General features: G+C 35.2%; 108 protein-coding genes (2 of these 108 only partly in view). 77 read left to right on the top strand and 31 right to left on the bottom strand.

Annotated features, from left to right (window positions below; genetic code table 11):
- A protein-coding gene (locus EV197_RS09630; protein WP_130286545.1) for a magnesium chelatase crosses the window boundary here: on the bottom strand, positions 1–1,246 show its 5' portion. 218 nt of this gene lie to the left of the window's left edge; the window shows 1,246 of its 1,464 coding nt (coding positions 1–1,246); its start codon is at positions 1,244–1,246; its stop codon lies beyond the left edge, outside the window.
- A gap of 96 nt (positions 1,247–1,342) precedes the next feature.
- Positions 1,343–2,470: a vWA domain-containing protein gene (locus tag EV197_RS09625; protein WP_130286544.1), complete on the bottom strand. Its 1,128-nt coding sequence runs from the start codon at positions 2,468–2,470 to the stop codon at positions 1,343–1,345.
- Positions 2,471–2,646: 176 nt separating this feature from the next.
- On the opposite strand from EV197_RS09625, the gene EV197_RS09620 reads away from it, so the two are divergent.
- The 17 genes from EV197_RS09620 (at position 2,647) to EV197_RS09540 (ending at position 25,230) form a co-directional block, all read left to right on the top strand.
- Positions 2,647–4,113, top strand: a complete 1,467-nt coding sequence (locus EV197_RS09620) for a M28 family peptidase (RefSeq protein WP_130286543.1) — start codon at positions 2,647–2,649, stop codon at positions 4,111–4,113.
- A gap of 18 nt (positions 4,114–4,131) precedes the next feature.
- Positions 4,132–5,268, top strand: coding sequence for a serine hydrolase (locus tag EV197_RS09615; RefSeq protein ID WP_242610715.1), 1,137 nt, complete (start codon positions 4,132–4,134; stop codon positions 5,266–5,268).
- Positions 5,269–5,536: 268 nt separating this feature from the next.
- Positions 5,537–5,887 carry a hypothetical protein gene (locus EV197_RS09610; protein ID WP_130286541.1) on the top strand — a complete coding sequence of 117 codons (351 nt, stop codon included), beginning with the start codon at positions 5,537–5,539 and terminating at the stop codon, positions 5,885–5,887.
- Positions 5,888–6,459: 572 nt separating this feature from the next.
- Positions 6,460–9,699, top strand: a complete 3,240-nt coding sequence (locus EV197_RS09605) for a VPS10 domain-containing protein (RefSeq protein WP_130286540.1) — start codon at positions 6,460–6,462, stop codon at positions 9,697–9,699.
- Between the two features lie 152 nt (positions 9,700–9,851).
- A complete protein-coding gene (locus tag EV197_RS09600; protein ID WP_130286539.1) occupies positions 9,852–11,795 on the top strand; it encodes a S9 family peptidase in 1,944 nt (647 codons plus the stop codon).
- Entirely contained in the window at positions 11,764–12,471 is a 708-nt protein-coding gene (locus EV197_RS09595; protein ID WP_130286538.1) for a DUF2490 domain-containing protein, read from the top strand. Before EV197_RS09600 ends, EV197_RS09595 begins: the two co-directional genes overlap by 32 nt.
- A gap of 228 nt (positions 12,472–12,699) precedes the next feature.
- Positions 12,700–14,097 (top strand): AAA family ATPase, encoded by a 1,398-nt coding sequence (locus EV197_RS09590; RefSeq protein ID WP_130286537.1) that lies wholly within the window; start codon positions 12,700–12,702, stop codon positions 14,095–14,097.
- Positions 14,098–14,103: 6 nt separating this feature from the next.
- Entirely contained in the window at positions 14,104–15,039 is a 936-nt protein-coding gene (locus EV197_RS09585; RefSeq protein ID WP_130286536.1) for a DUF4435 domain-containing protein, read from the top strand.
- 190 nt (positions 15,040–15,229) lie between these two features.
- The gene (locus EV197_RS09580; protein WP_130286535.1) at positions 15,230–15,724 is read left to right on the top strand and encodes a phage baseplate protein; all 495 of its coding nucleotides are present in this window, start codon (positions 15,230–15,232) and stop codon (positions 15,722–15,724) included.
- Positions 15,725–16,396: 672 nt separating this feature from the next.
- Complete coding sequence (locus tag EV197_RS09575) at positions 16,397–17,095, top strand: hypothetical protein (protein WP_130286534.1); 699 nt, start codon at positions 16,397–16,399, stop codon at positions 17,093–17,095.
- A 254-nt stretch (positions 17,096–17,349) separates the two neighbouring features.
- Entirely contained in the window at positions 17,350–18,423 is a 1,074-nt protein-coding gene (locus EV197_RS09570) for a putative signal transducing protein (RefSeq protein ID WP_130286533.1), read from the top strand.
- Positions 18,424–18,651: 228 nt separating this feature from the next.
- A complete protein-coding gene (locus tag EV197_RS09565; protein WP_130286532.1) occupies positions 18,652–19,113 on the top strand; it encodes an RDD family protein in 462 nt (153 codons plus the stop codon).
- A gap of 150 nt (positions 19,114–19,263) precedes the next feature.
- Positions 19,264–20,145, top strand: coding sequence for a TolB-like translocation protein (locus EV197_RS09560; RefSeq protein WP_130286531.1), 882 nt, complete (start codon positions 19,264–19,266; stop codon positions 20,143–20,145).
- A 181-nt stretch (positions 20,146–20,326) separates the two neighbouring features.
- Entirely contained in the window at positions 20,327–21,886 is a 1,560-nt protein-coding gene (locus tag EV197_RS09555) for a sialidase/neuraminidase family protein (RefSeq protein ID WP_130286530.1), read from the top strand.
- A 205-nt stretch (positions 21,887–22,091) separates the two neighbouring features.
- Positions 22,092–22,649: a DUF1572 family protein gene (locus EV197_RS09550; RefSeq protein WP_130286529.1), complete on the top strand. Its 558-nt coding sequence runs from the start codon at positions 22,092–22,094 to the stop codon at positions 22,647–22,649.
- A 481-nt stretch (positions 22,650–23,130) separates the two neighbouring features.
- Positions 23,131–24,423 (top strand): amidohydrolase family protein, encoded by a 1,293-nt coding sequence (locus EV197_RS09545; RefSeq protein WP_130286528.1) that lies wholly within the window; start codon positions 23,131–23,133, stop codon positions 24,421–24,423.
- A gap of 129 nt (positions 24,424–24,552) precedes the next feature.
- On the top strand, positions 24,553–25,230 hold the full coding sequence (locus EV197_RS09540) for a hypothetical protein (protein WP_130286527.1): 678 nt from the start codon (positions 24,553–24,555) through the stop codon (positions 25,228–25,230).
- Positions 25,231–25,309: 79 nt separating this feature from the next.
- On the opposite strand, the gene EV197_RS09535 is transcribed toward EV197_RS09540, so the two are convergent.
- Positions 25,310–26,197 (bottom strand): LysR family transcriptional regulator, encoded by an 888-nt coding sequence (locus EV197_RS09535; protein ID WP_130286526.1) that lies wholly within the window; start codon positions 26,195–26,197, stop codon positions 25,310–25,312.
- Between the two features lie 134 nt (positions 26,198–26,331).
- Here EV197_RS09535 and EV197_RS09530 point away from each other — a divergent pair, with 134 nt between their 5' ends.
- The 10 genes from EV197_RS09530 (at position 26,332) to EV197_RS09485 (ending at position 33,904) form a co-directional block, all read left to right on the top strand.
- Entirely contained in the window at positions 26,332–26,724 is a 393-nt protein-coding gene (locus EV197_RS09530) for a rhodanese-like domain-containing protein (RefSeq protein WP_130286525.1), read from the top strand.
- An 11-nt stretch (positions 26,725–26,735) separates the two neighbouring features.
- The gene (locus tag EV197_RS09525; protein WP_130286524.1) at positions 26,736–27,188 is read left to right on the top strand and encodes a GNAT family N-acetyltransferase; all 453 of its coding nucleotides are present in this window, start codon (positions 26,736–26,738) and stop codon (positions 27,186–27,188) included.
- A 123-nt stretch (positions 27,189–27,311) separates the two neighbouring features.
- On the top strand, positions 27,312–28,154 hold the full coding sequence (locus EV197_RS09520) for a methylated-DNA--[protein]-cysteine S-methyltransferase (protein ID WP_130286523.1): 843 nt from the start codon (positions 27,312–27,314) through the stop codon (positions 28,152–28,154).
- Positions 28,155–28,264: 110 nt separating this feature from the next.
- Positions 28,265–28,990 (top strand): alpha/beta fold hydrolase, encoded by a 726-nt coding sequence (locus EV197_RS09515; RefSeq protein WP_130286522.1) that lies wholly within the window; start codon positions 28,265–28,267, stop codon positions 28,988–28,990.
- 309 nt (positions 28,991–29,299) lie between these two features.
- Positions 29,300–29,935 (top strand): hypothetical protein, encoded by a 636-nt coding sequence (locus EV197_RS09510; protein ID WP_165389036.1) that lies wholly within the window; start codon positions 29,300–29,302, stop codon positions 29,933–29,935.
- A gap of 214 nt (positions 29,936–30,149) precedes the next feature.
- On the top strand, positions 30,150–31,361 hold the full coding sequence (locus EV197_RS09505; RefSeq protein ID WP_130286520.1) for a DUF418 domain-containing protein: 1,212 nt from the start codon (positions 30,150–30,152) through the stop codon (positions 31,359–31,361).
- Positions 31,362–31,531: 170 nt separating this feature from the next.
- Positions 31,532–32,125 (top strand): glycohydrolase toxin TNT-related protein, encoded by a 594-nt coding sequence (locus EV197_RS09500; protein WP_130286519.1) that lies wholly within the window; start codon positions 31,532–31,534, stop codon positions 32,123–32,125.
- Positions 32,126–32,228: 103 nt separating this feature from the next.
- Positions 32,229–32,630 carry a hypothetical protein gene (locus EV197_RS09495; protein WP_130286518.1) on the top strand — a complete coding sequence of 134 codons (402 nt, stop codon included), beginning with the start codon at positions 32,229–32,231 and terminating at the stop codon, positions 32,628–32,630.
- A gap of 247 nt (positions 32,631–32,877) precedes the next feature.
- A complete protein-coding gene (locus EV197_RS09490) occupies positions 32,878–33,252 on the top strand; it encodes a hypothetical protein (protein WP_130286517.1) in 375 nt (124 codons plus the stop codon).
- A gap of 115 nt (positions 33,253–33,367) precedes the next feature.
- Positions 33,368–33,904 (top strand): hypothetical protein, encoded by a 537-nt coding sequence (locus tag EV197_RS09485; protein ID WP_130286516.1) that lies wholly within the window; start codon positions 33,368–33,370, stop codon positions 33,902–33,904.
- A gap of 137 nt (positions 33,905–34,041) precedes the next feature.
- Here EV197_RS09485 and EV197_RS09480 read toward each other — a convergent pair whose 3' ends face one another.
- The 3 genes from EV197_RS09480 to EV197_RS09470 form a co-directional block, all read right to left on the bottom strand.
- The gene (locus EV197_RS09480) at positions 34,042–35,001 is read right to left on the bottom strand and encodes a CPBP family intramembrane glutamic endopeptidase (RefSeq protein ID WP_130286515.1); all 960 of its coding nucleotides are present in this window, start codon (positions 34,999–35,001) and stop codon (positions 34,042–34,044) included.
- A gap of 5 nt (positions 35,002–35,006) precedes the next feature.
- A complete protein-coding gene (locus EV197_RS09475) occupies positions 35,007–35,444 on the bottom strand; it encodes a MarR family winged helix-turn-helix transcriptional regulator (RefSeq protein WP_130286514.1) in 438 nt (145 codons plus the stop codon).
- Between the two features lie 174 nt (positions 35,445–35,618).
- On the bottom strand, positions 35,619–37,052 hold the full coding sequence (locus tag EV197_RS09470) for a serine hydrolase domain-containing protein (protein ID WP_165389035.1): 1,434 nt from the start codon (positions 37,050–37,052) through the stop codon (positions 35,619–35,621).
- A 226-nt stretch (positions 37,053–37,278) separates the two neighbouring features.
- Here EV197_RS09470 and EV197_RS09465 point away from each other — a divergent pair, with 226 nt between their 5' ends.
- Both EV197_RS09465 and EV197_RS09460 read left to right on the top strand, forming a co-directional pair.
- Entirely contained in the window at positions 37,279–38,349 is a 1,071-nt protein-coding gene (locus EV197_RS09465; RefSeq protein ID WP_130286512.1) for a sensor histidine kinase, read from the top strand.
- Positions 38,350–39,057, top strand: coding sequence for a LytR/AlgR family response regulator transcription factor (locus tag EV197_RS09460; protein WP_130286511.1), 708 nt, complete (start codon positions 38,350–38,352; stop codon positions 39,055–39,057).
- 4 nt (positions 39,058–39,061) lie between these two features.
- Here the strand turns inward: EV197_RS09460 and EV197_RS09455 are convergent, their stop codons facing one another.
- Positions 39,062–39,376, bottom strand: a complete 315-nt coding sequence (locus tag EV197_RS09455; RefSeq protein WP_130286510.1) for a hypothetical protein — start codon at positions 39,374–39,376, stop codon at positions 39,062–39,064.
- 85 nt (positions 39,377–39,461) lie between these two features.
- Here EV197_RS09455 and EV197_RS09450 point away from each other — a divergent pair, with 85 nt between their 5' ends.
- A complete protein-coding gene (locus EV197_RS09450; protein WP_130286509.1) occupies positions 39,462–40,673 on the top strand; it encodes a bifunctional alpha/beta hydrolase/OsmC family protein in 1,212 nt (403 codons plus the stop codon).
- Positions 40,674–40,680: 7 nt separating this feature from the next.
- Here EV197_RS09450 and EV197_RS09445 read toward each other — a convergent pair whose 3' ends face one another.
- A complete protein-coding gene (locus EV197_RS09445) occupies positions 40,681–41,691 on the bottom strand; it encodes a heparin lyase I family protein (protein ID WP_130286508.1) in 1,011 nt (336 codons plus the stop codon).
- A gap of 93 nt (positions 41,692–41,784) precedes the next feature.
- Here EV197_RS09445 and EV197_RS09440 point away from each other — a divergent pair, with 93 nt between their 5' ends.
- The 9 genes from EV197_RS09440 (at position 41,785) to EV197_RS09400 (ending at position 49,113) form a co-directional block, all read left to right on the top strand.
- Positions 41,785–42,207: an ABA4-like family protein gene (locus tag EV197_RS09440; protein ID WP_130286507.1), complete on the top strand. Its 423-nt coding sequence runs from the start codon at positions 41,785–41,787 to the stop codon at positions 42,205–42,207.
- The gene (locus EV197_RS09435) at positions 42,204–43,004 is read left to right on the top strand and encodes a hypothetical protein (protein WP_130286506.1); all 801 of its coding nucleotides are present in this window, start codon (positions 42,204–42,206) and stop codon (positions 43,002–43,004) included. The genes EV197_RS09440 and EV197_RS09435 overlap by 4 nt, the downstream gene beginning before the upstream one ends.
- A gap of 102 nt (positions 43,005–43,106) precedes the next feature.
- Positions 43,107–43,478, top strand: a complete 372-nt coding sequence (locus EV197_RS09430; RefSeq protein ID WP_130286505.1) for a VOC family protein — start codon at positions 43,107–43,109, stop codon at positions 43,476–43,478.
- 93 nt (positions 43,479–43,571) lie between these two features.
- Positions 43,572–44,159: a Crp/Fnr family transcriptional regulator gene (locus tag EV197_RS09425; protein ID WP_130286504.1), complete on the top strand. Its 588-nt coding sequence runs from the start codon at positions 43,572–43,574 to the stop codon at positions 44,157–44,159.
- A gap of 99 nt (positions 44,160–44,258) precedes the next feature.
- On the top strand, positions 44,259–44,939 hold the full coding sequence (locus EV197_RS09420) for a peroxiredoxin-like family protein (RefSeq protein WP_130286503.1): 681 nt from the start codon (positions 44,259–44,261) through the stop codon (positions 44,937–44,939).
- Complete coding sequence (locus EV197_RS09415; protein WP_130286502.1) at positions 44,939–45,769, top strand: oxidoreductase; 831 nt, start codon at positions 44,939–44,941, stop codon at positions 45,767–45,769. Before EV197_RS09420 ends, EV197_RS09415 begins: the two co-directional genes overlap by 1 nt.
- A 368-nt stretch (positions 45,770–46,137) precedes the next feature.
- A complete protein-coding gene (locus EV197_RS09410) occupies positions 46,138–47,103 on the top strand; it encodes a helix-turn-helix domain-containing protein (protein WP_165389034.1) in 966 nt (321 codons plus the stop codon).
- Between the two features lie 121 nt (positions 47,104–47,224).
- Entirely contained in the window at positions 47,225–47,617 is a 393-nt protein-coding gene (locus EV197_RS09405) for a hypothetical protein (RefSeq protein WP_130286500.1), read from the top strand.
- 5 nt (positions 47,618–47,622) lie between these two features.
- Complete coding sequence (locus EV197_RS09400) at positions 47,623–49,113, top strand: alpha/beta fold hydrolase (protein ID WP_130286499.1); 1,491 nt, start codon at positions 47,623–47,625, stop codon at positions 49,111–49,113.
- A gap of 46 nt (positions 49,114–49,159) precedes the next feature.
- Here EV197_RS09400 and EV197_RS09395 read toward each other — a convergent pair whose 3' ends face one another.
- The 3 genes from EV197_RS09395 to EV197_RS09385 form a co-directional block, all read right to left on the bottom strand.
- The gene (locus tag EV197_RS09395; RefSeq protein WP_130286498.1) at positions 49,160–49,573 is read right to left on the bottom strand and encodes a VOC family protein; all 414 of its coding nucleotides are present in this window, start codon (positions 49,571–49,573) and stop codon (positions 49,160–49,162) included.
- A 2-nt stretch (positions 49,574–49,575) separates the two neighbouring features.
- Complete coding sequence (locus EV197_RS09390) at positions 49,576–50,154, bottom strand: NUDIX domain-containing protein (protein ID WP_130286497.1); 579 nt, start codon at positions 50,152–50,154, stop codon at positions 49,576–49,578.
- A 140-nt stretch (positions 50,155–50,294) separates the two neighbouring features.
- A complete protein-coding gene (locus EV197_RS09385; RefSeq protein WP_130286496.1) occupies positions 50,295–53,198 on the bottom strand; it encodes an InlB B-repeat-containing protein in 2,904 nt (967 codons plus the stop codon).
- A 163-nt stretch (positions 53,199–53,361) separates the two neighbouring features.
- On the opposite strand from EV197_RS09385, the gene EV197_RS09380 reads away from it, so the two are divergent.
- A complete protein-coding gene (locus EV197_RS09380) occupies positions 53,362–54,234 on the top strand; it encodes a DoxX-like family protein (RefSeq protein ID WP_130286495.1) in 873 nt (290 codons plus the stop codon).
- A gap of 51 nt (positions 54,235–54,285) precedes the next feature.
- On the opposite strand, the gene EV197_RS09375 is transcribed toward EV197_RS09380, so the two are convergent.
- Entirely contained in the window at positions 54,286–58,050 is a 3,765-nt protein-coding gene (locus EV197_RS09375; RefSeq protein ID WP_130286494.1) for a M36 family metallopeptidase, read from the bottom strand.
- A 577-nt stretch (positions 58,051–58,627) separates the two neighbouring features.
- On the opposite strand from EV197_RS09375, the gene EV197_RS09370 reads away from it, so the two are divergent.
- The 3 genes from EV197_RS09370 to EV197_RS09360 all read left to right on the top strand — a co-directional run bounded on the left by EV197_RS09370 (position 58,628) and on the right by EV197_RS09360 (position 60,653).
- Positions 58,628–59,215 carry a superoxide dismutase family protein gene (locus tag EV197_RS09370; protein WP_130286493.1) on the top strand — a complete coding sequence of 196 codons (588 nt, stop codon included), beginning with the start codon at positions 58,628–58,630 and terminating at the stop codon, positions 59,213–59,215.
- 105 nt (positions 59,216–59,320) lie between these two features.
- Positions 59,321–59,851 carry an RNA polymerase sigma factor gene (locus EV197_RS09365; RefSeq protein ID WP_130286492.1) on the top strand — a complete coding sequence of 177 codons (531 nt, stop codon included), beginning with the start codon at positions 59,321–59,323 and terminating at the stop codon, positions 59,849–59,851.
- Between the two features lie 4 nt (positions 59,852–59,855).
- Positions 59,856–60,653, top strand: coding sequence for an anti-sigma factor (locus EV197_RS09360; RefSeq protein ID WP_130286491.1), 798 nt, complete (start codon positions 59,856–59,858; stop codon positions 60,651–60,653).
- A 649-nt stretch (positions 60,654–61,302) separates the two neighbouring features.
- Here EV197_RS09360 and EV197_RS09355 read toward each other — a convergent pair.
- The 4 genes from EV197_RS09355 to EV197_RS09340 form a co-directional block, all read right to left on the bottom strand.
- Positions 61,303–63,534 carry a TonB-dependent receptor gene (locus EV197_RS09355; RefSeq protein ID WP_130286490.1) on the bottom strand — a complete coding sequence of 744 codons (2,232 nt, stop codon included), beginning with the start codon at positions 63,532–63,534 and terminating at the stop codon, positions 61,303–61,305.
- A gap of 16 nt (positions 63,535–63,550) precedes the next feature.
- Entirely contained in the window at positions 63,551–64,846 is a 1,296-nt protein-coding gene (locus EV197_RS09350) for a tetratricopeptide repeat protein (RefSeq protein WP_130286489.1), read from the bottom strand.
- 171 nt (positions 64,847–65,017) lie between these two features.
- Positions 65,018–65,617: a hypothetical protein gene (locus EV197_RS09345; RefSeq protein ID WP_130286488.1), complete on the bottom strand. Its 600-nt coding sequence runs from the start codon at positions 65,615–65,617 to the stop codon at positions 65,018–65,020.
- Positions 65,618–65,654: 37 nt separating this feature from the next.
- Positions 65,655–66,329 (bottom strand): DUF4331 family protein, encoded by a 675-nt coding sequence (locus EV197_RS09340; protein ID WP_130287099.1) that lies wholly within the window; start codon positions 66,327–66,329, stop codon positions 65,655–65,657.
- A gap of 171 nt (positions 66,330–66,500) precedes the next feature.
- On the opposite strand from EV197_RS09340, the gene EV197_RS09335 reads away from it, so the two are divergent.
- On the top strand, positions 66,501–67,682 hold the full coding sequence (locus EV197_RS09335; protein WP_130286487.1) for an LETM1-related biofilm-associated protein: 1,182 nt from the start codon (positions 66,501–66,503) through the stop codon (positions 67,680–67,682).
- 36 nt (positions 67,683–67,718) lie between these two features.
- Here EV197_RS09335 and EV197_RS09330 read toward each other — a convergent pair whose 3' ends face one another.
- Positions 67,719–68,333: a hypothetical protein gene (locus EV197_RS09330; protein ID WP_130286486.1), complete on the bottom strand. Its 615-nt coding sequence runs from the start codon at positions 68,331–68,333 to the stop codon at positions 67,719–67,721.
- Between the two features lie 3 nt (positions 68,334–68,336).
- On the bottom strand, positions 68,337–68,831 hold the full coding sequence (locus EV197_RS09325) for an RNA polymerase sigma factor (protein WP_130286485.1): 495 nt from the start codon (positions 68,829–68,831) through the stop codon (positions 68,337–68,339).
- A gap of 240 nt (positions 68,832–69,071) precedes the next feature.
- Between EV197_RS09325 and EV197_RS09320 the strand changes: the two genes are divergently transcribed.
- Positions 69,072–70,367: an NAD(P)/FAD-dependent oxidoreductase gene (locus EV197_RS09320; RefSeq protein WP_130286484.1), complete on the top strand. Its 1,296-nt coding sequence runs from the start codon at positions 69,072–69,074 to the stop codon at positions 70,365–70,367.
- 81 nt (positions 70,368–70,448) lie between these two features.
- Here the strand turns inward: EV197_RS09320 and EV197_RS09315 are convergent, their stop codons facing one another.
- Positions 70,449–70,655 (bottom strand): hypothetical protein, encoded by a 207-nt coding sequence (locus tag EV197_RS09315; RefSeq protein ID WP_130286483.1) that lies wholly within the window; start codon positions 70,653–70,655, stop codon positions 70,449–70,451.
- A 146-nt stretch (positions 70,656–70,801) separates the two neighbouring features.
- Between EV197_RS09315 and EV197_RS09310 the strand changes: the two genes are divergently transcribed.
- From EV197_RS09310 to EV197_RS09275, 8 genes are all read left to right on the top strand, one after another.
- The gene (locus tag EV197_RS09310; protein WP_130287098.1) at positions 70,802–72,955 is read left to right on the top strand and encodes a TonB-dependent receptor; all 2,154 of its coding nucleotides are present in this window, start codon (positions 70,802–70,804) and stop codon (positions 72,953–72,955) included.
- A gap of 35 nt (positions 72,956–72,990) precedes the next feature.
- Entirely contained in the window at positions 72,991–73,413 is a 423-nt protein-coding gene (locus tag EV197_RS09305) for a DUF2141 domain-containing protein (protein WP_130286482.1), read from the top strand.
- Between the two features lie 106 nt (positions 73,414–73,519).
- Positions 73,520–74,149, top strand: a complete 630-nt coding sequence (locus EV197_RS09300) for a hypothetical protein (protein WP_130286481.1) — start codon at positions 73,520–73,522, stop codon at positions 74,147–74,149.
- A gap of 13 nt (positions 74,150–74,162) precedes the next feature.
- Positions 74,163–75,512, top strand: a complete 1,350-nt coding sequence (locus EV197_RS09295) for a 2TM domain-containing protein (protein WP_130286480.1) — start codon at positions 74,163–74,165, stop codon at positions 75,510–75,512.
- A 45-nt stretch (positions 75,513–75,557) separates the two neighbouring features.
- Complete coding sequence (locus EV197_RS09290) at positions 75,558–75,896, top strand: 2TM domain-containing protein (protein ID WP_130286479.1); 339 nt, start codon at positions 75,558–75,560, stop codon at positions 75,894–75,896.
- The gene (locus EV197_RS09285) at positions 75,868–76,191 is read left to right on the top strand and encodes a 2TM domain-containing protein (protein WP_130286478.1); all 324 of its coding nucleotides are present in this window, start codon (positions 75,868–75,870) and stop codon (positions 76,189–76,191) included. Before EV197_RS09290 ends, EV197_RS09285 begins: the two co-directional genes overlap by 29 nt.
- Before the next feature lie 43 nt (positions 76,192–76,234).
- Complete coding sequence (locus EV197_RS09280; RefSeq protein ID WP_130286477.1) at positions 76,235–76,555, top strand: 2TM domain-containing protein; 321 nt, start codon at positions 76,235–76,237, stop codon at positions 76,553–76,555.
- A gap of 142 nt (positions 76,556–76,697) precedes the next feature.
- Positions 76,698–77,456, top strand: a complete 759-nt coding sequence (locus EV197_RS09275; RefSeq protein ID WP_130286476.1) for a LytR/AlgR family response regulator transcription factor — start codon at positions 76,698–76,700, stop codon at positions 77,454–77,456.
- Between the two features lie 31 nt (positions 77,457–77,487).
- Here the strand turns inward: EV197_RS09275 and EV197_RS09270 are convergent, their stop codons facing one another.
- Positions 77,488–78,183, bottom strand: coding sequence for a hypothetical protein (locus EV197_RS09270; RefSeq protein WP_130286475.1), 696 nt, complete (start codon positions 78,181–78,183; stop codon positions 77,488–77,490).
- Between the two features lie 345 nt (positions 78,184–78,528).
- Here EV197_RS09270 and EV197_RS09265 point away from each other — a divergent pair, with 345 nt between their 5' ends.
- Both EV197_RS09265 and EV197_RS09260 read left to right on the top strand, forming a co-directional pair.
- Positions 78,529–79,566 (top strand): flavin-containing monooxygenase, encoded by a 1,038-nt coding sequence (locus EV197_RS09265; RefSeq protein ID WP_130287097.1) that lies wholly within the window; start codon positions 78,529–78,531, stop codon positions 79,564–79,566.
- Between the two features lie 189 nt (positions 79,567–79,755).
- The gene (locus EV197_RS09260; RefSeq protein WP_130286474.1) at positions 79,756–83,994 is read left to right on the top strand and encodes a hybrid sensor histidine kinase/response regulator transcription factor; all 4,239 of its coding nucleotides are present in this window, start codon (positions 79,756–79,758) and stop codon (positions 83,992–83,994) included.
- 88 nt (positions 83,995–84,082) lie between these two features.
- On the opposite strand, the gene EV197_RS09255 is transcribed toward EV197_RS09260, so the two are convergent.
- Positions 84,083–84,730, bottom strand: a complete 648-nt coding sequence (locus tag EV197_RS09255) for a hypothetical protein (RefSeq protein WP_130286473.1) — start codon at positions 84,728–84,730, stop codon at positions 84,083–84,085.
- Between the two features lie 54 nt (positions 84,731–84,784).
- Positions 84,785–85,654, bottom strand: coding sequence for a hypothetical protein (locus tag EV197_RS09250; protein ID WP_130286472.1), 870 nt, complete (start codon positions 85,652–85,654; stop codon positions 84,785–84,787).
- Between the two features lie 370 nt (positions 85,655–86,024).
- Here EV197_RS09250 and EV197_RS09245 point away from each other — a divergent pair, with 370 nt between their 5' ends.
- Positions 86,025–87,701, top strand: a complete 1,677-nt coding sequence (locus tag EV197_RS09245; RefSeq protein ID WP_130286471.1) for a M66 family metalloprotease — start codon at positions 86,025–86,027, stop codon at positions 87,699–87,701.
- 66 nt (positions 87,702–87,767) lie between these two features.
- Here EV197_RS09245 and EV197_RS09240 read toward each other — a convergent pair whose 3' ends face one another.
- Positions 87,768–88,571 (bottom strand): lysophospholipid acyltransferase family protein, encoded by an 804-nt coding sequence (locus EV197_RS09240; RefSeq protein WP_130286470.1) that lies wholly within the window; start codon positions 88,569–88,571, stop codon positions 87,768–87,770.
- Positions 88,572–88,730: 159 nt separating this feature from the next.
- A complete protein-coding gene (locus tag EV197_RS09235) occupies positions 88,731–89,372 on the bottom strand; it encodes an NUDIX hydrolase (protein ID WP_130286469.1) in 642 nt (213 codons plus the stop codon).
- Between EV197_RS09235 and EV197_RS09230 the strand changes: the two genes are divergently transcribed.
- Positions 89,366–90,115 (top strand): peptidylprolyl isomerase, encoded by a 750-nt coding sequence (locus tag EV197_RS09230; RefSeq protein WP_165389033.1) that lies wholly within the window; start codon positions 89,366–89,368, stop codon positions 90,113–90,115. The genes EV197_RS09235 and EV197_RS09230 overlap by 7 nt on opposite strands.
- A gap of 1 nt (position 90,116) precedes the next feature.
- On the opposite strand, the gene EV197_RS09225 is transcribed toward EV197_RS09230, so the two are convergent.
- Positions 90,117–90,842 carry an RDD family protein gene (locus EV197_RS09225; protein ID WP_130286467.1) on the bottom strand — a complete coding sequence of 242 codons (726 nt, stop codon included), beginning with the start codon at positions 90,840–90,842 and terminating at the stop codon, positions 90,117–90,119.
- Between the two features lie 37 nt (positions 90,843–90,879).
- On the opposite strand from EV197_RS09225, the gene EV197_RS09220 reads away from it, so the two are divergent.
- The 7 genes from EV197_RS09220 to EV197_RS09190 all read left to right on the top strand — a co-directional run bounded on the left by EV197_RS09220 (position 90,880) and on the right by EV197_RS09190 (position 97,621).
- Positions 90,880–91,854 carry a stage II sporulation protein M gene (locus EV197_RS09220; RefSeq protein WP_130286466.1) on the top strand — a complete coding sequence of 325 codons (975 nt, stop codon included), beginning with the start codon at positions 90,880–90,882 and terminating at the stop codon, positions 91,852–91,854.
- Complete coding sequence (locus tag EV197_RS09215; protein ID WP_130286465.1) at positions 91,829–92,746, top strand: hypothetical protein; 918 nt, start codon at positions 91,829–91,831, stop codon at positions 92,744–92,746. Before EV197_RS09220 ends, EV197_RS09215 begins: the two co-directional genes overlap by 26 nt.
- Positions 92,739–93,464: a hypothetical protein gene (locus EV197_RS09210; protein WP_130286464.1), complete on the top strand. Its 726-nt coding sequence runs from the start codon at positions 92,739–92,741 to the stop codon at positions 93,462–93,464. Before EV197_RS09215 ends, EV197_RS09210 begins: the two co-directional genes overlap by 8 nt.
- Before the next feature lie 3 nt (positions 93,465–93,467).
- Entirely contained in the window at positions 93,468–94,655 is a 1,188-nt protein-coding gene (locus EV197_RS09205; protein ID WP_130286463.1) for a DUF4350 domain-containing protein, read from the top strand.
- Positions 94,656–94,660: 5 nt separating this feature from the next.
- Positions 94,661–95,659, top strand: a complete 999-nt coding sequence (locus tag EV197_RS09200) for an AAA family ATPase (RefSeq protein ID WP_130286462.1) — start codon at positions 94,661–94,663, stop codon at positions 95,657–95,659.
- Positions 95,659–96,993, top strand: a complete 1,335-nt coding sequence (locus EV197_RS09195) for a DUF58 domain-containing protein (protein ID WP_242610714.1) — start codon at positions 95,659–95,661, stop codon at positions 96,991–96,993. Before EV197_RS09200 ends, EV197_RS09195 begins: the two co-directional genes overlap by 1 nt.
- A 208-nt stretch (positions 96,994–97,201) precedes the next feature.
- Positions 97,202–97,621, top strand: coding sequence for a DUF2141 domain-containing protein (locus EV197_RS09190; protein ID WP_130286461.1), 420 nt, complete (start codon positions 97,202–97,204; stop codon positions 97,619–97,621).
- Between the two features lie 75 nt (positions 97,622–97,696).
- Here EV197_RS09190 and EV197_RS09185 read toward each other — a convergent pair whose 3' ends face one another.
- Entirely contained in the window at positions 97,697–100,234 is a 2,538-nt protein-coding gene (locus EV197_RS09185) for a trypsin-like peptidase domain-containing protein (RefSeq protein ID WP_130286460.1), read from the bottom strand.
- Positions 100,235–100,511: 277 nt separating this feature from the next.
- Between EV197_RS09185 and EV197_RS09180 the strand changes: the two genes are divergently transcribed.
- A complete protein-coding gene (locus EV197_RS09180) occupies positions 100,512–101,462 on the top strand; it encodes a LysR substrate-binding domain-containing protein (protein ID WP_130286459.1) in 951 nt (316 codons plus the stop codon).
- A 15-nt stretch (positions 101,463–101,477) separates the two neighbouring features.
- Here EV197_RS09180 and EV197_RS09175 read toward each other — a convergent pair whose 3' ends face one another.
- The 3 genes from EV197_RS09175 to EV197_RS09165 form a co-directional block, all read right to left on the bottom strand.
- On the bottom strand, positions 101,478–101,675 hold the full coding sequence (locus tag EV197_RS09175) for a hypothetical protein (protein ID WP_130286458.1): 198 nt from the start codon (positions 101,673–101,675) through the stop codon (positions 101,478–101,480).
- Between the two features lie 133 nt (positions 101,676–101,808).
- The gene (locus EV197_RS09170; RefSeq protein WP_130286457.1) at positions 101,809–102,609 is read right to left on the bottom strand and encodes a TIGR00266 family protein; all 801 of its coding nucleotides are present in this window, start codon (positions 102,607–102,609) and stop codon (positions 101,809–101,811) included.
- Between the two features lie 82 nt (positions 102,610–102,691).
- Positions 102,692–103,144: a DUF4442 domain-containing protein gene (locus EV197_RS09165; protein ID WP_130286456.1), complete on the bottom strand. Its 453-nt coding sequence runs from the start codon at positions 103,142–103,144 to the stop codon at positions 102,692–102,694.
- A 163-nt stretch (positions 103,145–103,307) separates the two neighbouring features.
- On the opposite strand from EV197_RS09165, the gene EV197_RS09160 reads away from it, so the two are divergent.
- The 6 genes from EV197_RS09160 (at position 103,308) to EV197_RS09135 (ending at position 108,452) form a co-directional block, all read left to right on the top strand.
- Positions 103,308–103,760 (top strand): DUF4870 domain-containing protein, encoded by a 453-nt coding sequence (locus EV197_RS09160; protein WP_130286455.1) that lies wholly within the window; start codon positions 103,308–103,310, stop codon positions 103,758–103,760.
- A gap of 66 nt (positions 103,761–103,826) precedes the next feature.
- Positions 103,827–104,171 (top strand): PadR family transcriptional regulator, encoded by a 345-nt coding sequence (locus EV197_RS09155; protein ID WP_130286454.1) that lies wholly within the window; start codon positions 103,827–103,829, stop codon positions 104,169–104,171.
- Entirely contained in the window at positions 104,168–105,916 is a 1,749-nt protein-coding gene (locus EV197_RS09150; RefSeq protein WP_130286453.1) for a PspC domain-containing protein, read from the top strand. The genes EV197_RS09155 and EV197_RS09150 overlap by 4 nt, the downstream gene beginning before the upstream one ends.
- A gap of 101 nt (positions 105,917–106,017) precedes the next feature.
- Positions 106,018–106,737 (top strand): head GIN domain-containing protein, encoded by a 720-nt coding sequence (locus EV197_RS09145; RefSeq protein ID WP_130286452.1) that lies wholly within the window; start codon positions 106,018–106,020, stop codon positions 106,735–106,737.
- Positions 106,738–106,838: 101 nt separating this feature from the next.
- A complete protein-coding gene (locus tag EV197_RS09140) occupies positions 106,839–107,384 on the top strand; it encodes a hypothetical protein (protein ID WP_130286451.1) in 546 nt (181 codons plus the stop codon).
- A 207-nt stretch (positions 107,385–107,591) separates the two neighbouring features.
- The gene (locus EV197_RS09135; RefSeq protein WP_130286450.1) at positions 107,592–108,452 is read left to right on the top strand and encodes a GIN domain-containing protein; all 861 of its coding nucleotides are present in this window, start codon (positions 107,592–107,594) and stop codon (positions 108,450–108,452) included.
- 56 nt (positions 108,453–108,508) lie between these two features.
- Here EV197_RS09135 and trxB read toward each other — a convergent pair whose 3' ends face one another.
- The gene (gene trxB, locus EV197_RS09130; RefSeq protein WP_130286449.1) at positions 108,509–109,477 is read right to left on the bottom strand and encodes a thioredoxin-disulfide reductase; all 969 of its coding nucleotides are present in this window, start codon (positions 109,475–109,477) and stop codon (positions 108,509–108,511) included.
- Positions 109,478–109,644: 167 nt separating this feature from the next.
- On the opposite strand from trxB, the gene EV197_RS09125 reads away from it, so the two are divergent.
- From EV197_RS09125 to EV197_RS09115, 3 genes are all read left to right on the top strand, one after another.
- Complete coding sequence (locus EV197_RS09125; RefSeq protein ID WP_130286448.1) at positions 109,645–110,262, top strand: trimeric intracellular cation channel family protein; 618 nt, start codon at positions 109,645–109,647, stop codon at positions 110,260–110,262.
- Between the two features lie 83 nt (positions 110,263–110,345).
- Positions 110,346–111,878, top strand: a complete 1,533-nt coding sequence (locus EV197_RS09120; protein WP_130286447.1) for a bifunctional GNAT family N-acetyltransferase/carbon-nitrogen hydrolase family protein — start codon at positions 110,346–110,348, stop codon at positions 111,876–111,878.
- Positions 111,879–112,055: 177 nt separating this feature from the next.
- Complete coding sequence (locus EV197_RS09115; RefSeq protein WP_130286446.1) at positions 112,056–112,484, top strand: DUF1801 domain-containing protein; 429 nt, start codon at positions 112,056–112,058, stop codon at positions 112,482–112,484.
- Positions 112,485–112,609: 125 nt separating this feature from the next.
- On the opposite strand, the gene EV197_RS09110 is transcribed toward EV197_RS09115, so the two are convergent.
- Positions 112,610–113,218 (bottom strand): FISUMP domain-containing protein, encoded by a 609-nt coding sequence (locus EV197_RS09110; RefSeq protein ID WP_130286445.1) that lies wholly within the window; start codon positions 113,216–113,218, stop codon positions 112,610–112,612.
- A 452-nt stretch (positions 113,219–113,670) separates the two neighbouring features.
- On the opposite strand from EV197_RS09110, the gene EV197_RS09105 reads away from it, so the two are divergent.
- From EV197_RS09105 to EV197_RS09095, 3 genes are all read left to right on the top strand, one after another.
- A complete protein-coding gene (locus tag EV197_RS09105; RefSeq protein ID WP_130286444.1) occupies positions 113,671–114,195 on the top strand; it encodes a hypothetical protein in 525 nt (174 codons plus the stop codon).
- A gap of 62 nt (positions 114,196–114,257) precedes the next feature.
- Positions 114,258–114,698 (top strand): hypothetical protein, encoded by a 441-nt coding sequence (locus EV197_RS09100; RefSeq protein WP_130286443.1) that lies wholly within the window; start codon positions 114,258–114,260, stop codon positions 114,696–114,698.
- Between the two features lie 60 nt (positions 114,699–114,758).
- A protein-coding gene (locus tag EV197_RS09095; RefSeq protein ID WP_130286442.1) for an OmpA/MotB family protein crosses the window boundary here: on the top strand, positions 114,759–115,343 show its 5' portion. The gene runs 234 nt beyond the window's last position; only the first 585 of its 819 coding nucleotides appear in the window; it begins with the start codon at positions 114,759–114,761; its stop codon lies off the right edge, out of view.

The raw sequence follows: 115,343 nt of genomic DNA, 5'->3' as shown, positions 1-115,343 counted from the left end.
CATCTAATAATTCAAATCCATTTTCCTCAAAAAACCAATCGATTACATCTTGATAAGGACTTTCATAATCTTCTTTTTCTAGCTTTTCAATTTTTGGAAAATAATCCCCGAACAACGTTTTTACAGCGTTGCTTAGTAATGAAAAAGCTACGGAAGCGGCTCCCTCCTGCTCTCCTTCATAGACCAACTCTACTTTTCCGGTAATCGCCGGAATTACACCAATAAAATCACTTAATCGGACTAGTGTCTTGGCATCTCCTGCTTTCAACGCTCTATGTTCAGCCGTACTGAGTAAGTTTTCGTAAGCAGTGATACTCATACGAGTACTTACACCGCTTTTGTGATCAATAAATTCACTCTTACGGGCTTCAAAACTCAGTTGCTCTAATAGATCTTTGGCTAGCTCCGGCACAACTACAGTGCTCGCTTGTCGATCGTCTAATTTTGCCTCTTGCTCAGTTATAGTACGAGCTGTTGCAATATCTTCAGGATAATGAGTCAAAATCTGAGAGCCAATTCTATCTTTAAGTGGAGTTACAATACTACCCCGATTGGTATAGTCTTCAGGGTTGGCGGTAAACACAAATTGAATATCAAGCGGCAATCGCAATTTAAAACCCCGGATTTGGATATCACCTTCTTGCAAAATATTAAATAAGGAAACCTGTATACGTGCTTGTAAATCTGGAAGCTCATTGATTACAAAAATACAGCGGTTTGCTCTTGGGATCATCCCAAAATGAATAACCCGATCATCTGCATAGCTCAATTTTAAATTAGCAGCTTTGATCGGATCCACATCTCCAATGATATCTGCCACAGTAACATCTGGCGTTGCTAGTTTTTCTGCAAAACGTTCTTCGCGATGTAACCAGCTAATGGGTGTGTCATCTCCTTTTTCTTGGAGCAAAGTTCTTGCATATCTTGAAATAGGATGAAAGGGATCGTCATTAATCTCTGACCCGGATACGTAAGGAATATACTCATCCAAAAGGCCTACCATTTGCCGAGCCAACCGGGTTTTTGCCTGACCTCGTAATCCCAACAGGTTTATATTATGTCGAGAGAGTATGGCGCGTTCTAGTTCAGGTATTACCGTATTTTCGTACCCATGGATTCCTGTAAACGTGCTTTCACCTTTACTAATTTTTGTTCTAAGATTATCTCTTAATTCGTCTTTAATGGATTTACTGGTATAGCCAGCTTTCTTTAACTCACCAAAAGTAGTAATCGTATCTATATTCATATTACCATTTAATTTTTTTAAAAATAGTCACCTCTTTTCTTTATAAAGGCTACATAATATTGCTAATTGTAGTACTGCTGCCCTACAGGTTAAGTACTATCCCCGTATTCGTTTTCTTCGATTGGTTTCATAATCTTCAAAAATCATCTCCCCTAGACCTTTGAGACCGGTATAAAAGGCTTTACCTTGATTGGCATAGGTAAACTCCCTCACAAACTGCATCAGATAAGGATCCTGAGCGATCATAAATGTAGTGATCGGAATATGAAGCTTTCTCGCCTGCTGTGCCATCATATAACACTTATTGATAATAAATCGATCCAGACCATTGCTATTTTTATAATATTGTCCGTCTGGTAAGCGCAAACAGCTAGGTTTACCATCAGTTATCATAAAAATCTGCTTATTGGTATTTCGTTTTCTACGAAGTAAATCTAAGGCCAGCTCCAAGCCTGCAACCGTATTGGTATGATAGGGACCAACTTGCAAATACGGTAAATCTTTAATAGCAATCGGCCAAGCATCGTTACCAAAAACGATGATGTCCAAGGTATCCTTTGGATATCGGGTAGTGATTAATTCAGCTAACGCCATGGCCACTTTTTTGGCCGGTGTAATTCTATCCTCTCCATAGAGTATCATACTATGACTTATATCAATCATTAGTACCGTACTCATCTGGGCTTTATGTCGCGTTTCTTCGACAACCAAATCATCTTCTGTAAAGTTTAAATTATCGATACCGTGATTGATTTGTGCATTTTTGATACTCTCCGTTATGGAAATTCGTTCCAGCGGGTCTCCATATTGATAATTTCTAAAATCACCGGAATGTTCGTCACCTTTACCAATATACCGTGTACGATGGCTCCCGGCACCGCTTCGTTTTAATTTACCAAAAATTTGCTCTAAAGCTCTTTTACGAATAGCTTGTTCTGTTTTTGCAGTAATGGAAAGTCCTTTACCCCCGGGTTTAATTTCCTCTCGGATATATCCTTTCTTTTTGAGGTCTTCTACAAAATCATCAAGGGTATAATCCTCACTGGTAAGGTTATACTCCTTATCCAATTCTTTCATCCAATCCAGAGCCTCATCCAAGTCACCTGAGGTGTGCGTTATGACTTCTTGAAAAATTTCAAATAATTTATCAAAAGGAGACTGATTGGGTGCTTCATACACGTTAAAGCTAAACCCTTTTTTGAATACCTTACTTTTCTTTTTCATTTCCTAAAGTTAGCATATTTTAAGCAGACACTAAACTACCAGAGGGTTCCTTCAATGATAATTAACATTTGTTTAGAATCTACTTCCCTTTATTTAAAGAATCTTTAGAAAAAGAACATTTATTATATTTACCAAAACAACCAAACCATCATTTAAGGCTTCTAAATAGGATATCCATGCAACACAAGTTAATCACCGCACTACTTTTCATATGCACTGTATTAGTTTACAGTCAAACCGAAAAAGAAAAGGTAATCGAAACCGTTACCAAAAATAAAATCGAAGGTCATATTTACTTTTTGGCCTCAGACGAACTTAAAGGAAGAGAAACCGGCACTGCTGAAAACAGGATTGCAGCACAATACCTAGCCAATATGTTGCGGAGCTATGGAGTAAAACCCATCCCTAATACCAATTCATATTTTCAAAATGTATTACTAGAAAAAACATCTGCGGTACAACGTACTTCTTTCGAATTAGGAGATATCAAATTGACAGAAATCTTTACGGTCAATAAAAAAAACACCTCGTATGCAGGAGATGCCATTTTTGTAAACTATGGTTTAGAAGAGGACTACAAAGGCATAGACGTAACTGGAAAGTACGTAGTATGCTACATCGGGGCACCAGGTACGACATCCTTACAAGCCCATTTTAGGCAAACCCAACAAAAAATGGAACTGGCAAAAAGTAAAGGAGCATTAGGGGTGATTGAAGTCTGTAGTATTGATCAGGGCAGCGCCAGTCAACTTAAACATTATTTAAACGATGCTTCGCTAACCCTTGCCGATGAAAAAGAAGCTAACTCTTTTACCTACGTTTGGGTTAATGATCCTAAAGAATCAATCAATGCTGCTTTTAAAAAAGATAAGGAGCAACAAATTAAGCTTTCCATCGATGGCGTTAACAAACGCAGCATAACATCAAGGAATGTAGTTGGGTATTTAGAAGGTACAGATCCTAAATTAAAGGATGAATACATTATCTATTCCGCACACTATGATCACGTAGGTGTTGGTAAACCGGTGGCTAATGATTCTATTTATAATGGTGCAAGAGACAACGCCGTAGGAACGGTAACTGTGTTAGCCGCAGCAGAAAATATCGCCAAATATCCAACAAAGCGATCTTCTCTTTTTATATTATTTACTGGCGAAGAAAAAGGATTGCTGGGCAGCAAATGGTATGTAGAACACCCTGTACTCCCTTTGAATCAAATGGTATATTGTTTTAATAGTGATAATGGAGGCTATAACGACACCACTAAAGCGACTATCATAGGATTAGGAAGAACATCTGCCAAAGATGATATCATCGCTGCTGCCAAAGCGTTTGATTTAGAAGCCATCGATGATCCAGCGCCCGAACAAGGCCTTTTTGATCGTTCAGACAATGTACATTTTGCTGCCAAAGGAGTTCCTGCCCCTACCTATAGTATGGGATTTACTGCATTTGATGCAGAAATCACCAAGTATTATCATCAAGTGACAGACAATCCGGATAGTGTAGACTACGACTATTTGCAAAAGTTTTTTAGGTCCTATGTATTGGCGTGTAGAAAAATTGCAGATAACCCAAAAACACCCTTTTGGATAGCGGGAGATAAATATTACGAAGCTGGTCAAAAATTATACAATAAATAAGTACTACTCTTGAAAAGCTTGTTGAAATTTTTCGTGGTGCTACTTTTGGTTTCCTGTCAGAAACGAACACCTCTAGAAAGGGTTTTAACTTCGGACATCCCAGAAATTCAAAAAGTAATGCAGCAACCTGAAGCTTATGAGCTACAAATCCTGTATACGACAATTGATTATGATAACGATGGCACGGTAGCGCTTACGGACTATAGTTATCAGGTGAATGACAGCAGCTACTTCTACCCTGCCAGTACCGTAAAGTTCCCCATAGCGCTTTTAGCTCTTGAAAAAGTAAAGGCCTTACAACAACAAGGTATGGAGATTGACAGAACAACTCCTTTCAAAATCGAGGGAGATTCCCTGGTGACTACTTTGGCTCAAGAAATCACTAAACTATTTGCAATAAGTGATAATGATGCCTACAATCGCCTTTTTGAATTTTTGGGTCAAGAATATATCAATAGTAAACTAGCACAAAAACATCTTAAGGGAAGTATTCGACACCGGCTCGCTACAGCTTCCGCCGATGACAAGCGAACCAAAGCTGTAACCTTCTATAAAAATATTGAGCCAGCAGCAGACACCCACTTTCATATTTCTTCAAAAGAAAATACCTTACCTCCTCAGCTTTCGCTAGCAAAGCTTAAAAAAGGTAAAGGCTATTATAGTGGCGATCAATTGATCCACGCTCCAATGGATTTCTCGCGTAAAAATTACCTCCCCCTATCGACCTTACATCAAATGATGAAACGACTACATTTCCCGAATACTTTTTCGCCAGAAGAACAATTTCATATCGATGAATCACAACAAGACTTTGTCTTTACCGCAATGAAAAAATTGCCTTATAAGGCAGGGTATGACCGAAAGGAGTATTATGATAGCTATGTGAAGTTTTTTATGTACGGAGACACTAAGGAAAATATACCAGATCATATTCAAATAGTGAATAAGGTAGGATACGCTTACGGATATCTTACAGAGACGGCTTATATCCAAGATATTAATAATGATGTAGCTTTCATCCTATCTGCTACCTTACACGTCAACGAAAATCAAATTTATAACGATGATCATTACGAATATGAAGCTATTGGGATACCCTTTTTAGCTGCATTAGGAAAGCTGATTTACAAAAATGAAGTAGCAACCCAACGCTAATTCAATCAACATTTTGAGGGGTTTACAGTAATCCGGCAAGGCTTTAACCACGATTAAATACATTTTAACGTGTTAAAAGTCTAATTTTCAACTTATTTTACAAATTTTAACAGATAATTTCCTACTTAAAGATTACTATTTTGTATATTTATCTATACCCGCAAATAAATAATAATAGCAAAAGCAAATACTGATATGTTAATAATGAATAACCCCTTATAACTACGTACTGCTTACAACGTAGTGTGTAGTTTAAAAAATTTAGATTATGATGAAACATTACGTAATTTCCCTACTGGCTTTAGTGTTAGCTAGTACATTTAATGCTGAAGCTAAAAATGTTGACCCTTTATGGGATCAACACGAAAAAAAACTTTCCCAGGAAGAAATTAAGGAAAAAGGTATTGATGTTATGATTCACAATATCGTAGCCCAAATTGATGATATTGATATTCGAAAAATGGCAAGATCTGACATTTTTGAAACGCCTTTTGGTTACCGATGGAAAATGGTAAATCTGCATACCGGAAAAGTACTGATCGTTAAAGTAGATCAGGATTTTAACCTGATTTCTGTTAGAGACAGAAATAATGCTAAAGTTTCTATTAGTTCCCTTTAATAAGACACATTTATTAGTTACATCTCCATACATTAAGGAAAGAAGGGGTTCCCACCTTCGGATAGTATTACACTAATCTCTAATGTATGGAGATTGATTTTTTATGCAATAACCAATAATTTTCTAATAATCATACTAGTACAATTACTTACCTCCCAATACCTACACTACTATCTTGCATATAAAATAGAAGACTGATACGCTTTACTCCCTGTTAACAAGCCTTTAAGAAATTAGCCGTTTCATTTTAGTACCTTTAGAGCACTAAATCATACAGTCATTACGTGTTTACAGGAATCATCTACTGTATTATCCTATCGATAGGAAGCAGTATAATTACTTTTTTTAAATTGCTTTTTAAGCCCTGGCATCTCACAATTGTTAGGGAGATGAGATTCATGGACTGTTGGTTACAAAAAACCCTGTCCCTATTCCCATTTAAAAACACAAACAATGTCCATGCGTTCTCAAATTTAACCCCAACAGACTGGAAATATAATCAACAACACCTTATCGCTGGTTTACCATCGATAGGGACATCAAATTCAATTCATATAACAGCTTTTTAACTAATGAAACATTATTTTTTAGCACTTTTATTGTCTTTTTGTTCCCTGGTCTCTTTTGGTCAAGAGCTATCCATGGATCTTTTAAACAGTATGGAACCTCGTAATATTGGTCCAGGAGGAATGAGCGGTAGAGTTACTGCAATTGATGTAGTACACACCAATCCTGATATCATTTATGCAGGTACAGCATCCGGTGGATTATGGAAATCTACATCCGGAGGTATCAAATGGGAACCTATTTTTGACAACGAAATCACAGCATCAGTAGGTGCTGTTGCTATTCAACAATCCAACCCGTCTGTGCTTTGGGTGGGTACCGGAGAAGGAAATCCACGTAACAGTTTAAATGGTGGTTACGGTATCTACAAATCCCTGGATGGTGGAAAAAATTGGATGGCTATGGGCTTGGAAAAAACAAGACATATCCACAGAGTTATTATCGATCCTACAGATCCTGATGTGGTGTATGTAGCAGCTATTGGTTCGCCCTGGGGTGAGCACCCGGAGCGTGGGATTTATAAAACCACCGACGGAGGACAAAACTGGGAAAAAATACTATTTACGAACAACCGTTCTGGGGCGGCAGATCTAGTGATGGACCCAACCAATCCAAATAAATTAATCGCTGCGATGTGGGAGCACAAAAGAGATCCCTGGTTTTTTAAATCTGGTGGCGAAGGCTCCGGACTCTATATTACTTTTGACGGTGGAAAAACCTGGTCCAAGAAAACAGATAAAGACGGCTTACCCAAAGGAGATTTAGGTCGTATAGGTATTGCCATTGCCAGCAATAAACCAAACATTGTTTATGCTTTGGTAGAAGCTAATAAGAATGCACTATACAAGTCTACTGACGGAGGGTTTAACTGGAAAAAAATTAATGATAAAAACGATATCGGCAACCGACCTTTTTACTATTCAGACATCCGCGTAGATCCTGAAAATGAAAACCGAGTATATTCCGTATTTACCTATGTTAACGTTTCTGAAGATGGCGGTAAAAACTTTTCGCAATTAATGCCTGCCTATGGCGTTGATAATGGGGTGCATCCAGATCACCACGCCTGGTGGATTCATCCAGAAGATGGTAGTTTTATGATCGACGGTAATGACGGAGGGCTGAATATCACCCGAGATGGTGGAAAAACGTGGCGTTTTATCGGCAATTTACCGGTAGCACAGTTTTACCATATCAACGTAGATAATGAATATCCTTATAATGTTTATGGTGGGATGCAAGATAATGGTAGCTGGCGCGGCCCTGCGTATGTATGGAAAGCTCAAGGGATACGAAATTCCTACTGGCAAGAAATATCATTTGGTGATGGATTTGATGTAGTTCCTGATAAAGACAATTCAAGATACGGGTGGTCAATGAGTCAGCAAGGATTCGTAAGTCGATACGATTGGATGACAGGTAATAATTATACGGTTCGTCCAACCCATCCAGATCCTGAAGTGGAACTCCGCTTTAACTGGAATGCTGCCATCAATATCGATCCCTTCGATAACAGCACCTTATATTTTGGTAGCCAATTTGTGCATAAAAGTACCGACAAAGGAAACACCTGGACCGTAATTTCGCCAGACTTAACTACCAATGATCCCGAAAAATTAAAGCAAAGCGAAAGTGGTGGATTGACTATGGATGCTACGGGTGCAGAGAATCACTGTACCGTGTTAGTAATCGAACCTTCTCCGCTCGAAAAAGATATGTTATGGGTCGGTACGGATGACGGTAGAGTACATATTACTAAAGATGGCGGACAAAACTGGACCGACATCTCTTCGAATATTAAAGACTTGCCAAAAGGCAGTTGGATCGTACAGATCAAAGCGTCTAATAAGAACAAAGGAGAAGCCTTGTTAGTAGCTAATGATTACCGTAGGTTTAATTATACGCCTTATGCCTTTAGAACTAAAGACTATGGTAAAAGTTGGGAACGAATCGTAGATCAAAATGACGTAAAAAGTTATACGCTAAGTATTATAGAAGATCCTGTAGAAAAGAACCTGCTATTTTTAGGAACTGATGACGGACTGTATATGTCGCTAAATGCTGGTCAGGATTGGCAAAAGTACACCAAGGGATTCCCAACAGTTTCAGTGAAAGATTTAGTGATTCATCCTAGAGAACACGATCTGGTTATCGGTACTTTTGGTAGAGCTGCCTGGGTGTTAGACGATATCAGACCCTTACGTGCTTTAGCCAAGGATAAGCGTATTTTAACTAAAAAACTACAGCTTTTTGAACCACCTATTGCGTACCAAGCTGCCTATCAGCAGCCCGCGGGTAGTCGATTTGGCGCAGACGATTTGTACAACGGTGAAAACCGTGATGCTGGTGCACGTATCCAATACTATATTACTGTAGAAGAAAAGAAAAAAGACGAATCCAAAGAAGATAAAAAAGAAGAAGAGGAAGAAAATGCGGATAATGAAGATACTGCTGAGGACGAAAAAGAAGAAGCTAAAGTAAAATGGGATTCTATTTACCTTAAGATCTATAAAGGTGAAGAATTGATCCGCACACTAAGCCAAAAAACACCAGATTCTACTGGATTTTATAGAATGCGCTGGTTTATGGACGAAAAAGGAGCCGATCGCCCATCTCGAAAGGTGAGAAAAAAGAAGAACAACCGAGAGTCCGGTGGGGTTACTGTAAAACCCGGAAGCTATAAATTGGTGATGGAATATGGTGATCAATCTTCTGAAACTATGATCACAGTAAAAAGTGACCCAAGGCTTCAGGTTTCACTACAAAATATAAACGAAGTGTATGCAGCTTCTAAAAAGCTAGAAGCCATGCAACAAACCGCAGCCGATGCCGTACAGCAATTGGCCGAAAGCATTGAGATTGCGGAGAAGTATAAAAAAGACCTGCAGCAATGGGACAAAGAGAAATTTAAGGAGCAAATCAAAGCTTCTAAAGAGATCATCAAAAAAGCAGATAGCATCATTGATGTGTATGTAGGTAAAGAGGATAAACGACAAGGTATTACGCGTAATCCAGAGGTTACCGTAATGCAACGCTTAGGAACAGCAGGCTGGTATGTAGGTACCCGCCAAAATGGACTTACCGCTACCGAACAACAATTGATAAAGCAAGCTAGTGATGAACTGAAAACAGCCCTGGCGAAAACCAATACCTTCTTTACCACCGAGTGGAAAACGTATAGAACAACCATGGAAAATTTAGAAGTATCGCCTTTTAAAGAGACCAAACAGTTTTCACTAGAGTAAGCAAAAAAATAACCCCTATGGTATAGTATTACCATAGGGGTTTTAAATTGGCTTCCGCATCAAGTGCGGAATTACAAAGCATTTATTAAGTCAAACGCAACAAACACCTATACCCTATAAGTATATCAATCCAATTCTAAAACAATCACACAATGAAACACGTACTCACCTTACTACTCGGGTTGCTACTGGTTTTCTCTTGTAAAAAAGAGACCAAAACACCAGAAGACGACCAAAAAGACACCCTGGGTCAATACTCCATTGAACAATTTATGGATGTAGAAAACGCCCGCGCTAATGGCTTTTCGCCAGACAACCAAACGGTACTGATGACCAGTAACCGATCTGGTATTTATAATATGTATACCGTACCCACCACGGGTGGAGCATTTAAACCGATTACACAATCCGACAGTTCTTCGGTATACGGTATCTCCTACTTTCCTAATGACGATCGCATCCTCTTTAGGATGGATGGTAATGGTGACGAAATTTTTAAGCTTTTTGTCAAGGATAGTTCTGGGATTACCAGATTGACGCCTGCAACAAACGTTAGAGCCTTGTTTAGAAGATGGGCGAAGGATGGGGAAAGCTTTTTCTATGATAGCAATGAAAGAGACCCAAAGTATATGGATCACTACGAAATGGATCTTAAGAACTTCTCTTCTACCTTGATTTATAAAAATGAAGAAGGTATGGATCTGGAAGGCCTTTCAGAAGATAAAAACTACATCGTTGTATCTAAAACCATCAACACCAATGATGCCGATCTTTTTCTAATCAACAAAAGCACAGGAGAACAAACAAAAATCAACGATAACCAAAGCAGCAATTCCTTTCAGGACTTTTCGCCAGATGGTACCTCGCTTTATTATACTACCGATGACGGTGCTGAGTTCCGCTACGTGATGAAATATGAGTTGGCTACAGGGGCTAAGGAAAAAGTAGCCGAAAAACAATGGGATATCAATGCGTTTTACTTTACCCATAATGGTAAGTATCAGGTGCTATTTACCAATGAAGATGCTAAAACGGTAATGTATGTAACAGAAGTTGCTACAGGCGAAGCTGTTAGTTTCCCGGATTTTGACGGTAAGGAAATCAGCAGTGCAAGTTTTAGCAGAGATGAATCTATGGCCTTACTCAATGTAAGCGGGTCTAATGTGCCAAGAAACGTATATTCCTATAATCTCAATACCAAAGCGCACCATCAACTCACCGATGTGCTGACGGACGATATCGAAGCAGAAGACCTGGTAGCTGCAGAAGTAGTGCGTTTCAAGTCCTTTGATGGGCTAGAAATCCCTGCTATCTATTACCAACCCAAACAAGCGAGCAAAGACAACAAAGTACCAGCATTGGTATGGGTACATGGTGGTCCGGGCGGACAAACCACCCAAACCTACCGTGCTGTGATACAATATTTAGTCAATCACGGATACGCCATCTTAGCCGTTAATAATCGTGGTAGTAGCGGTTATGGAAAGACTTTTTACAAAATGGACGACCAAAACCACGGTGATAAAGACTTAAAAGACTGTATCGCCGGTAAAGACTGGTTGCAACAACAAGAGGTGATCGACCCCAATAAGATCGGTATAATAGGCGGATCCTATGGAGGATATATGACAATGGCGGCACTGACCTATGCACCCGAAGAATTTGAAGTGGGTGTCAATATCTTTGGTGTAACGAATTGGCTGCGTACCTTAAAGAGTATTCCACCATGGTGGGAGTCCTTTAAAGAAGCCTTATACCTGGAGATGGGGGATCCTAATACGGCAGACTCTGTACGACTGCGAAAAATATCTCCTTTGTTCCATACCGAAAACGTAACCAAACCACTATTGGTACTACAGGGCGCCAAAGATCCTAGAGTACTCAAAGTAGAATCCGATGAAATTGTAGAAGGCGTGCGCAAAAATGGGGTACCCGTAGAATATGTACTGTTTGAAGATGAAGGACACGGATTTGTAAAAAAAGAAAACCAAATAGAAGCATACGGTAGCGTATTATCCTTTTTAGACAAATATCTTAAAGGAAACGATACCGAAACACCCAAAGATGGCAAAACAGAATCTACTGAAATTAACTAAACCCTCTACCCTGCTTGTTGTAGTGATGCTTTGCATGGCTACAACGAGCAAGGCTCAGGAAACCGGAGAAGACCAATGGGGTGCCTGGTATATGTATTTTGGCACCAATGCCATTAGCGATAAACTCAGTATCCATACCGAAGCCCAGTTTCGACTCTACAATGTGGGGTCTAATTTTAATCAGCTGTTGCTACGAACCGGACTGAATTATCATCTTAGTGAGGAAGCGATGGTTACGGGTGGCTATGCCTTTATTGCTACCGATCCTACCTATCTGGAGTTCCCGGGTGAAGAGGACAGTAAAGAGCATCGGATCTTTCAACAGTTTATTCTAAAGAATACCGTAGGCAAGATGAAGTTTGAGCACCGGTATCGCTTAGAGCAACGCTTTATTAGTACGCAGACTGAGGATTTTACGGCACACCGGGCACGGTATCGGTTGCTACTCACCTACCCGATTACGGACCATTGGTTTGTAAGCGTGTATGATGAAGTATTTATCAATCTGCAAGAGCCTATTTTTGACCAAAACCGTTTATTTGGAGCGGTGGGTTATGCGTTTACTAAGGATTTGAATATCCAACTGGGGTATTTAAAAAATCATTTTAGCGGCCGCAATTTTGACCGACTACAGTTAGCGGTTTTCTTTAATACGGATTTTAGGAAGAAGGAATAGCCATCATACAAAACAGAATTATAAACCACTCTTGTACTTGTACGAGAGTGGTTTTTTTTGCAAAAACGCGCAGCGAGTTGTTCATAACTCAAAACGATCCTAATCAATAAAAAGGTAACTATATATTCAGTATTTAGGATATATGAGCACCTCAATGCACCATAAAAAAGAAATATAGTTACCTTTATACTTATATAAACATGTTGGGCTTAATTATAAAGAAACATAATGACTGAAATTAAAACTATTAGAATAGAGAGACTTTTTGGAGAAAAAGATTATGAAATAAATCTGCAAGATAATCGCCTGATTTTAGTTGCTGAAAATGGTGCCGGTAAAACTACCATAGTAAATATCATATACTATTTCATAAGCCGTCAATGGACTAAACTATTAAAGTATGAGTTTTTCGCAGTTGAAATTGAAATTGCCAATAATTCAATAAGATTAGAAAAAAATGAAATCGATATTCTAAATTCGAACAAGCTAAACAGATTGCTTAGAAGATACAATCCAGCGGTTAGAGAAAGAGTAAATGCCTTTTTACACAATCAAGATTTTTCTGATTTTGCAAATGACTTTGAAAAACTTGAATTCTTAGCTGATGATTACAGATTACCTAAAAGTCTGATAGTAGAAATAAGCAGATTTGCTGAAAGAGAACAAATAAATCTCTTTGAAAATACTCTTAGAGAAAAAGAACAGCTTCTATCATCATTAATCGATACCCAAATATTATATCTTCCAACGTACAGAAGAATCGAGCAAGACTTAAGTAACATCTTACCAGATTTAAAGGAGGAATTAAACTCTTACCGTAGAAAAAAATATCGAATGCTAAGAAATGAAAGGGAAAGTGGTTTTGTTGAACTCGTAGAATTTGGAATGGAGGATGTTGTAGATAAAGTCAACCGTAAACTTAGTGACTTAAGAGAGGATTTCAACTCAAATCTGAAAACAAATCTAACAGGTGGTTATTTAAAGGATGTGATAAATAAAAATTACTCAAAAATCACCTATAATCAAATTGAATCTCTTACACCTGAATCACTTGAAAGAATTTTTGATAGAATTGATGAAGATGTTTTATCCAATAACGAAAAGAAAAAATTAAACCAATTTGTAAGTGATATAAGAAAAGGAGGAACAATCGAAAAAGAAGAAAATAAAATACTTGCATATTTTATTTATAAGTTAACAACAATTTATTCAAAATTAGAAGAAGATGAAAGGGACATTACAGAGTTCATAAGGGTTTGTAATGACTATTCATCAAATAAAGTGTTCTTATACGATTATGTCAATTTTAAGATACTTATTCGACCAATTAAAAATAAAAAAGTTAATTTCCAAAAGCCAATCGAGTTCAGCAATCTTTCCTCAGGAGAAAAACAAATAGTTTCACTTTTCAGTCATATCTATTTGTCAAAATCAAAGAATTATTTAGTTGTCATTGATGAACCTGAATTATCGTTATCTGTTTCTTGGCAAAAAAGATTTTTATCTGATATAGCCAATAATGATAAATGTTTAGGACTAATAGCGGTAACTCACTCACCTTTTATTTTTGAGAATAATCTCGAAAAATATGCACACGGCTTAAATGAATTTGAAACAAAATTCTAATTCATTATGAGTTTTTTACAGTCATTAAAAGATGCAGGAGCATCACCAATCACTTCTTATATTCGCTTTTTACAGGAATATAAAAGTACAGATAAGGCACTTCATTTATTTATAGAGGGAAATGATGACCCTTCATTTTACACTAACTTTATTAAAAATATTGCAGGAAAGAAATATGAGCTTTATTTCTACAATAGTAAAAATAAAGATGGGGTTTATGAAAATTACAATAAAATAAATTGGAACACATACAATAAAAATAAAGTCTTATTTTTTGTTGACAAAGACTACTCAGATATTTTAGGATTGAGATATGTTACTGATGATAACATTTTTGTAACGAAATATTATTCAATAGAAAACTATTTAGTTAATGTCAAAATATTAAAAAGAATATTGACCGATTTATTACACATCACAGATACCGAAACTATAAACGGAATAGTCAGAACTTTCAAAAAAGAACATAAAGTTTTCTGTAAACAAATGCATATTTTGAGTTCTTGGATAATATATCACAGAAGTAAAGGGAATAATATTCCTCTATCAAAAGTGAATCTATCACATATATTTTCATTTGACCAAGATTTAAAAATTAGTAGGTTGCAAAAACCTCAAGGAACGAAATTAATGTCCTATTTAAACAATAAAACAGGCAATATTGATACAACTGAATGTTGGAAAGAGATTACAAAAATATATAGACAAATAAGACTAATTAGAAAAGACAAAATTCATTTGCGAGGGAAGTTTGAAATTTGGTTTTTAATTGCATTTGTTAATGAATTAATGGAAAATGTTAATTCGGCTAAGGCAAGAGGAGAGCAAAAATTGAAAATGAATATAAATTTAAGTAAGTCTAATGCTGTCGAAATTTTAGGTTCAAGATTAGATATACCAAAAGACTTGAAAAAGTTTATTAAATATAATATCGCAAAATAACTAAGCCCAACAACGTATATAAAAAATAGCGGATTAATCGCTTAACCGAAAGTAAATGAATAAATTAAGGTCAGTTATAAATCGAAAAGTTAGTGCATAAAATCCGCTACTTTTCATATACAAGACCGTTATAGGTAATTTCTGAAACATCAAAATTTTTCTTATTACAACAAACTAAATCAATCATAAAATGACAAATTCAAAAATCACTCCACCTCCACCAATTCAACCTACAATTCCTGTAGGAACTATCTTTGCTTTTAGTGGCAACACAGCCGATATTCCATCTGGCTGGGTATTATGCAATGAAGAGGGTATTAAGTCACTTCCGCAGGATAAGAAATCTAAAGTTCCAAATTTAGATGGTAGAACACTAATTGGCCAAGGCTCCACTTATCAATACGGAACAACAGGTGGCCAACCAACACATACTCTAACTACAGATGAACTTCCAAGCCATACTCACTCTATTAATAATGGGGGGTTTGGAACCTTAGGAATAGGCCTTGAGCCTGATAACGATAGTAATTATATTCCTTTTTGTTCTACGGGTTATGTTTCATCAATTAGTCCGGCTAATACAGGATCGAATAAATCTCATAATAACATGCAACCATATTATGTAGCCTATTATATTATGTATATTGGTTTGCATACAGAAAGTGGATTTTATTCAAACAGTTAAATCTTAATCTGGCGCGCGTTGCTTCTTGCATAACGCGTGACCGAGATTCAATTACGAATGGTATAATTAGGAATTACGGATAAATCGGGCAATCGACCTGTTTCGTGTCTCCACGAAACAGGATTTATTTAAGTGATTGCCTTCTTTATCCGAAGCCCAGCAAAGGTCTATCTTCGTCAACCTTAGCTAAGCGAAGTTATGTCTTTATCAACCCACGCTCTACGAAGTCTCTTGACTTCGTAGCCAACCCAACTTATAATAGTGATTTTCTTTAAAAGCAGAAATATAAGTACCCTTGCTGGTGCGAGCGACTAACTCGTGCTAAAACAAATACGCTGATATGCGAAGTTTCACCTTGATGAATCTCTGATTTCGTTCGGAAGCTGAGATTAATATCAATGCTACACAATCACCTTATGTTCAATAGATTTTTCGGTTTTTAAAAACTAATTATTGACCATAAATTAAGTAGGTTACTAATCACAAACACAAAAATTAAAATGATGTAAAACGTGGCGATCCTGATTCAAAAATGAACCAAGAATTAAGGTTACTAATTAAATTTTATCTAAAACATAAACTAATTTTACTAATTTTATCGACTATACTTATGAGACCCGAAAAAAAAAGTAAGGTTCTTATCTCATTTACAAATAGATAAAACATATAATAATGAAAAAAGTAATTATAATACTAATAGGAATTTTAACACTATCAATTACAGATGTTATGGCGCAAAAATGCCAATACTTAAAGGAGTATATGGTGAAATACGAATTAGTAAAAAATGAATCTGATTACCTAGCTTGGGAAAATAGTCTGTTTGAATGTAGCAACGTCGATGCAACACAAGTTTTGAACTTACTGAGGCGAGTGGATGATCAAGCAGAAAAATTACATTACATAGTAATAGATATTGAACTAGAAAAAAAGAAAATATCTGAAATCGTACTTAGCGAAATACCGATGGACTCTAAATATTGTGATGACTATGATCAGGTTAATTCAGATTATAGAAAAGCAATGATGGCTGGTGGTAGTTTACGTGTCACTAAGCTAGAAGTAGAATATGAAAATTGTGTAAGTGAAAATGGCAACGACTGTAATGATTATTTAGAAGCTATCAAAGAAGCTAAAATCACAGCTAAAAAGGAAGAAGAGAAATTGGAAAGGTTAAAAATAAAAGAAGAAGAATACTCTACTAAATGTGATAAATTTAATGAGTTATATAAAGAGTATTCTGCAAAATACAACAATCGTCTTGATCCATTTATTCAAAAATTAGAAGGTCAGCTGACTGGATTTAGTAATGAGTGGGAAATATTGCTTAACTATTTAGAATCAAAAAGCTGTGATCACGTTTTTAGTTAAGAATATAAGCAGTGGTCATATAGATTAGATATTACCAACGGTAGACTTTTAATGGCAAATATCAGGGAACTGCTGTGCGAAATTTGACTTCGTAGTGTACGCAACGAATCCTATCTATCCTATTACATCCCTTAAACCAAGTAAAGTTTAACTTTTGGAAGAACTGACTCAACTATTTATTCTATTTTTCGGGTTTGAACTCAAGTCAAACATGATAGCAAAAAATATTTTCTATTTTTAGAACAACTATAGCTATGAATAATTATATACAAATTGCCAATTTTACCTACCCTAGCGATTTATCAGTCATCAAACCATTATTAGCATCTAACGGGATTAAATACGTGGTACGCGACGAAGTAACAGTACAGATGCATAATTTTTATTCTAATGCCATTGGTGGTATTAAATTAGAGGTCCCAGAGAATCAATTTGAATTAGCGCAACAGATCATTGTCGAAAATGGCTTTGAGGATCACTTACATCAACCTGTAGTTGAATATTTTGAAGATACACTTACAATTCCTTGGAATAACATTCTAAAATTTTGGAAAAAACCTGTTTATCCCTACGAATCCTATTTCTACAACTTTGAAAAACTAGGTGAACAACCAACTCCAAATAAGGTTTTGAAATATTATCCTAAAGGATCTGAAAGAACTCAGGCATTTCAGTATTTAAAAGATAAGTATCCCGATCAAATGGAGTATTTACTTCTTTATCTATTTTGTCTTGTTGAAGATGGAGTTTATGATGACAAACACTATCAATACTGCTTTGATCTTATAAATCAAGGGCTATCAAGGCCTAATAGTAATGAATCTCACGATAAATTGAATTATATAAAGGCAAATTTGAAGCGTGAGCAAGAGCTATTATTAAAAGAAGATGAGTCTGATACGGAGGATCACCCTATCGATTTCAATGAATTTGAAAAGAATTTTAAGAACAAACAGTTTTCCAAAGTAATCGAAGCGTTTAAAGATAGTACACACCAACCTAAAGGAATTTTAAACACAAAAGAAGACCAATCATATTGGCGACTTTTTGTCTTAGCCATTGAGTCTTACTTTGAAATGAAAGATTATAAAAAAGGACTTCGTTTAATGAAAGCGTATGAAAAACAAAGGATAAAATTAAGACTGACTCCTATACCAGGGTTTAGATTACAAGAAAAAGTAATTGGTTGCCTTGCTCAAAAAAGTATTTCCTTAGCTCAAAAAAAACTACAATCGTGGTTATTCGATAGTGAACAACCGAGTATATCAGAAACTATATCATCACATCCAAATTTTAAAGATATAGTGCAAGCCTATACTGTTTATTAATAGTTAGATTAAGAAAAACTAAATGCTACCAACTGTGTCAAGTTTGTATCTACGATTTTCTGACTACGTATTTAATGAGTCCTACCTATCCTATTAATCTTACAAAACGTCTCAAGTTCAACTTTACGAAAACCAATATCAGATTATTATTTTATCTTACTGGTTTAAAACCAAAAGAAAATACCAAATTGTGTTTTTCTTATTTAAGTAACATTATCTTAAAAAAATATGACCGAAAACAAAAACTCATCCGTCATAGGAAAACGGGTTTTAGCTGCTTTAATTGATTATTTTATAGTCTATGTTCTATTTATCTTGGGATCCTTTATCTATTTGCTTATCTCTGGAGCTTTTGCATTTAAAATAAAGCTCTTTGAGTTGATGCTTTTAATTTTTTTATGGTTTTTTATTATAGTATTACCGGAATATAATTTTGGTGTCACACTAGGAAAAAAAATTGTTGGAATTAGAACTATAAGTCTAAAAGACAAAAAACAACTTACTTTTATACAAACGCTAAAAAGAAGAATTCTTGATCCCATTGACGTTTTTATGTTAGGAATTATCTCAATAATCGTTATGTCAAAATCTGCACAACATCAGAGATTCGGAGATAAATTTGCAAAAACTACGGTAGTGAACAAAAAAATAATTGCTAAGAAGATAAATAATTCCGATCGGCAAAATTAGACTCGGTCGAATCTGCGCTTTCCTGACTTTGTAGCTTTTATAAACCGGCGTTTGAACATATTTCATCAAGCATACAAACACAGCTAAACCAATGTTGAAACCAATTCCGGATTATTATTATAAATTGGGGGTCTTTAACCTATAATAGGAATGAACAAAACCTTATGTGTCGTAACGCTAGCGCTATTTATCGTTGGTTGCAAAAATGAAAACGCCAAATTGGAATTCTTAACTGAAAAAGTACCTAACAAAATTCCTATTGTATTTAAAAAGGAAATCATACCGGATGACAAGATTATTCATAAAGGAGTATTTAGCCCAGATTTAAAAGAATACTACTATACCATATCCGATAAGAATTTTGAAAATTTTAATGTTTATAAAATAGAGAAAACCAATGGTATTTGGTCTGAACCCAAAGAAGCTTTCTTTAATAGTGCTTATAATGATCACGGAATGAGTTTCTCACCGAATGGTAAAACACTTTATTTCAGTTCAACAAGACCTGTTGGTATTGATGGAATCCCCAAGACGTGGCATATTTGGAAAGCTGACAAGATTAACGGAACATGGAATGAACCGGTTTTTGTCGACATCCCAAATTGCAGAACTAAGTTAGTTTCTCATCCCACAGTAACCCGTTCTGGGACCTTATATTTTCACAAAAGCAATTTAGACTACAGTGAAATGGATATTTATTACGCCGAGCAAGTCCATGGAAAATTTAAGGAGGCAAAAAAAGTCGAACTCAATGCTGAATGGAACACCTGTACTCCATACATTTCACCAAAAGAAGATTATTTGATTTATGCTACCATTGGAAATCAACTTGATTTGATGATAAGTTATAATAACGGAAGTGGCAATTGGACAAACACCAAAAAACTAAATGATAAAATTAATACCAAAGGCCAGGGAAATCCCTATGTTACCCCTGACAACAAATTTCTTTTCTTTACCACTGGTGCACACCTCGATAAAAAATGGAATGTGAAATGGGTCAATATAGAATCCGAAATTAAAAACAACTAGTGTCAATACCCCCAGCTATCCTGCTAGTCTGTGACTAGTAACTTCTTTCGATAACGATTTAAGACTATAGACTATTCGTTTTATTTTTTTCACTTTCTGCGAATAGTAAAAACCACAACTTCTAGTTTGAATCAATTAAATCACCTAAATTTGCTCGTTTTTTGTTAAAAATATATTAAAAATGAAAATAGGAATGCGTTTTCTGTTCGGACTAATGTGTCTGTTTACCTTTCTCTCTAATGCCCAACTTAGCTCTGAAGATGGTTTTGTGATGTTTAAATTTAAAATGAATGATCGAAATATTGATGGTCGTGTTCGTGACTGGAGTTATTTAAATTTAAAAAACGTAACTACCGGTAAGAAACATACAATTTATCCTGAGAAGCATTACGCATTTAATAAAACGCAACTTTTTGCAGGAGAGTTACCAGCAGGCGATTATGAAATGTTGGAAATATCCGCCTATATCCATCCTCAAACCCATACCATTGCTATCCCAAAAGGTTCCATGAGTTTCCAGGTAAAACCTCAGCAACTTACCTATTTAGGTAATATCATTGAGATGCCAATCAGTGCTTCGTATAGCTTTTTTAAAGGCTATAATGAAAAAATCATCTTTGGGATAGATACACCCCAACCAGATGAAGCCTCCATAGTTGTCAATGGTCTGTTTCCTGAAAAAAAGAGTTTATTAGAAAAACCTTTTATAGGTTGGTTAGAAAATGAGGGGACAGCGAAAAAACAAAAAGTATTTAATCTTATTAAAAAGTATATACCCGAAGGTTGGCTAGCACCATATGAGTTGTCAAATGGTCAATTGGTTTTTGCCACGCTGTTGGGTTCCATCAGACTTGTAGATATTGAAAAAAGAGAAGGTACCTTAATTCAAACCGGGTTGAATGATCCTATCACCAGCTTTGTCGAATTGAAAAATGGAACCTGGTTGGCAGGAAGCGAGTTTGGTGAACTCATCTATTCTACCAACCAAGGAGAAGAGTGGCAGTCTCCCAAACATCAACTTCCTTTTGGAACTGTCTCTGGTATTTATCAGTATACCAATGAAGACATTTATGTAGTAGTATCAAATTCAGATCGCGTTAAGTTACTAAAGGGAAGCCTTGATGAAGAATGGGAAGTTTTACTCGACGAAGAAGCTATTATATTGCCTCACAGTTCAGATCTTTTAACAAGTTTCAAACACTCGCATTTGGTAAAAAACCAGCTGTTTTTACTTATGAAAGACAACCTGCTCGTGTATGATATGGATACAGGAAAAGCAGAAAAAGCCTTGCTGCCGGGAAAAGGCAAGAAAAAGGTGGTTACGCTATTTCAGGTATCTACTGCGGGCAAAGTACGTGTAGTAAGAACGAATAGATCAAGTTTTTTAAAAGGTTTTTATGCCACGGATGACCTGGGAAAGAACTGGGAAGAACTAGAAACCCAAATCACACGAAGAACAATCGGTTGGTTTTATGATGAGAATAAAGGGTTGCGTATGCTCTTTAAACCCTTTGCTAAAAATTTCTATATTGAAAGTACCGTAGATGATGGAATTACCTGGAACGAAGAAGAAGTATCTATCGACAAATCGTGGACGATGGGTGGTGCTTTTCCAGATAATTTTTTTAAGCTTAACAAAAACGATTATCTAATGCTCTACAATGATTACAAATTGAGTATGATTAGTAAAGATGGAGGTAAGACTTGGGAGCAATTGACTATAACCGAAAAACAACCTTAACCACGCCTAACAGCTAGTGCGCATTTCACTAATACTAACATCTAAAGTTTGTGGGGTTGAATTAATTACCAGCGTAGTGAATTGTTAATCAATTTACTAGTCATTTTTCTTAGGATATGAATTCTGAATGTGCTTAAAAAAGAAATATAAGGAACTCTTTATTGATTATTTAAATATATAGTATCTTATAGAAGAAAATAGCTGAATGAAAACTGAATATCTAAATAGTGTTAAAAAGCAATTTGAATATTATAAGGCTGTAGGAGAAAGAACATTTGAGCAATTAGATGAAAAAGACTTTTTTTGGCAGTGTAATGAAGACTCAAACTCAATTGCCATAATCGTGAACCATCTTTGGGGAAATATGAAATCTCGGTGGACCAATTTTTTGACCGCTGACGGAGAGAAAAATTGGCGAAAAAGAGATTTAGAGTTTGAATCCGTTATAAAAACCAAAAATGAATTACTTGATAAATGGAATGAAGGATGGAAATGTTTATTCGATGCCTTAGGCACAATAAACGAATATAATTTTGACACCAAAATTTATATCAGAAATCAAGAACATTCAATACTAGAGGCGATAAATCGCCAATTAATGCATTATCCTTATCATATCGGACAAATCGTTTATATCGGAAAAATGGTAAAAGGAAACCAATGGAAAAGCTTGACAATCTCAAAGGGAAAATCAAATCAATTCAACACAGAGAAGTTCTCTAAAGGAAAACATAAAGGACATTTTTCGGATGATTTAGATTAAAAATCTAGCTATAGTAATAATTACAAGTAGGATCCTACTATCAACTGCTAATGAAAATTACTAGCTTCACTCCTCCCTCCTACTAGCTTTGATATCAGATCTAAGCTACTAGTATCTGGCCTCATAGCTAACAATAATTAACATAACAATGATTTTTGTATAAACTTAAAATAAATAAATACCATTGGTGTCAATGCCTATATACTTATTTGACGTAAAGGTATCGTGTCACTGACACAATTAATTCGTATTGAAGAAAATTATTAGTTACTGAACAAATTACCATAGTCCTATGTTGTCAAAAGGAGGTTTACGTAGAGAACTAAGGGTCAAAAACTGTGTTGTTAATTACCGAAGTCCTACTTAATATCTCAGATAAATAGATCTTCTTTAAAAATCCATTAGATTTGTATTAAGTCTATAGAGCAAAAACAGCAATACTTAGTTCTATTAATGACGTCTACCTAATCAAAAAGAGAATATGCATAAGGCTTTTATCTATCTACTCGTAATATTTATTTCCGTACAAACAAAATCAATAGGACAACAGAAAGAAACTTTTATAAAAGCCGGGTTATTATATGATAGTAAATCCAACAAGCTATTAGAGAATAAGTTAATTCAAATTAGAGGAACAAAAATTATCGCTATCCATGATTTCGAATCGTTACCAAAAAATAGCAACGTAATAGATTTAACCGGTTATACTGTACTTCCCGGACTAATTGATGCACATACCCATGTACTTTTCTCTCAAGAGGCTCAAGAAGATTTTGCAGCACACAGCATACAAACACTTACTATGGAAAGTGATGCTCTGCGAGTCCTCCGCGGTTCCAAAAGAGCTAAAAGCTATTTAGAAGAAGGTATAACCAGTATTAAGGATCTTGGAAACTCTGGTTTATTTCTTGATGTGGCTCTTAGAGATGCTATTAATGAAGGAACTATTGAGGGGCCCAGGATTTTTGCATCAGGTCCTATTTTAGCAGCAAATGGTGGACAAGTATATGGCGTACTTCCTAAACACCAAAACATAATAGATTTAGAATATCGAATTATAAAAAGTCCTGAAGATGGAAAAAATGCTGTCAGAGAACACGTCAATCAAAATGTAGATCTAATCAAAATCTGCGCTGATAATATTCCCAACAAAACCTATTTATCAATAGATGAGATAAAGTCTATTGTTCAAACCGCCCACTCTTACAACCTAAAAGTCACGGCGCATTGTGTTACCAATCAATCCGCGTGGAATGCTATCGAAGCTGGTGTTGACGGCATTGAGCACGGATTTAACTTAGCGGATAGCACCTTGGTTAAAATGGCGGAAAAACAAGTTTTTTTGGTGCCTACAGAAAATAGTAGAGACTATATGCATACTTACGCAGCATTAGCTGGTTATAACAAGAGTGAGTTAGAGTGGATAGATAGCTATGCTAATAATATGCATAAAAGATTAAATAAAGCTATTGAAAAAGGAGTGCCTATCCTTGCTGGTTCTGATAATTATACGGATATAAAAGTATCCCGCGGAAAATCATCAAAAGACATGTTTAGATACTATTGGGAAGCGGGAATGAAACCACTCGATATCTTGCAATCAAGCACCTATATTTCAGCTTTTCATTTAGGAAAACAAGATGAAATTGGTCACATAAAACCTAAAGCCAATGCAGATATTATAGCAGTAAAAGGTAATGTGATCAATGACTTTATTGCTACTATAGAAAAGGTGGTATTTGTAATGAAAGATGGAAAAATTTATAAGAATTAAATCAACTATAATTAAGTAAAAGCATAAACAATAACTTTCAAATCAAATAGGCTATAAAGCTATTTTTACTAGCATAAAAAGAAGTAGTTCTTGTTTTGAGAGCGTTATATAAACACCTACATTATTAATTTGGAACACAGATTTTACATAAAAACAAAGAAAGAGCAACTTCAAATTCAACTCTGGATCGGTTTAATCGCAATATCAATTATTTTGTTGACGCTGGTTGTATCTTGGTTCACAGGATTTTATTTACTGGTCATCCTAACCATTCCAATTGTAATATCCATTATCGCTCCGTTTTTTGATGTGCCTTCCCTAAAAAAAAGAGGAGAACTGATTTACCACTCCTTACTATTTATTTCAGAAAAGCCAAAGAAAGGAGTTATCAAAATCCACGGAGGTACATTATTTGACTATGTTTTTGTTATTGATAAAAAAATGAACGGGAAGCAACGAAGGGTTTTTATTATACAGCAATACTTAGAAGGCCTACTTCAATTAATAGAAGAATACGGCACTCAACAACAAGAGAACATTAGTATTAAGGGTACGAGCTATATTATTAATGAAAAAACGGCTGGCCGACTTGGATTTAAGATTACAGAAACGAACGGTACACAAAAATTGATATTAATCTTTAACTTCTTCAATGTTTTACTAACCTATTCTATAGCGAAAGGTAAAATAGCATTCCCAAATTTAGCAGCTACCAAAACATTTGAAACTACTATAGCTGAGTTGGTGCAACGAAAACATGACATTAATAAAATCAATCGTGCTTTAAAAAACAAGTTGGCAGACTAAGGTTAATACATAAAGCTTAGTAACTAAAAGTAGTTTAGCATCGATAACTCTTATTTTGATAATGCAAAAAATTGATTTTTTAGCTTATAAATTCCTCCATTAAGCTAGCTATAAACTCTCTAATAAACTTTTTTGATGCATCTGCCTTGCGATAAATCAAATAATGCTTTCGTTTTAAACCATTCTGTCCAATTCTTTTATACAGTATTTCGTCTGTTAACTTAAAAGATGTAAGAGCCCATTTTGGCATGCACAATACTCCTAAATTAGCAGCAACCATCTCCAAGGCCACTTCTGTAAGGGGAATAGCACTAATTTTTACCGGCTCAATATGGTGTGGTTTTAGGTAATGCGTGTATAAGGAAACAGTTTCTAATGGAAATGAATGAATAATAAGAGGGAGGTCTGCAAAATCCTGTGCTTCCAAAAACTCCTGCTGAGAAAATGGGTTTTCTTGGTGCATAAGGACAAATAACTCATCTTCTTGAATAAAAGAAGCTTCCAATTCTTTATTATTGGGTTTCTGAGTTACCAATGCAGCATCAATATCGTGACTTAACAACTTGTCTACCGGTTGATGAGTGGCATCTAAATTAAAGTTAACCGAAATATCTGGATATAAATACCCCATCTTTTGTATTAAGGAAGACAATCCGTGATAGAAACTATAACATTCAGTACTTAGTCTTATGGTTCCAGATGCACCTTTCTTCAACTTGTCTATGACATCAAATCCTTTTTCTATTTGATCAAGAACTTTAATACTTAGCCGATATATCGCCTGACCCTCATCCGTAAGTTTCCAATTATGGCGCCTCCTATAAAAAATCTTAAATCCTAATTGAAGTTCTAAGTCTCTAAGTTGATGGCTTAGTGCTGATTGTGTTAAAAAAAGCTTCTCTGCTGAATTGGCCAGGTTGCCCTCTTCTTGTATGGCCTTGATTAATCTGAAATGCTTGATTTCCATATCCTTCAAAGATACAAATTAGTTAATAGCTCATACTTGCAAATATTTCACACTACCTTGAAAAAGACTCAACTTACTTAATTGCCGAGTGAGAAAATATTTCAAATCTTTGAGCCAAGATAATATGAAAAACAATGCAAGACCAAATTACGTTTTACGAAAGAAAATTAGCTTACGAAATAGATCCCTCAGATTTATTTGAAGCTTTGAAAACCAGTCAAGATTATATTGTCGTAGATACTCGACAAGAATTCGGATTTGAAAAAGAACATATTCCTACAGCAATCAATTTACCGCACCGTAAAATTACTGAGCAATATACCAAGAATTTGGATAGAAAAAAGATTTATGTATGCTATTGCGATGGTATAGGATGTAACGCATCAACAAAAGGTGCTCTAAAATTAACTCGATTAGGATACAATGTCAGAGAGTTGATTGGAGGAATAGCTTGGTGGAAATTTGATGGATATGCTACTGAGGGAACTAAGCCAACTTCTGGTTCGCAATTTGAATGTGCTTGCTAATTGCTCATAATGTGATTATAAGACCTGCCAAGCAAGAAGATATCGAAGGTATTGTTACTCTGTGTAAGCAACATGCCCATTATGAAAAAACTCCCTATCAAACTAAATATAAAACAACAATGCTTGCTAAAGCATTGTTTACCAAAACCCCAGCTGTTGAATGTTTGGTTTTGGAGTTAAATAATACGCTGATGGGATATAGTACATTTATGAAACAATTTTCAACCTGGGAAGCTGATTATTATTTATACCTGGACTGTTTATTCTTAGATCAAAAAGTCAGAGGTTTTGGCTATGGTAGTATGTTATTTGAAAGAATAATTGAAGAGGCAAAAAATAAAGACTGTAAGATGATACAATGGCAAACTCCGGTTTTTAATGAACTAGCTATAAATTTCTACAAGAGTAAAGGTGCCTGGTATAAATCTAAAGAAAGGTTTTTTCATAATGTTTGCCAGGATTAAAGCGTGGTACTTATACGCCACGCTTTTTAAATTATAAATAGAGACTTTATAAAGTTAGCAAGAAACGGGTTTCATTGTTCGGTTAATACCTTTAGGTTTACAACGTAATATAACATTAATGTAATGACTATAAAAGACAATATTGACTACCAAAGAATTGAAAAAGCCATAAGCTATTTAAATACAAATTTTAAAAGTCAGCCCAGTCTAAATGAGATTGCTTCGTACATTAATTTAAGCCCTTATCATTTTCAGCGTATGTTTACCAAATGGGCCGGTGTGAGCCCTAAAAAGTTTCTACAATATTTAAACATTACATATGCAAAAAAACTTCTAAAAGAAAAAAACATATCCATAACAGAAGCGACTTACGAAACAGGTTTATCGGGTACAGGAAGGCTTCACGATCTTTTTATCAATATTGAAGGTATGACACCGGGGGAATATAAAAATGGCGGTACACAATTACACATAAATTACAGCATTGCTAATACTCATTTTGGTAAAGTTATAATAGCTTCTACTGGGAAAGGAATCTGCCATTTGTCTTTTATGACCCATAAAGAATTAGCCTTACAAGAGTTGAAAAGTGAGTTTCCTAACGCCAGATTTATTCAAAATTTGGATCCAATACAGAAAAATGCGCTGTTCCTATTTACTAAAGATTGGAGCCAGTTGAACCAAATCAAGCTACATTTAAAAGGAACTCCTTTTCAACTAAAAGTTTGGGAAACCTTATTAAAAATACCAAAAGGGTCCCTTTCAACCTACGGCCAAATTGCCGGTATAATAAACAACCCTAATGCTTCCAGGGCTGTAGGTTCAGCAATAGCTGTTAACCCTGTGGCTTATTTGATACCCTGCCATAGAGTAATTAAGGTGTCAGGGGAATTTGGGGAATACCATTGGGGCGCTAACCGCAAATCAGCTCTTATTGGTTGGGAAGCAGCACAAACCAATTCGTAATACCTAATCATATTTATAAAGTACTACTCTTATAAATCTTATTATATGGAGCGTAATTAAAAAGTCACATTAATGCTCCAATTCAAAAAACATTTAAAAACGTATAAACTATGGAAAGTAAAACATTTGTACTAATTCACGGGTCCTGGCACAGCGCCTGGAACTGGCATAAAGTAATCCCTCTTTTAGAAAAACAGGGTCATAAAGTTCACGCTATCGATCTCCCGGGAATGGGACGAGATAAAACACCTATCCAAGAAGTTACCTTTGAAAAGACAGTTCAAGGTATTTGTAACCTAATTGAAAAAATTGAGCAAAAAGTAATATTGGTTGGTCATAGTAAAAATGGTATTATGATTTCTCAAGCTGCTGAATACAAACCAAATAAAATAGAAAAACTTATTTATTTAGCTGCCTATTTAATACCCAATGGTAAAACTCAAAAAGAATATTCTATACAGGATACCGAAGGTTGGTTAAAGGGGTATGTAGACATCCACGAAGAAACAAAATCACATACACTTCAAAAAGAAATATTCAAAGAAGGTTTATACCACGATTGTTCTGATGACATCACAGAAATGGCTAAATTAATATTAAGTCATGAACCTATCGAATCTGGTACTGCAAAACTTTGCTTATCGGAAGAAAACTATGGAAGTGTACCAAGATATTACATTGAATGTACTGAGGACAGGGCCGTAACGCCATATATTCAACAAAAAATGTATGAAGAAATTCCTTGTGAGAAAGTCTACCGTCTTAAGACAAGTCATTCACCCTTTTTTAGTAGTCCTAGCAAATTAGTAGAAATCTTTATGGATATTGCTAAATAGTAAAAATTTGAATTAAAATAAAGACAAAACAAATAATAACACGATCTAAAACAATGGAATCGAAATAAAGACTATTTTTAGTATTATAGCTCTTAAGAACACTAACTTTTACAGCTACCGAAACCTTGGGATGAACAATGCAAAAAACTCATTTCACAGCGAAGCCGACTTCAACATCTTGTAAACAACAGAATAAAACCCAATATTAATAGTCAAGGTATATTCTTACCTTTCCCAAAAAAATTACAGAATCCATAGGTTCATTTTTACACGTTTCCTATTGTGATAAAAAATAGAAATAATAGTAGCATGAAACTTAAGATTACACCTTTATTAATCATCCTTTTTATATGGGGGTGTTCTAATACCGAGCCAACTGGAATTATGGCTATTTATTCAGACTTTGAGGAAGTTACTACGTTCCCCAAAACTTATTCAAGTCAAGACAGTTTAAGTAAAAAAATATTACTTGATAGCCGTAATAAAACGATACCAAACACCGAAGCCAATCATTTAATGTCAGACCACAAAAAAAAACCTTTAGTTCTTGAGTACACATTAAACAAAAACCATATTTTACATCCATTAAATTCAATTATCAGAGAAAACTACACCATCGGTATATTTTTAGAACGTGATTCCACAAGAACTCAACTCATAGAGAATGACATTATCCACTTTATGATCCATGATAAAGAAGGAAAACCAACAGAGCAACTTAAATTACAATTGGAAGATGCTTATGGAAGCTTTCAGGAATTAATAGTTATAAATGACAAGCAGATATGCATTAAGCACTGTAACCTGGAATATTCTCCTGATCCTGAGTCCGAAGGTTCAATGGAAGAGCCTGATTATTTCGTTGTATCGGAGTACTATACGATTAGTAAAGACTCACTAAAACTTAAACTAGATAAAACAACAAAAGAATTGTATCAAGAATAAGTAAAGGTGAAATACTATCAAGTTGAAGTCTAATTGAAACTATTAAAGAAAAAACTATCTTATTAATTCAATACTAAGCTTAATTAATAAATATGCTAAGTTATCGATAGCTAACAAAGTCTTTCTAACGCCATGAAATTACATCTACTAAAGAGAAACTTTACTAAAAAATTGTAATAAAATTTCGTAATATCGAATAAATAACAATAAAACGGTGAACAAAAAGCCTACCCAAGTCAAAAAACGAATTGATGTATTAGATGTATATCGCGGTTTTGCCATTCTTGGTATTTTTGTGGTCAACATCGTGATTATGAATTCTACTTTTCTAAATCAGGATGAATTTGCAAAGCAATGGACCTCTACCATTGATCAGGTATCCAACTCGATTTTACAACTGTTCTTTTATACCAAATTCTTTCCTATTTTTTCTTTACTATTTGGTTTAGGCATTTCGATGCAAGCGTTGAAACTACTGGAAAACAATACGCTTCGATTTTCATTTTTTGCAAGAAGAATGTTTTGTTTGTTTATCATCGGCGCCTTACATATTATTTTATTATGGTCCGGAGATGTCGTACACCTATATGCCATCCTTGGATTATTCACTATCTCATTATTAAGAGTATCTAACAAAATCTTATTGGGGCTCGCAGTGCTCTTATTGCTTTTTCCTTTTTATGACCAACTGCTTGCCTTCTTTTTTGAGTTAATCCAATTTAAGCCTGAAAACTATATACAAGAGTACACTGGCGAAACGGTTAACCAGATTATCAAAAATGGAACCTATGTGCAAAGCGTTAGATTACGTTTACTGGAATATCTGGCTAATACCCCAATGTTGTTCGGGTTTTTAGCTCCTATTGCATTATCTATGTTTGTGTTGGGACTTTATCTTGGTAAAAACAAGATTTATGAAAAACTACCTACTTTCCTTGCAAAAATTAAAAAACCAGTAGTATGGATAGCATTACTAACCAATGTATATCGTATCCTTTTTTTATTCGTGTTAACCAAACTCGATTGTTATAAAATAGAGTGGATACGCACTGGTTTTATCAAATTAATGGTAATTGCAGATATCATAATGGGTTTATTTTATCTCTGGCTTATCGGATGGCTTTGGTATACTACCAGCCTCAAAAAACTTTTGTCTCCTTTACGATATGCAGGGCGCATGGCCTTGACCAATTATATCATGCAGAGTTTCATAGGCTTACTTATATTTTCATCTGTCGGTGGAAGGCTTTACGAAACCTTAAGTCCCTTGGAAACCTTACTAACAGCGGTTGTGGTCTTTGTAGTGCAAGTATTTCTAAGTAAAATTTGGCTGACCTACTTTAAATATGGTCCCTTGGAGTGGGTTTGGAGATGCTTTACGTATAAAAAGTTGCTCCCGATAAAAAAGCAAGGATATAAGCAATGACTCTCGCGAATTACTCTAATGAAAATTCATTTTAGTTTATAAATGTAACAGGTAAGGAAGATAAGCAGCAAACAAAAACAAGTTTAAATTATATTTAACTTTCTAAAAACGTAAACTATACTTGCATTTTTTCAAGAAATAGGGTCTATAATCCATAAAGTAAACAACAAATGTTCGGGAAGTTTTTAAAAAAAAGTAATGAAACTAAAAAAGAAGCTGACTTCAATAAAAGTAAAATTGATTGGCATCTCAATGAATCTATTTTAACTTTTGATACTGGTAAACTATTTATGCATTACTATGCTCCCAATCAAAAAGTAGATAAAAACAATCCTGCCTGGCAAAATCAAGGCGTATTCTTTTGGGAGAATGATGAACATTTTGATAAAAAATCGTTACCTGATGATTTTTTGTCTATGGAGACCAAATTGTTTTTAATCCAAAGTATACCTGACTATATACAAGTAGCTGCTGGCAAAGCTATGCCCTGGTTTGGTAAACCTGGTGGAGGAACTAAATATTTTTTCAAATATGAAGACAACCCGATAACACTCGAAGAGGCTCACCACTTGAAAATTATGAAATATGTTGATGTCATAACGATTACTCCTGATAATATTTCTATCTTAAATGACAGAGATAATTATGTATTTAATCTAAGTGATAAGGTAACCTATAAGGATAAAGAGTTTTATCTAAACCAGCAAAAGGTTTCCATCGCTGAGCTATATCACAAATCCTTATTGATTGTTCTAAAAATATAAAAGGACTATAAGATTAACATAGGTGTAATTTTAATACAAGCAATAGTATTAAATGAGAAAAATAATTCTATTTATCAGTCTTTTATCATTTCCATAAATATAAATGAACAGATTCTTAAACCATTTTAAAAACAACTATCTATTAATAGTCATACAGTTATTAATTCTTGGGATATTTGTATATAGAGTGCTTCAAGGAAATAGCGACGCTGCTTTGTTTCTACCAGAGCTTACAGAAAAAGATAATCTAATGGGTAATTATTGGTTTCTTCTTACGAAAACCTCCTTCTACAGGCCTGCGTTATTCTTAGTAGTTCCTGTTGTTGGGATTTTTATTCGTCATAAGATTGGTTGGATCTTACAGCAAGCTTACTTTTATTTCTTACTTACCAATGGAACTTTTTCAATTAGAGAAAATATTGCAACTAACCCTTCTCAGTCGTGGACAATACTATTCGTTTTAATAATCATTGTTTTATTTATTTTCGTAATGAATCTTAAATAAAAAGATCAGGGTTAAGACCTATAACATAGCAATAGATAAAGCTATTTGGTATAACATTTTAGCGTCTGGTATTGGTATATTGATGACACTACTACTGACATTGAACAAAGCCAGCCTACTATAATTAAATTATTGTATTCAGTAATTATCATTTATATCCTTCTCTACTAAATTTATAAAATAAAGTATCTTTACTGTTTAAAAGGTGTTTGTTTTAAAATTATTATTAGTAAAAATTTTGCCAAGTATGATGACACTAAAATCGTTTATGTTCGTAATCGCTTTATTATTTTTTACATCAGTTCAAGATAAAACCCAACTTGTAGGAAAATGGGTGGATGAAGAACGGAATATTTCTTATGAATTTGAAGCTGATAACACTATTATTTTTGAGCAACAGGGAATTTCGGTTTTAGTAACTTCCTATACCTTAACAGAAGGAAATCCTATGCAAGCTGTATTTACTATGGAGCAAGGCGCTGTAACAATGGATATCCCAGCGGTGATTCAGATCGTTGATGAAGAAACGCTTTGGATTGAGCAATTCGCTCCAGGTACTACCCCAACAAATTTTTCTGACAGACCGTATCAAAAACATATACTTAAGAAGGTAACCAAGTAGTCCTATCTAAATTTGGTAAATTATGGGTTTATCATGATTGCCAGTACTTGATTATTTTAGATTTCGGATTATTTTTGCAGCTATTTAGTGAAATTTACGAACGCCCCATCTTGCCATGCATAATTTACCTCACCGAATTAATTTATTTTTTAAAAAAGACTTTCGAAGAAGATTTATCTTGGCTATAATAGTGCCTTTAGTCTTAAGTATAGTTTACTTAGTTGATTTTTATGCCCTAAGTGGTCATACCATCATCACTACCATTTCCTATAGTACTCCTATCACGGTTTCGCAAAATGTTAGTGGAACCTCAGCACGAAAGCCCAGAACAATAGGTCATCGTTATTATACTACAAGCGGTCATCAATTTACTATCACAGATTATAATTTGAAAAGCGAAAAAATTAGCCTTACAATTTCTCCATTATACAAGTCCGTAAAAATGGTGATAAGCGAAGGCAAAACTACTAGAATTGCCTCCGGTCTTAGCGGTGTCAGTGGCTTTCTATTTGTTATATGCAATGTAGTGATGCTGGTATCCTTAGGCTATATTTATTTGGTCAAAACCATATCAGATAATGCACGATTAAATATAATTTATCTGCACGTGTTTCTATTTTTTGTTTGGGGGTATATTCTATTCCTATTTTGACAATTGAGCCATAAATTTTTTAGGTGTCTTAAACACAGAGACAGCAAAACAATTTAGCTAATCCCTGCGATGGAATGGACTACTCTTTTATGTATCCTATTCATATAAAGATCAAATAGGTCTATTTTTTCATAAGACTATCTGATGTTCAAACTATTGTGCTCTTTTTGATCTTCAAAATCCTTTTCTTGTACTAAAAAATCCATAATTCGGTAAGCTGTTAAATTTCGAGAATACTTAACCCATAAATGCATCAAAAGGAAAGAAGCAAAAGTAAATGGAACTATAAAGATGCTATGCTCCGCTCCAAATTTACCCCCGCTTATCCAATCCGCCGAAATGGGAGTTTGTGCAATCAATGAAGGTGACATATAACCACTAGACGCAAACCCAAAAATTGAAGCTTGAAAGAAATTCCAACCTAAATGTAAACCTATAGGCATCCATAACTGACCAGATTTTAAATACGCATATACCAACTTAAAAGTGATAACCATAATTAAAAAGGTACTTAATGCCGTGGCATTAGGATTACCAGCATGTATAAGACCAAATCCTATAGTAGACAAAATAATACCCCACTTAATATTTAATCCTTTAGCAATATTCTGAAGTATGATACCTCTAAAAGCGAGTTCCTCCCACCAGGCTACAACGATAAATTGAAAAAATACCGCCAAAGCGCTCCAAATACTGGCATTAGTAAAATTTCCTAAAGTGTGTGCCTCATCTTTCCACCAGCTAAATCCATCAAAACGAATATGTCCAAGAAACAATAAAGTGACATACATGCAGCTCATAATCAAGGCGCCTATTCCAATCCCTATACTTAAATCTTTTAATGCCCATTTTGCTTTTAAGCCAAATGATGATAATGAACGCTTGCTTATATATTTTAGAATAATAAAAGTAGCTATCGTAGCTGAGATGCCTAAAAGCAGAAACCAAAGTGTACCCTTGGCAGGTAAACTCCCTAAAATTGATCGCGTTGTAAACATTAAGATCGTATTAAAAAACAAAAATATGATTGCAAATGCCAGGATTTGCCAACCGGCTCGTAGTTTTTGTGTTTTCGGGTTTATAAATAGTGATTTCATAGTACTTAAATTTTACAGTTATTCTTTATGTCATGTAACAGCTCTTTTACAACCTCCTGATCAGCCAAGGTTATTCCATCAAGTGCAGTCGCTCTATTTGATTGTATGATTTGAGGTAGCTTAGCGACAATTATCTCTGCCTTTTTCGTAAGTGTCAGCTTATATCGCCTTAAATCCTCATCATTAATAGTACGGGTAACAAATCCATTCTTCACCATAAGCTTTATCATACGGGTTAATGAAGCATTATCCTTAAAGAGCAGTTCAGCTAACTCATTTTGAGTGAGTTCCGGATGCTTTTTGATATAAATCAGTGCCAAACTTTGATCCAGGGTAATACCTTCGATTTGTTCCGATATTTTTTGTTGGGCATATTTTCGATAGGCTTTAATGGCGCTTTCTATCGCGTGAAAAATGGTTTCTGATGGATGCTGTATTTCCATAACAATTTTATAAAAAGATTAATAATTGATATATCAACTAATGATAAGACACATAAGTAATGATTTTGTTACAAAACTTTTTTATAAAGACCTTTTTACTTCAAATACTAGTTGATATCCAAAAAAAAGCACGGGCTATAGTACCCGTGCTTTTTATAGTGTCAATCTGTTTTATTATAGCATTCGCAATCCATCTACTTTCATAGCTTCAGTTAGGGTAAACTCCAAAAGCTGTATGGAATCATCATTTTTCTTTACCCCAAGAATAACAACAGCATTTTCCTTTATTCGAACCTCTACCATCTTCCCTTTTCCTAAATCGCGATGCAGTCTGGCGAACATTTCTAAATGCTCTTCTAAAGTAAAACCTTGCCGAAGGGTTGTTGTCAATTTTGTATTGATAAACTTTTCCCATACTGTTTTATCATCAGAGGTAATTGTTTGCATAAACTCTGCTAATAAAGCATCAACCTGTTTTCCTTCTAGTTTCTGATTTTCCTTCAACTCAGGGGTGTAATCTGGTTTAAGTAGTATATGTGCTATTTCAGAGGCCACGTGTTCAAACCTTCTTTCGGCAGCATTGGTCATATAAATGATTGTAATATCCTCTGTTAAGTAGCGCCACATATCCGCAAAGAAAATACCATTACCTCCATTATGCGCTATCAACTCCGTATCTCTTGGAGTAGGAAATATAGCCCAACCATATCCATAATAACTACCTGCGCCTTCACCTTCTTCAACGTGCTTACCATAGTATTTTCGCTTTACTTCATTACTTAATATGCTTGACCCTAATAAAGCCTGATCCCACTGGTACATATCTCCAATAGTCGACAATACTCCACCGTTAGCTTTTAGATGCCAATAAGGACCTTCTTTACTCCAATTTTTAGTATTAGGTTTTCCCCAGGTTTTATCACCTTGATAGCCCACAGCTACGTTAGTAAGTTCTGGCAATAAATAGCCTGTACTTTTCATTCCCGCTGGTATCCATAGATTATTAGATAAATATTCTTCATAGGTCATTTCAGCAACCTGCTCAATAATAATCCCTAAAATACTATATCCCACATTGGAATAGGTATAAGATGATCCAGGTTCAAATAGTAAGGGCCTGGCAAAAGCACGATCTACAAATTCTTCACTGCTTATGGCTTCATAATCATCTCCGATAGCAGGTGGAAAACCTGCAGAGTGCGTCAATAATTGATGTAAGCTAATTTCTTTTTTGTCTTTTGGAACATTTTCAAAATACTTAGAAAGCCTATCAGTTACCTTTAGTTTTCCCTGCATCTCCAATTTTAAAATGGCTGCTCCGGTAAATTGCTTGGTAATAGATCCAATATCAAAAACTGTATTAGGAGTGACCTTTTGATTTTTTTTGCGATTAGCATATCCATAGCCTTCTCGATGTATGATTTTGCCATCCTTGGCTACCAGTACACTACCGGAAAAACCATTTTCTTCCAGTTTTTGTAAATAATTTTCAATCCTTTCGCTTGCTATACTTGGATCTGAATTAATTGACTTTTGAGCAGTGGCAGGGGCTTGTTTACAAGAGCTCAATAGAAGTGTTACGAGTACTATTTTAATGCATGTTTTCATAAATAAGGTATTTGAGTGTATAACTTCGTTTTTAAAATTCATTACAATAGTAAATTCATACCTGGTCCTTTACAAAAAAATGGTAGTACCCCTATCAACTTTGGTATAACTGACAGCTAGGGTGTGATGAACTCCTTTCAACACTTTTTGGAGTTGTTCCTACCATTTTGGTAGCGTTTCATAACATCCAGTCCAGGCATATATCCAAAATATTTACTTTTGAAGTATGCATGATAAAAAACTGACTTTACAACAGTATATTGAACTACTTTTCAATCTGGTCTTTTGGGCGGCCGCCGCAGCTATACTCGTATTTACCACAGAGACCGGAGTAATTGAAAATATTGTAGAGGACAACAATGGTATCATAATCGAAGAGACTTTAGAGATGTCTGTTTTTCAGGAACGCCATTTTTGGGGACTGTTAACAATACTTCCGATTTTTTATCTCATCACTTTTTATGTAATACCTAATTACTATGCTACAAAACGGTATTTAAAATGTAGTGTAGCTGTAGTCCTTTGTTTACTCTTATTGGTGGCGACTCAATTATTAATTGTATTTATTCAAGGAGATGAGATCGTTCTCATTATGATTCGGTTTTTTGCAACAATCAATCTGCTATTACTTAGTATCGCGATTGTATATGGAATCATAAGGCACCAACTAAAAATGGAAGCTCAACAAGCTTTATTAGAAAAAGAAAAAATTGCCGCAGAACTACAGTTAATGCAATCCCAGATCAATCCACATTTTATGTTTAATGCATTGAATAATTTATTGGCCATATCCGAACGCAACGAATGTAAAGAAACATCTGAAGGTATTATTAAGCTTTCAGATTTGTTGCGATTTATGATCTACGATACTAAATCAGATCAAATTACCATTCAAAAAGAAATTGAGTTTATCACTAATTTTATTGCATTGCAACAACTTAAATATAGCATTGAAGACCCTTTTGATATCACTTTTTCACACCAAATAGAGACTGATACGCTACAAGTAGCTCCTCGGTTACTGATTCCTTTAGTGGAAAATGCGTTTAAACACGGACTACGCATAGCACATCCGTCCTTCATTATCATAAAACTTAAAGCCACCACAGATCAAATTAAATTTACCGTTGAAAATTCAAAACACCCTACGGAAAAAACCGAATTTGAAAATCAATACTCCGGTATTGGATTAGAAAATGTAAAAAAACGACTAGCCCTCATATATCCAGGCTCCCATTCCTTGTCGATCAAAGACAAAGAAGCTATTTTTTCAGTAACTTTAATTATAAAAAAATAAGTGATTAGAGCCATCATTATAGAAGACGAACCCAACGCTATAGAATTACTGCAGCGCTATATCGCCAAGATTCCTTTTATCGAATGCATACAGAGTTTTAGAAACCCTGTGGAAGCACTAGCGTTTTTACAAACTAAAAGCGTTGATCTTATTTTTTTAGATATCAATATGCCCCAACTTTCGGGTATTTCATTCTTACAAACTTTAAAAAACCCACCTCACATTATTTTGACCACTGCATATGCTGAGTATGCAGTACAAAGCTATGAATATCAGGTAACTGATTATTTACTAAAACCAATAGCCTTTGAACGGTTTTTAAAAGCTGTTGTACAACTTAACGAGAATATACCATCTGCGACCGTAATCAAAGAGAATCAATCATCAAAAGAATTATTTATAAAAAGTGGCGCTAAACAAGTAAAATTAAACAAAGATGCTATCGTATACTTGGCTAAAGATGGAAATTATATAACCTATTACACCGAAGAGAAAAAAGTATTAGCTAGAGAATCCATACAAGAGGCTTTAGAGCATCTGGGAAGTGACTTTATTCAGATTCATAAATCAACTATTGTTAACCTTAATCGTATTGAATCCTATGAGACTTCTCATATCAATACGAGTCTTGGCAAACTTGCAATAGGTCCTTCGTATAGAACTTTATTTCAAGAAGCGCTAAAAATCCGTGCAGAAGATAAGAGTTAGGCTTTTAGGTGAATAAAACCCAATAAAATACCACAAAAACAAATAGAAAAGCAGTAATGAACAATAGTCTGTTTTGCTTTCTTTCTTTAGCTGCTTTTTCTCTAAAAGCGTTTTTAAATTGAAAGATATCTTCTTCAGAAAAATCATCACTACGTATTCCTTCTTGATGCATTCCCTTATACTGTTTGCTAGTTTCCTTAAGTGATTTTTTCTTTCCTAGCTGCTTTCTATTTGATTGATATGATTTTATCATATCTGATCCCGGGCCAAAACCAAAAGCCATATAATATCTTTTAAATAGTTCTTTTATTGAATTCAAAAGTACGCCTTTTAACAGACATTTAACCCAGGAGCTCAGTTATTTCTTTGGCAAAAACCCGACATTTAAGTATAAAATCAGTCTTATGAGTCTCACTAAAGTTACCTTTACCAACCCATCTAATCAAACCCTTACAGGGCGCTTAGAGCTCCCGACAGATCAACATCCTCATAATTTTGCCATTTTTGCACATTGTTTTACCTGTACTAAAAATCTTGGGGCAGTACGTAATATAAGTCGAGCGTTAACGGCAAAAGGATTTGGAGTGCTACGATTTGATTTTACCGGACTTGGGGAAAGTGAAGGTGATTTTGCAGACACTAACTTTTCGGGCAACGTAGAAGACCTCATTGCAGCAGCTGATTTTTTAACCGAGCAGTACGCAGCTCCTACCCTACTTATAGGACATTCATTAGGTGGTGCCGCTACCATATTTGCTGCAGCAAAAATAAAATCAATACGTGCGATAGCTACTATCGGGGCGCCCTCAGATCCAGATCATGTCACCCACCTACTAAAAAGTAGTATCGAAGAAATTGAACAGCACGGCAAAGCTGTGGTAAATCTTAGTGGACGAGACTTTACCATCAAAAAACAGTTTTTGGAGGATTTAAAAACCAAATCATTGGCTTCTACAGTTAAAGTACTAAATAAAGCGCTACTCATATTGCATTCACCACAAGACACTACCGTAGGGATCAAAAACGCTGAAGACATTTATACAGCAGCCAAACATCCTAAAAGTTTTGTTTCTCTGGATGGTGCTGACCATCTCTTAACAAATAAAGAAGATTCTATTTATGTAGGTAATGTTATTGCGGGTTGGGCTACGCGCTATGTTGCTATACCTGAGGCTTCCGTACTTAAAAGTGAGCATCACGTAGTGGCTCAACTCGATAACGCCGATGGCTATACTACACAAATGAAAGTAGGTTCGCATCATATGATTGCCGATGAACCGACTGAGGTTGGTGGTCATAATTTTGGCCCTACTCCCTACGAGCTCGTATCTGCAGGATTGGCAGCTTGTACGGCAATGACTATTAAAATGTATGTAAGTAGAAAAGGTTGGAATCTACAAAATGTTGAAGTCCATACATCTTATGATAAGAAGCACAAAGAAGACTGCGATAATTGCGAAAATCCTACCGCTAAGATCGATACTTTTGAACGGGAAATTGAACTCAAAGGAAATCTAGATGATGCCCAAAAAGCTAAAATCTTAGAAATAGCAGATAAATGCCCAGTACATAAAACATTACATACGGAAACTCAGGTAATTACTAAATTATTGTAATTCTATATTAGTTAAAGTCTGCGACCCTTACCCCAGATGCTATGTATACATTGCCCTGACTATCTTTGGTAGTTGGTGCGCCAAACCCATTAATATCTGAGGCAATAATAATCTCATCTACCCAAAAATCTGTTCTACCTGCTTCACCATCCGTCCAGGGAATACCATTCCAATAATCTCCTAACCCCCAATCTTTTAAAGAAGCACCCGATGTGATATTTTTACCTTGTACTTCGCCTAAAAAGGTATCATTAAGCCAGGCTTTTATAAAACCATCTTCATTAGAAGACACTTTTACCGCTACCTGTAATGAAAACCATTCATTTCGTGGTAGGTCAATTTCAAAATCACCCGGAGCTTGTAGTGTTTCCGAAATAATTCTAACCTCATTTCCTCCTTCTATAATTCTGCGACTACCAGAAGGCATTAAATATATCCTTGCCGTACCAACATCAGGAGACATTACCATCCACTTGATCCATCGATTACCATCTGCATTTTGTCCACAAGCATCCGCCTCGGCATTGTCACCCACACTGTATTTATGACCAAAACTAAACGTATTTGGTATATACAACATCATTCTAAACCAAATCGTATTACCTTGTGGAATTACAACTCCTTGTGGAAACAAGGCTTTACCACCAAACCTATGTTCCCCAGAGCAGGTTGGCAACGGTTCACCCGGCGAGATAGATATTTTAATACTCTTTCCAGAGGATAATGCCTGACCGTCATCATAAACCGATTTGCGCCAACCAAGAAATGAATCTCCCTGCAATCCTGTAGCCATATCATATGCAACCAAAGGTATAAAACTTTCATCACTAGCTGGTGGCTGTTCGCTAGTTTCGTTACTTTCATCAACACAACTAGTTAATGATAAAACTATAATTAGCCCAAAAATCGAGCACAGCGTATACTTTTTGATGAAATGAAAAGTCATATAAATAATATTAATGTATTTCTTGTATTTATAACGCTCAAAGGTAACAAGTCGTATGATTAAAACCTTCATTTTAAATTCTTATCATAACTTTACTACATAAAATTAATAATCTATAATTATCAACTTTGTTCCTTATATTGTCAAAACAAAACAACTTTAACCATGACTCCTTCAGACATCTTTTCCTTAACAAATACCGTAGCGCTGCTTATGTGGCTTTTGATGATTATTGTTCCTAATTGGCGGGTAACTCGTTTTCTTATTGACTACAAAGTAATTCCCATATTACTTTCTTTAGTATATGCGGTTTTTATCTTTCAAGCTTTTCAAACGGGTGGTAATATGGATTTCGGAAGCCTTGAAGCTGTTATGGCCCTATTTACAGAAGAAAATGCCGTGCTTGCCGGATGGGTACATTATCTGGCCTTTGACCTTATCGTAGGGATGTGGATTTTGGATCAAAACAAAACGCTAAAAGCGCATCAATTGATTATAGCACCTTGCCTACTAGCAACCTTTATGTTCGGCCCTTTAGGATTTTTACTATTTATGATCATAAAAGGAGTTAAAAAAAGAAGGTCATGAACTCTTTGAAGTATATTTTTTATACCGTAAAAGAAGAGAGTCCTATACTTTACACCATTGTTTGGATTCATTTTATTTTGGCTTTAGGATGTGCGCTTGGAGTTCTTTTGGATGATCGTATGCTAATGGGAATCAACGTGTGGATAAAACCTTTTAAATTTACGATTTCAGGAGGAATTTATGTACTGACCGTAGGGTTTTTAATCACGCTTTATCCTTTTTCCGTTAAAAAGAAAAATATCCTTCGCAACTGGGTTTCCTGGACAATGCTTTTTGAAATTTTGATCATTGTAGTGCAGGGTGCACGAGGTGTCCAATCGCATTACAATCAGTCTAATGCCCTTGATGGTATCCTATTTGGGTTAATGGGGTTACTTGTAGGTATCAATGTATTGATAATGATCTTTTTTGCGATCGAAACACTTCGATTAAAGCTCCACACTAAAAAATCTGTGCAGTTAGGTATATTAATGGGATGGATCATACTAATTTTTGGGAGCTGGATTGGAGGACAAATGATAGCACAGATGGCTCATAATGTAGGTGTAGCTGATGGTGGTGAGGGACTACCATTATTAAATTGGAGTACTTTAGGCGGAGATTTGAGAGTAGCACACTTTTTTGGATTACACGCCATACAGATCATTCCGCTTTTTGCCTTCGCAATATCCCGAAATGAAAAAAGACCTCAGATTACTCAACTCATTGCGGTGTTACTATTTGGGCTTTCATATGCAAGTTGGATTGGCTATACTTTTTATCAGGCAAAAAAGGGAATACCTTTGTTAACCATATAATTCGTATTTTAGTTAGATACGAAAATTACTTAAATTATAAGACACCCTTCCATTCTTTGACTTAACCTGTAACCGTAACTAAACAACCAAAAACCACACATTATGAAATTAGGAGCACAATCCATCAGTCTAAGCGTTAAAAATCTCGAAGATTCCAAAGCCTTTTATGAAAAATTAGGGTTTACCGTATTTGCAGGTAATACAGAACAAAAGTACTTGATTATGAAAAATGAAAATGCCTTAATTGGTTTGTTTCAGGGCATGTTCCAAGGCAATATATTGACCTTTAATCCAGGTTGGGATGCTGATGCGAATACCCTTGAACATTATGATGATGTAAGAGTGATACAACAACACTTGAAAAAAGAAGGCGTACAATTAGAAAGCGAGGTAGATGAAACCACTAAAGGACCAGGAAGTATTACCTTATTTGACCCCGATGGCAATGCGATTTTAATTGATCAGCATGTGTAGTAGATATGATCATCATCGAATAGTGTAGCGCTTATATGGTGCTTCTGTATTGCATACCTTGCTATGAATTGATATGAAAATGAGTAGAAACTTTTGAACAATTACCAAAACATATTAGCTAATATTAAACGCTATGTAGCGCTAACCGAAGAGGATGAAAAGCAATTAATTGCCATCGTTAGAACTACTCGGGTTAAGCGTCGTCAATTTATTGTTCAACCTAGTTTTGTATGTGCTCATCAAACCTATGTTATTGATGGAGCGTTTAGAAGTTATTTTGTTAACAAAGAAGGTTTAGAACATACCATTCAGTTTGCTGTTGAAGACTGGTTTATTAGCGATTTTAATAGTTACATCAATCAAACTCCTGCCTCCTTATTTGTTGAAGCACTCGAAGATTCCCTAGTTCAACAAATCGGATATCAGGATGTTGAAAATCTTTGCGATAGCAATCCAAAATTTGAACGGTTCTTTAGACTAGTCGCTCAAAAGTCTTTTGCGTTTTCACAACGTCGGGTTTTGTCCAATTTAGGAAAATCAGCTGAAGAACGATTTATAGAGTTTCATAACTTATATCCCTCCATCGTACAACGGGTACCTCAATATGCATTAGCGTCCTATCTGGGGATGTCCGCTGAATTTTTAAGTAAAATACGCAAACGTTTAGCTACTAAATCTTGAACTAGTTCAAGATCATTTGATAATTCAGTTCATTTTTTAGAGAATCCTAATACCTCAACTTTGTAATGTCAATAATGACATCACTTAAAACAAGGTATTATGAGTACGATCACAAAAGCACCTTCATACTCAGAAGGATTAAAAGAACTACAAAACAATTTAGCCACGATGTTACCTGATGAAGCATTAGCGGTTTTTGATACTGACGCTAAGCAGTTACAACAAACACACACTTCTATTCTTCAAAAAAAAGTAGGTGACCAAGCACCTCTTTTTTCTTTATCTAATGCCGTCGATGAAACGATTAGCTTACAGTCGCTACTAAAAAAAGGAAAAGTGGTATTAACATTTTATCGAGGTAATTGGTGCCCTTACTGCAACTTACAACTTAATCAATACCAACAGGTACTTCATGAAATTAAAGCTTTAGGAGCTAATTTAGTGGCGATATCACCTCAATCTGCTGACGCTTCACTTAGTACAAAAGAAAAAAATGCTTTAAAATTTGAAGTATTAAGTGACAATGGTAACATTGTAGCCAGACAATTCACTACGGTTTTTACCAACGCTGAATCCTCTGTGTCTGCAATGGCAGCACTAGGCATTGATTTTAATAGTTTTTATACGGATGACTCCCAAGAATTACCTGTCCCTGCGGTATTTATTATCGAACAGGATGGTACTATTTCTTTTGCGAAAGCTATTGATGGTGATTATCGAAATCGTGTGGAGGCTTCAACAATTCTTAGCGCACTTCAAGAAAAAAATACCGTAAAATAATGGAAAAAAGAATTTGGTTAATTACAGGAATTTCTAGCGGATTGGGTAAAGCACTTGCTCAATCCGTTATGGAAACCGGAGCATTTGTTATCGGGACTTTTCGAAAGGAAAGTCAGGTAGCCACTTTTAATAAGAATAATCCAGACAGCGGATTTGCTTTTCAACTGGATGTTACCAATACTGCTGCCATTACAGATTTGGTATCCATCATAGTCTCAAAATTTGGTAAAATCGATGTGTTAGTCAATAACGCTGGTGTTGGTTTTATAGGTGCGGTTGAAGAGTCTTCTATGGAGGAAGTTAGAGCAGTTTTTGAAGCCAATTTTTTTGGCGTACTTGCCTTAACACAACAAGTGCTACCGGTGATGAGAAAACAAAAGAAAGGACATATTGTACAGATTTCCTCTCACGGTGGAATTAAATCTTTTGCAGGTTTTGGAATCTATAATGCCAGTAAATTCGCCTTAGAAGGGTTTAGTGAAGCCCTCGCTCAAGAAGTTTCACCACTTGGCATTAAGGTTAGTATTATCGAACCTGGACCATTTCGAACTAATTTTGCGGGAGAAGGTTTAGGACAAGCCAAAAAAAGAATTGACGATTATGAGGATACGGCGGGAAGCTTCAGAACAAAACTTAAAGGAGTCCACGGCAAACAAGAAGGTGTCCCAATCAAGGCTGCAAAAGCAATACTTGAAGTTGTTAATTCTGAAAATCCTTCACTACGGATCCCTTTGCGCAAGATAGCTTTGAAAACTATTCGAATGAAATTAGAAAGCGTAGCAGCAGATCTTGAAGCAAACAAAAAAATAGCAACGACCGCTGTGTATTAAACATTATGATCTTTTTACCCTATATAACCACGTCGTTTTGAAACAATCCATAAACGATGTGGTTTTTTATAACAGAATACTCCAATTATACCCTTTAAAGAATCTAAGATTATGCTTATATTGAACCCTACATAACTTTGCTATAAACTTTTAAAAGCATTGAACTGTTCAAAACCAAATCATAAAATTGATAGTTCCTTACTATGGAGGTAAGCAAAATCTTCATTATCGTACTTTTATCCATAGGGTGCCTTCAAGGGCTTGTTTATAGTATGATTTTATTTCAATCTACTGCCCATAATAAATTGGCTAATCGGATTTTGGCTACTACTCTACTTTTATTTTCGTATCGCCTTTGGATCCAAATTATGAGATTATTTGGTTTAGGGTATTATGATGGATGGTATTACATAATGATTGATTTAAGTTGGGTCCACGGTGCCTTGATATATTTTTATACCAAAGCGCAAACACAACCCAATTTAAAAATACAAAAGAAGCAGTGGATCCATTTACTCCCTGTCGGCATACAAATCATATGCAGTGTTTTTGTAAGATTGCAAAATATATACTGGGATGGCACCAGAGAAAGCCTATCCTGGCTCGGATACTATGGATATGTGGTTTGGATGAATAACCCAACCATATATATTATTGCCAGCCTACTAATTATTGGGTACGCGTATAAATCCCGAAAACTTATTGAAGACATTCAGGAAATATATGAAATATCCAACACCAAGCTAAAGTGGATTAAGCGTATCGTCAATGCCTTTTTACTCTATTTCTGTCTGGTTTTTATTATCCTTTTGGCCGATCTAGTTATTTACACTTCAGCAAATCAAGAGTCTTACTTTTATTTTACACGCTTTTATTATTACCCTTTCTTTATTGGTATAGCAATACTAACCTATTGGATTGGAGTTGAAGGTTTTTCAAGAAGAAATGATCCCGAAATTGAGATTAAAAAGCACATTACAAACGAAGAACAACAAAAACTTCAAGAGTTGGCTGATAAACTTGAAGCAATAATGAAAACAGATAAACTTTATAAAAATCAGGAACTCTCACTTCAAAAATTAGCCCAGGCATTGGAAACTAAGTCCTATCTTATTTCAAGATGCCTTAGCGTCATTTTTGATAAACGGTTTAATGATTATATCAATGCTTATCGAGTAAAAGAAGTGCAAGAATTGCTTAAAGATGCTGATAACTCTAAATACACTTTACTAAGTTTGGCTTTAGAAGCTGGTTTCAACTCCAAATCCTCCTTCAATCGTGCGATAAAAAAACAATTGGGAGTTTCTCCTAGTGATTTAAAACTTGACGCATAGCGGTATCATATTACAAAATGACATCATTATCTTTATTAAGATAGGGTTCAACTAGCGAATTGAGACGATTTGCCTAGTAAAAAAGTATAGTTTTGGCTCAACATTATAAAATCTGAAAAAAATGAAAACGTTACTTACTATTTTTATTTGTTTAGTATCACTCTCTTCAAACTCAATACAGTTGAACACAACTAAACCAAATCTCAACGTATTATTAGGAGAATGGAAGCTGGATATGAGTCCACAAGATAGTACGGATGCTAATTTTGCTTATATGAAGATTACCGTAGTAGAGAACAATTCATTTGAAGGTGAATTTTATCGCAAAGGAGTGAATATAAAAAATGCTAAAATCAACGCGCAACTGGGTATCATTTATGGTGCTTTACTTTCTGGTGACGGTTCGGGTACCTATCATACAACTTTTTATTACGAAGATGGAATATTACACGGAACTACCCACGCCATTGACCGCAACTTTTTATCGGTTTGGAAAGCTTCAAAAGTAAACTAAGTACTATGATGAAATTAATCAACCTTTTGTGCTTAGCCTTGATGCTTGTAGCTTGTAAGTCCGTAGAACATAATACATCATATTCGCCTTCCTTTACAGAGTCCAAAAAAACTACCCATACCATCTCAAAAGAACAACAATACACATTTGGATATCTTGAAGTGTTGGAAAATAGAGCTAAACCAAATGGTCCAAGGATTAAACTACCGGTTTACATCTTTAAGAGCAGAAATACTGATCCACAATTAGACCCTATTATTTATACGGTAGGCGGTCCTGGCTCCACTACCATGCCATCAGCACAATATATGAAATACTACATGTATTTAGATGATCGAGATTTTATTTTGATCGAACAACGTGGTACTGCCTTTGCTCAACCAAGCTTAGATTGCCCGGAATGGTCTCAGGCAGTTTACACCTCAAACCTTAACACTGATAAGAATGAGAAACAAAACGAGCTTTTAGAAAATGCTGCTATAAAATGTAAAAAACGATTAACACAACAGGGGATTGATCTTAATAGCTACACCACGACAGATATTGCAGCGGACATTAACGACCTGGTCAATGTATTGAAAATCGAAACATATAATTTATTAACCATCTCTTATAGTACAAAAATAGCTCAAGTACTAATGCGAGATTACCCAGAACGAATAAGAAGTGTGGTTATGGATTCTCCGCTTCCACTACAGGTCAACTATGATGAAGAAAGCGTAGGCAACCTTTTGGAGTCTCTTTATGCCATTTTATCAGATTGTGCATCCAATGCAGAATGCGACAGCACCTACCCTAACTTAAAGCAACGCTTCTATAAGTTTCTTACCGCCACTACACAAAACCCACTCGCATTAAACATACAACATCCTACGACTAAAAAAGAGGTACTATTTTATCTCAGAGGTAAAGATATCATCAACTTATTTACCTCCGCTTCTACTGCAGAAGTACCTCATATCCCCTATGAAATAGAAAAGATCTTAAACGGTGATCTAAGCACCCTGGAAACTCAATTATTACAATTATTTCAAAAACCTGGTCCAGGATCAGGAATTGGAATGCGACTTTCTGTTTGGTGCGCCGAGGAATACCCTTTCAGTTCACAAAAACGAATTCAGGATGAAACAACAAAATACCCTGAAGTGCTTGGATTATCTCCGGTAGTATTTGAAGATGAAATTTGTAAAATTTGGGAAGTGAAAAAAGTAGCTCCTATCGAAAATCAGCCAATACAAAGTAATATTCCCGTTCTAGTAATTAATGGTGAATATGATAATGAAACTCCGGTAAAATGGGGAGCATTAATGACAAAACATCTTCGCAACAGTTACCATCTAATTTTTAAAGGCTGGAAACATACGCCTACCACAAACTGGAGTAACCCTTGTGCTATGGAAGCTGCAAACGATTTTTTTAATGATCCCAACACACTTCCAAAACCTGATTGCCTGGAGGCTATCAAGACTCCGAAATTTACACTTAAAAAGAACTAAAAAGTGTGATCAATTACCCAAATGAAATAGACTAACATCAACGAACTTACAGATAGAATTCATTTTCACTGACTTTTAACGTAGTTAATTCTACGGTATGACCATCCGGATCTTTGATATACAGGGAATCAAAATAATGATGATCCTGTAACTCAAAGGCTATATCCAAAGCTTCAAATTTTCGTTTTGCCTTCTCAAAGTTTTTTGAAGTTACCTGAAAAGCAAAGTGATCTATTTTTACATTTTTGGATAATGAATTAAGGGGTTCATCCTGTAGCTGTGCAGGAAACAAAGCTACTCCAGTTTTATGAGACATCATAAAGATAGGAACTTCGCCCCAAGCTGGTAATTGGTATTTCTTTAAACCTAGTACACGCTCATACCACTCTACAGACACCTTAATATCTTTAACCCGTATCGCGACATGATCTAAAAACTCTATTTTGAAATTAGTATCCATAGCTAAAATTTTAATTTGTTTTGCATCAAAAACCATTGCAGCGCAATGATCGTTTTAGCATCTGGAAGGGTATGAGACTGAAGTAAGTGAGGTATTTCAGCAACCGGTAGTTTAACAATCTCAATATCTTCATCTTCATAAGATGCGCCGCCACCAGCCGCTTCTTTGTCACTCGTAGTTACTTCTCCATAAAATAAAAACATACGTTCCGTTGAGCTGCCCGGTGTGGCATAAAAAGTTTGTATATGCTCCAGTTCCGCTACGGTATAACCTGTTTCTTCTTCTACTTCGCGATAAGCAGCATTTTTAGGGTCTTCGTTATCTTCAATCGCTCCTGCAGGTAATTCTACAAACCAACCCGTAGTATGTTTAACCGTGGGATACCGAAACTGCTTTATCAGTATGATGCAATTCGTGTCTTTTTCAAATAGTAATACAGCAATACAATCACCTTTATCCAGTACTTCTCTGTCATAAGAAATTGGTTCTTGATGATGAAATCGATCGTGAGTGATTTGGGCTTTCTTGATTTGAAGGAAGCCATTATAAACAACTTCTTCGTGGTGGATGGTATATTTCATGGGTTAATAAAGGTTTATAACTATAAAGGGAGACCTGTGGCACAAGTCTCCCTTCAAAATAAAAATAATTATTAAGTATTACTAGTTGGTTAGTATTTTAAATAGCTTATTCAAGCCATTTGGTGCCAAATAAAATTTAATTACTGTTTAATTATGCGTTTGGTTACCATAATTTCCCCACCTTCGTCAGTAATGGATAGTAAATACATTCCTTTAGGTACTAAAGGTGGATTAATAACTAATGTATTACTACCTGACTTTCCCCTAAATGCTGATCGATGTACTACTTTGCCATGAATATCATACATTACCACTTCAAAACTTTTTTGATCAGAATTCGTAAAAGCTATATGCATTGCATCACTAAATGGATTTGGATACACTACCCAAGATGCCTTATCTGCCACAATAGCGTTAGGTTTTGAAGGAGAATTCGATTTATCTACTACATAGGTTACAAATAATCTTGCTGCTCTACTACTTCCACCCTCATAGGAGTCTGCTACCCGCTTCGCTGAAGTATTACTTAAACTTACACCGCTACCTTTAATAACGAAACTTAGATCATTACCAGAGGACCAATCACTTCTATTTACTAAGCTTTGAACCATTGTCCTCAAATCCGGAGATCGCTGAGCTGACCCACTTTGACCACTAGACCACGATGATGGAGACCATAGTACACGCTGTGCAAACGTATTTCTACCCGATACATTATTGGATGTTGTAAATGCTGGAGAATTACCAGAGTTATGTAACGAGATTTCTAAAGAAGCCCCGGCACTATTACTTTCATCTGCAGTAAATTGTAAGTAGGCATTTGTAATTGTCGCATTTTGTGGAATAGCTACCCCTCTAAATCGCAGTCCAATTACTTGATAACTAAAGTTATTGTAACTGTCGTATACCAACTCCAGGTCACTACTGTTGGAGTAAATGTTACCGTTTTTATCTTCCTCTACGTCATCAGAACCTTGAGTAATAGCAACCTCCACTGTGTTGGGTTCATCTACTGGAACTTGAGTGAAATTAGCGGTAACGGTTTTATCCGAATTCATCACTAGTGTAATCGGGTTGTTTGTTCCTGAAGCATCTCCGCTCCATCCAGAAAACTCCCAACCAGCCGCTGGTGTTGCCAATAACGAAGCAGATTCACCTGCATCATAAGACCCGTTTCCAGATACTGTGCCCTGACCACTCACAGCCGTGGTAAGTGCATATTGAGATGTAGTTCCTGTGTCGTAATTGATGATTAATCTTGGCGCATTTGCTGCTCCCCCTTCATAAGAATCCGCCACGCGTTTTGCTGAAGTATTACTTAGACTTGCACCTTTACCTCTTATAATAAAACTAACACTATTTCCTGGGTTCCAACTCGCCGTATTGGCCAGCTGCTGTACCATGTTTTTCAAATTTGGAGAACGTTGTTCAGATCCACTTTGGCCAGAAGACCAGGATGAGGGATTCCAGGTTACTTTATTAGAAAACACAGCTCTACCCGATACGTTATTACTATTGGTAAATACAGGTGAATTACTGCTATTATGCATGGCAATTTCTAATTCCGTAGCAGTACTATGACTCTCATCTGCTGTAAACTGAAGATAAGCACTGGTAATTGTCGCATTTTTAGGCAGGTTAATCGCCTGGAATCTCAATCCAATTACCTGAAAACTGCTATTATTATAGCTGTCATATACCAGCTCTAAGTCACTACTATTGTCATAAATAGTTCCATTTTTATCTTCCTCTACATCATCTCCTCCAGTACTTATACTAGCAGTAATTGTTCCACTAGGATCTGGGTCGGGATCATTGCTTTTGTAAATGGTTACCACACTACCGTTTGAGGGATTCCATACATCAAGATTGGATGGAATCTGAAAAGGATTGTTATTAGAAACGGATCCTACTTGCGTGGCATTGTCTGTTCGAATGGTTCTGGTTTCAATCTTTTGTTCATCAACAAATATCCATTTGAATTGATTAAATCTACCAGAATTTCGAGTCCAGTTTTTATTATCATCATTGGAGCGCAATGGTGCACCCCAACATCCTTCTCCGACGTACACGGTACCATTTTGATCGTCGCGTACAAAGCCTTCATCGCTGCCTGAGTCATAAGAAGGACGTACTGGCCAGGTACTTTTTACAGTATGAGCATCGCACTCTACCACTAATTTTACTCCATTGGTATAAAATAATTGAGCCCAGTTATTGTACTGATTGTTTCCTTCAGACTTGTAGGACACGTGTGGTCGCATTGGTTTATGATACTGTGCCATTTTCCAGATTGTGTTGGAATTGTTAGAAAGGTCATTATTTAACCAGCTGGTTTGGTTTCCTGAAATCGATATTTCAGTATTAAGGGTATAGGTACGTATTAAATTATTTCCAAAAGTAATAGCATAATAAACACTGGTGGATGGTACATCAAACAAATGATAAATACTATTATTACTACCCTCGTGGTTGCCTCTTGCCGCAATTATAGGAAACATCCTTCCATCAGCAGCAGTAGTCAATTGCCAGTCATTAAACCAGTTTTGCCATTGACTATTGGTGTCATCATCCGTCATATCCCCTCCAAAAAGCACTGCATTAGGTTTCAGTTTTGCTACCAGTCGGTTGGCATTTTGACGAGGTGTTCTATTATTACGAGAGTCTCCGCCAGCGATAAACGATAACCTTGAATTATCACTTGGTGCAGTCTTAAACCAAAACCGTTGACTGGTACCCTGGCTATCTCTAATAACAAAATAGTAGGCTGTATTAGGTTGAAGTCCTGTAAGTCTGGCAAAGTGATTATTCATTCCTTTATAAGACACCACTCTATCAGGAGTTTTTGTATTGGGATAATTGGTATAATCAGTTCCAAAATCAGTAGTTCCATAATAAACAATAGGGCTACTACCCGATGTTTGGTTCCACGCCACTACAATAGAAGTAGCAGGATTGCCCCGAAGGGTTAATCTGTATTTGTCATTAGAACCATAAGAAAATATGGTAACACAAAGACAAAGTACGCTTAGTATTTTTTTCATGTTTTGTGTGTTAGGTTACTTAAGACCAAAATTAATACTAATATGTACTGCTAAATTGTTAGCTTAGAATATTTATAAAAAGTTAAATTTGTTAACAATAACTTGGTATAAACATAACCACAGCTTCAACTCTAGTTAACATTAGACTTCTTTATTTTGTAGTATGAAAAATCCAACTTTTTTACTTTTAAAACTTTCTGTTTTCTTCATTTTTATTGGCAGAGCCTGGCAACACCTGTTTTGGGATGCTCCTTATCGAACTTTTTTTTGGGATGAATCCCTACTCAAACCTATTGTAGAAGGTTTGTCTTCTATGAGTTGGCAGGAGTATGCCACCAGTGCGACTACGGATACCTTTATCCAAAATATAGTGTTGGCTAATGGTCTCATTTATCTTTTTGCCGCTATCGCAGCAATTAGATTAACGATGCAACCTAAAAAATGGCAAAAAGCGATCATTGTACTAGGAGGCATATCCTTAGTGTTTTTGACGGTTTTATTAACTAAAGAAAAATTTTACCACGCAGCACAATTCTTTGAACACAGCATTCAATTTGGACTGCCTTTTGTTCTACTTTTCCGCTTTTCTCAACGCTACGATCAAAAGCATTTTATACTGATACTCAAAATATTGATCGCACTAACCTTCTTTTCTCATGGGCTTTATGCTTTTGGATTTTATCCTGTACCTGGAAACTTTGTAGATATGGTTATTCAGATTTTTGATTGCTCTGAGCAAAGTGCCATTACCTTTTTATACATAGCTGGGGTTTTAGATTTTATCCTTGCAATTTTAATTTTTATACCCAAAGCAGCATTAGGAGCTCTTACCTATGCCATATTATGGGGTTTACTAACTGCTTTTGCCCGTATTGTGGCTAATTTTAATTGGGAATATCCACTTGACTCATTTCATCAATATTTTTATCAAGTTGTTTATCGTTTAGCTCACGGTTTTGTTCCTTTGTTGGTCTTATTATACATTTTTAAATTTGAAGATCGTTCGAAATTTATTAAGGTAAAAAAAGTGCCTTAAGTTACTAAGGCACTTTTTAGAATTATAGTTAAATAAACAAAACAATTCTTTTTATTGAACTACAAGCTTTTGAATCACTGGTTCTTCTCCAGGGCTCTCAATTTTAATCAGGTAGATACCTGTTCTTAAATTAAGGCTTTTAGCCGATAGACTATTAACACCTGCACTTAGTTTAAGTACAGATTGCTTATTACCAATAATAGAATAGATTGTCGCAGTAATTTCACCTGCATTTTTGGCAAAATTCTTACTTACTTCAACGGTAAAGTTATTTCGTGTAGGGTTAGGCGTCAATGAGATCGCACCTAATAATCCTTCGTCTTCATCTCCATAAATTGGATTGGCATTACCAAAGTCAGCAACAATTGGAGATCCCGCACACGATCCTTCATAAATCTTTACATTAGAAAAGATTGAGGTATTACCTGATCCTGCATCATTATCATTAATAAATACTAATCGATCCATATTACCGGTATAGAAATTACCTACAGGAATTACATAAGTAGTAGTTCCTCCGGAATAGTTATCATAATTAGTAATTCCGTAATTTTGAGAACCATGTACTTTAAACACTCTTGTGGAAGTCAACGTATTATCATCTTCAAAAGCGATACCGTGGATTTCACCTTGTGAACTACTGCTAAAGTCAAACTCAATTACTGTATTTGAAGTAACTGTATAGCCTAATGGTATAAATTTCCAGGTATTATTGCTTAAAGACAGCGCATCACCTCCATTGATTATGGTATAATTACCAGCTGCATCTTGATTAGCAAATGCATTAATGGTAAAGCTGTTAAAGTTTAAGCTATCGCAAGGTGGCGGTGGTGGAGTTCCTCCGTCCGTAATGCTTAAGGCATCGATGGCGATATCACTTTGCCATCCGCTAGACCCAGTACCGGTTCGTACACTTATACGTAATTGTACGCTTGCTTCGCCAGCATAGGCCGATAGATCTACAGATGCAGTATTCCAGGTGCTACCTTGTTGACCGTTTCTGCTAAACACGCTTGCCCAGGCATTAGTACCCGCTCTGGCTTCAACATTCAATGAATTGATAGCACTACCAAACATATGATATTGGAAACTTAATGTAGGATCAGCTATAGAAGTTAAATCTAAACAAGGTGACTCCAATACCGCTAGTTTATCTGGGAAACCTGTTCCGTTTCCTGATGCCTCCACGTAGATATAAGAGCTACCATCTGCCGCACTGCTTGGCCCAGTATTGGATGATGGTGTTCCGCCAGAATTCACTGACCAGTCCAGGTCATCACCAGATGCTTGCGACCAAGCTCCGATAGAACCTTCAAAACTTTCATTATATGGATACGAAGTGATACCACCCGAACATCCACCTGGTGGCGGTGGTGTGTTACCATCTGTTATACTTAATCCGTCAACAGTAATATCACCTTGCCAGCTAGCTCCTGTAGTTACATTTAGGCGAAGCTGAACCACAGCCTCTCCAGCATAGGCTGATAGGTCTACTGCAGCAGTATTCCAGTCCGTCCCTTGTGCCCCAAATCGATTAAATATGCTAACCCAATCACCTGTATTATTCACTCTAGCTTCTACATCAAAAGTACCTACATCACTTCCTATCATATGATACTGAAAGTTTAGGGATGGAGATGTCAATCCACTAAAGTCAAGACAAGAAGAACTCAAAATAGCTTGCTTGTTAGGAAAACCAGTGCCATTACCTGAAGCTTCAACGTATATGTAAGAATTACCATCTATAGCTCCGTTTGGTCCTGTTCCTGATGATGGAGTGGTGCCTGAATTTACTGTCCAATCTAAATCATCACCTGTTTCTTGAACCCAGTCACCCACTGATCCTTCAAAACTCTCGTTATAAGGGAAGGAAGAAATATCTCCTGAACAGTCTCCCCCAGGTGGTGGTGGAGGGTTATCACAAGGATTCACGAAAGAAACAGTCTGATCTGTTTTTCCGTTTGATCCACCGTTATTATTTTCATTGGCTCCTTGACCAACTCCTCTGTCGGCAAAGGCTTTCCAGATAATACAATTGTATTGCCCACCGTACAAGTCTTGATCTGCTTGTAAAATTCCATCACGACCAGATACAAAACCAGGGTTATTGGCTGTATTTTTTAGTCCTTCGGTTACCAGCGCTAATGCAATATTGTTACCACCTGTTCCATTGTATAAATCAGGATCAAAACCTTCTGCATCAATTAATGCCCAAGTCATATCCCAAAGAATAGTTGCCCAAGCGTATCCAACCCCGTGTGGTACAGCTAATCCATCAATATCCGCATAGTCTGTATTGTTAATTGAACGATCAATAGAATAACGTGTTGGACGGATACCGGCACCATCTGCAGGTTGACCTAACACATAGGATCCTACCCCTCTTCCGGCAGTACCTACATCACCAGGTTTCATCGTTAACATTAACCCAAACCAGTCTGACCAACCTTCACCCATTTGTTCTGAACCACCAAGTGTATTTGAGTTAGGTCCACCCACTAATCGAATAGAGATTCCGTGACCATATTCGTGAATGATAATCACGTTATCTAAATCTCCGTCTCTCCCAGGATTCGTTTGATTCCAAAGAAACATTTGCATTCTTGGGTTTCCTCCATCTCCAGGAGTAGCAAAGTTTGCATTGTTTGTTCCGCTTCCGTCTTGTGCATCAGCATTTACTGAATCACTACCGGCGCCTCCTTTTCCATAATTATTTTCTTGGAAGTTACCACTAGCTTCATCAAACCCATATTGATAGAAAACATCGTGTACAATATTATTCCAGTAAAATAAATTAGTAATCGCACCACTTTGATAGGATGTTGGAGACTGAGACAGATCTATTGGAAAATTAAAATCAAGTCCTGATCCTCCATCAGGAGAAAAACCAGTACCATTATTTCCATTTCTATCTTCTTGTGCCCAAACGTTGTTACCGCGAGTTATCGTAAACTCAGCCCCAGCACTACCATTAGTATCATGCCATCCAAACGGAGAAGCAATTGGATCTGCGGGATTGGTTACGATGGAGCGACCTCCGTGTATGGGGCTTTCTACAGGAACTGCATAAACATTATAGGAGTCCGGTGCTAGTGCAGGCATAGGTCCTATAATGTTATTTTCAGCAGTTTTATTTAAAACCGAAGCTGATGAATGTCCGTGAGTACTGTGATCTGGAGTTCCAAAATCACAAGAAATCACCCAATCCTCTTCATATAATATTTTACCTGTGGTTGCATCGACATTGGCATTCCACCAATGCTGTCCGTCTTTTGGATAAAGACTTACGTTCCAGGTTAATTTTAATTTGCCTTCGTGCTCTATAAATTCTTGATTAACCTTGATAGGCTCCAAAGTTGCTCCATTAGTCTTATACTCAAAAACGGGAGCATTGTTTTTAGTCAAAGTAGATTTTTGCAAACCCGAAGGTACAGCAATACTGTGCTTACTGGCCACGGTAGAAATTGCACTTTCCGGTGACAATGAAGACTTGGCACTAACCACCTTAGATTCCACATCTTTGATAAATTGGTCAATAGTCCAGGTTACTTTTTTGCCGTCTCTTATGGTTAACTTATAAGTAGCGAATTTAATCGGAATTCCCTGAAAGCGTTGTTGAACATAGACATGTTTTACATTCGGGTTAAGGGAAGGGACAACATCTGTTATCACCCACTCCGCCTTATCGACTTCTGAGGAATTTTTTTGTAGATCATCACTAAAATGATCTCTAACAATTGCATCAAAATTTTGTTGTGCAATTAAGGTTGTACTGATAGTTAAAAGTAGTACAACCAAAAGGTACAGTTTTTTCATTAGTTTTAATTTTAGAGTTCGTGTTTATTAAAATTAATAAAATTTAACTGTTTTGATATAAACAAAAGAATTTTTCAGAATATTTGTTAAATACTAGTATTATTACTTAATAAAAAGGATTTATGATAGGATATTTTTAATTCAAATTGATTTAGGGTATCAGGTCAGTAATTAAAGGCGATTAGAGCTAATTAACCTCCTGATAATCTGGGTAAAAAGACCATTTAAAACAACATTAACCTCCTTAAGATTACGGTGTCAGCACAACTAAATAATACTATAAACGTTTCTTAAAAAGGCAGAATTTCATCTTCAATAATCACTTTTGATTAAGTGTTACTTAAAATCATTAAACAACAATTTCTTACAACTCTTCTTTTAGATTAACAATTGTTAGTTTTAATGGTTTAATGGATACTCCACTTGAATAATCAAAAGGTTAAATATTAAATATTAGTTAACCAAATTTTAATTATATGTTATTCTCAGGTAGTCTAAGCATAATTTCTATTTTAATTGCTTTGCATTAAGCAAAAACTACAGTATCTTCCCGTATCAAATAACAAACACGCTATTTATGAAAATACTTAACATTTGCTCAATTTTTATATTTTCACTACTTCTTTTGAATTGTAAAGGAGAAAAGAAAGTAGAAAATGAAGAGACGACTAAAGAAGAAGTAAAACAAGTTCCTGAAGTACAAAAAGACGAGGTCACTACCTTAGAAATTATGTTAGAGCCTAAGAGTGAATCAGATGTGTCTGGTAAAGTTGTTTTTACACAAGCCTCTGGTATGGTTAATATGACGGCAGAATTAAGTGGTTTAGAAGAAGGTACTCACGCTATTCATATCCACGAAAAAGCGGATTGTACTTCTCCTGATGGTAAATCTACAGGAGGTCATTGGAATCCAACTATGCAACCACACGGCAAATGGGGTGATGCAGCTGGATATCACAAAGGTGATATCGGTAATTTCAAAGCAGATGCTGATGGAAATGGAAATATTACTTTTGCTACTAATGAATGGTGTATTGGTTGTGATGATGAAAAAAAGAACATCGTTGGTAAGGCGATTATCGTTCATCAAGGAGAAGATGATTTTACTTCTCAACCTTCAGGTGCAGCAGGTAGCAGAGTGAGTTGTGGTGGAATAATCCAATAATAAATTTATATAACATACTTTTAATATAAAGAGTTGTTGTAAAAGACAACTCTTTTTTTGTGCATTGGTTACAAAATAGTATTTTTCAATATCTTAACAAGTAATATGCAGCCAACAGAATTAATTATTGCTTTACGTAATAAAGACAAAAAAGCTTTCGAAGAAATTTATAAGCTATACGCGGATAATGTATATGGAATTGTCTTTAACATCTTACGTAATGAGGATGTATCTGAAGAAGTTACTCAAGATGTCTTTCTTAAAATTTGGGAAAAGATAGACTCCTATACCGAAAAGAAAGGTAGATTTTTTACCTGGGTCTTAAATATTGCACGTAATGCTGCTATAGATAAAACAAGGTCAAAAGGTTATAAAAAATCCGGAGGAAACCTTTCCACCGAAAATTTCGTAGATATACTAGAAGACAAAACAAATTTTAATGCAAAAGTTGATAGCATAGGGATCAAAAAGTTTATTAATGGCTTGGAACCCTTGTGCAAAAAGGTAATCGATTTGCTGTTTTTTAAGGGATATACCCAAAAAGAAGCTTCAGAAGAATTAGAGATACCTCTTGGTACTATCAAAACTAGAAATAGAATTTGCATTGATAAATTAAAAAAAGTATTAGCGGTATAATAAAATGGATATTAAAGAATATATAGAATCAGGTATTTTAGAACTATACATATATGGATCACTTTCTGCTAAAGAAAATGAAGAAGTGTATGAGATGTTACAAAAACATCCAGAAATACTTGTGGAAGTTGAAAAAATCGAAGCTACGCTTGATCAATTATCTGCTGCAAGCACAACCAAAGAGCTTTCTAAATTGTACGATACAATCGCTGCTAAAATTGAAGCCAATGAGCAAGTACCGGTACGAACTTTAGCTCGAAAAAGATCGAACTTACCTGCCTACATAGGTTGGGCTGCCTCTATTGCCTTATTAGTTGGTTTACTTTCGCAAATCAACAAAAACAATAAGCTGCGCGAAGAAATCGTAAGTACTCAAATCAAAAATCAAGTGCTAGAAGGTGAAATCTCCGTTAAAGAAGAAAACCTGAAAAGCGCAGAAAATTTATTAAGTATCTTAAGAAATAAGGACATTATCGAAGTTCCTTTAAATGCTCAGGCAGTAGACCCCAGTGCGTACGCCACAGTATACTGGGATAAAGAAAAGGACTTAGCATATATCGATGTGCAAGGATTACCCGCACCGCCTCCTGGTAAAGTTTATCAAGTTTGGTCCTTAAAACTACAGCCTCTTACTCCTACAAGTCTAGGGATTTTGGAAGCCTATAAAGAAAACAAAAACAAAGTGTTTACCGTAGAAAATACTAATGATTCTGAAGCCTTTGGAATTACATTAGAGCCCGAAGGTGGTAGTGAATCACCGACCTTAGAAATGTTATATACCCTGGGTGCTGTTGAATCATAAGTAAGATACTCAGGTCCTAAACCGTTTAATTCCTTTTAGTTTTAATATTGTATTAAAACTAAAAGGAATTTTTTGTTTAACACTTTTCCTTAAGTATTCGAAAATAAAGTAGTATACTTCTGAGTAAATTATTATCATAACCACCCTCTATATAAACGGTCTTAAGATGTAGAATTTACACTAACTGTGATTCAAATCTTTAATACTTATTTACGGAAACTTATTCTTTGCATTAAAAAATAAAGCTGTCTAAGCTTAGTTAAATGGAATTTTAAAGAAGGTCTTTGTTGTTTTTAAAACACAAAATCTTATCAAATCTTGTTAAAAGTCTCTACCCTATTAACATCGCTACCTTTTGAATATATTTAAGGAATACAACCATTAAATTACCCCGTCATCTTGGTTAAAACAGCTACAAAAGGTATGCTTATTCACTATCAAAACATCAAAGCTGATCATAAAGCTTGACTGTAATCCTTATACAACCAGTAGTTTAATCATTAATTACCAATCAGTAATGATTTGTTTTACCTGAATAGATGACATAGAAAAAGCCTTCTGATCGTTATCAGAAGGCTTTGAAGCAGGCTAATAATATCGACTAAACATCACCGCCTACTCACAAAAACAAAAAACAAAAAAACTACTATTAAAAACTGTAAGTAATTCCACCTTTAATAAAAAATGGAGTTCCTGGTGTAAAATGTATTTCTTCTACAGATTCAGATTCATTAGCTAATCTAGATTCTGTTGCAAACTGGGTTTCATTCCAAGAAACATCAAACAAATTTTGAATGTCCAGATTAAAACGTAACGCATTCCATTGATAGCTTACATTGAAATCTACAACCGTATACCCTTCAGCAGTAATGCTGTAATCCTCATTAGCTGGTCTATCTCCAAGCCATCGAAGTTGCAAACCGGCAGATAAATTTTTATAATCTTTTACCGTTACTCCCGAAGTAAACGTGTACTGAGGTGCTAAAGGAATATAGTCCTGACCTGAAGGTGCTTCAGTAGCTCTTGCCTTGGTATAGGTCAAATCCGTATTTAGAAATAACCAGGGCGTAAATTGCTGTCTTAGGCTAAAATCGATCCCATATCGTTCAGTACTTCCACTGGGTTCAACAATCCCTTCATCACCCACATATACAAATTCTTGCTCTAGGGCTAAATACCAGGCTGCTGCACTCATAAAAAGATTGGGTAAAGGCTTATAATTAACCCCTAAATCTGAGGCATAAGATTTAGGCAATATTTGAGATCCATCTTGCTGTAATACTACTCTAGTATCATTACTATGAAATCCAACACCTGACTTCAAAAACAAATTAAGGTCAGTGTTTATATCATAATCAAATCTAAACTTAGGAGAAAAGACCAGCTGCTTTTCTGCCAATTCTTCAAAAGTAGGTTGTAAGAAATCCTCGTAGATAAACTTAAAATAATCTAATCGTACCGACGGAGTGAACTCTAATTTTCCAAAATCAAATGTAGATTCAAAAAAACCTGAGAAATTAGTTTCATTGATATCTCCTAAGCTTCTTCTTTCAATAATTTCAGTACGGTTAGCTGTACTGGATAATTCGCTATCTGCAATCCTATCATTTCGTAAAGCTATTCCTGTTTTTAAACGAAGCTCAAAGGTGTCAAAGGAATAATCCGAGCTTAAAACACTTTTTGCACCCAATATATTTCGACTTTCTTTTTGTTTGATTTGATCTCCATTGACGGGATCATTAAGAAAGAAAGTGAAATTAGAATACAACTCAAAATCATAATGTGTATAATATACCTGTGTCTTAATACTGCTTCGGTCAGAAAGAAACTGATCAAATCCTAGAGCAATATTTGTTCTTGAAGTCTTTCCACCTTCCGTATCATCAATGGCTCCAAATCTACTTATTAACCCCTGATCTACTGCACGCTGGGGAATCTGACCAGAAGCACTCCATCTACTATCAAAATAACTAGCCAACAGTGATAGCTTCTTATTCTCAGAAAGCTGAGTCGTATATTTACTAAAAATATTGATTCGATTGAAGTTTTGTGGAGATTCAAAAGGACCATCGCTTTCTTGATATTCTACCGCTACAACCGCATTTTCTTTAGGTTTGGTATCCATTAAATTAAATAGACCTACAGTTCTTAGGGTATTAAAATCACCTACTTCTAATTTCACTAAATTGTCATCAAATCGTTCTTTGGTCGTAAAAGAAACGTGACCGGCTGTCGCAAAATTTCCTTGATCAGCCTCATAACTTCCTTTTCCAAAGTTGATAAAATCTATGGTCTCTGGAATTAAAAAATGAAGATCAGAGTAGCCTTGTCCGTGTGCGTGAGAAACCATATTAACCGGTAAACCATCTACATCAATGGCGATATCCGTACCGTGATCAATATCGAATCCCCTAAGAAAGATTTGTTCTGCTTTACCACCACCAGCGTGCTGACCAATAAATAATCCTGGTACTTTTCTTAAGATTTCCTGAGAGGAATTTACCGGATTTACTTTTATATCCATTTTGGTTAACACACCAATAGGATTCTGCTCTTGTTGTAAAACCAACTCATCCAGCTGAAAGATTTTATCTTTTAAGGTAAGCTGCAAACCTTGATTGATATCTTTGTCACTTAGTATTACTTCAGACACTTGATACCCTAATGATCTTATCGTAAGTGTGTCTCCAATTGTAGTGTTTTGCAATACAAAACGACCATTGGCTAAGCTATGTGTATGTGCATCAGTTGAGCTATTGTAGATATAGGCACCCTCAACCGGTTGTTCAAAAACGTCTTTTACAGTACCCTTTACCGGTGCATTTTGGGCAAAGGAAATACTACTGATACCTAATATCAGTAAAATATAAATTAATTTCATGATAGACTGTTGGGGTTTACAATTGAGCTACAATAGTTGATGTAACTGGACCTAATTCATAAGAGCTTTCCTTTAGTTCACTAACTAGTTTGGACATTTCGTCCTTGAGCTGATTCGACTTATAAATTTGAGCCAAATGTAAAAGAGCGGTAGGTTCATAAGTCTGACCCTTTACATGAGTCATCGCTATTTTAAGCGCTTCGGGGTGTTCTCCTTTGAGGTGCAGTATATATGCCATCAAGTCATACGTCATTGGGGTTGGACGATTTTGAAGTTCTAATTGCATATAATCCAAGGCTTCACTATAAGATTGGTATTCTTCAGCCAATACGGTGGCTAAATGCTGATGATACATAACCCCATAGGCTGGATTCGCCACCTTTGATAAAAATAGATTCAGATTAATTTCTTTTTGCTTTTGGTCTCCCATATATTCAGCAAGCTCTGCTTTAAAAAGGTACAAATCAGGATTACTTGTTCTTTCCATAATGGCATCCACAATTCTTAAAGCTTCTTTAGGATTTTTTTCGAAAGAATAAACAATCCAAGCTATTCCTTTCATCGCATATGTATTGCCTGAATCAATTTCTAATGCTTTGAGGTAATAGTGATAAGAGTCTTCAATTCTGCCCGCGTGACCGTAATAATCCGCCAGGTTGGTGTAGACCCATAACTTTAAGTTTTTCTTGTTTCCAGATTCTGCAATAGCTCTGGCCTTTTCCATATTACGGATGGTACTATCTAAATTTCCTTTATAGTCTTCCCATTTTGCCAGACGTATTAAAAAATTATAATCGCTTGGGTTTTGAATGGCGGCTAAATATTCTTTGGCTTCCTTATACTTTCCTAATTCCATAGCGATATCAAAGAGCACCATTTTGGAAATATTGTTATTATTTACTTCATATGCTGCTTTGGCAACACTATCTGCCTTTTGAAACTGGTGTTGTGTAATATAATTTTGAGCTAAGGTCAATAAATAGTTTTCTTTATCAATAGCTGCAACTTCACTGGATTTTTTCAACGCTTGTTCTGATTTGAGCACATAGTCGATATCTCCTGTAATGGAAAATAGATGTTCGTATTCTTTGGCTACTGATCGAAGCGCTAATATTTGCAAGCTGTCTTCTTTAATTTTAGAATTCCAAAATTTGATCTTTGTTTGAGTATTCTTTATTGCAGTTTGATTCGTAGTGTTAAAGAACGACTCATAATCCTTGGCATTCGTTATCGTTTCACTTTGCTTCGTAGTACAAGAAGCATATGCTATGAGAACCATAGCTATCGATATATATAGTTTAATAGTCTTCATGGTTTTGTTTTTTTTGTTTTTGTTTTTGTTTAGAGAGAAAGGGGGCAATTAATTTTTTATAAGCTTCGCAGGGCAATACCCCCCTTGCCCAGAACAAAAGTTCTGGCATCAATAGACCTATCCTATATCTTTGATATTGCCCTGCGAAGCTGTGAAGAGAGTTGTTAATTATTAGTTATGAGGAACTTCTAAATATGGAAAAATAGCCATAGGAGTTTCTCCGGCGTTACTTACACCATCAGTAACTAAAACTGGTAAATCTGGTTCTCCATCTCCATTCGTATCCTGACCATTAAATCGATCTCCATTTTGACCTCCAAATAATAAAATCAGGGATACATCGATCACATCATCAGTTAAATTTCTACCCGTTAAAATATTAGTTCCATCGAAGTATGTAGTAGGTGCGTCTGGGGCAACTTGCAATACATCTGTGGCTAATATGGTCGTTAATGTAGTGGCATCAAGACCTAAAATATTCGTTTCATACTCTGCTCCAAAAGCAGCGTGTAATGCAACTGCCTGGTCTAAGAATAACGGCTGAAATGTCTCTGTCATTTCTGAGGGTATAGTCGTATTAAAATCATTTTTTATAGAAGCCGATCCACTTAATACGGTATTGATTCCGGCTCTACCCATTTGGTCTTCTTGTACAAAAGTACCTGAAAAGTCAACGGTTTCATTCATTGGGGCTGCATCATCATCATTACTACAACTGGTAACACCTGTTATAGTCAATACAGCTAGTGCGATATATAAAATATTCTTCATTATATTAATTTTTAGATTTTTATAAATTTTAAACGTATTACTGTTTTCTCTTAGCTTCCACCCAAGTATTAAATACCTGTGTTCCTGTACCTGCAGGGTGTGCAAAGGTTCCTCCTAATAAGGAATTAGGTACTTCGATGACGATTGATAACACATTAGTTCCATCAAAATCATCATTACCTGGTACATTGAAACCATTCGGTGCCATTCCTCCAATTACTGCGTTGTATTGTGTGAAATCAAAGAAAAATGGATCTTCGCGTAATCCAGCAAAATAAGATATACCACCTTCGGTAGCTGTCATTGCATTTGCACCCATACTGATATCTACATTTCCTGTGTAAGTAGCTTCGGTATTAATACTACTATTTAAACCTGTCATGCTTGGTGCAAAAGGACCGAAGAAATACATTTTACCGTTTCGTGGAATGGCCTGAATGACTAAATCCTCTACAAGGTCTCCGTCATTATCGATATTTACTTCAATCAATACATTCTCATCAAATGTAGCTGCGTCACCTGCTGGTGCCAGCGAACTTTGTACATTGGCTACGAATACCGTATTATCAACATTAGCGCCTTCAAAGGCGTAAAAATCGGTAATGTCTGCTGTTGTACCGGCCACAGCAGGTGCGTCCAAGTGGTCTGCTGCCACCAATGTAATCCCTACCGATAGTAATCCGGCAGCAATAAACAACTTACTCTTTTTAATACTTTTCATTTTATTAGTTTTATAGTTCAACACCCATACATACGAGAGGTTTGGGGAGGTGGTTTTCCTAAGAGTAGTTAAATATTTGTTAACAAAAATGATCCGTATAAGATTGCCAGGTAAGCAGCTATTGTATATCTGAAAATAAATTAACTTTGTTTAAAAAAAGTAATGAACCCTTCGAGTAGCGGATGGATAGCTAAATTTCTTAAGGATATAGATCTGGATCCTACTATTGCTAATGCCTCATTAGATAACTTATATCCACAATTAAAAAAAACAGGGTTTATTTATGGCAATTCTATTGATGCCTTACTCATACCGAATACCAAATTATCGTACTCTCAGGAAGAAAAAACCAAAATTAATCTCTTAATAGCACTAAGAGCGGCTTACTTGGATGCCATAGAAAATGCGACTAATGAAGATTTTATAGAGGCCTTACTCGAATTCTACAAGTATCTGGATAGTAAAAAATCCTATTTTTCATTTCTATCGCTACCTACTAACTCTTATGATAAGCTTGAAAAAGCAATACATGCAAGAATTCAAACCAATGAATCCATTTTCAAAAAGAATTTTAGTCATTTATTAACCAATGCCCTCTTATTTATTGATGTTTTGGCATTTGAGTATTATCTGGTTTATGACAATAACCCTTTTCAGTATGCCTCTTTGTTTGAAGAATCCATCACCAATACAGTATTTTTGGCGTTGAATTCTAAACAAGAAAAAAACGAATACGATCAACTACTGGTAAAATTATTTGCATCTTCTGTACGATATACTAAGGTTTCTTCTGAAGGAGAAGCGAGTTTTGACCACCTTGAATTGCAAAAATTTAAGGATCCTCTTGAAAAGCAATACATTTTGGATTTAACCAGTATGGCGGTATGGAATGATGAACGCCTAGATCAGGGAGAAATTGATTTTGTACAAGCACTCGGTGCAGAACTGCAGATGCAAAAAGAAGCTGTGACTACTTCTATAAATGAGGTACATGATTTTATCGATACCTACAAAGATGAAATTACATTTTTTAAATACTCCAACCCCGCACAACACTTTTATAACCAAACCTCGCGGACGGTACGTTTGCTTATCTTGCGAAACCGTAAGCGATTAATCCGAGAGATTACAGAAAGTAAAGATCTAATGATACTACTAGGTCAATCTACGGTAAGAGAGTTAAGCGCTGAAGAAAAGCAGCGTGTAAAAAATCAATTATTAGATATTTGCAAAAGCATACCCTCTTTAGCCATTTTTATTTTACCAGGAGGTGGTATATTATTGCCATTGCTAATAAAGTTTATCCCTCAATTACTGCCTTCAGCTTTTAATGAAAATAAGTAAAAACCGTCTGAAAGATTTAGAGTATAGTTCTAGCAACTACTCATCAAGACTTTCTAACTCTTCATAATTTCTCTTTAATCGTCTAGTTAATACTCCATAAACGACACGGTACAATAATGCGATAAGACCAATAAAGATTGAAATCAAAATTATCGAGGTAATAATCAATACGGGCAATGGCAATTCTTCAGCCGCGGGATCTACCGAATCCGAGTAGTATACCAGAAAAACTGATATAAATGAAAAAATAGCTAAAAAACTTAAATTAATAAAAACGTAGTGTTTTACGGTTTTTCGGGTTTTTATAATGTTATGCATCAATTCTTTAGCAGAATCCGTAACCTTAATTCTTTTGTAGTTCAAATAAAACTTTACCATAAAGTAAAATAATATTCCGTAAGAGAAGAAATAGGATATATAAGTAAACACCTCTAGATAGGTCCCTTCGGTTGGATCATAAACCCCAAGGAATCTTAAAATAAGATCAAGTGAGGTCCAAAGCACAAACTCTAGTATACTAACAATAAATATCCATTTAACTATAGATGAAGATTTCTTCAAAATCATTTTATAAATCTCATCATAAGAAAGTTTAGGAAGTGATCCTTCCCGTCTTTTCCAGTCTTTTTTTAATAATTCTAATTCATCCATGTTTTACGGATTTAAAATATTTTTCAACTTCGTCTTCACTCGATTCATCCGCACTCTGGCATTTACTTCTGTGATACCCAATGTTTCGGAAATATCTTTATATGATTTATCTTCGAGATATAAAAAAACTAAGGCTTTTTCGATATCATTTAATTCTTTAACCGCTGCGTACATCAATTTTAACTGTTGCTCAATTTCATCATCATACTCTTCAGCCTTGATTTTAAATTCCATAAAATCGACATCCGAAGTTTTTATACTCCTTTTGGATTTTCGGTATAAGGTGATCGCAGTATTCAGCGCTACCCTATACATCCAGGTACTAAATTTAGAGTCACCTCTAAATTTTGGATAGGCTTTCCACAGTTGAATAGTAATCTCCTGAAACAAATCATTATGAGACTCCCTATCATTGGTGTAAATCCGACATACCTTGTGTACGATATTCTGGTTTTCCTCTAGCTTTTTAACAAATTTATGTTCTAATTCCTTGTCCACATCGGTTACTTAGTATTGTATAAGTAGATCCATACTACAAAATGTTACATACTTTTAAATATTTTTAAGGTTTATTCGGTAAACTCCTTATTTTGAAAACGTTAACAAGACACTACTCTATTTATATTTCTGTTTTGAACGTTTATGCTCATTTTACAAGCTATTCGAGCCTAAAAAAGTATGCGACACTGAAGTATTACCACTTTAAATTTTAACTTTGCAAAACAACACCATTATATTATGAATATCCCTTCCTCAAACCTACCCAGATTAGTAATTATCGGTGGAGGTTTTGCTGGTGTAGCGCTGGCCAAAAAATTGGTAAAAGAAGATTTCCAAATCGTTTTACTAGATCGCAATAATTATCATACGTTTCAACCTTTACTCTATCAAGTATCTATATCGGGTTTAGAACCAGATTCTATCGCTTATCCCCTGAGAAAGATTATCAAAAAAGGGAAGAATACGTACTTCCGTATGGCTGAAGTCAATAACATTGACCCCAATAATCAAAAAGTTACAACCAGTATAGGAGATATTTACTATGACTATCTGGTCATTGCCACTGGTGCTAAAACTAATTTCTTTGGCAATGAGGTAATTGAAAATAATGCCATGCGCATGAAAAATTTACCGCAAGCATTAAATTTACGAAGCCTTATACTCGAAAACTTAGAGGAAGCAGTACGAACTGAAGATGAGCAAAAACGAAAAGAATTATTAACCTTTGTCATCGCAGGCGCTGGTCCAACAGGGGTAGAATTATCTGGAGGTATTGCAGAATTAAGAAACCACGTATTACCAAGGGACTTTCCGGATATGGATTTCTCAGCTATGGAAATTCACCTTATCGAAGGATCCGACCGGGTATTGCCACCAATGAGCGAAAATGCCTCTAAAAAATCTACTAAGTTTTTAGAAAAACTTGGAGTTAACATTCATCTTAATACCCTAGTAAAAGATTATAGTCAACATACTGTTAGTACAAACACGGGCTTAACTTTACAAACCGCAACGTTTATTTGGGCTGCAGGAGTAACCGGAGCACCTGTAGATGGCTTACAAGCTGATAGTTTTGTAGCGAAAACGAACCGATACCAAGTTAATGAAATTAACCAAGTAGCAGGATACAATAATATTTTTGCTATCGGTGATATTGCCCTAATGGCTAATGAAACTTATCCTAAAGGACACCCTATGGTAGCGCAACCTGCCATTCAACAAGGTAAACACCTAGCCAAAAACTTGAAACGACACCTTAAAGGAAAAGATATGCTTCCTTTTGAATATTTTGATAAAGGTACTATGGCTACGATAGGAAGAAATAAAGCTGTTGTAGATTTGGGTAAATTACGTTTTGCTGGCTTTTTCGCGTGGTTTGTGTGGATGTTTATTCACTTATGGTTTTTAGTAGGCTTTAGAAATCGATTGGTTACCTTTTTTAACTGGTCCTATAACTATATCAATTTTGATAAAGCAGCGCGATTAATAGTTCGTCCTTTTAAAGGGAGTAACGATGTTATAGAAAAGGTATAGCAATTTGATATTGCATAAATAAAGCCCCTAATTACTTATAATCAGGGGCTTTTTCTTTACAACTAGTTTTATTTTAATCTACTAAAAATCTAATTGAAAGCAGTGTGGATGGTCTAAAGCTACTGTTAAATCAATGCATACACCTCCACAACACGCTAATCCTCTTGCGCATGGATTTAAACCACTACACGGTGCTGGAGGATTTTGTGCACCACCAGCTTTAATCTGTTTTTGTTGATTTCTTTGAAGTTGCTTTACTCCATTCAATTTTAAAATTGATTTTAACATTATTAAAAGGTTTTAAGATTAGTCCTATAAATTACCATAAATTTTTAATAGCACAACTGATCCCTAAATTTTGACAGTTGGGTAATACTGAATTTCAGGATACCAAAGATGTCCGCATTTTTGGCATGTCTAAAAAAAACAAACCAATGAAATTCATTACTACATTAATCCTACTTATGAACCTCAACCTAATATGGGCACAAACCACCATTTCTGGTGTTGTGATGGATGAGGCTAACACACCGATACTTGGTGCCAATGTTTATCTCGATGGTACGTATGATGGCGGTTCTACAGACGATAACGGAACTTTCGAGTTTGAAACTACTGAAACTGGTGCACAAACCTTAATTATATCCTTCCTTTCTTTTGAGACTTCTTCAATAACTGATGAAGTGTCTCACTTATCCAATTTAAGCATAAAGCTTAAAGAAGATGTAAACTCTCTTGGCAGTGTAATTTTAAACGCAGGAACTTTTTCTGCAGGGGATAATAGCGAAGCTGCCGTACTTACGCCCTTAGATATCGTAACTACCGCTGGGGCCGCAGGGGACTATATTGGTGCTTTCCAAACACTACCGGGTACCTCAACCGTAGCAGAGGACGGCCGCCTTTTTGTAAGAGGAGGTGATGCCAATGAAACCAATATCTATATTGATGGGCTTCAGGTGTTTCAACCTTTTACTCCTGCAGCCAATAATCTACCTACACGAGGTCGTTTTTCGCCATTTCTATTTAAAGGAACAAACTTTTCCACCGGTGGATATTCTGCTGAGTACGGCAACGCTTTATCCAGTGTACTTTTACTAAACACCATAGATGAACCTGACGAGGAAAAAACGGAATTTCAATTTATCAATGTAGGTTTAGGTGGAGGTAACACCCAAAAATGGGGCGATAATTCTTTAAGTATCAATGCTTTTTATCTCAATCTAAAACCTTATCAAAATATCGTAGATCAACGTGTCGATTGGATTAAACCGTATGAATCTATCTCTGGTGAATCCGTATATCGTCATCAGTTCAACAATGGGTTACTTAAAGTATATGGAGGGTTTACCTATGCCGACTTTGAGCTCAACCAACAAGACATCAATGTACCCCAGGGTATTAACTTTTATTTAAAAAACAGAAACTTATACCTCAATTCTTCATACCGTGGCGATCTAGGAAACGACTGGAGTGTGTCAACTGGAGTTAGCTTTGCTAATGACAACAATGGTATTAGGATCGAAGGTATGGATGTAAATAATGCCGACAACAGTTTCCACGCCAAATTAAAATTGAAAAAAAGATATAGCAATCGTTTCAAAATTAATTATGGCGCAGAGCAATATCTCACACATTATAAGGAAACCGCAGCTAACCCCGATTTTGAAGCCTTTGAATCCCAATATACCAACAATACTACCGCTGTATTTACAGAGGCAAATATATTCTTGAGCAAAAAGTTTGCGTTTCAAACCGGTATTAGAGGAGCATATCATTCGGTACTGGAAGATTATAACATTTCTCCAAGAGTATCTTTGGCGTATAAAATATCCGAAAACTCACAAATGTCTGTAGCGTATGGAGATTTTTATCAATTGCCTGACCAGAACGTGTTGCAATACGAAACCGAATTAGAGCCTAGTAAAGCTTCACATTATATCGCCAACTATCTCTATCAAAATAACGGCCGTATGTTTAGAGCTGAAGCCTATTATAAAACGTATCAAGACTTGATCAAATACAGCACGGAAATGCCACAATTTGATAGTGAATACTACTCCTCCGGGGAAGGCTATGCCGCAGGTTTAGATGTGTTTTGGCGCGATGATAAATCCATACCTAATTTAGAATATTGGATTACCTATTCCTACTTAGATACCGAGAGGGATTATCAAAACTTTGAAACCAGAGCTACGCCTAATTTTGCTGCTGCACATAACCTTTCTGTAGTCGGTAAATATTTTAAAGAAGATTGGAAATCACTGATTAGTGCTACCTATAATTTTGCCAGTGGCAGACCCTATGACAACCCCAACACTTCAGCATTTTTAGCCGAAAAAACTAAAAGTTATAATTCTTTAAACCTAAGCTGGGCCTACTTAATCAGCCCACAAAAGATTTTATACCTATCCGCTTCAAACGTATTGGGAGCTGATAATATTTTTAATTATCAATATAGTAATACACCAGATATGAATGGCCAATTTTCTCGTAGCGCTATTAGACAACCTGCCGATCGCTTCTTTATTATTGGCTTCTTTTGGACCATCAGTGATAATAAAAATGACAATCAGTTAGATAATCTCTAGAAAAAATCTATTTAATCTTTAAAAATTCAAAAACAATGAAAAAATCAATTCTTTTAATTGCATTAACTGCAATAGGCACACTATCAACCTTAAAAGCACAAGACACCAGTTCCTTAACTGTTACTATAACCAATATCAAAACTCAAGAAGGGGTTATTCGTATCGGCTTATACAATGATGAAGCTACCTACCTCAAAAAAATAGTTCAATCCAAGAAACCTGAGGCGAATGCAACATCGGTTACTGTTACCTTTAATGATTTACCCAAAGGCGACTATGGTATTTCTTTATACCACGATGAAGATCGCAATGGCGAACTCAACACCAATTTTATCGGTATTCCTTCGGAGCCTTATGCCTTTAGTAATAATGCAACAGGAATGTTTGGTCCTGCCAAATGGGAGGATGTAAAGTTCACCGTTGGCGACACTCCAACAGTGCAAAGTATTACCTTATAGCTTGAAGCTTACAATTCATCCGTACATACTTACAGTTCGGTAATAAAAGTTATAAAACCAGCCTGTCTGAAACTACTTTTACACTATCAATTAAACTAAAGAAATTATGAAAACACTAATTACGATTATCACGCTACTATGTCTCCAGTTCGCCATAGGACAGCAAAATTACAACAAAGGAATGAGCAAGGCCTTTGAACTTTGGAAAGCACAACAGACCGATGAAGCGGCTAATTTATTTGAGCGTATCGCCGGCGCAGAAAAAGAGAATTGGATTCCCTTTTATTATGCCGCTCAAATACATATCATCTCTACCTATAATACTAAAGAAGGAAAAGAAATTGAATCACGCTTAGCTAAAGCACAAAACTTAGTGAATGAAGCCAAAACGTTTTCTGACAATAATGCAGAAGTATTGGTGCTTGAGGCAATGCTGAACACCGCCTATGTAGCTTATAAGCCCAATGTCTACGGAATGAAGCTTTCTGCTAAAGTTGAAGAACTCTACCAGCAAGCAAAGGCGTTAGAACCAAATAACCCCAGAGCCATACTGTATCACGCTGAGTGGAAAATGGGATCTGCAAGATTCTGGGGTAAGGATCCAAAAGCCTTTTGTCCTGAGGTAGAAAAAGCTATATTGTACTTTGAAAACGCCGAAGAACCAAAGGTGCCATTTTACCCGCATTGGGGTATGAAACAAGTAACCAGAGTACAAAAAATTTGCAATCAATCCTAGAACTCAATAATTCATGAGAGGTATCTATAAAATATTACGTGTTAGCATAATCATAGCCATCTTCATTCAAGCTTTTGAGTTATTACTCAACTTTAATGAGCCAATTGTAGTTCAAAAAGAACTCAGAGATTTAGCTATTCATTTTGTATTTGCTTTTACACTTACATTTGTTAATGGGTACTTTTTTGATAAAATCAACGAATACTTTAGCTGGGAGCAGCAACCTCAAAAACGGTTATGGTATGGCGCCATAGGGTCTATTATCATAACCATGGCAACCTTAGCTATTTTGAGATTTGTGTTAGTGGTATTATTTTTTGGTAGAACCTGGGCTCATTTTGTAGCCACCGAGAGGGTAACTTATTATGTTATAGGTTTTATCATAACCCTATTTTTCTCTGTCTTTTTTCACGCTTTCTATTTTTACAAAGAGCTACAAAAGCAGAAGATTACTGAACAAAAAATTATTGCTGATACGGCTTCCGCCAAGTTCACCGCCTTAAAAAATCAACTGGATCCACATTTTTTGTTTAACAGCCTAAACGTATTGACATCTTTGATAGAAGAAAATCCGATGATGGCTCAGAAGTTTACCACTTCTTTATCTAAAGTATATCGCTATGTACTGGAGCAAAAAAATAAAGAACTGGTTACTGTAGACGAAGAACTAAAGTTTGCCAAAACTTATATGACCTTGGTAAAATTAAGGTTTGAGGACAGCATCATTTTTGAAATGCCCGAAAAATCTGCTAATCCAGATGCTAAGGTAGTACCCTTATCACTTCAAATTTTGTTGGAAAATACAGTGAAGCATAATGTAGTGACCTCTAAACGACCACTGCATATCAAAATATATGAAGAAGGCAATATGTTGATCGTAGAAAATAATCTACAACCCAAGGAAGTAATTAAAGAACGTAGTGGTGTTGGCCTTGGCAACATCAAACAGCGATATGGGCTGTTAACCAAAAGAGAGTTTGCTATTTACAAGACTGATAAGTCCTTTATAGCTAAACTCCCCATATTAACCAAACAAATTAAAACAACAGAAAAAATGACAATTACAGATAATATAGCTGAAGCAAAAGAAATTAAGTACAATAGAGCGAAAGAACGCGTTAAAAAAATGAAAGAGTTTTACGGTAGTTTAACTGCATACTGTATTGTAATTCCGTTTCTGATATTTATAAATTATAAAACAACAGGTTTCGATATTCCATGGGTGATTTTTCCAGCTTTAGGTTGGGGTATTGGGCTATTTTTCAATTACGCAGAAGCTTTTGACAAACATCCTTTTTTAGGAAAAAACTGGGAGAAAAGAAAAATTCAACAATACATGAATGAATCCAATCCTAATGATTAGGGATTTGGTTTTCTAATACCATTAACCGACTTAAAAGATACTATTATGAGTTCAGATAATCTTTACGAAAATTATAAAAGAGCAAAGCAAAGGGTAAAAAAAGAACGTGAGTTTTATGGGCATTTAGTTGCTTACCTTATTATGAATGTTGTGATTTTAGTGTTTAAAAGCAAACTATTACAATTAATTATGCACGGAGAAACGGACCCTAACTTTGAGCTTTGGTGGGACTACAATTTAATCTTTACGCCACTATTTTGGGGTATTGGCCTACTCTTCCACGGGTTATGGGCCTTTGAGAAAACCATACTTTTTAATAAAAAGTGGGAAAAGAAAAAAATTGAACATTATGTAAATGAAACAAAAGACAAACGTTATGAATGATTTTGAAAAACAACAAGCCTATGAGCGGGCTAAGAAAAAAGTAGAAAAAGAAAAAGGATTCTATATTCACCTTACGGCATATGTGATTATCAATATCTTTTTATTGCTTTTAAATTTAGATTTTGCTGATCGTGGATTAGAAAGATTACTGGATTGGAAGCTTTACATCACACCAATAGCTTGGGGTATAGGTTTACTCTTCCACTTCTTATCTGTATTTGGACCTAATTTTATATTTAGTAAGGATTGGGAGGAGCGAAAAATCAAAGAGCTTATGGATAAGGAAAACTTTTAAACAAAAAATTACAACTTTAAACAAAAAAATAAAACAACTACCAATGAGAAACCCTAATGAAGAAAAAAGATATCAACGTGCCAAAGAACGTGTAGATGATCTGAAAAAGTTTTACAATAATTTAATCTCTTATGTGATCTTTATCACTTTTCTGGCCTTTGTAAATTATTATACCAATGGTATGAGCTGGGATGGCTATTTATGGTTCTTATGGGCCGCATTTGGCTGGGGTATCGGATTAGCCTTTCACGCTGCCAAAGTATTTAGAATCAACCCTGTTTATGATAAAAACTGGGAAGAAAAAAAGATCAAAAAATACATGGAAGAAGAAGAAAAAGATAAAAACAGTCAACTGTGGGAATAATTATGAATTATGAATTAAGTAGACCGAGGAGTTTCCAAACCCGAAACCTATATGAACTAGGTATAACTTACTAAGTTTACTATTCACAGTATTAAGAATAACATAAACCCAAAAACCAAAAAAAAAAATCAACAACAACACTATGAACGTTATCATCATCGAAGACGAAAAACCAGCAGCCCGACGCTTAAACCGTATGTTATCGCATTTGAATATGGAGGTAAACACTATGCTGCACTCCGTTAGTGATGCCATTGAATACTTTACCAATAATGAACATCCTGATTTGATTTTTTTGGATATTCAATTGAGTGATGGGTTATCTTTTGAAATTTTTGACGAAGTCAACATTCATAGTGCTATTATTTTTACTACGGCTTATGATGAATATGCTTTAAAAGCCTTTAAGCTCAACAGTATTGATTATTTGCTAAAACCTATTGACGATGAAGAACTTGAAGCTGCGGTAAATAAATACAAAGCACAGCTACCCGAAAAGAAAAACCTACAGGTCGATTTTGAAGATATCAAAAAACTGTTAGTTAATCCCATGGATCGAGTATATAAAAAACGATTTACTACTAAAGTAGGCCAACATCTTAAAATCTTTACGGTTGAGGATATCGAATGCTTTTATTCTGAAAATAAGGGTACTTATCTACATACTACCGATAACCGAAACTACTTGATCGATACCACACTCGAAAATTTAGAAGAAGAATTGAATCCCAAAGAGTTTTATCGTATTAGCCGAAAGTTTTTTGTCAACATCAATGCAATTAAAGATATTATCTCCTATACCAACTCTCGCCTACAGATCAAATTAAATCACTTTGACGAGCAAGAAGTCATTGTAGCACGCGAGCGTGTTAAGGATTTTAAAGAATGGTTAGAGCAGTAAAGCCTTTTTTAACAAGTAAAATTTAAATACCTCAATAACGTTTCGTTTTTTTAGTTGCATATACTATAGTGCCAATTATTAACACAAGTACAATAATCACAAGAACTAGTGCTCCTAGTGATACCAGCGGATTTTTTGCACCAAAAGAACCTATTTTTTTACCTAAATTATAGGATTTTTTAGCTTGTGGAGATTTACCATAAAATTGTGAAACTCCCGTACCTTTAGTAACGTTTATGGAATTAAAAAAAGTATTGGCATCAGATGTATTTTGATATTCTGCACGTTGGTAAAGAAATGAATAAAAATTTTTATTTAATAAAATATATTTAACCTTTGATAACGTGTTTTTTAGCGTGTCCTTATAAATTATCTGATACCCTTTAAAACCTTGGATATCTATTACATTTTCGGATTCAATCTGTAACTGGTCACTATCGGTATATTCTACAGCCTTATTCTTATAATAATTTTCTAAAGATTCTAAGTTATACGGTAAACTAGACTCATAACTATTTATACCTTTATCTTCTGCGAGTTCTCTACGTACTAAGAAGGTACCGTCAGGTTTATTAGTGAAATAAGCTATATTTCCATCTTCAATTGAACCCTCCTTGTTAATAGGATAGGGCATATCGACCGAAACATACTTGTCTATGGTTAGCGTTTGTTGACAAAAAGCAGTAAACGATAATAAAAGAAAAAGTAGTGTAATGTTTTTATTCATGGGTTTGAGTTTTATTTGTACGTCTGGCTTGATATTTTGTTTAATTTTTTCCAGTTATCAGATTTGCGTTATTACACCTTATAGGTAGCCACTCTTTTTAAAATGTTACAGGGTGTTTACGATGATTTAAACATAGAAATGTATTTATCACTACAATTTGAATTACTAACAAGTTAAAATTCGGTTGACTTAATTATGACCTATAACAGTTTAGTAATCAAGGAGTAACTCCTCCTAAATAATTATAAAGCTTATGACATCCTCTGGACATTAACCAATTTACTTTTTAACAAATAATTAGTATTTTCGTACCTGGTTAAGGAGAACATGAAAAAGAATTCAAAGATGTATGATTTTGTGGTGATTGGAGGTGCGCAAGCCGGATTGGCGATGGCGTATCATCTAAAAAAAATGAATAAAAACTTTTTAGTGGTTGATGGAGAGAAGGAAATCGGTGCCTCCTGGCTCAATAGATGGGATTCATTAAGACTATTTACACCAACAGAATTTAATCACTTACCTGGATTAAAATTTAATGCTCCAAAGGGCCATTACCCAACTAAATTTGATGTGGCCGATTATTTCAAGGATTATGTCGCCACCTTTAACATCCCGGTGCAACTCAATACCTTAATCAATACCGTATACAAAACCGAAGATGGATTTTGCCTGGAACATGATGAAGGTACGATCAAAACTAAAGAGGTAGTTGTTGGCACAGGACCTTTTCATACGCCTTATACCCCACCCTGCCATAAAAAAATAGCTGAGGACGTATTGCAAATGCATAGTAACTACTATAAAGGGTTATATCAATTGCAAGAGGGGGACGCCCTGGTCGTTGGTGGAGGAGATTCTGGCTATCAAATTTTAAACGAAATTTCAAAAGACGAAACCAGAACGGTATACTTTTCTGGAGACACCAGCGTAAAATCCTTACCGCAACAATTTCTTGGCAAAACGATATGGTGGTGGTTCACCGTGACCGGATTTTTACGGTTTAGTAAATACAGTTGGATCGGTAAAAAATTAAGTAAAACTACACAACCGGTAATCGGTACGGATGTAAAAGAGATACTATCGCGTAGAAACGTCATTTCGGTGGGCAGAACCAAAGATGCTCTTAAGCACGAAGTAATCTTTGAAAAACGGAATGTTTCTACGATAAAAAATATCATTTGGGCCACGGGATATCGGCCTAACTTTACCTGGATTGAAGGACTGGAACTCGATTCCGACGGATATCCAAAAAACTATAGAGGGGTCAGTAACTTAAAAGGATTATACTTTATCGGTTTACCGTGGTTATATACCCGTGGATCCGCTACCCTGGGTGGGGTATCCAAAGATGCGGAGTATTTAGCAAAAGAGATCTATAAGTAAATCATACCCATAAACCAAGCCTAAACAAAATTTAATAATCGGACAAGTTGCTAGTAAAAAAGGACATTATTAATCTTTTTAATAGTAGCTAAGAGGTATTACTCAATAAAATTGATACATTAGAGGTAGTGGAAAACAAAAAAAGTAAGAGGTAGTCTTAATGACCAATATTTGCTAACTATCTTTTATATGCAAAATAATTTTTATCTTAAAACCTGGTTGATTTGGTATCTATTCTTTATTGTAGTTACCGGTTATGCACAAGATACTTTTATAAAAAATGATGACGTTAAAGTTAACAAACAATCATTTGATACCCTACCTTATCCCAAACCAACTAATCATCTCAAAAACATTACTGCAAAAGAGGGCTTATCCAATAATACAGTCTTCGCTATCATCCAGGATAAATTTGATTTTATTTGGATTGGAACTAAAGATGGTCTTAATAGATATGATGGATATACTGTAAAAACGTATCGAAATCGTATTGGAGATACTACAAGTTTAAGTCATAATGAAATATGGGATTTAGCGGAAGACCAACAAGGTAATATATGGGTTGCTACTTATGGAGGTGGCATCAATAAGTACAATCCTGAAACCGATACCTTTAAAAACTACCTCAATACAAAAAAGGATTCACTACGCACCGGTAAAAATCACGTCATGTCCGTTTTTGTAGATTCTCAAAACAGGATATGGGCTGGAGATTGGTATAGTCTTAACCTTTATAGCCCTTCAAAAGATAGATTTGAAACCATATTATTCAACCCAGATCAAATATGGGAATACTCCACTTATTGTATACAAGAAGATAAGAGAAATAATATATGGATAGGAACTGACGGCAGTGGAATTATAGGTTATGATCCGATTCAAAAAAAAATTAGTAAACATTATAAACCTAATTATAAGGACCCTTCAAATAAAATATTTACTCCGATTACAGCCTTTATCATAGATAAAAATAATGATTTATGGATAAGAGGAAATAGATTTGGTATTATTCATGTAGATTCCAAAACAGCTAAAATGAACATCTATGATGAATATTTTCAAAGTAGTGAACCCTTATCCTATAATGTTTTTTTGCACCAGGATACTTCAGGCAAATTACTCTATGGTAGAAAAGGATTAGGTGTACAGTGGTTTAATCCAGAAAACATAGCACAACATATCAATAAAAGCACAGGTCTTTTACAAACTCAGTATCTTTTTTATGATGAAAAATATAAAAATGTAAGCCCTACCGCTATCTTAGAAGATAAAGCAGGGTCATTATGGGTTGGGACCCAAACTAAAGGTGTAATATACATTGCGGCCAATAGCAAAGCCTTTCATTATACTAAAAACATAACCTCCTCTTCAGATCTGTTAAGTACCCAATCCATTAAAAAAGTGATTGAAGACGATCAGGGCTTTTTATGGTTTGTAGGAGATGACTTTGGATTGGCTAAGAAGGACCCAAAAACTGATGCCACAGTTGGCGTGGCTACACTACTTCCTCAATTTAATAATACCTCCACCGAAGTTAATTTTGAAGACCTTACAAAAGATAAAGATGGTAATATTTGGATCACAACTCTTGAGCACGGTTTGATATGTTTAAATCCAAAAACACTAAAATCATCTGTTTACTATATCGTTAACAACCCTGGAACACCTTCTTATTTGACCAAAAAATATAATCCTAAAAACAAGTTAGCTCCATTAAACAATATCATTATGACCAGTGATGGAACTTTATGCATTTCATCCATTGTGGGTAGCGGTTTAATTCTTTTTCACCCTCAAAAGAATACGTTTTCCTGTTATGTCAATGCGGATGGTCCAGAAGGACCCCGATACCTTCCGGGGTATTACATCAATTGTATATACGAGGGAGTGGATAAGCAGTTGTATGTTGGATTTTCTAATGAAGGATTGTATCGACTAAATGAAAGAAGCAAAAAATTTCAGAAGGTTTCTTATTCACAAAGTAATTCTTTAATGAACTCAGGAAACGTATTGTCTATTTATCAGTACAACAAAGATGTACTCTGGATAGGGACAGACAAGGGTCTGTTTAAAAAAGACCTAAAAACGAATCAGGTTACCCAATACACCAGAAAAGAAGGTCTCAACAATAATTACATCAGTAATATAATCGGAGATAACACGAATCGATTATGGATAACTAGCAACGGTGGAGTAAATCAATTTGATCCTCAAACGGAAACCTTTAAAAGCTATGATTATAATGATGGGCTGGGGCAAACGGAATACAATTTGAATGCTACTTTTAGAAGCAAAACCGGGCTGATCTTTTTAGGAGGTACAAAGGGATATAATTCCTTTAAGCCTAAAGAAATTAGTGAAAATTCAGTAGTGCCTAATATCGTTATTACAAACTTTTCTAAGAAAGATAGTTCCGGCAACTTTGTGAATATACCCAATGTTAATAGTTCAAAAGCAATGCTTCTATCCTATCAAGAAAACGATTTTACGGTGGAATTTGCGGCTTTGGAGTATACCAACCCTTCTTCAAATCAATATCGCTATCGCTTAGAGGGTTATAATAAAGATTGGGTTCAACTAGGAAATAAGCGCGAAATCACCTTTACCAACCTAAATGAAGGAACCTATAGCCTTAGAATAATGGGGTCTAATAATGATGGGGTTTGGAATGAGATGCAAAAACCTATTGATATAACGATACTACCTCCCTGGTGGCGTAGTTGGTGGGCATATTTTTTGTATTTCAGTTGCGCGGTGTTTGTCATCTATTTTATACATCGCTACCGCACCAATAAGTTAGAATCTATAAAGCTTAAAGAATTAGACACCCTAAAATCAAAACTTTTTGCTAATATTTCTCACGAGTTAAGAACTCCTTTAACCCTTATATCAGGACCTGTATATCTAGGACTTGACAAGTATAAAGATGCTATACCTAATGAACTAGAAAAAATCCTAAAAACTGTTCAAAAAAACACCAAATCGCTACACGTACTTATTGATGATATCCTGGATTTATCCAAGCTAGATGCTCATAAAATTGAGCTAAAAGAAAAAACCAGTAATATTTGTCTACTTTTAAATAATATAACCAATGATTTTATCTATCTGGCTGAGCAAAAGTCTATACAGTTTATAGCGGATTATGGCGAGATAAAAAATTGTATGGTGACCATTGATAACAAAAAACTACAAAAAATACTAAACAATCTATTATCCAATGCTATAAAGTATACTCAGGCTAATGGAACGGTATATCTTAAAGCATCTTTAGTAAATAATAAATTATGCATCACGGTTAAAGATAATGGTATAGGTATATCAGAAAGGGACATGCCCTATGTTTTTGATCGGTATTATCAAAGCCAGGACACCTCTAAACCACTTGAGGGAGGTACGGGAATAGGACTAGCCTTAGTAAAAGAATTAGTGAATGTAATGCAAGGAACAATTAATTTACAAAGTAAAATTAGCAAAGGTACAGAAGTTACATTATCTATACCTGCAAACCCGGTTACTAAAACAATTGATACCAGCACAGAAGAAGCAATCATAGAGGAACAACTATCTATAGATAATTATGAGGTTACTGATATTATACCTACAATAAAGATTCACGAACATACGATTCTTGTTGTTGAAGATACCCCAGATATGTTATATTACATTAAATCTATCCTAACCGATTTTAAGGTGGTGACCGCAAAAAATGGAGTGGAAGCCTTAAAATTGCTACAAAGTATAACCGTCGATCTTGTAATATCAGATCTTATGATGCCGATGATGGATGGCTATAGCCTACTAAAAACTGTCAAAGAAGATGAAAAGAACTTTGATATTCCATTTATTATATTGACGGCATTAACAGCAACAGATAAAAAATTAAAAGCCCTGACCATAGGCGCCGATGATTATCTTACTAAGCCTTTTGAACCCTCAGAATTAATAATTAGAGCGCATAACTTAATTCAACGATATACGATTAGACGAGAGGATCGAAAAAGACAACTCACTAAATCGAATATAGGTCAGCTCACTAATTCTACTGCCCAGGAATATCATCAAGATCAACTACCTGAGGAAAATGATCAAATGATTACTTCAGCGGATATAAAATTAATAGAGACCATAGCTGAAGAGATAGAAAATAATTTAGAAAACCCGGATTTCAAACTCTCTGATCTTAGTGAAAAGGCACACCTAGGTGAGCGTCAACTTCGTAGAAAAATTAAAAGTATTACTGGGCTGACACCTAAACAGTTTCAACAAGAGATAATATTAAAAAAGGCACTAAAATTATTAGAAAACAAAACCTATCATAGTGTTAAAGCCGTAGCACTATCCGTAGGCATCAATAATGTTACTCGCTTTAATAGTCTATTTGAAAAACGATTTGGCAGAAAACCGGTAAGTTATTTGAGGTTCTAAAAAGCTAAGAATTTTTTCTTTACAAAAAGAAATCAATTCTACTTCTATAAGTAATCAGAAGTAGAATTGATAATAATTAAAGGTGTTGTTATAAACAATCACCTGCAAAAATTTCTGCAACTATTGCAACAACTAATGCTAATGTGCACTCCTTGCCTGTTTTTCCATAAATAAACTTTGCACACCAATAAACTTGTTCTTTCCCAACCGCTTGTACAAGAGGTGTTGCCGCACCTTCTGAAGTGGCAATAGCAAAAATATCACCTAAACCATTTACTGTTAGACAGGATGCAAAAGACATATTCTCCCACCAAGCTGAGGCTTGCATACAAGCACCAAAGGTAGTCAAGTCTTCACCAATACATTTTAAAAGCGTTTTGATTTTTTCCTTTAAATTCAATTTTTGTGCAATACCCTCCATAACTATCATTCTCTCTGCTGCATCTAAATCTCCATATCTCGGGAACTTTTTATTTATTTCTTTCTTATGAATTTCCAGTTTACTTATAGAAGTATTTAAGTTTTTCTTTATATCCTTCGAAAGATTCTCCATTTCACTTCCTCCCAGCGAATATGCCATTGTCAAACGAAGAGATAGATCTAAGGTTTCTAAGACATCATTATCCATGGCCATTTCTTCAATTAAGTCAGTAATGGTACAATTATTAAATCCATAAGATTCAGTCGTTCCAGTATAAAGCAAGATGACTAACGATAAAATTTTATATATTTTCATTTTTATTGGTTTTAAATTAATAAGTATTTTGCTCTTCAAAAAAGCGCTTTTTCACTAAAAACGAGCATATGATTTTGGTGGAAAAGAAGTTAGATTAGGTGTAATTGTACTTTTATCAGTGATTCTTAAACTTTGATCCTTTCCAAGGGTGATAATTTTCATTTTACCTCCATAATCTTTAGCTTGAAAGAAGATGAGGTAACTCGTTTTATCACGGTCATTTATCACATTGAGTCTATAATCCCAATAACTTGTTCCTAGATTAAGGCAGTTATTTAAAACACTTCCAAAATTGAGAGAACCTCTTCCGATTGTACCATTGTGATGTACTAAATTAGTCGAAACTGAATTTGAAGGAATATTATTATTACTTATCAGCTTAAATAATGAGCTATGTCCTCTACTTCTATTAAACTTATGAGCTACGTGATAGGAAAAAGTGACATCATCATGATTTAAAGTCAATTTACCCAATTTATCAATTTCACTATTTGATAATCTCTGATTTATTGGATTGGCTACTTGTTTAGGGACATTTACTATTTCCTCAAACTCATTAATCCGAAAACCATCAAAACTTTCAATATCTTCTTTACTATGTAATCTTATAGATGCTATTTTAGATTTTAGATCTGGCATAGCGTTTTGTAATTTAATATTAGAACTATAAATAGAAATGATGTTTCTATCAAAATCATAATTAACAGCAAAAGCTTTTTCTATTTCTTTATTTATAACTTTCTTATCAGTAATTGGCTTTCCATCTAATTCATAATTTTTGAGATCATCAATACTTTTAAAAAGTGAATTTGTGGTGCTGCTGGAGTTCGTTTGCTCTATGTTAATAGTTTCGAATTCATCTAGATCATTATTACAACTAGATAGTAAACCAACGAGCAACATCGTAAAAATTAATTTTTTCATAATACTTTAATTTTAGTTATTAAATGTTTAATGTTGTACAACGAGTATAAAATTAGCTCTTAGATCTCCGATAGAAGACTGATAAACGGACATCGCATTACGATAAAAGTCATCACTTTACAAAAAGAGACATCCCTTACAGAATCGGTAATACTGTTTCAACTTAGCTCAGCTGCACGTATTAAATAGAAAGGTGAAACCGTAGTATTTAAGACACGAAAAAATTATATACCTCTGAAAAACAGCACTCCACAAGACTCTTTTTAGGTTTACACATACTGATGCTTAATAATAAATCAATCACAATTTTATTCGCACTAAGTAGTTATCTTTGGTACAACTATGTTATCAACCCCAAAAAGTCTACTTTATGAAAAGTAATTATCTCCTACTCGTATTGACACTACTTATTGGTATTGCGTGTAGCAAAGAGGAACTTTCTGTCCCGCTTAATCCTTATGATGATGCAAACCGAGATTTCGAAGTCTTTTTTGCTCAAACGCACGTTATGCATCCTGATGACGAGCGATTTAAATTAGTAAGCAATAAGGAGGCTCTGTTAAAAGCCCAAATCACTGAAGAAGCATCAACTCCAGCAATAGCTGTATTAAACCTAAATGGAAATCAACTAACTATAGAATTGGATCCACCTACTAACGCCCCGGAAGTTATTGATTTAAGACCAGGGCAAGTGGATCATAATTATGAGGACAGTTACACTGCCATTATCCCAAAAGAATGGGTTAAACCTGGTCTACAAATAACGGTAGAAAGCGGTACACAAAGCGTAGATCTTGTAGACTTAACTATTGGAGCGCCCAATAAGATAATAATGACCTTGTTTGATGCGCACTTCTTTGTAAATTCTCCCGGTGACTACCCTACCGGATGGAAAGAAGAGTTAGAAGCCAAATGGCCTGCAACCAGCATCGAATTAATTAGAGTGCCTAATGTGCTTTTTCAAGAACTTACTGTGCCACCCCGAAGAGATGCTAATGCCATTGCCGCACGTGTCAGTTCAAGAGAAGAATACCAAACGATCACCGGAGCTAGCTTTGATGGAGAACAGGCTACTGCAGCACAATGGAACAGAGCTCTTAAAGCAGCGGCAGGTACCAAAGGTAGAGTATCGTTGTTTTACACTAATATATATGGCGTGCCATCTGGTGGACAGGCCGGTGGATTTGCCGGAGTTGGAAATGGTAATAATATTGGAATACTGCATCACGAATTGGGTCACGCATTTGCACTACCACATTGGGGTAATAACCAGCAATATCCTTATAAAGGAGATATGCACGGCATAGCAGCCCCTGACAATTTTAATAAAACCCACGCTGGTCCTGTGTGGGCATTTGATCTACCAAGTAAAAAATTTATCCCTCCTACGGTTCAACCTAATGCAGTAGGTGGAACACCTGGAGTTTACAAGCAAGACCCTATGCAAGGCGGTGGACAAGGTGATCAAGAAGAAGGATTTTTACTAAGACATTTTTCGGATTATTCTGTAGCTCAAATGCAACAGTATTTAGAAAATCATATCGTGATTTGGAACGAATCTTTAGGCAGTTATGCGAGCTGGGATCATAGTACTGGAGATTATACACAAATAATCTCAAATAATGGAGTGGATTATGCCAATGAAAGAAATGTAGATGTGATCAGTATAATGGCTGGGGTAAGCGCTGTAACACCACAAGCTACTATTGTTTATCCTCCTATAGGTCCATATCGCAGTGGCTTGATCGATTTATTTGATCCAACTCTTGAAGCTGACCGCCAGAGAGCTGGTAATGTATATTGTCCTGATGGAGGTTGTGATGTAAGTGTACGCATCACACAAGGTGGTTTGGTTAAAACTTATATGCTACCTATGGCTCTAGATAATAGCGCAGATCCACTGGACGGTAATAGCTTTCAAACCCGAGCCATTAACCTTAGGGCTAGTGATGGCCTGGTAATTCAAATAGAACTATTAGCAACCCCAGATGCAGAACAAAACGGTTTACCTACAAACCCAACTGTTTTGCGAAGCTGGAATCCATAAAATTTAATTATACGATATAAAAAAACCGGCAAGAAAGCCGGTTTTTCTTTATTTAAAATAGTGCGATCAATACTCCCACCTTCTTTTTTGATTAAGCTCTTCCATAGCTTCAATTTCTTCTTTAGGAATCACTTTTAAGAACGATGGATGTTGTTCTATGGCATATTCTAATTTTTCAACGATATCATCAATTGAATCATTTTCATAATCAATATCCAATGGTTTTTTGATCACCATAGACTGCAAGATTCCTTTCTTTTTGATCGTTACTCCTTTTTTATCAAATGATCTTCTAAAACCATCAATAACAATTGGAATTACGATAGGCTTATACTGACGTATGATATGCGCAGTTCCTTTTCGAATAGGTTTAAAAGGTTTTGTTGTTCCCTGCGGAAAAGTAATTACCCACCCGTCTTCTAAAGCTCTTTTGATATTGGTAATATCACTCATCTTTACTTGTCGGTTAACTTCCTGGCCTGCTTCACGCCAAGTACGTTCTACAGTAATCGCTCCTGCATACGCTAGAATTTTTGCCAACAACCCCGCATTCATCGTTTCTTTGGCAGCAACATAGTACAAGTTGAGTTTAGGGTTCCATAAGTATCCGATATTCTTTATAGAATCTGTTCTACCACTAAGGCTCGCATTGAACACATGAAACATGGCAACAACATCTGCAAAATAGGTTTGGTGATTCGAAACAAACAACACGCCATTTTCGGGTAGCTCTTTAAAAATCTCACTGCCTTCGATATGAAGCTCATTAAATCCACGATATCTTCTATGGGTTAGTGCTCCCATAATACGAATTAACCACTTCTTTAAAAACAATATATGACCAAAAGGATTCTTTTTAAATAATCCCATAGAATTATGATTTACAATTTTAGTTGATTAGCGATGTGTAATTCTTAGTATCTAGCTGATTGAACTATGAATTTAAAAATTTATCTACAATCCTACACTAAGACAAGCGATAAATTCTTGTGAAAATTCAACAAAACAGCTGCCAAATATAAAAAAATATCATTCTAAAACACCTTTTAAAAATACTTTCAGCTCACTTAACATCATCGCTGTAGCTCCCCAAACCACGTAACCATCTAGATTAAAGACCGGTACCTTTATATTTTGAGCATATGACGTACTTAATTTTTGCGAAGTAACATTAGCATCATCTAAAAGTTTAGCAATTGGTATTTCTATGACCTGAGCTACCTCATCTTCTTGCGGTATAAATTGAGGAGTTTTCATAGTAGATCCTATATAAGGATACACCCAAAAATTAGAAGGAGGAATATAAACTTTAGTCATCGGTTTTATGACACGCATGGCTTCCATAGGTACACCAACTTCTTCCCAGGTTTCGCGTAATGCTGTATGTTCAAAATCAGGATCTGTGTCTTCTACTCTACCCCCTGGTAATGCTACCTGACCCGAGTGAACCCCTTCATACGTTGGGCGTAAAATCAATACCAAATGGGTAATTTCATTTTTAGGATAAAAAAGCATGAGTACGGCAGCTTTCTTAGGGTTTTGCTCCTCTATTTTTAGCTGATGCAACTCTCGCATTCTTAATTCGGGCGCCATATGAAAATGAGAAGATTCTCCCGGTACCGACATTTTCATTATTTTTGGTATCAAATTATTAAATGTATCAAATGTCATTGACCAAAACTTTTTTATCGTTACTTGTTCTCTTTACTTGTATAAGTATAAGTTGTGAAGATACACAATCTAAAAAAAATAAAACGACTACAACTGAAGCGAAAACTTTAAAAAAAGACACCGCAGTAGTAGATAGCAATCCCAAAACGACCGCGATCAATAAGGACTCCGTAACCACCAAAAAAGAAGAACCCTTTAAAATAACCAATGATAACCTGATTGATTTTTTTACCCAATATGGTAAAGAAAACCAAGAAACTATTGTACGCATCAAAACCCGACTAGGTAGTTTTGATATTCAATTATTCGAAGAGACCCCAATTCATAGAGCGAACTTTATTTATTTGGTGAAACAAAAATATTTTGACGAAACATTCTTCTATAGAGTTTCCAAAGGTTTTGTAATTCAAGGTGGTAATAGTGACCGTACAGAAATGTCAAAAAAACGTTTTGAAATTGGCGATTATACCATTCCACAAGAACAGCTAAAAGGGGTTCAACACGATAGAGGCATGGTAGCGCTGTCTAAACAGTGGGTAGATAACCCTTCTAATCGTTCTACACCCTATGAATTTTTTGTGGTGGTAGCTCAGAATGGAGCCCATCATTTAGATGGAGAGCATACCATATTCGGCAAAGTAATTCGAGGAATGAGTACGGTAGATAAAATTTCCAACGTACCTGTAGATGGCAGCGAATGGCCAAAAGAAAATATTTTTATTACCGCAGAGGTCATAAAATAACTTAAAATTGCTGAGTAAAATAATTATAATCCTTTAGTACTGTATCTATATACTGAATATCATATAACTCGGAATTGGTCTCCAGGAGTTGCTCTACTTTTTGACGCAAAGCAGTAAGCATTTTGTAATCTCTTGAGCTTTTAGCAATTTGATAGGTCTCTTTTATCAAACGCACATCTTTATCGGATAGGCTTGTCACACTAGTAAACTTTGGCTGATAGTCCTCTCCCACCTCTTCTAAAATCGTATGAGATATCTTTACTTTATTTTTAGTAGAAATAACAATAGTTCCTGCAGCAGCATCCCCGAGACGTTGTTTTTTATCAGAAAAAAGTATGGTAAGAATACCTATGGAACCAGTAAAAATCCAAATATCTACTAAGCGTAGCATCCATCGCACCATATAATTACTCCAATGCACCGGCAATCCATCGGTACGCACAACACGCATTTTCATTATCATTTTTCCTACAGTACGACCATTAAATATGATATGCATGTACAAGGAATAAAACATTATTGGCACTAACAATAAGGATTGAACACCGATTACCGTCCAAGTATCGGAAAAAGCAGTTCCTACAACCGAGGTGATAAGGTTTACAATGAAAAAGTAGAGCCAAAAAATACCAAAATCAATTAAAAAAGCGACGATTCGTTCTCCTATACTAACAATTTTGTAGTCTAGATTAACATTTTGAGTGGTATTGATTGCTATATTTGCCATTTAATAGTAAGTAATTATCTTTATCAAAAAAGTTTAGATGCGGGAAGCAGCTTTCGTGAAGCAAAATAAAGAAAAATGGATCGCTTTTGAAAAAGCAATCCATAAAAAAGTTATCCTAACTCCAGATCAACTTGCGGATTACTACATCCACTTAACCAACGATTTGGCGTATGCACAGACCTACTATCCCGAAAGTAAGACATTATTATATCTAAACGCCCTAGCCTCACAAGCACATCAAAAAATTTATATCAATAAAAAAGAGGATAAAAATCGAATCCTAAGCTTTTGGAAATACGAATTCCCTCTTTTTTTCAAAAAATACCATCGTACTTTACTATATACCTTTCTGATATTTACCGCTGCTTGTAGTATTGGTATTATCTCTGCCCTTAATGATTCTTCATTTTTAAGATTAATATTGGGAGACGCTTATGTCAATGAAACATTAAACAATATTGAAAAAGGAGACCCAACTGGGATTTATAAAAGCGGTAGTATGGTTGGCTCTTTTTTAGGAATTACAATCAATAATATACGAGTAGCATTTTTAGCTTATGCTTTTGGGGTGATAACCTCCATAGGTACAGGTTATATCTTATTTTCTAATGGGGTTATGCTCGGTGCTTTTATGACGTTCTTTTATAATCAAGGATTACTATTCGAAGCTTCAAAATCAGTATGGTTACACGGTACAATTGAAATCTCGGTTATCGTTATTGCAGGTTGTGCAGGTATTGTTATGGGTAATAGCATTCTTTTTCCTAAAACTTTTTCAAGACGGGTTTCATTTATGAAAGGAGCAAAAGATGGACTCAAAATTGTAGTCAGTACGATTCCATTTTTCATCACAGCTGGTTTTATTGAAGGATTTATAACCCGTTATTCAAATATGCCAACTTGGTTAGCTTTTATAATTATATTTGCCTCTTTATTTTTAATCGTATACTACTATATCATATACCCCATCCTACTAAGTAAAAAATATGAAAAAGAATTACATAGAACTTAAACAACGTAGAGACTTTGGCGCAATCATTACCGTTTATTTTGATTTTTTTAAACAAAATATAAAAGGATTTACTAATATCTTTTTAAGGTACAATGGCCTCTTTATTTTATTATTATTAGGGTCTAGTTATCTAATGGTTTCAGGGATAATGGATTCTATTGCTATAGAAAAATCAGGAGGTAATGATCAATCGGCAATGATGATGATTGGCTTTGGATTTATCGGTTTTTTTCTCGTTCTAATTACCACTGCTGCGTTAAATTACAGTCTAGCTTCTTCATACATGGTCAATTATAATAAACAAGAGCATACTGATGTAAAAAAGAAAGATGTATGGAATCTAATTGTAAATAATATAGGTAGCATTATACTATTTATAATTTTAGTTATAGTGATTTACTTTGTTTTTGGTATTGCTTACCTGATTCTTTCATTTATCCCATTACTTGGTTTTTTTGCACAGAATATCATTCAGTTTTTTATTAGTTCATGGATAGGTATTTCTTTTATGGTAATGTTAAATGAAAAGAAAGGAGCAGTTGAAAGTCTTGGTGAAGGTTGGGTTTTAGTTAAAAGTGCTTTTTGGAAATGTGTTGGAGTTAATTTTATTATCGGATTCCTTTTAGGATTGCTATTTCTTTTGTTATTAACCGCACCTGGTATTTTAATAGGAATATATACCTTTCATGCTGTAGAGACAGGAGACGCACTGGAAACCTCTGCTGTTGCAACGGTTATTTACACTATTGGTCTTACCCTGGTTTTAATCGTAATGGCTTACTCCCAATCTTTATCACAATTTATTAATGGGGTTTTATATTTTTCTGTACACGAGGAGAAGTATAATGTGATGATGAAAAAGAGAATTGATCAAATCGGACAGGGTGAGTAATTGCATACGATACATATCATTCTGTTTTTTTTATTTTACGATAATAGTCAGTGCTCAGCAAAAAGAAGATACTAAAGTTGTTATTGATAGCACTACTATTCAAACCATTGAATTCTCCAAAGACTTAAACGATAAATATAATGGTTCTGAATTTGATTATACACAGGATATTGTAGAATCGCGAAATTTATTGGCTCGATTTATAAACTGGGTCTCCAATGGTATAGCCGATATGCTAGGTATCAAAATAGATCCTGCTATCCTCAAAGTAATTGAAACTATCATATATATCATCCTCATAGGGTTTGCCATCTATCTTGTCATCCGCATTTTAGCAGGAAAAGATGCAATTTCTTTTTTTAAAAGAAAAAACACCTCGGTCAATTTACCTATCCATATAGCTGAAGAAGATATCGAAAAAATCAACCTAGAAGATCTCATCAGCGAAGCTTTGGCAAATCAAAATTATAGACTAGCAATACGATACATGTACCTCAAGGTATTACAAAACTTATCAGCTTCTGCCATTGTTGAGTATCATTTTGAAAAGACAAATACCGACTATTTCCAAGAGATTGCTAATCCATCCATAAAACAAGGTTTCAGTAGGGTATCTTACCTGTATGACTACATCTGGTATGGTAAGTTTGAACTAGATCAAGGAGGGTTTGATAAAGCGAAGCGGACCTTTGATAATTTAAATTCATTAATAAAATAAGCATTGGATAAAAGGTCTAAATTCATATTAACACTTTTAGGTTTAGCATTGCTAACTATAATTTTGGTTGAGTTGTTTAAGCCAAAGCCTATTAATTGGAAAGACAGTTACACCTCGGCAGATAAAATCCCTTTCGGTTCCTATGTATTATTTAATGAACTCAAGGAAATTCAAGGATCCGATAAAATAACAGCTGTATCTAAAAATCCTTATGATTTTTTAAGCAATACAGAGGTAAGTAATAAGAGTGCATATCTATTTATCAATCCAGAATTTAATATTGATAAAAGATCCTATGAAAAAATGATCGATTATGTAGAAAAAGGAAATTCTATATTCATTGCAGCACACGGCTTTGGAACAATTTTTAAGGATTCATTGCAGATTGAAACCACTACCGATTATCAAATCACCGAAACAGAGATTCATCCGATTTTTACTTCAAACACATTTTCATCATCCGATAGTTTCACCTATAAAAGCAGGGTTTACAAAACGGTATTTAATGCTTTTGATACCCTTAACACCAAAGTATTGGGGTATTACAATAGCAAAAATGATAGCTTAGAAGAAATAAATTTTATACAAATCAAAAAAGGAAAAGGTAACCTATATCTAAACACTTTACCAGAAGCCTTTTCCAATTTCTATCTCCTATCAGAGAATCAAAAATATGCATCTAATGCACTATCATATATACAACCATTGGATCAACTTTATTGGGATGACTACATTAAAAGCGGTAGAAGAATCATAAAATCTCCTATGCGATTTGTATTGACACAAGCTCCCCTAAAATGGTCATATTACCTGTTAATTTTAGGACTTATTCTTTTTGTGATATTTAAAGCAAAAAGAGAGCAACGTATTATCCCCGTTATAAAACCTTTAGAAAATACCTCAATTGAATTTACTAAAACGGTTGGAGACCTCTATTTTCAATACAAGGATTATAGTGATATTATAGCTAAGAAGATTACCTATTTCTTAGAAAAAATACGAAGTACTCATCATATAAGTACTAATAAACTGGATAAAGTATTTATTGAGAAACTGACAGCGAAAACAAAAAATACGCCAGAAAGAACGAAGGAACTTGTTGATTTAATCATTCAGCTTCGCGGTAGAACTGTACATACCGAAAGCGACTTACTAGAATTGAATAAAAAAATAGAAGATTTTATATTATAATAATTATGGAAGAAAGCAATCCTAATCAGGACCCATTAGCATTTAATAACAGAATTGATCTAAAAGATCTTCAAAATGCGGTTGTAGAAATAAAAGAGCAATTAGGTAAAATAATAATTGGGCAGCAAGAAATGATCGATTTACTGATTATTTCTATTTTAGCCAATGGTCATTCATTGATTGAAGGGGTGCCGGGTGTTGCAAAGACAGTTACAGCTAAATTATTAGCCAAAACTATGAATGTCGACTTCAGCCGAATTCAGTTTACTCCAGATCTGATGCCTAGTGATATCTTAGGAACCTCTATTTTTAATGTAAAGACTTCTGATTTTGAATTTAAAAAAGGGCCAGTTTTTTCCAACATAATTTTGATTGACGAAATCAACAGAGCTCCCGCAAAAACCCAGGCAGCCTTATTTGAAGTAATGGCAGAGCGTCAAATCACTATTGATGGTATCAAAAATGAGATGCAAAGACCCTTTTTGGTATTTGCTACTCAAAACCCTATTGAGCAAGAAGGAACATATGCCTTGCCAGAAGCACAATTGGATCGTTTCTTATTCAAAATAAATGTTGGATATCCTTCCTTAGAAGAAGAAGTAAGTATTCTTGAAGGACATCATGAAAGAAAGGATAATGCACCTACTGCACATATTAAATCCGTTTTATCTGCAGCACAAATTGAGGAATATCAGGAAATAATAAGAAATATTCTTATTGAGAATAATCTTTTAAAATATATTGCTACAATTGTTGATAACACCCGAAATAACGGCAATTTATACTTAGGAGCCTCACCAAGAGCTTCAATTGCCATTATGAATGCATCTAAAGCTTATGCCGCTATGAACGGAAGGGATTTTGTTACACCAGATGATATTAAAAAAGTAACCGTACCTGTGCTTAGACATCGCGTTATTCTAACTCCAGAGCGAGAAATGGAAGGACTAACAGAGGAAAAAATAGTATTACAAATATTAGAAACCATTGAAATACCACGATAGTGAAGTCTTTTCTTAAAAGTTTATATATCAATCAACGTTTTTTTACTGCATTTTTTTCAATTGTAGTGGTTTTTATATTATCCTATTTCTATATTAATCTTTTTGAAATAGCTAAACTTTTATTAACTATCATTTCTATAAGCACCGTGTTTGACGGAATTCTGTTATACGGAAAGAAAAATCCGATTAAAGCAAATAGAATTTTGCCTGAAAAATTATCCAATGGAGATCACAACACCATAGAAATACACTTACAAAACACCTATCCTTTTAAGAATCAAATCAAGGTATTGGATGAACTTCCTATTCAATTTCAAGAGCGTAATTTTGAGCTAAAAACCACGTTAAATGCCGGTAAAGAAAAAAAATTAACCTACACGGTTAGACCCACTGAAAGAGGTAACTTTACATTTGGAAGATTGAATATTTATTCTAAATCTCCTATAGGATTATTATCCAGAAAACAAGTTTTTTGTGACCAGCATTCCGTTCCTAATTACCCTTCATTTCTACAATTGAAAAAATATGACTTCTTAGCCTTTAGTAAAAAATTAAGTCTCTATGGTCTTAAAAAAATTAGACGCATTGGTCATACACTTGAGTTTGAACAAATAAAAGAGTACGTTTCAGGAGATGATATACGCAATATCAATTGGAAAGCTACGGCTAAAAAAGGAGAATTAATGGTCAATCAATACCAGGATGAAAAATCTCAACCTGTGTATTCAGTTATTGATATCGGGAGGGTGATGAAAATGCCCTTTAATCAGTTAAGTTTATTGGATTATGCAATCAATGCTACCTTAGTCATTTCTAATATTGCTTTAAAAAAGCAGGATAAGGCTGGTATGTTCACTTTCTCTAGAAAGGTAGAAAATATTGTGGTGGCCCAGCGTAGAAAAAGTCAAATGAATCTTATCCTTGAAACCCTGTATAATATTACGACAGACTTTTCTGAATCTGATTTTAGTCGATTATACATCGATATCAAAAGGTCCATCACCCAGCGAAGTTTATTGCTTTTGTATACTAATTTTGAAACCATGGACGCCTTACATCGGCAACTTCCTTATCTACAAGCAATCGCTAAAAATCATTTATTGGTGGTTGTTTTCTTTGAAAATACAGAGTTATCCGATTTACTCCCCCAATCCGCTACAACCACTAAACAAATCTTTGAAAAAACGATCGCAGAAAAGTTCATTTACGAGAAAAAAATGATCGTAAACGAATTAAAAAAACATGGTATTCATACCATCCTTACTCCACCAGAGGAATTAACCGTAAATACCATCAACAAGTACCTGGAAATTAAAGCCCGAGGTTTACTATAATTTAATTGTACCCAAACAGCTTTTCCAAGAAATAGTCTACACCTTTTGTCATATTCATAGTAGGATTTTTGCACAAGATAAGATTGACAGAAGTATAAATTACAGTTCATCCTTTTTTTTATACGATTGAGTATCTAAGTTTATGCAGTCTTCTCAAATCCTTGCACTTTTGAATCAAATAATAAATCAAAAATCAAGAGAGTAAATTATGAAAACATTAGTTCTTTTTATCACAATGACCACTTTATCATTCATAAGCAATGCACAAGAATCCCAAGAACATACGATAACTATTACCGTACCTAACGTAAATAATAACGATGGCAAAGTTTTGTTTGCCCTTTATACCGAAGATACTTTTATGAAACGTGCTCCAATACAAACAGCTGCAGGAGAAATTAAAAACGGAAAAACTACAGTAACTTTCACAAATGTGCCACAAGGAGAATATGGAATCACTTGCGTGCACGATGCCAACAATAATGGAAAAATGGATTTTGAAGCTAACGGAATGCCAAAGGAAAATTACGGGGTGTCTAACAACAATATGAGCTACGGACCTCCTAGCTGGAATGATGCTAAATTTACGGTCAATCAAGAAGATTTAACTCTGGAAATCCGTTTATAACAAGCAATTTGAGTTAGTCAATAAAGAAAAGAGGCCGTTAATACAGCCTCTTTTCAGCTTTTGACCAATAGATTACTATTTAATAATAAACTGTTTAGTGACTATTAAAGATTGAGTGTTAATCTTTAGAACATACAAACCTTGTTGCATTCCTGATACATTTATCGTACCCGCTTGTTGTATAAAGCCTTTTTTAAGCAATTGACCTGCTAAACTATAAATGGTAAAAGAAGCCTTAGTCCAATCCATATTATAAGCCATCAATTGAAGGGTTTGTCCTTTTTTTATAGGATTAGAAGCTATTTGAATAGTAGTATCCAATTCGTCTTGGTCACCTAAAACATCACTTCCTATTGTGTAAGCTTCAAAATTTACCACTTCGGCTCCGCAAGATCCTTCATAAATTTTAACATTAGAGAAGGTTGAATTATTACCCGTACTATAATCGTTATCATTTATAAAAACTAACCGGTCCATAGAACCTGTATAAGAATTACCAATGGGAATGACATATTTTACCGTTCCACTGTTATAATTATTATAATTCGTTATACCATAATTCTGAGTACCATACACTTTAAAGCAACGGTTTGCAGTTAATCTATTGTCATTTTCAAAAGCAATCCCATGAATTTCTCCTTCGTTAGTACTACTGAATTCAAATTCTACAACCGTATTTTCAGTAACCGTATACTCCATAGGAATATATTTCCAGGTGTTATTAGTTAATACCAAGCTTGTACCATCATTTTGTATCATATAATCCCCTCTTCTGTCCTGGTCTGCAAAAGAAAATATACTGCTATCATTAAAATTTAAAACCTCGCAAACAGGGTCTGGGTCTGGATCTGAATACGAATTGATACTCAAATTATCAATCGCCATATCACTGGTATAACTAGATCCTGTAGTTCCTATAAACCGTAATTTAAAATTCGGTGAATCCAAATAAAGACTGAGGTCAATATCTGCTGCATACCATTGATTTCCTTGGTTACCAGATCTCGCCCAAATACTACTCCAAGTTATACCATCTGATGTGGCCTCTACAACTAAACTCCCCATACTCGAACCATACATATGATAGTCAAAAGAAAAATTAGCTACAGTAAGTACTGAGAGATCAAAACAAGGACTTTCCAATATTGCTGTTGCGTTTGATCCAATTTGACCCGTACTTCCATTGGTAGAGGACTCTAGAAACAGGTAGTAATTACCGTCTATGGCAGATCCTGGACCTGTACCAGAAGAAGGTGTGCCTGATGCGTCTCTTACCCAATTTCCATCATCACCATTAATTTGAGTCCAACCTACATTGGCTTCAAAACTTTGATTGTATGGAAACGACGCTACTGTTGAACTACATACTGGATCCGGATCTGGGTCGGGATCCGTGTCAGGGTCACCACCACCCGTGCCGTCAACACCGTTATTAGGCATATCAGTTCCAATTGCAGTGATTAAATCATCACATCTACCGAATGAACCATTTGGACATTCTCCGGTATTGTGTATAGCTATCACCAGATTAGTATTATAATCAATCACTGGAGACCCAGAACTACCTCCCTGGGTATCTGCATAATAGTTTATGGTTTTCTCTGGTACATTTGGTGTGGCACAATTGCCCACACAAGAAACCTCAGAAAAACCAGACTCCGTTACAACAGAAACTTCTTTACGCAACCCTCTAGGATGCTGTGGTATATAAATTCTATCTCCTACAGATGGCACAGTACTGCTTAAACTTAGATATCCATATGTACTTGTTGGATTAACAGGTAATTTTAAAAGCGTATAGTCTAATGAAGCATCTGTTTTAATAAGGGTAGAAGTAGTGGCCACAACATCTCTTCGCGTGGAAGAACTACCAGAACAATTCTCATATTCATAATTAAAGATAAAGTCCGTATTATTGGATCCGGTCGAAGAACTTATACAGTGATTATTAGTCATCAAATGTCCCTCACTACCTAATAACCACCCTGTACAAGCAGCTACACCATTAACTAATAGTCGACATACTGCCTTTGATTTTTCATACACTTCTGTACCCTTGTAACAGGCAATACGCTCTTTATCATCACCAGAACAAATTGCCTTTTGTGCTACTTGATCATTCTGCATTAATCGCTCAATTTTTTCCTCACTATAGCCGTAAGCTACTTTAGCAATTTCAAATCCCTTATGACTGCCAGCCTTACCTGACGAATACAACCGAAGAGCTATAGCGTCATCAAACAAAACTTTAGTCCAAAAATCACTAATCATAGTCATTTGGAGATCGATAATTTTACCTTGCTCAGCATAGATTAAAGTTTCATAACTCTTTAGTCCGGTGATCTCTAGATAGTCCCCTGGGGCCAGATCAAAATTTTTGAAATACAGTTTGATATAGGAAGAATTTTTTGAGGCAAATTTCTTCTCATAAACTAAATGTAGTGAGTTGTTGTTAGCAGTAGATTTTGGTTTTTTAAATTTTTGATACTGTTGCTTAACACTAAGATTTACATCAAATTCATCTCCGATTTTGACCATCTTTTGTGCGTGTAAAACGGTAAACCCTAATAGAAGAACACTGACAACGAGCGCCCTAAAAAAATAATTTCTCATACGTATAAGTTATTGATTTGTGTAAGCCGCGAAACTAACTACAACTTTAAACAATAACAAATAAAATGTTAAATAATTAATGATATTTCTTAATAAAACCCTATTTAAAGTAAATAAACAAGTAAAAATGTTAAAAACATAAAATATAAAAAACACAAAGAGAACTATAATTAGAACACACTCCTTTCACTCTATAAGAAAAACAAATTTTTATAAATTTTTTAATAGCTATCCTCAATAGCTTTTTTATTTTTGCATCTGTCAAAATTTCTATTTCATGACCATCACACAATTAAAATATGTACTTGCTGTAGCAGAGCATAAAAACTTTACCAAAGCTGCTGAGAAAACTTTTGTCACTCAACCAACGCTTAGTATGCAAATACAAAAGCTTGAAGAAGAGTTGGACATTTTAATATTTGATAGAAGTAAAAAACCAATTGAACTTACCGAAGTAGGTAGTAAATTGGTGATGCAAGCCAGAAATATTGTTAATGAAAGCGAGCGTATACAGGATATTGTAGATCAACAAAAAGGATTCATCGGCGGTGAATTTAAAATTGGGGTTATCCCCACGGTAATGCCAACTCTTTTACCGATGTTTTTAAACAACTTTATCAAAAAATTTCCAAAGGTTAAATTAAAGATAGAGGAACTTCATACCGAAGCAATTATGGAACGTTTAAAAGATGGTCACTTAGATGCAGCCATAGCAGCCACTCCGCTAGAAAATGAGAATATCAAAGAGCGTGTGCTATTCTATGAACCTTTTGTAGGGTATATACCTCCTAATCATCGATTACATAAAAAAGATAAGATTGAAGTAGCTGATCTTGATATTGATGATATGCTTTTATTAGAAGACGGACACTGTTTTAAAGATGGCATCATCAATCTATGTAAAACAAGCAAAAGTTATGAGGATGATCATTTTCAATTGGAAAGCGGAAGTTTTGAAACTTTAATTAAATTATCCAATGAAGGTCTGGGAATGACACTACTACCCTATCTACATACTCTTGATATTCGACAAGAAGAGAAACAAAATCTACGATTTTTTACAGAACCATCTCCGGCAAGGGAGGTTAGTTTAATTTTTAGCAAAAGCGAGCTCAAAATGCAAATCATTGACGCACTACATAGCACTATTGCAGGTGTAGTAAGAGGAGCAATTGCATTTCAGAATGTAGAAATTATAAGCCCTATTCTAAAAGCAAAAAGCGACTAAAAAGTCGCTTTTTCGTTATGTTTTTAGATAAATTAAACAAGGTTGTAATTCTGGATGTTTCATAGTTAAAGATTGAATCCAGATTTTTAATTCTTCAATCTCGTGTGGTAGTAATCTGCTCACAGCTTTAATTACTTCCTTAGTAAAAAGATTAACATCAAAACTTACTTTTTTAAGTACTGTTTTGGTGTAATCAAACATTGCTCTAGCCATAAATCTAGGGTTTGAATGAATTGGTTTAAAACAAGTAAATTTGTAGGAATAATCTTATATTTTTAAAAGTTGTTCTAGCTAATATATATAATTTTACCTAAAAAAACGAGTTTTAATCCTTAATTTAACATTATTAGAATCGATTATCACCATCCAAAAGATCACCTATACCTCCTAGAATACTACCTTCTCCTTTTCGGTTGCCACCAGTCTTAGGTGCTGAGGCTATAATTCGATCTGCTAGACGACTAAAGGGTAGCGATTGGATATAAACCACCCCTGGTCCGGTTAGGGTTGCAAAAAACAATCCCTCGCCTCCAAATATTGTGTTTTTTATACCTCCGACGAATTCGATATCATAATCAATAGTTTGACTAAAACCAACGATACAACCGGTATCCACTTTCAATTTTTCACCAGGTTGTAATTCTTTGCGTGCTGTAGTACCTCCTGCATGTACGAATGTCATACCATCGCCTTCCAGTTTTTGCATAATAAAACCTTCACCACCAAAAAAGCCTCTACCTAATCGTTTTGAAAATTCTATCCCTACAGAAACACCTTTGGCAGCACATAAAAAAGCATCTTTTTGACAAATAAATTTACCTCCATATTGCATCAAATCTATAGGTATGATTTTACCTGGATAGGGAGAAGCAAAACTTACTTTTTTCTTACCCACAGCCTGATTATAAAAAGCCGTCATAAATAAACTTTCGCCTGTAAGGATGCGCTTACCTGCACCAAATATTTTACCAAGTACTCCTTGATCTTTCTGAGAGCCATCTCCAAATATTGTTTCCATTTTAATACCATCGTTCATCATCATAAAACTTCCCGCCTCTGCAATTACACCTTCTTGGGGGTCTAGTTCTATTTCTACATATTGCATCTCTTCTCCGATGATTTCGTAGTCGATTTCGTGTGCATTCATAAGTTGTTTATTTAGTGATTAATGAATAATTATCACCTAATAAGTAGTATATCAGGTATATTTGTTACAGCACTTACCTATCCTATTTTACTTTTAAGGTCCATTCAAAATTAAAAGTTGAAACCTCCACACCTTCTTTATTTGTTCCTATGGATTTCATCCATACGGTTTGCCCTTCTCCCGTGGCAATCGCTTTTTGGATAGCTGCTTTGACCGTAAGTCCATCTTTACAAACGAACTGTATCCTGCCTGTTGCTTTCTTAGTAAACGTAGCATTGTTATTAGCAACTAGCATAGATATCTTTTTACCACTATCTCTAATATACCCTACAACCAACGCTCCTGTAGTTAATTCAGCTGCCATTCCCTGTACTGCCCAAAACATAGAGTTAAAAGGATTTTGATTGATCCATCTATGCTTAACCGTTACTACGCATTCTGAGTCATTTATGCTTTTTACCCTAACTCCGCATAACCAGGCAGATGGTAATTTGAAAAGTGAAAAAATATTGAGTTTCCTTGGTGTTAACGTCATTTCCTTGTGATTTTGGGTTCAATATAGCTAAAAGAAACAAGCTGCTGAAGTAATATTTTTCTTAAACTTATGTTAAATTATGGTACTATGTTTTGCATAATACCTTTTTTTAACCATATATTTGCATAAGAAACTATTATATCATTCATCATCAATCAAAAAAATGGACAATTCAAATCACAAAAACATTGCAACTTTTATTCATCTAGGAATCTTTTCCAAGTATTTTTTCCCATTTGGTGGATTTATAGCTCCAATTTTATTATGGACCCTAAATAAGGATAAGTCTGAATTTATTGACAAGAATGGCAAAGAAGCGATCAATTTTCAATTAAGTATATTACTTTACATTATTGTATTAGGAACGTTATCCATACCATTTTTCATATTTAATGTCCTTGGTGACGCTTCATTAATGAATCTTACCCACAATGACAATATTCATATAAATATGTCTAACCCAGGTAGTTTTAATGTGTTAATTGGAGCTTCATTTATTGGAATTATTGCCTTAATCGGTTTTTTCTTAGAAATAGTATTTATAATAAATGCTGCGATAAAGGCAAATAAAGGAGAAGAATATAGATACCCATTAACCATACGGTTTTTAAAATAAAAACATAACCATCATCAATCAATCAATCAAAAAATGAACAGTTTAACTTTTTAAAAAAACAGCTTTATGAAGATCGAAAACACGAAAGCGCAAATGCGTAAGGGTGTTCTGGAATACTGCATACTTTCGATATTAAAAGACGACGATGCATATGTAGCAGAAATTCTTGACACGCTTAAGGATGCAAAGATGCTAGTAGTGGAAGGCACAATATATCCCTTACTTACTAGACTGAAGAACGCAGGATTACTTAGCTATCGCTGGGAAGAATCCACATCAGGACCTCCAAGAAAATATTATGGACTCACTGAAACCGGAAAACTATTTCTAAAAGAACTAAATACCACTTGGGACGAATTACGACACGCGGTAAATCTCGTAACACAACCTAAAAAAGATACGAAACAATGAACAAGACAGTAAATATAAATTTAGCAGGCATATTTTTTCACGTAGATGAAAACGCTTACCTGAAGTTACAACGCTATCTGGATGCTATAAAACGTTCATTTACGGACTCTCAGGGAAGAGATGAGATCATATCAGACATCGAAGCTCGTATTGCAGAACTTTTTAGTGAAAAAATAAAAGACGAAAGACAAGTTATCGGAATGAAAGAAGTTGACGAAGTAATTGAAGTTATGGGTCAACCTGAAGATTACCGAATAGACGAAGAAATTTTTGAAGACGAACCAAAGGCATCAAGCCAAACTAAAAACACTAAACAATTGTTTAGAGACACCACTAATTCATATGTTGGTGGAGTAAGTTCAGGATTAGGTCATTATCTCGGTATTGATCCAATTTGGATACGGTTGGCCTGGATACTGTTCACCGTATTTTCTAGTGGTGCTTTTATCCTAATCTATATTGCTTTTTGGCTTTTTGTTCCTGAGGCTAAAACCACTGCAGATTTTTTGGCAATGAAAGGAGAAGCTGTCAATATCAGTAATATCGAAAAAAAAATCAAAGAAGGCTTCAATGATGTAGCAGACAAAGTAAAAGATGTAGACTACCAAAAATATGGAAACAAAGTAAAAAGTAGCTCTACCACATTCTTTGAAGCTCTAGGAGATGTAGCACTTACCTTGTTTAAAATTTTTGTAAAATTTGTTGGGGTATTTTTATTGATCCTTGCAGGGGCTACATTAATCGGATTATTCTTTGGACTTTTTACAGTAGGTACATTTGACTTTGTAGATACCGGACTAAGTGAACATATCGGAGTGGCTAATATGCCAGAAGCACCACTTTGGTTACTTTCATTATTATGCTTTTTTGCCATAGGAATACCGTTCTTTTTTCTATTCATACTTGGACTAAAGATTTTAATTACAAACTTAAAATCAATCGGTACTCCAGCAAAAATTAGCTTATTAGCAGTTTGGATTGCTGCAGTTTTTGGACTTGTATTCTTAGGAATCAAACAAGCTACACAAGAAGCTTTTGATGCACAGGTTATTACCCAAGAAAAAGTGTTGCCAGTAGCTAAAAATGATACCTTAAACATTCAAATGGTTCGTAATACTAGATACATCAATACCCTACGAAGAGGTAATGAATTTAGCATTAGACGTGATGAAAATGACAATAAAGTTATCGTAATCAAGGACGTACAGGTGTTTTTTAGAGCATCTAGCAGAGATACCGTTGCTAAAATAAGCATCGAAAAGAAAGCTGATGGAAGCTCTTATGAGGAAGCTAAAAAACGTGCAGAAGATATCATATTTGGATACGAAGTAAGTGATAATACCTTATTAATAAATGGATATGCACTTACGGATTATGCTAATAAGTACCGCGATCAAGAGGTAAAAGTTATCATTACCTTACCTGAAGGGATGACGATTTACCCAGATAATAACACCAGAAGGTATAATAACTCCTGGAGTTACGACGATTATTTGGTAGTTGATCGTAGAGAAGGTAACTACCTGCAGTTAGTAGATGGAAAATTGTTATGCAGTACCTGTGAAGATGAAGCCGCAGAAAACAATTGGAAGTATAACGAAGATAAAGATGGGATCCATATCAATATCAGCGATAGCACTTCTAAATCTAAGGTCAAAATAGATAAAAAAGGCCTGGAAATAAAAAATGAGGAAGTAGATATTAAAATCGACAAAAACGGTGTAAATATTAAATCCGAAAATTAAACCAATATTAAAAAATCAATCAATCAAAAAACCTTTCTTCAACGCCTCTGCTTACACACAGCAGAGGCAACCGAAGGAAGCCTAACTTAAAAATTAACAACATGACAACTTTAGTAAAAATCTTAGTAACCGCTTTCCTTTCCCTATTCTTAGCCTCCTGTAATATGAATTTTAATGGTATTCAAGGAGAAGGAGAAGTGATTCGTAAGGAAAAAACAATTGACAAAGCCTTTACAGGTGTAAAAGCAAGCAAGGGGCTAGATGTAATCTTAATAAAAAGTGATGATGCCAAAGTGATTGTAGAAGCGAATGAAAATCTGCATCAACACATTGAAGTTTATGTAGAAAACAATACCCTCTATGTTACTTCAGATAAAAATATTTACAGAGCAGATGAAAAAAACGTATTTGTTTCGTATAAATCACTAAATAAGATCGCCAGTTCTAGTGGAGCAAGCATTAGTTCTGAAGCAACTGTGGTGGAAAGAAACTTAACCCTAAAAGCTTCAAGTGGTTCGGATATTGAACTAAGTGTTAGAGCAGAAACCTTACAATCTTCAGTATCGAGTGGGGCGCATATTGAGTTATCAGGTCAAGCAAACCGACATGATGCCAAAGCATCTAGTGGTGCAGATATCAAGTCTAGAGATATGGAAAGCTTAATCGCCAGTGCTACCGCAAGTAGTGGATCCTCTATTAAAATTCATGCGAAACAAGAATTTAGAGGCAAAGCCAGTAGCGGTGCGGATATCAATTACTACGGAAACCCTGAAAAAATAGACGAGGTAGAAAACTCAGGAGGTAATGTAAGAAGAAATTAATTTTCAATAACAACCAACCAATCTCATAAAAGCTGTAAGGAATGATATAATTCGTTATTTTTCTTACAGCTTTTTTTATGGAACTCTAAAACCATTGCACTATGATTGCCACACTTATCTTAAAAAATAAAAAAATATGCTCCCTGCTAGCTGCAGCAGTGGTGGCACTGCACATTGCCTGGGATCATCTAGATGGAACGGTGATGACACATTATCTTTTAGCAAGAGAGGATTTACCAGGTATCTCCAATTGGTGGGGACTATTATCCATTCCTCTACTAAGCTTACTACTGATCAGCATCAGTCAAAAACTACAGCAAATTGAAAGCACAGCATATGACCTAACCACTTTAAGCAGAGGGTTTGTCTTTGCTTTATTATTTGGAGCTGGTATCGCTTTACTGTGGGAATTTGATTTGGCACATATTTTACGCTTTGTTATCTGGGCACCCTTACTACTTGCTATTTTTGTGCACATCCATCACCCTTTATACTTATTAGCTTTTGTACTCGGTACGATGTTTACATTCGGAGGTGTATTACCTATAGGTATCGCAACAGTTTTATTACTTGGAGGATTAGTCATTTGGACCCTATTTAGAATACTATTCCCATTCTTGATTAAGAAAATCATGGCGGTCGTTTAGTGCGCTCCGATATGATAAACAAGTAGGAGTTAAATCGAGGTTTGACCAAAAACAAACACTACTCCTATCTTACTAATTAAGTTAGTAAAATGAAATACGTTTTCGTGCAACCTTTATTAAATAGTAAGGTCTTTTTATTAAAAAAATATATTAGTTTCGGTATACTTTATAATTCAAAAAAGAGTTACCATAATAAAGACCATAACTATGAAATTTAAACTTAGCATTGTTTTTATAGTACTGATAAGCGCAACACTATTGGCTCAAAAAGAAAAAGTCAAAGGCAATAAAATTGTCATGACGGAGCAAAAAATTATTGATAACTTTTCTTCTATAGAAGTATACGACAACCTTCAGGTTACGCTCATGGAAGATAGCGATCCTATGATTACCATTGAAGCGGATAGTAATGTGCAAGAGTTTATTGTGTACGAAGTTGTTAATGATGTGTTGACTATAAAAACCAAAGCGGATATCCGTAGAGCCAAAGCATTAAACATCACCATACGATGTGCTGCAGCATTACAAAGCTTAAAATTTTATAACGAAGTGCAAGCAAACGCAAAAAATTCACTTATAGCTTCAAATATACTCATCGAATGCCACAATGAGACAGAGGTTTTTCTAACCGTAGAGGCTCAACAATTAAAAGCAACTGCACATGAAAAAGCCAATGTAACCTTACATACTACCGCATCTGAAGCCTTCTACCAAATAAATCAAGAAGCAGTGTTTAAAGGCGTGGTAACATCCGATAGTCTTACTGTTGATTTATACCAAAATGCGGAAGCAGAATTAGAAGGAGAAGTTAAGAACCTATTGGTAAGAGCTGGTTTGGATTCAGAATTTTTTGGACAAAAACTAATTTCGGGTACCAGCAAGCTTATTGCAGAAGGTAAAAGTGAATGCTATATCAAATCGAATGATGCGATAACCATTGAAGCTATAGATGAAGCAGAAATTTACCTACTTGGCGAGCCTAAGATTAAACTCGATGTCTTCCTAAACGAAGCCACATTGTATAAAAAGAACCTGGATTATACACCTAACCGTTTTATCTTAAACTAATAAAAAAAGCTTCCAAAAGGAAGCTTTTTTTATTTCTAGTCTTTCTTATAGTACTATTAGGCAGAGACTTCCTCCTTAGTTTCTATACCTACTAAGTAACGTTCTGCATCAAGCGCTGCCATACAACCTGTACCCGCGGCAGTAATGGCCTGGCGGTACTCCTTATCTTGTACATCTCCTGAAGCGAATACCCCTGGTTTATTGGTTTTTGTTGACTTACCAGTAGTTTTGATATATCCAGCATCATCCATAGTCAACTGACCTTTAAAAATATCGGTATTTGGCTTATGCCCAATAGCAATAAAAAGTCCAGTAATCTTTATTTCTTCTTTTTCACCGGTTTCATTATTCACCATGCGTAATCCTTCAACTACCTGCTCTCCTAAAACCTCATCTACCTCAGTATTATACTTCACGGTAATGTTTGACGTATTATCCACGCGGTGTTGCATTGCTTTAGACGCCTTCATATAATCCTTACGCACCAACATCGTAACGTGTGAGCAGATTTTAGCTAAGTATGTTGCTTCTTCTGCAGCAGTATCACCTCCACCAACGATAGCTACATCCTGTCCTTTATAAAAGAAGCCATCGCATACCGCACAGGCAGATACACCTCCTCCACGCAAGCGTTGCTCACTAGGCAATCCTAAGTATTTGGCAGTAGCTCCTGTAGAAATTATCACAGTTTCCGCCTCAATTTTTTTGTCATTATCAACAGTAACTTGATGGATCCCTCCTACTTCATCACTAAATTCAACCGCAGTTACCATACCAATTCGAACCTCCGTACCGAAACGCTCAGCTTGCTGTTGCAGCTGTACCATCATTGTTGGTCCATCAATTCCTTCAGGATATCCTGGAAAATTATCCACCTCTGTTGTGGTAGTCAATTGTCCACCAGGTTCTAAACCCGTATACATAATTGGTTTAAGATCTGCTCTGGCTGCATAAATCGCAGCAGTATAACCTGCTGGACCAGATCCTATAATCAGACATTTTATTCTTTCTATATGTTCAGACATAATCATTCATTTTGCTGCTGTAAAAGTAGTAATTTGAGTAGAAAACTTACACTAATTTTATTAAGAATTATTATATAATGATAATTGTATATTATGTTAGCCTATTCGCTGTTATTCAATACATTTCCTGTACTTTTGCCGCTAATTTTTGATTTTTCATAATTGCTATGAGCATTTTTAATCTTCTTGATATTTTAGGTACTGCGGCTTTTGCTATTTCAGGAGCACTTGCGGCCATGAATCGAAGACTCGACTTATTTGGTATATTCATCATAGCTTTTGTAACCTCCATTGGTGGAGGAACATTAAGAGATGTATTAATTGGTAATACTCCAGTGACCTGGATGGAAAACACTATTTATTTATACCTAATCGGAACCGCCACAGCACTAGCAATTATATTTAGAAATAAACTGAATTATTTAAAAAAATCACTTTTCCTATTTGATACCATAGGACTAGGCATCTTCACGATAATCGGTGTCGAAACAGGTCTACGCGTAAATCTATCACCGATTGTATGTGTAGCATTGGGTACCACTACCGGCTGTTTTGGAGGAGTCATCAGAGATATTCTCTGTAATGAGATTCCAGTTATTTTTAGGAAAGAAATTTATGCCACGGCCTCCATTGCTGGAGGTATCGCCTATATGATATTGTATACGTTTTCGATTGAAGAAAATATTAGTTACATCATAACTACTGGTATTGTGATAGCCATACGATTACTGGTGGTAACATATAAAGTGTCGCTACCCATATTCACTTTAAAACAGAAGCAATGAAATCGATAAACCTTTGTTAAATTAAATTTATTCTTATTGGGATTTCAATTAATTTTACCACTATAGAAAAAAGAATTATACGCATGATTAGGGACATTGAAAATATTGAGCTGAAGTATCTTAAAATGAGCGACTATGAGGAATTGAAAACAGCGATGATTGAGTCGTATGTCAACGTTCCTGATCCCTACTGGGAAAAAAATGATATTAAAGCACTCATCAAAAAGTTTCCCGAAGGCCAGGTAGTTATTAAAATTAATAATCAATTGGCAGGATGTGCGCTTTCTATAATTGTAGATTATGATCAATTTGATCCTACGCATACCTATAAAGAAATTACAGGAGATTATAGTTTTGATACCCATACCAATGATGGAGATGTATTATATGGTATTGATGTATTTATAAAACCTGAATATCGTGGATTGCGTTTAGGACGCAGAATGTATGACTACAGAAAGGAGTTGTGCGAACGCTTAAATCTTAGGGCTATCGTATTTGGAGGTAGAATTCCTAATTACTACAAATATGCCGATCAATATACACCTAAGGAATATATAGAAAGAGTGAAGCGAAAAGAGATTCACGAATCTGTATTAAACTTTCAGATATCCAATGATTTTCATCCTATGCAGGTTTTAAAAGGCTATCTCGAGGGGGATGAAGCCAGCAATGAATATGCAGTGCTGCTAAGATGGGATAATATTTACTATGAAAAACCAGTAAAGAAAGCAGCTACCAAAAAAACAGTGGTACGCCTGGGACTTATTCAGTGGCAAATGAGACCCTACAAGAATCTGGATGAAGTGATGAATCAAGCTGAATATTTTATTGATGCAGTATCTGGTTATCGATCTGATTTCGCGTTATTCCCCGAGTTTTTTAATGCTCCGCTTATGGCCGAAAACAATCACCTGCCAGAAGCTCAAGCAATCCGAGAGCTTGCTAAACACACGGATGAAGTAATCCGTCGTTTCTCAGAACTTGCCATTTCCTATAATATCAATATCATTACCGGTAGTATGCCCGAAATGAAGGATGACTTATTATACAATGTAGGCTATTTATGTAAACGAGATGGTACCACCGAACGCTATGAAAAACTACACGTAACGCCGGATGAAGAAAAAGTTTGGGGTATGCAAGGAGGAAATGAACTCCGAACCTTTGATACGGATTGTGGTAGGGTCGGTGTACTTATTTGTTATGATTCAGAATTTCCAGAATTAAGTCGTTTATTAGCAGATGAAGGGATGGATATACTATTTGTACCGTTCTTAACAGATACACAAAATGGCTACTCCAGAGTCCGTAATTGTGCGCGAGCCCGGGCAATTGAAAACGAATGCTATGTGGCTATTGCTGGTAGTGTAGGCAACCTTCCTAAGGTAGAGAACATGGATATCCAATATGCACAATCCACAGTGTTTACTCCTTGTGATTTTGCCTTTCCGTCCAATGGTATTAAAGCAGAAACCACACCCAATACCGAGATGATTTTAATTGCAGATGTAGATATTAGTTTGCTGCGCGAATTAAATCAATTCGGGAGTGTTAAAAACCTGAGGGATAGAAGAAAAGATCTATTTACTCTTAAAAAAAGGAAAAAGTCATAAATAACGTATCACACCTATTTCAGATTTATTTACTATCTTTCTTAAGGGCTTATAAACTATATAATTATGGATACTGCACTATTATTTTCTATTGGTTTCTTTTTAGGATTACTGATTCTTAAAATTGTTTTCAATCAAAAGAAAAAATAAACTATAACCTAGCAAACTCCCTCAGCAATGGATCTTCTAACTGTTATCACCACACCTGAAGCCAAACAGAAAATGAACAGTTACCCTTCGTATGTAAGAGGTCGTTTGTTAGAACTTCGACAACTGATTATAGATACCGCTGACGCATGCGAAGAAATCCATACCATTGAAGAAAGTTTAAAATGGGGAGAACCAAGCTATACTACTGACATAGGTAGTACACTTCGTATGGATTGGAAATCAAAAGCACCGGATCAATTTGCAATGTATTTTCAGTGCACCACAAAGCTCATACCAACATTTAAACTGGTCTATCGTGATCTTTTTACCTATGAAAAAAATAGAGCACTACTTTTTGATTTAAAACAGAGATTACCAGCAACTGAACTAAAAAGCTGTATAAAAGCCGGTTTAACCTATCATAAAGTTAAAAATTCACCTTTACTTGGTTTATAATAGCTTACTCCTACTTTATGCTTTACGGATATACCTAACAAATTGTTGCTACCAGATAGTTATAGAGGCACACCTAGAGTATAAGGTTACTAAGCTACTTTCACTTAAAATCACTAAAAAAAGGGTTAGTCCTTCACACAGCGACAACTCATACCTCTACTAGGATTTTCCTGAAGAGTAGAAAGAGTGGAACCTGGATTAAATTCCTTGTATTTAAAAGTGGTAAACTGGGAAATTCCTGGGCTTGACGTCCAATAAAACCCGATGGTATTCATAAACTCATATCCTACTTGACTTGACCAATAGCGTCCTGATGGTAGTAAATTGAAATTTACTTTTTGTCCTTGCAATTCCGCATCTACTTCAAATAAAGCTAAGGCAGTACTATTGCCACCAAGATAATCAATTAGTTCCTGCCACTCTGCATCTCTCGGTAAATGCCATCCATCAGGGCAAGCAGTAGCGGCATCGTCTGCTCGGTATAATCTTCCATTCGTAAAACAATTACTAGCCAAATCTTCATAGCACCTACTCTGTCCATTAGGTAATTCATAATTGAGGTTTTCAGCGAACCAAACCTGCGTTCCAATTTTTACTGTTGCGTACGTATTCCCATCACGTTCATCTGTGATTTGGGATACGGTAAAATCAGGCACAATGACAACCGCATCGTCATCACTGGAACAAGAGAAACAAAGAACTCCGCAAATAATACATAAAAAGTAAGTTTTCATATGATAAGTGTTTAAACTAAAATCAGAGATGGAGAATTACAATACTTGCAAATTACCATCTAGCATAGTAGCCATTTGTTAATATAGGTTTCTATCCCTATATCAATATGATGAATATAGTGTTACCCCCAATGGTTTGATTTTTTAAAAATATAAAAAAACAAGAAATAAAAAGTATTTATAACTATCTGATTTTCATTACACCTGTATTTAAATTGATGTAATTAGTTAACAGATCGTATCTTTTCCTTAGCCACCGGATCGTTTCAATCCGCTACCGGGACTGGTGTACCTATTGTTTTATAAGTGTTGTTAATGGCTATACTTCAATAGTCTTTTCCATTGATAAACAGTATTACCTACGATATGTCTTTTAACTAAAATTAAAATTATGAATTGCTTAAAATATTCTTTAATAAATACTGTTATAAGTACAAGATCAAGTTTTACTTATGAAAAAAATACTACTACTGATTATATTTCCTTTTTATATCCATGCTGTAAACGCCCAGCAAAATAGCGGGGACTATGCTAAACATGTTGACAGTGTGGATTCTATTATCAATACACTTTATGAAGTAATCTCTGGCGAAAAAGGGGAAGAACGAGATTGGGCACTTTTCCAATATTTGTTTAAACCCGAAGCTAAATTAATTCCTAGTGGAAAAGCTCAAAATGGTGACATCAACGTTAGATTTCTATCTCCCCAGCAATACATAGAGACCTCGGGTAAGTGGCTTATTGCCAATGGTTTTTTCGAAAACGAAATACACAGATCAGTTGATACCTACGGCAACATAGCACAAGTTTTTAGCACTTATGCTTCTTTTAAAAGTAAATCTGATAAAACTCCATTTATGAGAGGAATCAACAGTATTCAGCTCCTTAACGATGGAAATAGATGGTGGATTATCAATGTATATTGGTGTTCAGAAACACCTGAAAACCCAATTCCAAAGCAATATCTTAACGAATAAAAAGCTGCTCCAACTTTTAAAAGAAGGTTTAAGTTCTTATTTTTAAACTTAAAGAATCATTTATGAAAATTTATAATTTACTTTTTATCCCATTAGTGTTGTGTATATTCACATCATGTAATTCAGTTTCAGAAGAAGAAAAAGAATTTGACAAGACGATGCAAGAAATCGTATTTGCCCACGATGACGTAATGCCTAAGATGGGGGAATTAAGTTCTTTAATCAAAGATTTAGAAGCAAAAAAAGATACTACAGCTATAGGCCAGCAATATAGCCAGGCACAAGAAGAGTTAAAAAACGCCTATGATTTTATGATGGACTGGATGCAGGATTTTAGTGAAAAGTTTCCTCATCAGGGTACCAAATTAAATGATTACACACCAGATCAACTAAAGAAACAATTACAAGAATTAAAAAAAGAACAACAAGAAGTGGAGCAAATGCGTGATGCTGTGAATAGTAGCATTAAAAACGCAAAAGAATTATTAAACAAAACCGATTAGAAAAAATTTAATTATTGCAAAAAAGTTTTACTTTAGCGCCTGCAACAAATCATAATAACTATGAACAAATTTATTTTATTAACTACCTTAGTATTAACGGTAACCAGTCTACAAGCACAAAAGAAAAAAGATCTTTTAGCAGAAATTGACAAACTTAGAAACGAGCTTAGAACTACCAAAAACGAACTAGCGGAGACCAGCAAACAAATTTCTGTAGCAGAATCCAAAGCTAAATCAATGGAAGCTCAGGTAAAAAGCCTTAAAGAGACCAATGAATCATTACTAGCCAATATGGGTAGTTTTACCGAACTATCTAAAAAGAAAGCTGAGAACTCCGAAAAATTGTTGAAGACCGTGCAGGAGAAAGATAAGCAGCTTAAGACCATTAATGATGAAATCACTAAAAAAGATTCTATCAATTTAGCGGCTTTGACCATTTTTAAAGATAAAATTGGTGGTGATGCTAATATTACGGTGAAGCAAGGTGTGGTATATATGGTGATTCCTAACGCCAACTTATTTGGAGATCCAGACAAATCCTATAAGCTTGAAGACAAAGCTAAAGGTGTGCTGGGTAAAATCGCTGGCGTACTAAATCAAAAGAAAGATCTACACGTAATTGTTGAAGGAAATAGCAATGCACTA

The organism is Aquimarina brevivitae (assembly GCF_004216895.1).
Lineage (GTDB): Bacteria > Bacteroidota > Bacteroidia > Flavobacteriales > Flavobacteriaceae > Aquimarina > Aquimarina brevivitae.
Note: the sequence above shows the minus strand (reverse complement) of the source record. Positions and strands in the feature narration are given on the sequence as shown.

Bases quoted from the DNA above. Each gene is read 5' to 3' on its own strand.
- EV197_RS09625 (WP_130286544.1), bottom strand. From the start codon at position 2,470: ATGAAAAAGAAAAGTAAGGTATTCAAAAAAGGGTTTAGCTTTAACGTG.
- EV197_RS09620 (WP_130286543.1), top strand. From the start codon at position 2,647: ATGCAACACAAGTTAATCACCGCACTACTTTTCATATGCACTGTATTA.
- EV197_RS09610 (WP_130286541.1), top strand. From the start codon at position 5,537: ATGATGAAACATTACGTAATTTCCCTACTGGCTTTAGTGTTAGCTAGT.
- EV197_RS09605 (WP_130286540.1), top strand. From the start codon at position 6,460: ATGAAACATTATTTTTTAGCACTTTTATTGTCTTTTTGTTCCCTGGTC.
- EV197_RS09600 (WP_130286539.1), top strand. From the start codon at position 9,852: ATGAAACACGTACTCACCTTACTACTCGGGTTGCTACTGGTTTTCTCT.
- EV197_RS09595 (WP_130286538.1), top strand. From the start codon at position 11,764: ATGGCAAAACAGAATCTACTGAAATTAACTAAACCCTCTACCCTGCTT.
- EV197_RS09590 (WP_130286537.1), top strand. From the start codon at position 12,700: ATGACTGAAATTAAAACTATTAGAATAGAGAGACTTTTTGGAGAAAAA.
- EV197_RS09585 (WP_130286536.1), top strand. From the start codon at position 14,104: ATGAGTTTTTTACAGTCATTAAAAGATGCAGGAGCATCACCAATCACT.
- EV197_RS09580 (WP_130286535.1), top strand. From the start codon at position 15,230: ATGACAAATTCAAAAATCACTCCACCTCCACCAATTCAACCTACAATT.
- EV197_RS09575 (WP_130286534.1), top strand. From the start codon at position 16,397: ATGAAAAAAGTAATTATAATACTAATAGGAATTTTAACACTATCAATT.
- EV197_RS09570 (WP_130286533.1), top strand. From the start codon at position 17,350: ATGAATAATTATATACAAATTGCCAATTTTACCTACCCTAGCGATTTA.
- EV197_RS09565 (WP_130286532.1), top strand. From the start codon at position 18,652: ATGACCGAAAACAAAAACTCATCCGTCATAGGAAAACGGGTTTTAGCT.
- EV197_RS09560 (WP_130286531.1), top strand. From the start codon at position 19,264: ATGAACAAAACCTTATGTGTCGTAACGCTAGCGCTATTTATCGTTGGT.
- EV197_RS09555 (WP_130286530.1), top strand. From the start codon at position 20,327: ATGAAAATAGGAATGCGTTTTCTGTTCGGACTAATGTGTCTGTTTACC.
- EV197_RS09550 (WP_130286529.1), top strand. From the start codon at position 22,092: ATGAAAACTGAATATCTAAATAGTGTTAAAAAGCAATTTGAATATTAT.
- EV197_RS09545 (WP_130286528.1), top strand. From the start codon at position 23,131: ATGCATAAGGCTTTTATCTATCTACTCGTAATATTTATTTCCGTACAA.
- EV197_RS09535 (WP_130286526.1), bottom strand. From the start codon at position 26,197: ATGGAAATCAAGCATTTCAGATTAATCAAGGCCATACAAGAAGAGGGC.
- EV197_RS09530 (WP_130286525.1), top strand. From the start codon at position 26,332: ATGCAAGACCAAATTACGTTTTACGAAAGAAAATTAGCTTACGAAATA.
- EV197_RS09520 (WP_130286523.1), top strand. From the start codon at position 27,312: ATGACTATAAAAGACAATATTGACTACCAAAGAATTGAAAAAGCCATA.
- EV197_RS09515 (WP_130286522.1), top strand. From the start codon at position 28,265: ATGGAAAGTAAAACATTTGTACTAATTCACGGGTCCTGGCACAGCGCC.
- EV197_RS09510 (WP_165389036.1), top strand. From the start codon at position 29,300: ATGAAACTTAAGATTACACCTTTATTAATCATCCTTTTTATATGGGGG.
- EV197_RS09500 (WP_130286519.1), top strand. From the start codon at position 31,532: ATGTTCGGGAAGTTTTTAAAAAAAAGTAATGAAACTAAAAAAGAAGCT.
- EV197_RS09495 (WP_130286518.1), top strand. From the start codon at position 32,229: ATGAACAGATTCTTAAACCATTTTAAAAACAACTATCTATTAATAGTC.
- EV197_RS09490 (WP_130286517.1), top strand. From the start codon at position 32,878: ATGATGACACTAAAATCGTTTATGTTCGTAATCGCTTTATTATTTTTT.
- EV197_RS09485 (WP_130286516.1), top strand. From the start codon at position 33,368: ATGCATAATTTACCTCACCGAATTAATTTATTTTTTAAAAAAGACTTT.
- EV197_RS09480 (WP_130286515.1), bottom strand. From the start codon at position 35,001: ATGAAATCACTATTTATAAACCCGAAAACACAAAAACTACGAGCCGGT.
- EV197_RS09475 (WP_130286514.1), bottom strand. From the start codon at position 35,444: ATGGAAATACAGCATCCATCAGAAACCATTTTTCACGCGATAGAAAGC.
- EV197_RS09470 (WP_165389035.1), bottom strand. From the start codon at position 37,052: ATGAAAACATGCATTAAAATAGTACTCGTAACACTTCTATTGAGCTCT.
- EV197_RS09465 (WP_130286512.1), top strand. From the start codon at position 37,279: ATGCATGATAAAAAACTGACTTTACAACAGTATATTGAACTACTTTTC.
- EV197_RS09450 (WP_130286509.1), top strand. From the start codon at position 39,462: ATGAGTCTCACTAAAGTTACCTTTACCAACCCATCTAATCAAACCCTT.
- EV197_RS09445 (WP_130286508.1), bottom strand. From the start codon at position 41,691: ATGAAGGTTTTAATCATACGACTTGTTACCTTTGAGCGTTATAAATAC.
- EV197_RS09440 (WP_130286507.1), top strand. From the start codon at position 41,785: ATGACTCCTTCAGACATCTTTTCCTTAACAAATACCGTAGCGCTGCTT.
- EV197_RS09435 (WP_130286506.1), top strand. From the start codon at position 42,204: ATGAACTCTTTGAAGTATATTTTTTATACCGTAAAAGAAGAGAGTCCT.
- EV197_RS09430 (WP_130286505.1), top strand. From the start codon at position 43,107: ATGAAATTAGGAGCACAATCCATCAGTCTAAGCGTTAAAAATCTCGAA.
- EV197_RS09420 (WP_130286503.1), top strand. From the start codon at position 44,259: ATGAGTACGATCACAAAAGCACCTTCATACTCAGAAGGATTAAAAGAA.
- EV197_RS09415 (WP_130286502.1), top strand. From the start codon at position 44,939: ATGGAAAAAAGAATTTGGTTAATTACAGGAATTTCTAGCGGATTGGGT.
- EV197_RS09410 (WP_165389034.1), top strand. From the start codon at position 46,138: ATGAGATTATTTGGTTTAGGGTATTATGATGGATGGTATTACATAATG.
- EV197_RS09405 (WP_130286500.1), top strand. From the start codon at position 47,225: ATGAAAACGTTACTTACTATTTTTATTTGTTTAGTATCACTCTCTTCA.
- EV197_RS09400 (WP_130286499.1), top strand. From the start codon at position 47,623: ATGATGAAATTAATCAACCTTTTGTGCTTAGCCTTGATGCTTGTAGCT.
- EV197_RS09395 (WP_130286498.1), bottom strand. From the start codon at position 49,573: ATGGATACTAATTTCAAAATAGAGTTTTTAGATCATGTCGCGATACGG.
- EV197_RS09390 (WP_130286497.1), bottom strand. From the start codon at position 50,154: ATGAAATATACCATCCACCACGAAGAAGTTGTTTATAATGGCTTCCTT.
- EV197_RS09385 (WP_130286496.1), bottom strand. From the start codon at position 53,198: ATGAAAAAAATACTAAGCGTACTTTGTCTTTGTGTTACCATATTTTCT.
- EV197_RS09380 (WP_130286495.1), top strand. From the start codon at position 53,362: ATGAAAAATCCAACTTTTTTACTTTTAAAACTTTCTGTTTTCTTCATT.
- EV197_RS09375 (WP_130286494.1), bottom strand. From the start codon at position 58,050: ATGAAAAAACTGTACCTTTTGGTTGTACTACTTTTAACTATCAGTACA.
- EV197_RS09370 (WP_130286493.1), top strand. From the start codon at position 58,628: ATGAAAATACTTAACATTTGCTCAATTTTTATATTTTCACTACTTCTT.
- EV197_RS09365 (WP_130286492.1), top strand. From the start codon at position 59,321: ATGCAGCCAACAGAATTAATTATTGCTTTACGTAATAAAGACAAAAAA.
- EV197_RS09360 (WP_130286491.1), top strand. From the start codon at position 59,856: ATGGATATTAAAGAATATATAGAATCAGGTATTTTAGAACTATACATA.
- EV197_RS09355 (WP_130286490.1), bottom strand. From the start codon at position 63,534: ATGAAATTAATTTATATTTTACTGATATTAGGTATCAGTAGTATTTCC.
- EV197_RS09350 (WP_130286489.1), bottom strand. From the start codon at position 64,846: ATGAAGACTATTAAACTATATATATCGATAGCTATGGTTCTCATAGCA.
- EV197_RS09345 (WP_130286488.1), bottom strand. From the start codon at position 65,617: ATGAAGAATATTTTATATATCGCACTAGCTGTATTGACTATAACAGGT.
- EV197_RS09335 (WP_130286487.1), top strand. From the start codon at position 66,501: ATGAACCCTTCGAGTAGCGGATGGATAGCTAAATTTCTTAAGGATATA.
- EV197_RS09330 (WP_130286486.1), bottom strand. From the start codon at position 68,333: ATGGATGAATTAGAATTATTAAAAAAAGACTGGAAAAGACGGGAAGGA.
- EV197_RS09320 (WP_130286484.1), top strand. From the start codon at position 69,072: ATGAATATCCCTTCCTCAAACCTACCCAGATTAGTAATTATCGGTGGA.
- EV197_RS09315 (WP_130286483.1), bottom strand. From the start codon at position 70,655: ATGTTAAAATCAATTTTAAAATTGAATGGAGTAAAGCAACTTCAAAGA.
- EV197_RS09310 (WP_130287098.1), top strand. From the start codon at position 70,802: ATGAAATTCATTACTACATTAATCCTACTTATGAACCTCAACCTAATA.
- EV197_RS09305 (WP_130286482.1), top strand. From the start codon at position 72,991: ATGAAAAAATCAATTCTTTTAATTGCATTAACTGCAATAGGCACACTA.
- EV197_RS09300 (WP_130286481.1), top strand. From the start codon at position 73,520: ATGAAAACACTAATTACGATTATCACGCTACTATGTCTCCAGTTCGCC.
- EV197_RS09295 (WP_130286480.1), top strand. From the start codon at position 74,163: ATGAGAGGTATCTATAAAATATTACGTGTTAGCATAATCATAGCCATC.
- EV197_RS09290 (WP_130286479.1), top strand. From the start codon at position 75,558: ATGAGTTCAGATAATCTTTACGAAAATTATAAAAGAGCAAAGCAAAGG.
- EV197_RS09285 (WP_130286478.1), top strand. From the start codon at position 75,868: ATGAAACAAAAGACAAACGTTATGAATGATTTTGAAAAACAACAAGCC.
- EV197_RS09280 (WP_130286477.1), top strand. From the start codon at position 76,235: ATGAGAAACCCTAATGAAGAAAAAAGATATCAACGTGCCAAAGAACGT.
- EV197_RS09275 (WP_130286476.1), top strand. From the start codon at position 76,698: ATGAACGTTATCATCATCGAAGACGAAAAACCAGCAGCCCGACGCTTA.
- EV197_RS09270 (WP_130286475.1), bottom strand. From the start codon at position 78,183: ATGAATAAAAACATTACACTACTTTTTCTTTTATTATCGTTTACTGCT.
- EV197_RS09265 (WP_130287097.1), top strand. From the start codon at position 78,529: ATGTATGATTTTGTGGTGATTGGAGGTGCGCAAGCCGGATTGGCGATG.
- EV197_RS09260 (WP_130286474.1), top strand. From the start codon at position 79,756: ATGCAAAATAATTTTTATCTTAAAACCTGGTTGATTTGGTATCTATTC.
- EV197_RS09255 (WP_130286473.1), bottom strand. From the start codon at position 84,730: ATGAAAATATATAAAATTTTATCGTTAGTCATCTTGCTTTATACTGGA.
- EV197_RS09250 (WP_130286472.1), bottom strand. From the start codon at position 85,654: ATGAAAAAATTAATTTTTACGATGTTGCTCGTTGGTTTACTATCTAGT.
- EV197_RS09245 (WP_130286471.1), top strand. From the start codon at position 86,025: ATGAAAAGTAATTATCTCCTACTCGTATTGACACTACTTATTGGTATT.
- EV197_RS09240 (WP_130286470.1), bottom strand. From the start codon at position 88,571: ATGGGATTATTTAAAAAGAATCCTTTTGGTCATATATTGTTTTTAAAG.
- EV197_RS09230 (WP_165389033.1), top strand. From the start codon at position 89,366: ATGTCATTGACCAAAACTTTTTTATCGTTACTTGTTCTCTTTACTTGT.
- EV197_RS09235 (WP_130286469.1), bottom strand. From the start codon at position 89,372: ATGACATTTGATACATTTAATAATTTGATACCAAAAATAATGAAAATG.
- EV197_RS09225 (WP_130286467.1), bottom strand. From the start codon at position 90,842: ATGGCAAATATAGCAATCAATACCACTCAAAATGTTAATCTAGACTAC.
- EV197_RS09220 (WP_130286466.1), top strand. From the start codon at position 90,880: ATGCGGGAAGCAGCTTTCGTGAAGCAAAATAAAGAAAAATGGATCGCT.
- EV197_RS09215 (WP_130286465.1), top strand. From the start codon at position 91,829: ATGAAAAAGAATTACATAGAACTTAAACAACGTAGAGACTTTGGCGCA.
- EV197_RS09200 (WP_130286462.1), top strand. From the start codon at position 94,661: ATGGAAGAAAGCAATCCTAATCAGGACCCATTAGCATTTAATAACAGA.
- EV197_RS09190 (WP_130286461.1), top strand. From the start codon at position 97,202: ATGAAAACATTAGTTCTTTTTATCACAATGACCACTTTATCATTCATA.
- EV197_RS09185 (WP_130286460.1), bottom strand. From the start codon at position 100,234: ATGAGAAATTATTTTTTTAGGGCGCTCGTTGTCAGTGTTCTTCTATTA.
- EV197_RS09180 (WP_130286459.1), top strand. From the start codon at position 100,512: ATGACCATCACACAATTAAAATATGTACTTGCTGTAGCAGAGCATAAA.
- EV197_RS09175 (WP_130286458.1), bottom strand. From the start codon at position 101,675: ATGGCTAGAGCAATGTTTGATTACACCAAAACAGTACTTAAAAAAGTA.
- EV197_RS09170 (WP_130286457.1), bottom strand. From the start codon at position 102,609: ATGAATGCACACGAAATCGACTACGAAATCATCGGAGAAGAGATGCAA.
- EV197_RS09165 (WP_130286456.1), bottom strand. From the start codon at position 103,144: ATGACGTTAACACCAAGGAAACTCAATATTTTTTCACTTTTCAAATTA.
- EV197_RS09160 (WP_130286455.1), top strand. From the start codon at position 103,308: ATGGACAATTCAAATCACAAAAACATTGCAACTTTTATTCATCTAGGA.
- EV197_RS09155 (WP_130286454.1), top strand. From the start codon at position 103,827: ATGAAGATCGAAAACACGAAAGCGCAAATGCGTAAGGGTGTTCTGGAA.
- EV197_RS09150 (WP_130286453.1), top strand. From the start codon at position 104,168: ATGAACAAGACAGTAAATATAAATTTAGCAGGCATATTTTTTCACGTA.
- EV197_RS09145 (WP_130286452.1), top strand. From the start codon at position 106,018: ATGACAACTTTAGTAAAAATCTTAGTAACCGCTTTCCTTTCCCTATTC.
- EV197_RS09140 (WP_130286451.1), top strand. From the start codon at position 106,839: ATGATTGCCACACTTATCTTAAAAAATAAAAAAATATGCTCCCTGCTA.
- EV197_RS09135 (WP_130286450.1), top strand. From the start codon at position 107,592: ATGAAATTTAAACTTAGCATTGTTTTTATAGTACTGATAAGCGCAACA.
- trxB (WP_130286449.1), bottom strand. From the start codon at position 109,477: ATGTCTGAACATATAGAAAGAATAAAATGTCTGATTATAGGATCTGGT.
- EV197_RS09125 (WP_130286448.1), top strand. From the start codon at position 109,645: ATGAGCATTTTTAATCTTCTTGATATTTTAGGTACTGCGGCTTTTGCT.
- EV197_RS09120 (WP_130286447.1), top strand. From the start codon at position 110,346: ATGATTAGGGACATTGAAAATATTGAGCTGAAGTATCTTAAAATGAGC.
- EV197_RS09115 (WP_130286446.1), top strand. From the start codon at position 112,056: ATGGATCTTCTAACTGTTATCACCACACCTGAAGCCAAACAGAAAATG.
- EV197_RS09110 (WP_130286445.1), bottom strand. From the start codon at position 113,218: ATGAAAACTTACTTTTTATGTATTATTTGCGGAGTTCTTTGTTTCTCT.
- EV197_RS09105 (WP_130286444.1), top strand. From the start codon at position 113,671: ATGAAAAAAATACTACTACTGATTATATTTCCTTTTTATATCCATGCT.
- EV197_RS09100 (WP_130286443.1), top strand. From the start codon at position 114,258: ATGAAAATTTATAATTTACTTTTTATCCCATTAGTGTTGTGTATATTC.